This is a genomic window from Corynebacterium sp. MSK039, assembly GCF_030232315.1.
Classification (GTDB): Bacteria; Actinomycetota; Actinomycetes; order Mycobacteriales; family Mycobacteriaceae; genus Corynebacterium.
Genome location: NZ_JASPJL010000003.1, coordinates 56,664 through 170,398, shown reverse-complemented (window position 1 = coordinate 170,398; position 113,735 = coordinate 56,664). Strand labels below are relative to the sequence as shown.

Below are 113,735 nucleotides of genomic sequence, written 5' to 3'. Positions count from 1 at the left end.
CGGGGTTTAGAGGGTGGCGCGCGCCTTCTTCGCGGCGGCGACCAGCACCTCGAGGCTGGCGGTGGTCTCCTCCCAGCCACGGGTCTTCAGGCCACAGTCCGGGTTGACCCACAGCAGCTCTGGGGCGACGTTTGCCAGCGCATCGGCCAGCAGCTGGTCGACCTCTTCCTGCTTCGGGACACGCGGGGAGTGGATGTCCCACACGCCCGGGCCGACACCCAGGTCATAGCCCGCCTCGTGCAGGGCGGCGAGCACCTGCATGCCGTTGCGGGCAGCCTCGATGGAGGTGACATCCGCGTCGAGGTCGCCGACCGTGCCGATGAGCTCGTTGAACTCGGAGTAGCACATGTGGGTGTGGATCTGAGTCTTCGGAGCCACACCGGAGGTGGCCAGGCGGAAGGAGCCCACGGCCCACTTCAGGTACGCCGGCTGCTCAGCCTCGCGCAGCGGCAGCAGCTCGCGGATGGCCGGCTCGTCGACCTGAACAACCTTCGCACCAGCGGAGACGAGGTCGTCGATCTCGTCGCGCAGTGCCAGGGCGACCTGGTCGGCGGTCTCGCCCAGCGGCTGGTCGTCGCGGACGAAGGACCACGCGAGCATCGTCACCGGACCGGTGAGCATGCCCTTGACCGGCTTGTCGGTGAGCTTCTGGGCCTCCTCGAACCAGGAGACGGTCATCGGCTCCGGACGACGGACGTCGCCGAACAGGATTGGCGGACGGACGCAGCGGGAACCGTAGGACTGCACCCACGCGTGCTCGGTGGAGTGGTAGCCCTCCAGCTGCTCGGAGAAGTACTGCACCATGTCGTTGCGCTCCGGCTCACCGTGGACGAGGACGTCCAGGTCCAGCTTCTCCTGGCGCTCGATGACGTCCGCGATCTCGTCGCGCATCGCCTGGGTGTACTGCTCCTCGGTGATCTCACCCTTGCGCAGCTTCGCGCGTGCCTGGCGGATCTGGGTGGTCTGCGGGAAGGAACCGATCGTGGTGGTCGGCAGCGGCGGGAGGTTCAGCTCCTCCTGCTGGGCCTTGCGGCGCTCCTCGATGTCACCGCGGTGGCGGTCTTCCTCGGTGATCTTGGCGGTGCGCTCGCGGACCTCGTCGTTGTGGGTCAGCTTGGAGGTCGCGCGGGACTGCACGGCCTCGCGGGCCTCGGCCAGCGCCTTCTCGTCGGCCTCGGTGCCCTCGCCGCGCAGGACGCGGGACAGCAGGGCGACCTCGCGGATCTTCTCCTCGCCGAATGCCAGCCAGCTGCGCAGCTCGTCGCCCAAGGTGGTCTCGCGGGCCAGGGTGTACGGCACGTGCAGCAGGGACGCGGAGGTGGAGACGGCGACCGGGCCACGTTCGGCCAGCGCCTTCAGGGTCTCCAGGGCCGCGTCCAGGTCGGTGCGCCAGATGTTGCGGCCGTCGACCACACCGGCGACCAGCAGCTCCTCGCCGGTCCAGCTCGGCAGCTCCTTGCCGCCAGCGACGAGGTCGGCGCCGAAGGCGTCGATGCCCAGGCCGCTGAGGGTCTTGATGGCCTGGTCGGCGTCGCCGTAGTACGTCTGGACCAGCAGCTTCAGGCCAGCGTCGTGGGCGACCTGGGTGAGCTTCTTGTAGCCAGCCTTGACGCGGGACAGGGTGGCCGGGTCGACGTCGGTGACCAGGGACGGCTCGTCGAGCTGCAGCCAGGTGACGCCGCGGTTGGCGATACGCGGCAGCAGGCGGCCGTAGGTCTCGAAGAGGGACTCCAGGTGCTCCAGCGGGTTGGAGCCGTCGGTGGAGCGGGCCAGTGCCAGGTAGGTGAACGGGCCGACGAGGACCGGACGGACCTTGTCGCCGTGACGGTTAACCTGGTCGCGGATGTCGTCGAGCCAGGCGCCGTCCTCGAGGCGGAACTCCTGGTCAGCAGACAGCTCCGGGACGATGTAGTGGTAGTTGGTGTCGAACCACTTGGTCATCGCGGAGGCCGGCAGCTCGGCAGTGCCGCGGGCGGCGGCGAAGAGGCGGTCGATGAACTGCGGCAGGCCGTCGTTCTCGTGGTCGCTGATCTCGGCAACGCGCTCCGGCAGTGCGCCGAGGATCGCGGAGGTGTCGAGGATGGCGTCGTAGTAGGAGCGACCCTGGAAGGGGGCGGAGTCGAGGCCCTCGTTGACCAGGCCGTCGGTGTAGTCGTTGACCAGGCGGGTGGCGGTGCCGGCGAGGTCGCGGCCGGTGGCGGAGTCGCGCCAGTATGCCTCGAGTGCCTTCTTGAGCTCGCGATCAGGTCCGATGCGTGGGACCCCGGCGGTGGTTGCGTGGAAAGTCATGTTTTCCTTCTTCGTGGTTGGTGTTTGTGACTCACACAGCGGTCGTGCCCAACCCGAAGGCGCAAGAAAGCATGAAACCCCGGGCGATATTCCCTAGCGGCTGCGGCAGTGGTGGCACACAGAGTGGTGGCTAGGCGGATATCTCAGGCAAAACCAACGGTTCCTACCGACCGTGTCCGGGGCTCCAGGGGTCGGCAGGTGCTCGCGGCGAACCGTTGTGCGTTGAGTGATATAAAACACTAGACAGCTTGGTCTGTCAACTGGTGTGTAAGAAACAGTGGCCGACCAGTCAGGTTGAACGCGGCATTCACCCCGCCTGGCCGCCCGGGGAGCACGCGTGATCATTTGACGAAACTTGAGTCCATCGACAACGATGTTGGACAACTTTCTACATTTCCCGCGCCGAGGTGACATAGGCTTTTCGGGGATCACTTCAACCCTGTTTGGAATAGCTATGTCACGCATGCAAAAAAGCCTCCTCGGCCTTGCGGTTCTCATCATCGCCGCGACGTGGTTGACCCTCGTCATCTCCCAGCCCACGGACTCGAATTGGGAGTCTCTGGCTGACTCCCGCAGCTCCACGATCGCGCTCGTGGGATTCCTCGTTCCGGCGATCCTCGCCCTGATCGCGGTCGTGCCGCAGCTGCCGGTGCGTACCCTCTCGCTGATCCCGGTCGCCCTGGCGCTGAACATCATCACCGGCCAGGTCATCGGAACCATGGGCCTGCCGCTGCCGCTGTACCTGGACTCCATCGGTACCGTCCTGGTCGGCGCGCTCGCCGGCCCCTGGGCGGGGCTGGTCACAGGCGTGCTGAGCTCCCTGGTGTGGGGCACCTTCAACCCGACCGTCGTGCCCTTCGCAGCGGCCTATGCCTTCGTCGGCGTGGCCTCCGGTCTGCTGCGCAAGCTCTTCGTCGGCTCGTGGTGGCGCGTGGGCGGGGCGGGCCTCGCCGTCGGCTTCATCACGGCACTGCTCTCCGCGCCGGTGGCCTCCTTCATCTTCGGCGGCACCGCGGGCACCGGAACGGGCCTGCTGGTCACGGCTTATCGTGGCCTCGGTTTCGACCAGCTGACTGCCGTGTTCCTGCAGTCCTGGACTTCCGATCCGATCGATAAGCTCATCGTCTTCACCATCGTGTGGCTGGTGCTGCGCTGGCTGCCGAAGCGCACCCGTGTGACCTTCAGCCCCGAGAGCAAGTGAGAAAACTTCATCCCTATACGCCGCTCACCGCCGCCATCTGCGCGGTAGTGGTGGTGCTGCTGGCCCACAAGCTGGTTGTCTCGCTCACCGCGCTGGGGATTGCCGCCTTGCTCGCGGCGTTCTTTCGGCCCGCCCGTGGCCCGCTGTTCGCGGCGGTGCTGCTCGCGATCCCGACCACCGTGGGCCTGTTTTTGATGCACGCCCCGTTTGGTCAGTACCCGGTCTTTGGTCCGCTGACCTCCGACGGCATGCAGCTTGCGGGCTTGCTCTCCCTGCGCCTCTTTGGTGCCGCGGCGATTGGCCTGACCCTCGGGTCCTTCGTGGACGGGGATCGGTTGATGCGGGCGATGCAGGAGCAGTTCCCCGCGAAGATCGTCTACGTCGTGGGCTCCACCATCCGGCTGTACCCGATGGCCCGTGCCCGGGTGGAGACCCTGAATCAGATGTTTACCGTCCGCGGGGTCAACACCGCCGGGGTGCGTGGGAAGCTGAATTTCGTGATGCCCCTAATCGTGGGGCTGGTGGACGACGCCGCGCAGCGCGCCCGGCCCCTGCAGCGCACCGGGATCGGGGAACCCGGCCCGCGCACGGTGCTCAACCCCGTGGCTAACCCGGCCGGGCAGCGCGCGCTGCGCTGGGTGTTGATCGCCGCCACCTGCGCGGCCATCGTGTGGATTGGAGTGAGCTAGCGCCATGCCAGTGACCCGTTTTATTTTCGGCGATGGGCTATCAGATCACGCCTGGGAGACCGCGGAGGCCACCGGGGCCGCGTGGGTGGGTAACAACGCTTCCGCCCACATCTCGTTGCTGCGCGCCACGGTGGCCGAGGAGTTGGCCTTCGGCATGGAGCAGCAGGGCGTGACGCGGGAGCAGATGCGCCCCCGCGTGGATCAGGCCCTGCAGACCTGGGGCCTGCAGCACGTCGCGGCGCAGGATCCGATGCGGCTGTCCACCGGGCAGACCCGCCGCATGGCGATTGCCCAGGCGCTGCTGACCCGCCCCGGCGCCCTGGTTCTCGATTGCCCGTTGGACGGGCTGGATACGGCCGCGGTCAACCAGCTCGCCGAGGTGCTGGACGCCTACTCCGGCGAGGTCACCGTCTACGATCGTCGCCCGTCCGCGGTGTCGGAGGCTGCCGCCCAGCAGTTCCAGCTCTCCGACGGCGAGCTGCGTCAGCGGTCGATTCCGGAGTTCGACCTGCCGGTTTTTCCTCCCCGTACCCGCTCCGACGAGGCCAGTGCTCACGCCAGCGTCGACGACGCCGCCGCGCAGCGGGCCGCGCTCTCCGCTCGGGATGTCCGGGTCCGTGGTCTGGGGCCGTTTATGGTCGACGCCCCGGCTGGCCAGGTCACCCACATCGCCGGGCCCAATGGCTGCGGCAAGACCTCTTTGATGCTGGCGGCACTCGGCCTGGTGGACTACGAGGGCACCATCACGGCCGGTCGCTGCGGCTGGGCGCCCACGGCGCTGGACCAGTCCTTCCTTCACCGCCGGGTGATTGATGAGGTCGCTGGCGACCGGAAGGCGCTGGAAATCTTCGGCCTGGAGAAGTGGGCCGAGGAACACCCCCTGGACGTTCCCACCTCCGATCGCCGGCTGGTGCTCGTGGCTGCGACGATGGCTGGCCAGCCGGACGTCCTGCTGCTCGACGAGCCGACGGTGGGCCTGGATGTGGACGGCCACCGCAAGCTGCTGGAGGGCATCGACGCCTTCGTACGCCAGGATCGGAAGCCCGCGGTGCTGTGGACCTGCCACGACCAACGGGTGGCGGACGCGGTGAGCGACCGCTCGATCGTCATCGCGCAGGATTAAAACACCCAGGCCATGGCCCGGGGAGGGGTCGCGCTAGTTGATGACCTCGACGGCGTCCTCGTTGACCTGGACGTCGCGGGCCAGGGCCATCGGGTCGCGGGAGGGCCCCTCCACCACATCACCGGTGGCGGTGTCGAAGACCGAGCCGTGCTTCGGACAGATCGCGACGGTCATACCCTCCTGCTCGGCGATCTCGTCGATGCGGCCGCGGGCGTGCGGGCACTCGGTGGAGTAGGCCATGAACTTATCCTTCTCCGGCTGCGCGATGATCCAGTTATCGATGATCTTCGCCCCACCGACCGGAATGTCGGTTTTCGCGGCCTTCGCTACGGTCTCCTCACCAGCGCAGGCGGCCAGCAGCGCGCCCGCGGCCGTGGCTGCCGTGGCCAGAGCCGCACCGCGCAGCAGGCTGCGGCGGGAGCAGGAGAACTGGCCGGCTCCGGTGGCCGAATCAGAAGTGGGCTGGGGGTTCGAAAACTGCGAGCTCATGGCTCCATTATGGGCGCCTCAGAACGGCAAAGCCACTAGCGCGGGATGCCCGTGTCTGCGGTTGGGGCTGCGCGCTCTGAAGCCCCGGGATCGCTGCCCGGGTGCCTGATGATCTCGAAAGCGGATTAGACGCGCCCGCATTGCCAGCTAGAATTGCGCTTCATGTACACCCCACAAGCGATCGGCACCCCCAACAGTGACTGCGCGACAGTCGTCATGATCCTGGGGGCCGGTGAGCTCGGCCGTGAGTTGACCATTGCCCTCCAGAGGTTCGGCGTGGAGGTGCACGCCGTGGACCGCTACCAGGGCGCGCCCGCACACAACGTGGCCAATCACGCGCACGTGTTGGACCTCATGGACGGCGAGGCACTGCGCGAACTCATCACTGAGGTCCGCCCGCACATCGTGGTCCCGGAAATCGAGGCGCTGGCGGTGGACGTCCTCGCCGAACTGGAAGCCGAGGGGACCGTCACCGTCGCCCCGACGGCGCGGGCAGCGCAGCTGACGATGGACCGCGAGAAGATCCGCACGATGGTCAGCGAGGAGCTCGGCATCCCCACGGGCGTGCACCGCTTCGCCGCCACCCCGGAGGAGCTGCACGCCGCGGCCGAGGAGATCGGCTTTCCGTGCGTGGTCAAGCCGGTCGTGTCCTCCGCGGGGCGCGGGCAGAGCTACGTGGCTAGCGCCGACGAGCTTGACGCCGCCTGGGACTTCGCGCTCTCCGATGTGCGCGTGAACTGCGAGAAGGTCATCGTCGAGCAGTTCGTCCCCTTCGACTACGAGATCACCCTGCTCACGGTGCGCAGCATCGACCCGGTCAGCGGCCAGCCCGCCACCTGGTTCTGCGAGCCCATCGGCCACCGCCAGGACCTCGGCAAGTATGTGGAGTCCTGGCAGCCCGCGACGATGGGGGACTCCGCGCTGGATAATGCCCGCTCGGTGGCGGCACGCGTGACCAACGCCCTGGGCGGCCGGGGAGTGTTCGGTGTGGAGCTGTTCATCAAGGGCGATGATGTGTACTTCTCTGAGGTCTCCCCGCGGCCGCACGACACGGGCATGGTGACCATTGGCACGCAGCGCTGCAGCGAGTTCGAGCTGCACGCCCGCGCGGTGCTGGGCCTGCCGATCGATACGACTCTGATCTCCCCGGGAGCATCCGCCGTGATCCTCGGTGAGGATCTGCCGGAAGGTGCTGCGGTGGAGTATCACGGCCTGGCCGAGGCGCTCGCCGTCCCGGAGACGAAGGTCCGCCTCTTCGGGAAGCCGGCCAGCTACAACCGACGCCGCATGGGTGTAGCCGTCTCCACCGCGGAGACGATCGAGGACGCCCGCGACCGAGCCGCCGACGCCGCCGGGGCCATCAAGATCCAAGCAGCGGAGGTCACGCACGAGACGCCCGCGGCTCCTGAGGACGCCGACAACTCGACTGAGGACGATGCCGACCTGCCGACGGGCGAGCAGCCCGCCGTGGACTAGCCTGCCGCCGTTGCTACTACTCCCGGCGGTTTAGGGGGTACTTGCTGGTGGGGCTACACTTTGGGGCATGGCTGTTAGCGCGACCGACCTCAAAGAATCCCGCATCCTGCTGTACTACTGGTTCACGCCCATCGCGGACCCCACGGCGATCATGCTGTGGCAGAAGCAGCTCTGTGAAAACCTCGGCCTGACCGGGCGAATCCTCATCTCCGAGCACGGCATCAACGGCACCGTGGGCGGCTCCCTGCACGCCTGCAAGCAGTACGCGCGCCGAACCCGCGAATACCCTGGCTTCAAGGGCATGGAGTTCAAGTGGTCCCAGGGCGGGGCGGAGGACTTCCCGCGCCTGTCCGTCAAGGTGCGCGACGAGATCGTCGCCTTCGGTGCGCCGGGCGAGCTGAAGGTGGACGAGAACGGCGTCATCGGGGGAGGAACCCACCTGAAGCCGGAAGAGGTCAACAAGCTGGTCGAGGAGCGCGGCGACGACGTCGTCTTCTTCGACGGACGCAACGCGATGGAGGCCGAAATCGGCCGGTTCAAGAACGCCGTCGTCCCTGACGTGGAGACCACCCACGACTTCATCAAGGAACTGGAGAGTGGCAAGTACGACTGGATGAAGGACAAGCCGGTCGTCAGCTACTGCACCGGCGGTATCCGGTGCGAGGTGCTCAGCGCGCTGATGAAGAACCGTGGCTTCGAGGAGGTCTACCAGATCGACGGCGGCATTGTCCGCTACGGCGAGAAGTATGGCGATAAGGGTCTATGGGAGGGCTCGCTGTACGTCTTCGACAAGCGCATGCACATGGAGTTCTCCGAGGATGCGAAGCAGCTCGGCTTCTGCAAGAACTGCGGGGCGGCGACGAATACCTTCCACAACTGCGAGAACTCCGAGTGCCGCGAACAGATCCTGCTGTGCGAGGACTGCGCGGCCGACCCGGCGGTGACCTGCGGGGAGTGCTAGCCTCCGGCTAGTCGAGCTCGAGCTGCATCTCCACGTGGTCGATGCCCTCGACGTCGAAGGGCTCGCCCACGGTGGCGAAACCGTAGCCCTCGTAGAAGGGCACGGAGTGGCTCTGTGCCTCGATCTTTACGATCGACTTCTGGGTCGTGGGGTCCAGGGCGGCGGCGCGCTCGCGGACGACCTCCAGGGAGCGCGCGACAAGGTTGTGCGCGATCCCGTAGCCGCGCAGGTCCGGGTGGACGCAGAGGCGGCCGATGTGCTGCTCCTCCGGCGGTCCGAAGACTCGCACGGTGCCCACGAGCCGCATGGGGGAGCCGGGGTCGGCGGTGCCCCACGGGTAGTCCGGGCCGCTGCCGGGGTGGACGTAGGCCAGCAGGTGGTGGGTCTCCGGCAGGGCGTCCTGGTCGTCGATCTCCGGGAATGCGGCGCGCTGTTCATTAACGAAGACGTCCACCCGCAGCTTGTAGAGGGCGTGGACCTGGTACGCAGGCATGGACAGCAGGGTTCGCCCGGTGATGTAGACCTTTGGGCCTTCTTCTACGGCGTCGTTTTCCAGAGTCATGAATCGCATGTTACCTAAGCCACAAGAGCTCTGAAGGGGAAAGGAAACCCCCGCGCAAAACGGGGGTAGAGCTGTGCCTTTGCAGTAGGAATGTTAGTTTTTGCTAACTACTGGGCCTGGGCTCTCCCCGTGTGCGTGGGGGTGCGGTCGGCGCGGTCTTTGCTGCCGCTCCGACCAGGGGAGTGCTTACTCCCCGCTGTACTTGGAGTGGTGGTGCATCTCGTCCCACTCGCGAACCTTCTTGCGCTCGCGGCCCTCGGCCTCGCCGAGTTCGCGCTCGTGCTTGTCCAGGGCGTACCAGCCCTCCCAGTCGGTCCAGGAGATGTTCTTGGAGCGCAGCAGCTCCTCAACGCTCTCCAGTTCCGGCTTGGCCGGCTGGAAGCCGATGCCCTTTGCGACGTCGGTCAAGAGGTTATCGACGGCCTCGTTGGCGTCGCCCTTGGTGTTACCGATCAGGCCGACGGGGCCGCGGCGGATCCAGCCGGTGGCGTACACGCCCGGCAGGGTCTCACGCTTCTCGGCCTCTGGGTCAGCGCTGCCCGGCACACCCGCGATGCCGTCCGCGGTGGGGCCTTCGGCGAGGACGCGACCGCCGACGTTCGGCAGGACGTTCTCGTCGGCGTCCCACGGCAGGTCGGCCTGCTGGTCGGACTTGTAGCCGACGGTGCGGTAGACCGCGCCGACTGGCCATTCGCGGGTCTCGCCGGTGGTGGAGACGGAGCCGTCGCCGTTGAGCTTCGTGCGCTCGGTGACCAGGGCGGTGACGTTGCCCTGCTCGTCGGTCTTGATCTCCTTCGGGGATTCGAAGAAGTGGATGTAGACGCGGTGCGGCTCCTCGCCCGGGTCGGCGATGGCGTACTGCTCCAGCAGGGAGCAGACCATGTCGGTGATCTTGGAGCCGCGGCGAGCCTCCTCGGAGGCAGCGTCGTACTGGATGTCCTCCGGGTCGACGATGACCTGGATGGTATCGGAGTAGCTGAGCTCCTTGAGTTCCAGCGGGGTGAACTTCGCCTGGGCGGGGCCGCGGCGGCCGAAGAGGTGGACCTCCTTGGCCTTGTTCTTCTTCAGGGATTCGTAGACGTTGTCCGGGATTTCGGTGGTGAGCAGTTCGTCGCCGGTCTTCGCGATGACGCGCGCGACGTCGAGGCCGACGTTGCCCACGCCGATGACGGCGACGGACTCGGCGTCCAGATTCCAGTCCTCGGAGAACTTCGGGTTGGCGTCGTAGAAGCCGACGAACTCCGCGCCGCCGTGGGAGGCCTCCGCTCCCGGCAGGTTGAGGTCGCGGTCCTTGGTCGCGCCGGTGGCGTAGATGACGGAGTCGTAGTGCTGCTTGAGCTCCTCGAGGGTGACATCCTCGCCGATGTTGACGTTGCCGAACAGGCGGATCTGCGGCTGGTCGAGGACGCGGTGGAGGGAGCGGATAATGCCCTTGATGCGGGGGTGGTCGGGTGCGACGCCGTAGCGGATGAGCCCGAAGGGGGCTGGCATGCGCTCGAAGATGTCCACGCTCACGCCGTCGAAGGTGGTGTCGCCGTTGCCCTCCGGGATGGTGGCCTTGGCGAGGGCGTTGGATGCGTAAATGCCGGCTGGGCCGGATCCGATAACCGCGATACGGAGCGGACGAGTGGTCTTTGCTGCGTCTGACACTTTTATTCAGGGTCCAATCGTTGGTTCTAAGTGCATATTCTTCACCCACCAAGCTAATCCCACCGTGAAGGGATTGCGAGATTCTGGGGGGTGGATCACAACAGAGTGTAGACAGAATGGTCTAGTTTGCGCAATCGGCTTTGCTGAAATCGCTTGCAACTTCCCCTCGGGCCGGTTTAGTGTGTCCAGTTATAGACCGCACGGTCTGTCTAGTGTAGGTTGATCTGCAGCCCGCGCTGCGAATCTAGACAAGACCGCCACAACGCACGATCAACTGGAGAAATTCACCATGACTGCAACTACCGCCACCCGACCGAGGCCGAAGCGTAAGCCCCGGCCGCAAGGCCAGTGGCTCGTCGACGGCACTACTCCGCTCAACGACGACGAGAAGATTAAGCAGGAAGACGCCGGCCTCGGCGTCATCGACCGCATTCGCGAGACCTACGCGAAGCAGGGTTTCGACTCCATCCCGAAGGAGGACCTCGCGCCCCGCTTCAAGTGGGTTGGCCTTTATACCCAGCGCCGCCCGGGACTCGACGGCGTGGCCACCTCCACGCTCAGCACCGAAGAGCTGCAGGATAATTACTTCATGATGCGCATCCGCCTCGACGGCGGACTGGTCAGCAGCGAGCAGTTGCGCGTCATCGGCGAGATTTCTAGCGACTACGCCCGCGATACCGCGGACTTCACCGACCGCCAGAACGTCCAGCTGCACTGGATCCGCATCGAGGACGTCCCGGCCATCTGGGACAAGCTCGAGGGCGTCGGGCTGGACACCAACTTCGGTTGCGGCGACGTCCCCCGCGTCATCCTGGGCTCCCCAGTCGCCGGTATCGCCGCCGACGAGATTATTGACGCCACCCCGGCCATTCACACCATCAAGGAAGAGCTACTGACCAGCGGCGAGTTCGACAACCTGCCACGCAAGTTCAAGTCTGCGATCAGCGGCAACTCCCGCCAGGACGTCACCCACGAGATCCAGGATCTGGCGTTTATCGGTTCGAATCACCCGGAGCATGGCCCTGGCTTCGACGTCTGGGTAGGCGGCGGGCTGTCCACCAACCCGATGCTTTCCCAGCGGCTCGGTGCCTGGGTACCCCTGGATGAGGTCCCGGAGGTGTGGGCCGGCGTGGTCCGCATCTTCCGTGATTACGGCTACCGCAAGGTCCGTAACCGCGCGCGTCTGAAATTCCTTGTCGCCGATTGGGGCATTGAGAAGTTCCGCACGGTGCTGGAGGAGGACTACCTCGGCCGTAAGCTCGTCGACGGCCCGGACCCGGGTGAGTACCCCGGTTACCGCGACCACGTCGGCATCCACCAGCAGCGGGACGGCAAGGTCTACCTGGGGGTCAAGCCCACGGTGGGGCACACCGACGGCACCCAGCTGCAGCGCCTCGCGGAGCTCGCCGAGTCCTATGGCTCCACGCGGCTGCGCACGACCCCCGATAAGGAGCTGCTCTTCCTGGACCTGACCCCGGAGAATGCGGACAAGCTTGCTGCCGAGCTGGAGAAGGAGGGGCTGTCCGCAAAGCCTTCGGCCTTCCGCCGCGACATCATCAGCTGTACCGGCCTGGAGTTCTGCAAGCTCGCGCACGTCGTGACGAAGCAGCGCGCCATCCAGCTGGTCGACGAGCTGGAGGAGCGGGTCGGTGACCTCGACGTCCCGCTGAAGATCTCCCTCAACGGCTGTCCGAACTCCTGCGCCCGTTCCCAGGTCGCGGACATCGGTCTATCCGGCAAGGTGCTGACCGACGAGGACGGCAACCGCGTCGAGGGATTCCAGGTGCACCTGGGCGGCAAGGTCGGCCTCGAGCCGGGCTTCGGCCGCAAGCTGCGCGGCAACAACGTGTTCTCCGAGGACGTCGGCGACTACGTGGTCCGCGTCGTGGAGAACTTCAAGGAGCAGCGCGAGGCTGGCGAGGAGTTCAGCTCCTGGGTCGCCCGCGCTGAGGAGGAGGCCCTGCGATGAGTGTTCCCGATACTGATTCCCTGCCACCGGTGAACCAGGCGATCGGTGGGAAGTCCGGGCACAGCAATGGTCGGCGTGCGACCGTGAACTTCTGCCCCTACTGCATGGGGGAGAACCTGTTTCCGACCACGGAAACGGATAATTCCTGGCAATGCCGCGAGTGCCGTCGCGAGTTTTCGGTGAAATTCCACGGCCTGCTGGCCTAAACCAAAGCGCTGGTTACACGGTGAATCCCTGGCCTGCGGTACTTATACCGCGGGCCGGGATTCTTGGCACCTGGTACGCCGAGCACGCCCACGAGCACCTCTACCGGGTGTCTGACCAGTCGAGCGCCGGTCTTTCGCCAGCGATGTAATGGCTGAGTAATAACTCCATAGCGCGGTGGCCGCGGGTTCTCCCCGCGGCCACTTGCTTTATATGGGTGGGCTAACCCTAGAGCAGCTCCTCGCCCCGGGCGATGTAGCTAGCCATCTCTTCCTCTGGAACCATTGCCCCGCCCGTGATCCATGCCAGATGAGTACCCGGCCGGCCGATGGCGCCGGGGCCGAAGAAGCTGGTCGCGGAGCTCGGCTCGCACTGCACATCCTCGGAGCGGTCGAAGAGTGCCATGCCGCGGAACATGTTCTCGTCGCTGACGGTGTAGTAGCCGTCGATGAGGTACTGCATCCGCTCGCCGACGAAGCCGGAGGGCCGCCCCACGGCAAGCCCATCGGCGGCGGTGATGTTGTCGATGCCGAAGTCCTGCACTGCCAGCTGGTCGTGGGCGCCGGTGTGCACCCCGATGAACATGGCGGGGGAGTGGGTGGGCTCGGCGAAGTAGCAGCGGGCGGCGTCGCCGAAGATGGCCTTGATGCCGAAAGCGACACCACCCGGGCCACCGCCGACCCCGCAGGGCAGGTAGACGTGGAGTGGTTCCTCCTCGGTGATACGGACGTCCATAGCCTGCAGCTGGCCGGCCAGTCGCGCCCCGGCGACCGCGTAACCGAGGAAGAGGGAGACGGAGTTCTCGTCGTCCACGAAGTAGACGCGGTCGTAGTCCTCGGCGGCCTTGCGACCAGCGGCGACGGCGACGGAGTAGTCCTGCTCGTACTCCACGACCTCCACGCCGTGGGAGCGCAGCAGGTCCTTCTTCCACTGCCGGGCATCCGCGCTCATGTGGACCGCGGCTTGGAAGCCCAGCTTGGCGCTCATGATGCCGATGGACAGCCCCAGGTTGCCGGTGGACCCCACGGCCACGCGGTGCTGGCCGAAGAGCTCGCGGGCCTCGGCGGAGTCGAGGAGCCGGTAGTCGCTGTCCGGGGTGATCAGGCCGTGCTCCAGGGCGAGGGCCTCAGCGTGCTGGAGGACCTCGTAGATCCCGCCGCGGGCCTTGATCGAACCGGAGATCGGCAGGTGGGAGTCGAGCTTCGCCCACAGCTGCCCCTCGATTCGCTGCCCGGTGAGGTCCTCGATCGCTTCCTTCATCGCGGGCACGTGGCGCAGCGGGGATTCGATGACGCCAGCACTTGGCGCGGTCTCCGGGAAGACCTGCTGCAGGTAGGGGGCGAAGCGCTTTAGTCGGTCCGCGGCGTCCTGGATCTGGTCAGGGCCGATTCCGACGTGCGCCAGGCCCTCTTCGGCGCGGGGCAGGTCGGGCTTCAGCCATAGGGTCTCCTCGAGCGCGACGAGGCGCTCAAGGAGGGGGTAGTCGGTGATCCACTCTTGCGGGGTTCGGGTTGCCATGGCGCCCAGCTTAGTGAGCTTGCCGGGCGTTCTCTGCCTAATGTCGCTGCCTAGCTGAGCCCGTACTCCCGCGCGGTCTGCTGCGCCTCGGCGACAATCCACTCCACCATCTGCTGGGTGGGGGCGCCTCCGGAGGCGCGGTTGCTGGGATTCTGCATGACGCGGCGCACCACGCCTTCGCAGATGATCGCAACTTTCCATAGCCCCAGGACGTGCCAAAAAGCCAATGCCTTTCTGTCCGGTCCCGTGGCGTCTAGATAGCGCTCGGCTAGTTCTTCACCCTTCGGGAATCCGTCGAGGAGGGGTGCTTCAAATCCAGGGAGGACCAGTCCGTCCTTGACCGGCCAATAAGCAAGCATGGTTCCCACGTCAGCGAGGGGGTCTCCCAGCGTGGTGAGCTCCCAGTCGATGACCGCGTTGATGGTGCCGTCGTCTGGGTTGGCTATGACGTTGCCGACGTGTAGGTCGCCGTGCACCAGCACCGTTTCCTTTTGTTCCGGGGTGTGTTCCTCCAGGAGAGCCGTGAGTTTATCGAGCGCAGGCAATTCCCGCGTCTTGGTCTTATCCCATTGCCCGGACCAGCGCTTGAGCTGTCGTGGGGCGTAGGGGTCGTGGGATGCCAGCGTGTCCAGTCCGGTGGATGCGAGGTTGACGCCGTGGATGTGGATCATCGCGTCCAGCATGTTGGTGGCGATTTTGTGCCGTATGTCCAGCCCCAAAGGGGAAGCGGCTTCTGCAGAGCTAATGGTCACTCCGTCGACCATGCTCATCGCCACGACGGGGGCATCGGAGACAGATTGACCATGGTCGGCGAGCTCGTCGGTGCTGCCGTAGATCACCGGGACGGGCACCTCGGTGTCGTGAAGGGCCGCCATGATCTTTCCTTCGCGCACGACGTTGTGGGCGCTGGCGGCAAGTTTTCCCAGTGGCGGGCGGCGGACGATGCAGCGCGCGCCAGTGGTGTCTTCGACGAGGAACGTGAGGTTGGACTGCCCGTTTCCAACGCGGTTGAGCGCGAGATCACCGTTCAATGGGGTGATGCGGGTGAGCCACGTCTTCAGCTCTTCCATATTGAACGGTACGGCCGGGTTCTTCGTGGCTGAATTGTGGCTGCCGGTTGTTGGGTCGTTCACCGTGGCTCCTTCGATAGGTCTGTGCTGTGCCGGGGTTCTACTTGTATTTGCGCAGTTCTTGTCGGGCGATGGTCATGCGATGGACCTCATCCGGGCCATCGGCCAGCCGGAGTGATCGCAGGCCAGCCCACATGTGAGCCAGCGGGGTATCGGAGGTCACTCCCTCGCCACCGAATACTTGGATGGCTTCGTCCACGATGCGGAGCGCGACCTGTGGGGCAGCAACCTTGATGGCAGCAATTTCCTGGCGAGCAGCCTTATTGCCGACCGTGTCCATCATCCAGGCGGCCTTCAAAGTCAATAGCCGGGCCTGCTCGATGTCGATGCGGGCGTTGGCGATGCGTTCTTGGATCGTGTCGCGCTCGGCCAGCGCTTTGCCGAAGGTGCTTCGTGACAAGGCTCGTTCGCACATCAGCTCGAGTGCGCGTTCTGCCATGCCGATGGCACGCATGCAGTGGTGAATCCGACCTGGTCCCAAGCGGTCCTGGGAGATCCGAAAACCCGCTCCCTCCTCCAGGAGGATGTCGTGGTCGGGGACGAATACGTCCTTAAATTCCAGTTCGGCGTGGCCTTCGCGGTCGTGGAAGCCGAAGACGGGAAGGTCGCGAAGGATTCGGACGCCGGGGGCGTCGGCGGGGACAACCAGCATGGACTGCTGGCGGTGGGGCTCAGCCTCTGGGCTGGTCTTGCCCATGACGATGAGCACCTTGAGATTGGGCCGCATGCCGTTCGAGCTAAACCACTTCCGCCCGTTAAGTACATACCCATCGAGGGGCTTATTCGAGCCTTCCGCTGTGTAACCGGTAACCCGTTCCATGCGCATGGACACATTGGTGGCATCTGAGGAGGCGACTCCAGGTTCGGTCATGGCGAATGCGGAGCGGATTTTACCGTCGAGCAGCGGATTCAGGTACTCCCTGCGGTGAGCATCAGTTCCATAAAGCTCGAGAACCTCCATGTTCCCCGTATCCGGGGCGTTGCAATTGCAGGCTTCGGGGGCGAGTTCGGGGGAGCGACCCATGATTTCTGCCAATGGGGCGTAGTCGACGTTGCTCAAACCCGGGCCCGTGCCGGGGTGGGGGTGGAAGAGGTTCCATAGGCCCTGCTTCTTGGCTTCGGCTTTGAGGTCTTCAAGGATCGCTGGGTGGTGGTGCGGATCGCCGGACTCGGTCATCTGCTGGTGATAGATCGGCTCGGCCGGGTAAACGTGTTCATCCATGAAGCGAAGGAGCTTTTCCTGATACTCCTTCGAGCGCGCGCTGGGTGCGAAGTCCATATCTTTCCTCGTTCTGGGCTGTTTGGGGTGCTGTTGCTTGGGTGGGTGATCGGACTTAGGGCTGGACGAGCATGCCGCCATCGACAACGAGGTTTTCACCAATGAGCCAGGTCGTTGCGGGTGCTGCGAGGAAGGCGATAGCAGCGGCGATGTCTTCGGGCTCGCCAATCCGCTGCGCGGGGGTGATAGCCGCGACGGCGTCTTCGTGTTCCTTCCACAGCGCTTCGGAGAGCTTGGTGCGCACCACGCCTGGGGCGATCGAGTTGACGTGGATGGTGGGGGCGAGCTCGTTGGCCATCTGGCGGGTCATGTGCAGCAGCGCAGCTTTGGTCCCGTTGTAGACGCCGAGCTTTGCTTCCTCGGTGAGAGCGCCGATGGAGGAGAGGTTGACGACCGCGCCCTTGCGGTCGGTTCCCATGCCTGCGTCCTTCGCGGCGGCGGTCCAGATGACGGGGCCGATGACGTTGACTTCGTAGGTCTTCGCCATGGCTTCGGGGCTCTGCTTGTGGATTGGTCCGTAGGCGGGGTTGGTTCCGGCGTTGTTGATCAGGACGTCAATGCTGCCGAATTCTTGAACCGTGGCCTCGCAGGTCCTTCGGGCTGCATCGGGGTCTGCGACGTGAGCAGCGATTCCGATGACGCGACCGGCGTTGGGGCTCAGCTCGGCAGCTTCGGCCTGAATGGCTGCAGCAGCGGGTTCGACGGTTTCTTGTTTGCGGCCGGTGATCGTTACGTTCGCGCCACTGGCAGCCAATAGTCGAGCCGTGGCGTATCCGATGCCACGGGTGCCACCGGTCACGATCGCGTTGTGACCGGAGTAGTCGTAGGTGATCGGCTTGTTTGCTGGGGTGTGGTGAGACATGAGGACCTACCTGCCACTGTGTGTTGTTTCGGTGAACAACGTTGATCCTAATGTGAGTTGAATCACGATTCAATCGTTTCGGGGATTTCAGTCCTGGCTACCTTTTCGGGGGAGTTGGAGGCGACCTGCGATGGTTGGGGCCTGGCCCTTTTTTGGTGACCTAGAGGCCTAGTGTGCGAAACCAGATGTCGTTGACGGTGCTGACGATGCGCTCAATAGTGCGCGCTTTATGTTCCTCGGCCGTGGCGGCACCGTCTGCCTCGCCGGCATCGGGGATCATGTTTTCAACGAACACTGAGTAGCACAGTCGCGAGACCATGATGGACAAGCTGAGGGCGAGCATTTCGGCGTCCCGGTCGCTGGCGAGAGTGCCATCGTCCTGCAATGACTTGATGAGCCGTTGGTTCCGGGAGGTGAATCCCCGCGCCCGCGACGTGCGCAGTTTGTGCATTTCGGGATGGGTTTGCGAAACCTGCTCCATCAGCGCGAGTTCCGGGGCATTGTCGGCGTAGCTTTCGACATAGGCGCGATTGGCGGCGCTGATGAGTTCGCGGGGGTCATCGCTGGCTATTCTTCCGCTGGCGCTGCGCATCTCATGTTCAACTTGTTGCAGGACGGCTGTGAAGAGATCTTCGCGGTTCTCGAAGTAGGTATACAGCGTTCCCGCTGCGCATCCGGCCTCTTTAGCAACATCGAGGAGCTTTGTCGCGGTATAACCATCGCGGACAAAAACTTTCCGGGCAGCGGTGAGGATTTCCTCGCGCCGGGCGGCGGCTCTGGGCGATAGCTTCTCAGTTTTCTGGAGTTGCTCCTGGGGTGGATGTGTGGCCATAGACTTGATCCTAAGGCACCTTAGAATGCCCGATATCTCAGAAAGTTGAATTTTCGCATGACAGGAACGATCTACCTGCTCCGGCATGGCCAGGCGGATTCTGCTGCTGCAGGGCGGGGGCAATGGCAGCGGGGAATGGAGGAGCAATACGATCGCCTCACCCGCGTTGGGCATCGGCAAGCGCGGCTCGTGGCTGCGGAGCTGCAGCGAAGGCTCAAAGGGGGTGCAGCTCTTGTATCGGGACCCTTGCGTCGCCAGCGCGACACCTTGGCTCCGCTCGCCGAGTCGCTCGACATTGATCCAGCCGTCATGGAGGGGTGGTGCGAGTTCAACTCCGATTCTGTCGTGATGCCCTATCTTGACGAGCATCCGGAAGAGCGTGACCGCTTGGCGGAGGTTTATCGGCAGGCGGCAGACGGCGGGGATGGGGAGCTGCTCGTCGAGGGGCATCGCCTGCTAGGGGCTGTGTTGGATCGGGCGCTGGATCGTTGGGTGGGGGCTCCGGAGTTTCAAGATTTCCGCAGGGAGGTGCTCGGTGCGTTCGCGGCTGTAGTAGATCTTGCTCAAGGGAGGGATGTGGTCGTGGCGACGAGCGGTGGCCCGATTAGTGTGATTGTGTCTTCGCTCTTTGGTTCCAATTTCCGTCACCTAATTGGGCGTACCTACACCGCGTCTTTGACTGTGCTTAGGGTTCTCCCAGAGAGGTCGGGAGCTAATGCTGATGGGTGGGTTGGAGGTGCTCGCCAGCTGGAGGTGGCGCCGTTCGATGGAGCGGGCCGAGGCGTGGATGGGCTTACTCCGGTGCGTCTCGTGAGCTACAACGAGCACTCGCACCTTTTCGACGGAGCGGAGCGCTTGCTTCACTTGCGATAGTCCGGACGGGGTCGCTGATGGGGCGACCGGCGATGGGTAGCCGCCCGCGTGGTTGTTTTTCGAGAAAAACATTTGCCAGGGAAAGGGCTTCTGCTAACCTCGCGCTTGTGACCTGAATCACGTTTCAGATTTCCACTATGGGTCACGCTCCGCGGTTCGTTGATACGCCGAAAGGATTACCGCTATGCCCATCCCAAGCCCTTATCCAGACGTCACAATCCCACAGATTCCTCTTTATGACGCCATCTTCGGCGACCTGTCGGGCGGGCTGGCAAACAAAACTGCGCTCATCGACGGTTTGACCGGCGATGAGATGACATTTCAAGAATTGAAGGCGAGTTACGAGCGCATGGCAGGCGCTCTCGCCGCTCGCGGGGTCGGGAAGGGGGACGTGGTTGCGCTGCACTGCCCCAACCATGCCGCGTTTGTCATCTCCTACTTCGGCATTCTTCGATCCGGGGCCACGGTGACGACGCTAGGCTCCTTGGCGACTGCTGAGGATGCTGAAAAGCAGTTGCGGGCGGCGGATGCAAAGATGCTGCTCACCACAGATCTGCTGGGCACCGCAGGCATGGAAGCTGCGCAGGCGAAGGGGATTCCGGCTGAAGGGGTTATTAACCTCACCGATGCCGAGGCTGGGCTCAAGGCGCTTCTCGCTGAAAATCACACTGCGCCTGAGGTTGAAATCAACGCGGACGAGGATATTGCTGTGTTGCCGTTTTCTTCGGGAACCACAGGGATTCCGAAGGGTGTGAAGCTGAGTCACCAGAACCTGGTCGCCAATCTCTTCCAGGTGTCCCCGTCCATGCAGCACAATGGCATGAAAACCGGCTCGGTGGTCTGCGGCGTCCTTCCCTTCTTCCACATTTACGGTATGAACTGCCTGCTTGGGGCGGCTCTGTTTCAGGGCTGCACAATGGTCACGCTGCCGAAGTTCGAGTTGGAATCCTTCTTGTCAGCACACGAGCGATTCAACATTGACTGCACCTTCATCGCGCCGCCGATCGCTGTTCTACTCGCGAAGCACCCGGCGGTGGAATCCTATGACCTGAGCTCTCTGCGCGCTATCCAGTCCGGAGCTGCACCCCTCGACCGGGAGCTTGCCATCGCGGTGCAGCAGCGGCTCAGCGTGGATATCTACCAGGGCTTTGGGATGACTGAAACCTCCCCGGTTACCCATAACTCTTTGGTTAACGTGACGCCTCTAGAGTCCGTTGGCGCTCCGTTGCCAAATACCGAGATCAAGATCGTTGATATCTCCAAGGATGATCTGCCGGAGATTCCCGCGCCCACACAGTCGGGCGAACGATCGGCGGTTGGTGAAATGTGGGTCCGCGGTCCGCAGGTGATGAAGGGCTATCTCAACAACGAGGAGGCCACGGCCCGGACTCTGCTGCCGGATGGTTGGTTGCGCACCGGCGACATGGTCGCCGTGGATTCGGAAGGTAATTGCTACGTCGTTGATCGCGCGAAGGAATTGATCAAATACAAGGGCTACCAGGTGCCTCCGGCAGAGCTGGAGGCGCTGCTCCTGACCCGGGATGACATTTCTGACGCCGCGGTGGTCGGCTACGTGCGCGAGGGGGATGGCGAAGAGATTCCTCGAGCTTTTGTTGTCCCGCAGCAGAATTCCGCTGGCGTTCCGGCAGAGATTGACCCGGAGGAGCTGAAGGCGTGGGTTGCGGAGCGGGTGGCGCCGTATAAGAAGGTTCGCATCGTGGAGTTTGTGGACGCTGTTCCAAAATCTGCCACCGGAAAGATCCTGCGCAAGGACCTGAAAAACCGTCCGCTCGACGCGCAGTTGGTGTAAGCGCCGCAGTAGACAGTGGCATTCGCTTTTGCTGGCTCCAGCTCTAGCACTTGTGCCTCGTGAGTCCCCGGTCCCCTGGCAGGGGACTCTTCTGTCGTTGATCGCTTTGGGGGTGGGCGCGTCAGCGATGCTTCAGGGCTGTTAGCGCTGCGTCGTACCTCCCGCGACCCTCTCTGCCAGTCGCGCGATCGCCGCGTTGACCTCCTTCGGTGCCTCCAGCGGGAGCATGTGGCCCGCGTTGGCGACCTCGATCAGCTCCGCGCCCGGCCACACATCGATGATCTTTTTGGCCTGTTCGCGCGAGGTGACGTCGTCGTTATCTCCGACGAGAACGACCCCGGGCAAACCGGAAAGATACGGGACGGCGTCGTACTCATCGTGCCCGCGCAGGTCGTCGAGGAAACCCAGGTACGTGTCCAACGGCGTTTCGTTGATCATGTAGGCGTGCAGATCAATGATCCGGCGGTTCGTGGGGCGGGAGAACACCGCGATCGCAAGGGCAGGGGCGATCAGTCCCGCGATCTTGTCGCGCACCCGGCGCACCCGCTTTGGCGAGGCCTTCAGCAGCCCGGCCAGCGAGCCGACGATGCGCAGATTCAGCAGCTCCGGCACGCCGTTCGCGGCGAAGCGGTCGATGGACGTGGATACCAGCACGAGCCCCGCGATGCGCTGCCGCACGTCCTCCGGGGCATGTCGCAGCGCGGCGAACGCAATCTGCCCGCCGAGGGAGTGGCCGACGAGGATCAGCTTTCCGGCCGGCGCACGCTCGGCGAGAACGGCCAGGACGTCTTCCGCAGCCGTTTCCGTCGAACACAACGAGGGTGGCACCGCACCAGTCTTGCCGTGACCGCGCAGGTCGAGGGTGAGGAGACGCACGCCCGGCAGCTTCTTACGCAGTCCGCGGAACTGGCGGTACCAGGAGTCCGCGCCGAGGGTGAAGCCGTGGATGAACACGATCGTCAGCGGTTCCGCGTTGCCCGTCTCTGCAGTCGAGCCGTGGCCGGGGCCGACCTCGTACCAGTGCAAGGGGATGTCCGTGCCGTGGTCGGCGACGGTGAGGACGCCGGTGGCATCGAGGTCACGGATCCCCGGCCTGACCTGCCGCGGTGTGCTGGACTTCGGGAAGAGGCGGGCTTTCTTCTCCTCGACCCGGGAGCGGACCTCCGTGGCTAGGCTGCTCACGGAGTTGCGCGCGATGCGGGCGAGGTTTTTGGCGTGCTTCATGGGCCTTTGAACCTTATGGTGAGCGGATTGACCGCTTCAAGAATAGCGTGTGAGATTTCTCTGCTTTTCAGCAAGCGCGATGAGCGAGCTTGCCGATAGTGGCGCGAAGAGACAGTTGTTAAGACCAAGAACCCCTCGGGTCTTGCTGGTAAATGCGTCGCACTTTACTTCCTCGGAGAAACCAGCCGGGTATGTTTTCGTCGATTGCGGCGAGCACGGTGATCATGTCGTTCAAGCGTCGATTGACCCGGACATCCAAAAGGTTTTCGTGATGTGCCACACGGTTCCTGAGATCAGTGACCCGTCGGTAGTTATCCCCTAAGCTGATGCCATCCTGGGGAATGGAATGTCCGTCTTGTTGAGGAGCAAGTCTTAAACGCGGAAATGCGACTGTGTGCGCGTTGGACCATAGCGATGCAGCCGCTTCCTGTTTCTTTGGGCTCATCTGATGACGGGGGAATGCTCCGAGCAAGGCAGCCCAGTTTCCCAGTGTCAATTGGGCGACGACATCGTCGTGAATGGGTTTCGCGTTCTTCCGTGGATGCCGAGGAGGCCGGTTTCGAGCCGCCTTAGCGGTATTTTTTCGGGCATCAGCGAGCTGACGAGAAATCAGGACATGGATCTCGTTTGCAGGTAAGTCGCGGGAGGTCCAGGAGCTGGTTCCGAAGCGTTGTAAGCACCAGGCTCGGAGGGCCCTATCAAGAGCATTGCGGGTGATCACTTCGAATAGCCCGATTTGAGCATGCAGAGCGCCCGACAAGCGATTATTCCACCGGTACAGCTCTTCAGCGCGGGCTATGTTTCCGCTGGCAGCGTGAGCGAAAGGAGCCAGGCGTTTTTCAGATAGCAGCAGCTGGAGAGCCTCTTGACTGGTCATGGGGACAGTGTATTCTCATTTATGAGCGTAGGACTTGCTCCTCGCAAATACCCCGCAGCGCCTGCTGATTTTTCAGCAGGCGCTGTTGTCATCTGCAGAACCCATCACCTTTCGTTAGAGGTGTGAGCGGCCAGCGTGCGGGCCAGGTTCTCGGCTGCGGTTTCGAGGTTTCCGGCTGTGCCAGCGATGGCCGTGTGGAGCGGCTCCGGGCGCTGGCCGATGGTGAAGACCGCGGTGATCCCGGCGTCGTAGAGCGGCTGCATGCCGCTCGCTGCGCCGCTGTCTTCCTTCGTCACGCCGACGGATCCTGCCAGCACGAATACTGGGGTTGTTCCCGCCCGCCGGGCGATGCCCACCGGCACCTTGCCGGAGAGTGACTGGTCATCGATCTGACCTTCCGCGGTGATGATGGCATCCACCCCCACGGCGAAGGAATCGAAGCCCACGGCCTCCAAGAGCGCGTCGATGCCGGGGCGGATCTCCGCTCCCAGGGTGGCCACGAGCCCGCCGGCGAACCCACCGGCAGCACCCGCGCCGGGCATATCCGCGATCGATGTCCCGCAGCTCCGGGCGAGAATCTCCGTCAGGTGCTCCGCGCCGCTTTCCAATCGGGCCACGCACTCGGCGTCCGCACCCTTCTGCGGAGCGAAAATTGCCGCGCAGCCGCGGGCGCCGAGGACCGGGTTATCGATATCGGCGAGGACCGTGATCGAGGTCGCGGTGATGGCCTCTGGAATCCCGGAAAGGTCGAGGGAATCGACGTCGGCCAGCGTCGCCCCGGTCGGGAGGAACTCCTCGCCGGACGTGTCGCGGAACACGGCGCCGAGCGCGGCGACCGCCCCGCAGCCGAGGTCGTTGGTGGCCGATCCGCCCGCCCCGATGAGGATCCGCGTCGCGCCGTTGTCCACCGCGTCGCGGATCAGCTCGCCGACGCCGTAGGTGGTCGAGTTTTCGACGTCGCGGTTCTCGCCCATCAGCGGCAGTCCCGCGGCGGCTGCCATCTCGATGACGGCGGTGCGCTCGTCCAGCAGGGCGTAGGTCGCCGCCACCGGTGCGGCGGTGGGGCCGTGGGGGCCGGAGACCTCGCAGCTCACGCGGCGCGGGAAGTCGCTGGTCGTGGCGCTTTCCTCGGCGGAACCGGTCTCGCCCTGGTGGGCTGCGAGCATGGCCTCGACGGTGCCTTCCCCTCCGTCTGCCATGGGGACGGTGACGATCAGGGCGTCGGGAATCGCCCGCAGCAGCCCGCGGGTGATGGCAGCGGAGGCCTCGCCCGCGCTGAGCGCTCCCTTGAAGGAGTCCGGCATGACGGCAAACTTCATGGCTTCGAGTGTAAATCCTTCGCTGGACACGGGATGGAAAGCACGAAGCCGAAGCCCCGCAGGGCCTCGGCTTAGGCAAGCTTTCGTGTTGCTAGACGATGAGCAGGCTCAGCACCCACACGAAGAGCATCGCGGTGACGCCCATGAGGCCAGTCACCACGGTCTGCGAGCGGTAGGCCTGCTGTGGGGTCATCTTGGAGAAGTTCGTGACGACCCAGAAGTGCGAGTCATTCGCGTGGGAGACGGTCAGGGAGCCGGCGGAGATCGCCATGACAGCGAGGCCGACCTGCAGCGGGGTCTCCAGGCCAAGGACGGGCAGTAGTGGGGCGACGATGCCAGAGGTCGTGACCATGGCGACGGTGGCGGAACCCTGTGCCGTCTTGAAGAGTGCGGCGACGAGGAATGGGAAGAACAGGCCGAGGCCGGCCAGCTCGGTCGCGTTGTTGGAGATGAAGTCGACGACGTCCGTCTCTGCGATGACCTTGCCCAGCACGCCACCGGCTGCGGTGATGAAGATGATCGGGCCGACGATGCGCAGGCCCTCCTCGGTGAACTGGTGGAAACGATCCATCATGTGGGTCTCGGCCAGCAGGACCACGGCCAGCAGGAAGCCGATCGCGAGGGCCAGCATTGGGTTGCCCAGGAAGACGATGAGGCGTCCGAGCCCCTCGGTCCACTTGAACATGTTTGCGATCGAGCCACCGGCCATGAGGATGATCGGGGCGATGATCGGGAGCACCGAGGTCAGGGTGCTCGGCAGTCGGGTGTAGGAGTTACGCAGCTCCTCGTAGGCGGCTTCGACGTCCTGATCTGGGATGACCTCAGACTCCGGCGTGGTGATCTTCTTGCCGATGTACACGGAGAAGAAGTAGGAGACGATCAGCACCGGGATGGATACGAGCATGCCCAGGCCGATGACGAGCAGGAGGTTATCCTCCAGTCCCAGGTTGGAGGCCGAGGCGATGGGGCCTGGGGTTGGCGGGATGAAGACGTGGGAGGTGAACAGGCCCGCCGAAAGGGCGATTGCCATCGCTACAGGGGAGGCGCCGGTGCGCTGCGCGAGGGCTCGGCGCACCGGGTTGAGGATGACGAACCCGGAGTCGGAGAACACCGGGATACACACGATCCAGCCCATCAGCTGGATGGCCAGCACGGGGTGCTTCTTGCCGATGAGGCGCACGAGTGCGTCGGCGAGCTGGAAGGCGGCGCCGGTTTTCTCCAGGACGTAACCGATCAGCGTGCCGAAGATGATGACGAGGCCGAAGGACTTGAAGGTGCTGGAGAAACCTTCGCCGATGAGGCTGGTGATGCCCGTGGTGATGACTTCACCATCGGCGTCCTTTGCGTCGAGCAGTGGCACGCCTCCGATGAGTCCGAAAACGAGGGAGACGAACAGCAGCGACAGGAACGGGTGGATGCGCAGCTTGGAAATCATGAGGATGAGCGTCACGATCGCGAGGACGAAGACGCCCATCAAAGGCAATCCGGTCATGTGATTTCTTCGGTGGTGAGGGGGGTATTTGTGAGGTTGATGCTATCGGACGGGGGATTACTTCGTTATTGGGGCTATATTTTCGTCGTTTAGGGCTGGGAAGTAGACCAGGCGGTCTAGGTAAAAGTGCAGGTGGTCGCTCTTTTCTCGGGCGGGCTTTTGCGCTTCTATTGCATGTGTCACAATTCCCGCCTAGTATGTGCCCTAATCCTAGACCGAGCGGTCTGTCTGGCTTTCTACTCCTCCGAGGGGAAGCCGGGCTCACCACACGGCAGAACAAACGACGACAAACACGACGACAAGAACGCAACGAGGAGCCGCAGTGCCGGAGCGCAATTCCCAGGCAGGCATCACTCAACAGCCTCAGCCCCTGTTGAGCCTCAACACCCACAACGACAACTGGCGTGACCCCGAGGTCAGCCCCGCCCAGCCAGATGGGCAGCCTGCCCAGACCACAACCACCCCGATCCCCGACGACCGTCGCAGCTACCACGAAGAGCTGGTCGCCACCTGGAAGGACAAGCTGGAAAACGCCAGCGCCGCAGAGATACTCTCCTGGGCAGCCGAGCAGCTGGACGGGCCCGTGGCCATCACCCTCAGCATGCAGGACACGATCCTCGCCGAGCTGGCCCAGCGGGCATTTGATGGCCAGCAGGCCGATGCCGAGCTCGTCTTCCTCGACACCGGGTACCACTTCCCGGAAACCCTCGACACCGCCGCCGCCGTCGAGGAGCGTTACAACCTTCCGCTGCGCCGCATCACCCCGACCCTGAGCCGCGCGGAGCAGGACGACGTGTACGGGCCGAACCTGTACCAGCGCAACCCCACGGCTTGTTGCCGAATGCGCAAGGTCGAGCCCCTCGCGAGGATGCTCGACCCCTTCGAGGCCTGGGTCTCCGGCGTCCGCCGCGTCGACTCCCCGCTGCGTGCGAACACCCCCGTCATCGAGGTGGACCGCACCGGTCGGCTGAAGCTCAACCCGATCGCGGCATGGACCGACGACGACGTCCAGCGCTTCATCGAAGACAACGACCTCATCATCAACCCACTGACTAAGCAGGGCTACCCGTCCATCGGCTGCGCCACCTGCACCCTGCCCGTCGCCGAGGGGGAGGACCCCCGCTCCGGGCGCTGGGCAGGAACCAACAAAACAGAATGCGGACTACACGTATGAGCACCACGACTATCAACGCAGAACAGACCAACGCACAACCGACCAACGCACCACAGAACACCGAGCTCTCCAGCCCGCACCTCGCGGAGCTGGAGGCCGAATCTCTCCACATCCTCCGGGAGGTCGCCGGCCAGTTCGACCGACCGGCACTGCTTTTCTCCGGAGGCAAGGACTCCGTCGTCGTCCTGGAGCTAGCCAAGCGGGCCTTCCACCCCGCGCCAGTGCCTTTCGAGCTGCTGCACGTGGACACCGGCCACAACTTCCCGGAGGTCCTCGAATTCCGCGACCGCATCGCCGCCGATCCGCGCATCAACCTGCACGTCGCGCACGTCCAGGACTGGATCGATAGCGGCGCGCTGCAGGAGCGCCCGGACGGTTCCCGCAACCCGCTGCAGACCGTCCCGCTCGTCGAGACCATCCAGCAGCGCGGTTACGACGCCGTCCTCGGCGGCGCTCGCCGTGACGAGGAGAAGGCGCGCGCTAAGGAGCGCGTGTTCTCCATCCGCGATGGCTTCGGTGGCTGGAACCCCCGCCGTCAGCGCCCCGAGCTGTGGGGCCTGTACAACGGCAAGCTGCAGGCCGGCGAGAACATGCGCGTCTTCCCGATCTCCAACTGGACCGAGGCCGACGTGTGGCACTACATCCGCGACCGCAAGCTCGAGCTGCCGCCGATCTACTACTCCCACCAGCGGGAGGTCTTCAACCGTGGCGGCATGTGGCTCTCCGCCGGCGAGTGGGGTGGCCCCCGCGAGGGCGAGGAGACGGTCACCAAGACGGTCCGCTACCGCACCGTGGGCGACATGTCCTGCACCGGCGCGGTGCTTTCCGACGCCACCACCCCGCAAGAGGTGATCGAGGAAATCCTCACCTCCACCACCACCGAGCGCGGCGCCACCCGCGCCGACGACAAGCTCTCTGAATCCGCCATGGAAGACCGCAAGAAGGAAGGCTACTTCTGATGACCGCCCCGACCACCCTCACCGATTCCACCACGACCACCGGGGCCGACCAGGCGAGCGCAACCACGGCGACGTCCTACGAGGAGGCCCCGACCCTGCGCCTGTGCACCGCCGGTTCCGTCGACGACGGCAAGTCCACCTTCGTGGGCCGCCTGCTGCACGACACCAAGTCCATCCTGGCCGACCAGCTGGAGTCTGTGGAGCGCGTCTCCGCCGCCCGCGGCCTGCAGAATCCAGACCTTTCGCTGCTGGTCGACGGCCTGCGCGCCGAGCGCGAGCAGGGCATCACCATCGACGTGGCCTACCGCTACTTCGCCTCCGACCGCCGCAGCTTCATCCTCGCGGACACCCCGGGCCACGTTCAGTACACCCGCAACACCGTCACCGGCATGTCCACCTCCGACCTGGTGGTCATCCTCGTCGACGTCCGTAACGGCGTGATCGAGCAGACCCGCCGCCACCTCACCGTCGCCGCCCTGCTGGACATCCCGCAGGTCGTCGTCGCCGTGAACAAGATCGACGCGGTGGACTACTCCCAGGAGGCCTTCGAGACCGCCGCGGGGCAGGTGCGCGAGCTCGTCGACGAGCTGCGCGGCGCCTTCGGCGAGGAGAAGCTGCCGGTCGTGGACATCGTCCCGATCAGCGCGCTGGTGGGCGACAATGTCGTCTCCAAGTCCGAGAACACCCCGTGGTACGAGGGCGAATCCGTGCTGACCATTCTTGAGGACGCCCGCCCCGCCGCCGCGGCCACCGAGGAGTTCCGCTTCCCGGTGCAGTTCGTCATCCGCGACCACGCCACCGACTACCGGGGCTACGCCGGCCGCATCACCTCCGGCGAGGTCGCGGTCGGGGACACCGTGCACGCTGGTTTCCGCAGCTCCCGCGTTGCTGGCATCGACACCCCGGACGGCCCGCAGCAGCGCGCCACCGCCGGGCAGTCCGTCACCCTCCGCCTGGAGGATGAGCTGGACATTTCCCGCGGCTCCATCCTTTCCGACGAGACCCTGCCCGAGCCGGTCACCCAGTTCTCCGCCCTGGCCTTCCACCTGGCGGATGCGCCGGTGCGGGTCGGTTCCAACCTGCTGCTGCGCTACGGCCCGGCAGAGGTCCGCGCCCGCGTGCTGGGCATCGACGAGCAGCTGAGCATCGCCGATGGCGCGGCTGCGGAGGCGGGGGAGGCCGGGGAGCCGGCCACCGCCCTGGAGCAGAATGACGTCGCCCGCATCCGCGTGGCCGTGGCCGACCCACTGTCGGTGGAGGCCTACGTCCGGGGCGGGCAGACGGGCTCCTTCCTGCTGATCAACCCGTCGACCGGGGACACATTGACCGCGGGTTTGGTGAGCAGCTGATGTGTGCCGAGTCTTTCGCCCAGCCTGAGCCGGTGATCGTGCTGGCTCACGGCTCGCGACGCCGCGGTGCCGAGGATGTCGTGCACGCGATTGCCCGCGAGGTTGGCGCGCGTGCTGCTTTCCTGGACTTCTCCGAGTTCACCTTGGACGCCGTGGTCGGCGAGCTGCGAGCCGCTGGTCACCGTCGGGCTGTTGTCATGCCCTTGCTGTTCACCAGCGCCTTCCACCTGCGCAAGGACGTCCCCGCGGCCATTGCGGAGGCGGAGCGGAACCACGGGGTGACCCTGCGCGCCACCGAACCGATTGGTTTGGGCGCTGATGTGGCTGAGCTCCTCGTGGCTCAGTGGCGAAAGGCTCACGGCCACCGCGAGGAGGCCGATGCAGTGGGAGACGCGGTGGTCTACGCCGTCGGGTCCTCCGTGCCGGGCGCCAACGAGGCGGTCGAGGATTTGGCCACCGAGGTAGGCCACTTGCTGGGTATTCCCGCCCGGGCGATCTTCGCCACCGGCGGGGGAATTAGCGTGGCCCAGCACCGCGAGGAGCTGGACCAGCGCGCTGGGGCGCAGGCCGCACCCACCGCGGTACTGCCACTGTTCTTCGCCCCGGGCCTGCTGCTGGATAAGGCAGTCGATGTGCCGGGCGCGATCGCTGCGGGCCCACTCGGCACCGCGATCGCCCCGCTGGTGACCGCGCGAGTCGCCGCCCTGACCGGCGGGGCGCCCGCTGGTGCCGCGGCGAGCCACTGGACTGCAGAGAGGGTGCCGGCATGAGGAAAATCCTGCTTTTCGCCATCGCTGGTCTGGCTGCACAGCTCGTGGACGGCGCCCTGGGCATGGCCTTCGGCGTCACTGCCACGACGGTGCTGCTGATCACCGGGATCGGCCCCGCCGCGGCCAGCGCCGCCGTGCACATCGCCGAGGTGGGCACGACCGCCGCCTCTGGCACGGCCCACTGGAAGCTTGGCAACGTTCACTGGCCCACCGTTTTGTCCCTCGGCGTGCCGGGCGCGATCGGCGCCTTCCTAGGGGCGACGGTGCTCTCCAAGATCTCCACTGCGGCTGCTGAGCCGGTGGTGACGAGCTTCCTGCTCCTGCTCGGACTGTGGCTGCTCTTCCGCTCGATCTTCCTCTCCAGCGCCAAGCAGGCGTCGAAGACTAAGGAAGAAAAGCAGCGGGACACCGCGCGCCGGGCACCTCGCACCCGCATCGGCCTGGGTGTTCTGGGGATCACCAGTGGATTCCTGGACGCCAGCGGTGGCGGCGGATGGGGGCCCATGACCACCTCCACGCTGCTGACGGTTGCTAAGACTCAGCCGCGGAAGGTGATCGGTACGGTCAGCGCCTCGGAATTCCTGGTTTCTGTTGCGGCATCCGCGGGCTTCATCTTCGGGCTGGGCCCGCAGTTCCTGTCCCTGTGGCAGCCGGTGGCCGGATTGCTGGTCGGCGGTGTGATTGCCGCACCGATCGCGGCCTGGGCCGTGAGCCGCATCAACCCCACCGTGCTCGGTGGCCTGGTGGGTCTCCTGCTTGTTCTGCTGAACTCCTCGCGCCTGGTGACCGGGGGAACGGTGAGCCTGCGCGCGGTGGAGATCGGTCTGGCCATCCTCGCCGTCATCGTGCTCTGGGGCCTGTGGCGAGGCAGGGCGGGGTCCCGCGCCGAGTCGGAACCTGCTAAGTCTGAACGTGCGGAGTCCGAACGTGCCGAGTCTGAATCTGCAGAGCCGGAGTCCCGCGAGGTAGCGCCCGCTACCGGCTACGGGGCTGGGCAGGAGTCTGTTGTGGCTGAACGTGAGGCTGTGAGCGTTCGCGCCGGGAGGAATAGATAGGGGTAGGAAAGGGGTGTAGTAGGTCACAATACGAACGTGCGTTGTGACGCGCGTTACGTTATGGTTTCACCTAGAAAGTGAAGCCGATCACAGTAATAGTGGCGGGCTGCGAGCCCACCACTGACATAAGAGAACTGTGGTCGGCTAACCGCTACGAAGCCCTGGAGGATGAACTAGGTGACCGTCCAAGCAGTCGTAAGCCCCCTGGCTAGCGCAGCAGCGCAGCGCCCCAAGATCATCGAGGCGGCTAACGCCGGTGGCGGCAACAGCGCCGACCTTTTTGAGCGCATCCGCCCGTCCCACCCGGACTTCCCCCAGGCCCTGGAATTCGGCAGCACCACCAGCGCCGACGTCCTGGTTGGCACGGGGTCCGTCTCCTTCGACGCCCGCCTTGCCGGCGCGCTGGGCGCCTCCCACATCCTCGTCGCGGGTTCCGACGCCGACCGCATCTCCGTGCAGCAGTCCCTCGGCCAGCTGGTCCGCATCGGCCGCGTCCCGGCGGGCATCGCCATGCTGGAGGGTCCGGCCAGCACCTCCTCCGCGCTGGAGTGCGAGGGCGAGGCCATCAGCTACGTCGAGCTGGGCAGCGTCCACAAGTCCGAGACCCGCGAGCCGATCGTCGGCCCGGAGCTCTTCGAGCGCAACCTCATCATCCAGGCCCGTGAGAAGAACGCACACATCGTCCTGCCGGAGGGCGACGACGACCGCATCCTGCAGGCAGCCCACCAGCTGCTGGAGCAGAACGTCTGCCGCCTGACCATCCTGGGCGACCCGAGCGCGATCGCGCACCGTGCCCGCGAGCTGCAGCTGGACCTCTCGGGCGCGACGCTGACGGACCCGAATAGCGGTACCCAGCTCGAGGAATTCGCCCAGGACTTCGCGGAGCTGCGCAAGGCCAAGGGTGTGACCCTCGACGAGGCGCGGGAGACCATGAAGGATATCTCCTACTACGCCACGATGATGGTTCACAAGGGCCTGGCCGACGGGCTGGTCTCCGGCGCGGCGCACACCACCGCGCACACCATCCGCCCGAGCTTCCAGATCATCAAGACCGCCCCGGGTGCGTCCGTTGTCAGCTCCATCTTCCTCATGGTCATGGACGGCTACCTGTGGGCCTTCGGCGACTGCGCGGTTAACCCGAACCCGACCTCCGAGCAGCTCGCCGAGATCGCCGCGGTGTCCGCGAAGACGGCCGCCCAGTTCGGCATCGACCCGAAGGTCGCGATGCTGTCCTACTCCACCGGAACCTCCGGTGCGGGCGAGGACGTCGAGGCCGTCGCCGCCGCCGTCGAGAAGGCGAAGGCAGACAACCCGGACCTGCAGCTGGACGGACCACTGCAGTTCGACGCGGCTGCCGTCGCCTCTGTCGGTAAGAAGAAGATGCCGGAATCGGACGTGGCGGGCAAGGCCAACGTCTTCATCTTCCCCGACCTGAACAGCGGAAACATCACCTACAAGGCGGTGCAGCGCACGGCGAACGCGTTGGCGGTCGGCCCGATTCTGCAGGGCCTGAACAAGCCAGTCAACGACCTGTCCCGTGGCGCGACCGTCCCGGACATCGTCAACACCGTGGCGATCACCGCGATCCAGGCCGGCTAAGCACTCGACTATAAAACCACCACTCACCCCTCACCACTGCCCCGAAAGGACAATCACCATGGCACCCTCCGAGCACGATCCAGCAGCAGGCGAGATCGAATTCGTCCTGGTTCTGAACTCCGGTTCCTCCTCCATCAAGTTCCAGGTCTTGGACCCGAGCGCAGATGCGCACGAAGAGCCGTTCATCACCGGTATCGTCGAGAAGATCGGTGAGCCGAAGGGGCACATCAAGATCGCCACGGCCACCACGAAGATGGAGGACTCCCGCCCGATCCTGTCCCACTCGGTGGGCCTGGAGCGTGCATTCGGCATGATGTCCCTGCTGGGCTGCGGCCCGCAGGACCTGAACCTCATCGCGGTGGGTCACCGTGTCGTGCACGGTGGTGCCACCTTCTCCGAGCCCGTGCTGATCGACGACCAGGTGGTCTCCGAGATCGAGAAGCTCGTCCCGCTCGCACCGCTGCACAACCCGGCCCACCTCGACGGCATTAAGAACGCCCGCGCACTGCTGGGCCACGTGCCGCACGTCGCGGTCTTCGATACCGCGTTCTTCTCCACCCTGCCGGAGTGTGCTTCCCACTACGGCCTCAACAAGCAGGTCGCAGACGAGTACAACATCCGCCGCTACGGCTTCCACGGCACCAGCCACGAGTTCGTCTCCCGCGCGATCCCGAAGATCATGGGCCGCGAGCCGGAGAAGGTCAACCAGATCACCCTGCACCTCGGCAATGGTGCTTCTGCGGCGGCCATCCGCGGCGGCAAGGCGATCGATACCTCGATGGGTCTGACGCCGCTGGCTGGCCTGGTCATGGGTACCCGTACCGGTGACATCGACCCGAGTGTGATCTTCCACCTCGCCCGTTCTGGCGGCATGAAGGTCGACGAGATCGACAACCTGTTCAACCGGAACTCCGGTCTGAAGGGCATCGCGGGGGTCAATGACTTCCGCGAGATCAAGGATCTGATGGATCAGGGCGATCACGACGCCCGCCTGGCCTACGAGGTCTACATCCACCAGCTGCGTCGCTTCATCGGCTCTTACATGCTGATCCTGGGCCACACGGATGCGATCACCTTCACCGCTGGTGTCGGCGAGAACGCTGCGTTCGTGCGTAAGGATGCGATGGCCGATCTGGAGGGCTTTGGCATCAAGATCGACGAGGACCGCAACCTCAACAAGGAGGGTGTGGAGGGTCCGCGTGTGATCTCCACGGATGACTCGACGATCAAGGTCTTCGTGGTCCCGACGAACGAGGAGCTGGCTATCGCGCGGTACGCGATGGAGCTGGCCGAGCAGTAGGCCTCGCCGAGCAGTGAGGGGGTAGCTGGTGGCTTGCGGGCCACCAGCTTTTCCTTTGTTTTGCAGAGTTGGATGTCGCTTTTTGGGTGTTTTGCGACCTTTAACTCTGCAAAACGGGGGAGAGGACGGCGCGCGGGAGCAGAAACGGGGAGAGGGCGCGCGCGGAGGGCTAGCTATCGAGGCCGACCCAGGTGGTGGCCCCGCTGCGCAGCTTTTGCTCCTTCCAGATCGGCACCCGCGCCTTAACCTGGTCGGCCAGCTCCGCGGTGGCGGCGAAGGCCGGGCCTCGGTGCGCGGCGGCGACGATCACGAGGAACGCCAGGTCACCGATCTCCAGCGGTCCGGTGCGGTGAGCCACCCAGGCGCGGACGTCGGGGTGGGTGGCCACGACCTCTTCCACCACTTCCCGCAGCACGTGCGCCGCGCTGGGGTGGCAGCTATAGGTCAGGGTGTCGACGAGCTCGCCACCATCGTGGTCGCGCACCACACCCTCGAAGGTGCTGACTGCGCCCATCGCTGGGGTGGCGGTGACGTCCTTCGCCGAGCTGAGCAGCGATTCCAGCGGCTCCTCGGTGATCCGAGTGTGGACGACGACGCCCGTCTGTTCCGCGACGTGCGGCGGATCGGGGACGGCTGGTCCGTGGCAGCAGCCGCTCCCGTGCAGCGTGTGGTTCTGCTCGGCAGCGCTTGACTCAGGAACGTGCGTGGGTGCAGGTGGTGAAGCTTCTGCCATCGGGGCTTGTGCAGCCTTGGCCTCGTGGTCGCCGCCACCCGCGAGCTGGTCCAGCAGGTGCTCGAGCACGCCATCCAGGACTTCCAGGCCATCGCGGACCCCGCCGCGGGACCCGGGCAGCGTCATGACGAAAGCACGCTCGGTGTTACCACGCTCTGCACCATGACACCGATCTGCGCCCTGACCCTGCCCGTCGGCACCACGCTCAGCCGCACCAACCTGCGCAGCGGAACCCGCGCTCTGTGCCGCGCTCCCTTCGCCACGGGCGGGGCTGTCGACGACCCCGGCGACGCAGCGCGAGAGCACCGCAGTGGGCACCTTGGCAGCACCCACGCGGAAGAACTCAGCGGCGATGCCCGGCAGCGGGCGGGTGAGGAAGCGTTCCACCGCATCCACGGTGACGTCGCTAGGGGAGACCCCGGTGCCACCGGAGGTGAGCACCACGTCGGGCAGCGCGTCGAGCTCGGGGATCGCGGCTCCGCCACCAGTAGTACCAGCGCTGCCGGATCCGGTGAAGAGCTGCTCCATGACCGCGGGGACGTCCGCGTCCGCGACGATCAACGCATCCGGGGTCTCGATTCCGCGCTCCCGCAGCCACTCCACGGCCAGCACGCCGGAGCGGTCCTCGTACTCGCCCGCGGCCGCCCGCGTGGAGGCGACGACCACCAAACCCGTGCGCCCCGCATTCCTCGCCCGGAGGTCCTGGGCTGCCGAGCCTCGCGCGGCTGCCGACTGCGTCGTCTCCGCGCTAGTCATCGACGCTCCAATCCCCGGACTTGCCGCCCGCCTTCGCCAGCACTCGCAGGCCCGTGATCTCGGCGTGCTTATCCACGGCCTTGATCATGTCGTACACCGTCAGAGCCGCGCTGCTCACGGCGGTGAGAGCCTCCATCTCGACACCGGTGACACCGCGGGTCTTCACTGTCGCGATGATCCGCACCGCAGGTGCAGGCTCGGTGACCTTCTCGAAGTCGATGGTGATCTTGCCCAGCGGCAGCGGGTGGCACAGCGGAATGATCTCCGGGGTCTTTTTCGCGCCCATGATCCCGGCGACGCGCGCCACCGGCAGTGCATCCCCCTTCGGCAGGCCGGCCTGGTCGCCGTCCCCATCCTGGAAGATCATGGCGAGGACGTCCTCCCGGGTTCGCAGGAAGCCCTCCGCCGTCGCGGTGCGGGTGGTCTCGGACTTGCCGGTGACGTCCACCATGTGGGCGGAGCCATCACCGCGCACATGCGTCAGCTGCGGCTGCGGGTCGGACATATTCTCCACGCTCCTTGGGGCCAAGAACTAGCTTTCGCTACACAGCTTAACTTTCGGGGCAGACACGCCTTAGCCACGGCGGCCCCGCTGCACCAGGCGCAGCCCAGCGATACCGCCTACGACCAGGACGTATACCGCCAGCAACACCAGGCAGGCTCCCAGCGCACGATCCATATCGTTGGAGCTCAACCCCAGCTCGATGAGCAGCGGCAGGGTGCGGGTTCGGCCCGCAACGTTGCCGGCGAAGGTCAACGTCGCTCCGTACTCACCCAGCGAGCGGGCGAAGGCCAGGACCAAACCCACCGCGATCCCCGGCCACGCGATCGGCAGAATGACCAAGCGTAACGTCTCGGACCTGCTCGCCCCGTCGACGGCGGCGGCGTCCTGAACGGAATCCGGAACCGAATGCAGCGCCGTCACCGCGGTCGCGACGACGAAGGGCAGGGCGACGAAAACCTGCACCACGACGACCCCCAACGTCGTGTAGGCGACCGACCATTCCGCGCGCTCCAGCAGGGGTCCAAGCAGGCCAGGGCGTCCCCAGAAAAACACCAACGCCAGGCCGCTGACCACGGGGGAGAGCACCAGTGGGGCGTAGACCACGAGCTGGATGAGCTGCGATAACCCCGGGCGGCGGTGCTGGAGGCGGGCGAGCCACAGCGCCAGGGGGACGCCGAAGACCCCGGAGAGCGCGGTGGCGACCGCGGCGGTGGATAGCGAGAGCCCCAGGGAGGTCAGCACCTCCGGGGCGGTGACGAGTTGCAGCGCCTTAGTCCACGGGATATTCAGCAGCAGCCCCAGCATCGGGCCCGCGATGAGCGCGAAGCCTGGGATAGCGAGCGCGAGCGTCCAGAGAGGGAAGGCGCGTGCGCTCACTTTTCGATCTCTCCCATTTCGATCTCCTCAGGGCCGAAGCCGTGCTCGGCGAGGATACGCTGGGCGGTCGGGGTGGCGAGCCAGCGGACGAACTCGGCGGCGGGCGTGGTGGTGGCACGGTTATCGGCCCCTGCATCCGTGCTGGCAGCGGGGTACTTATTCGGCGCGACGTGTGCGATCGGCAGGGTGGTGATCTTGGTGCCTTGGCGCTGGATGGCGGCAGCGTCGGAGGCGTAGATGAAGCCCGCGTCCACCTGGCCGGTGGCGACCTTGGTCGCGACGTCCGAGACGTTGGCCTCCTCGGAGGGGTTCTGCAGCTTAATCGGGCGGCCGGCCTTCTCGAGCGCCTCGTGGGCGAGCGTGCCGCACGGGACCTCCGGGGCGCAGATGGCGACGCGCGCGCCCTTGCTCAGGTGCTCCAGAGATGTGATTGGAGTTGTGGGGTTTTCTGCGACGGCCAGGACCAGCTGGTTGGTGGCGACGATGAGCGGCTCCCCGCGGTCGGTGACGTTGCTGAACTCCGGCAGCTGGAGGGCCTTGTCCATGTTCTTCTCGTCGGCGGAAATGAACGCATCGGCCGGGGAGCCCTGCTCGATCTGGCGGACGAGGGCGGAGGAGCCAGCGAAGTTCCATTCAATCTGCTGGCCGTCGTGTTCGGCGGCGTAGAGCTCCAGCAGGTCATCGCCGGCAACGCTGAGGGAGGCGGCGGCGAAGACGCGCAGGGGCGCGCTGCTTGCGTCTTCCGACGAGCAGGCAGCAAGAGCGAGCATCCCCGCGAGTGCAGCGGCGAGCGCGGCCACGAAGCGCGACGTGCGGCGCGTGGTGCGACGCGGCGCGCGACGGGTGGCACCGCGTGCGAGGCCGCGACCGGTGGCGCGGCGTGCCGAGCGGATCATCATGGGTCTGATCCTAGGCGAGCGCCTCGGTGGGAGCGCGCTAAGCGCATCAGAACCACGTGCGCGGGCGGATCATATTCGCCATATCCACCAGCCGGAAGCGGTGCAGATCGAATTGCGCCTGTCGCGCCAGCATCCGCAGCCCCTGCTCCAGTCCCCGCCGCAGCCCACGCTCCGTGAAGGGCACGTCGAAGAGCGGGCTTTCGCTGCTCACGTCGTTGCCCTTCTTCTTGTTCAGATAAATCCAGTTCAGCCCAGCCAGCATCACCGCCAGACGCACCTGCTGCATCCGGGGCTCGTTCGTCGGCATGATCTCCAACCGTCGCGCGGCACGCCGGATCCGGGACTCCGAGAGCCTACTCCGGTCGCTGATCAGCATGAGAATGCTGGTCAGCCGCGCCAGCCGGTGGTGCCGCGAAGCCACCGGCACCCGGTCCAGCACGCCCACCGCGGCATCCACCAGGCCTTCCGCGACGAGCTGCCGCGCAAGACCAAAGGCAGAGGACACGGTCGTGGGGTTCGTCGCCCAGACCAGCCCGTACAACCGCATCGTCTGCATCCGCAGTGTGGCGGGTTCCTGCGACAAGTGCCGCGCCGGCGGCACCTTCACATCCTCGGTGACCGGCGTGCGGTAGGCGTAGGACAGCATCGCGCCGAGCTGGGCGGTCTCGTCGTCCAGCAGCTTGGTGGTGTTGACCCCCTGCTGCTGCATGAGCAGCTCGTTCGTCGCCGCGAGCGCCAGCTTCGGCGCCGGCTCGCCGGGCAGCAGATGCAACACCTCGTTGAAGTGGTACTGCGCGGTGACGAAATCACTGCGCAGAAGTGCTGCGACACCGGAGAGCCACCGGAAGCGCCAGTCGCCGCCCAGCCAATCCTGCACCTCGTCGAGCTTGTCCTGCGCCTCCTGGGCCTGCCCCATGTCCAGCCGCGCCCGCACCATCGTCAGCGGGATCTCCACGGAGCTGGACATCTGTGGTTGCTTGGCCGCGGACTCCAGCGTGTCCAGCACTTCCCCGGGCTCCGTGTACCGCGCGGCCGAGAGCAGCGACGCGCCGGGGTCGGCTGGGTCGGTCAACGGCAGCGGGAGTGCCGCGATGACCTCCGAGGCAGCGATCTGCACGGACCGCGGGATGCCGTCGATGAGCTGGTCGGTGCGGAAGAGCATGTGCTTCGTGCCATAGGTGGATCGCTGCGCGGTGAAGCGCGTGTCCAGGTGCGCGTGCTGCACCCGGTCTCGGATCGCCAGCACCTCGCGCAGCACGCCGACCATCTGGTTTGCGAGCGTGACCGCGGAGCTGAAGCGCTTATTCGGATCCGGGTCGGTGGCCCGCAGGATCAGCCGATAGAGGGACATGTACCGCTGGAACAGCGGTTCCTCCTCCGGCGTGGGCAGCTCGGCGTCGTAGGCGCCGTCGGTGATGGGCAGGTTCACGACAAGCGATGCCAGTGTCCGCCCCACGGTGTAAATATCGCTGGCCACGGTCGGCCCGGTGCTGGCGATCTCGGGGGCCTGGAAGCCTTTGGTGCCGAAGATGTGCCCGTACGCCCCGATGCCGCTGACCGCGCCGAGGTCGATGAGCTTGACCTGGTCTTCGGTGATGATGATGTTGTCGGGCTTGAGGTCGTTGTAGACCACCCCGCGGGAGTGCAGGTAGTCCAGGGCGGGCAGGACCTCCAGCATGTAGCCGATGGCGATGTCCACCGGCAGCGTGTTGTTGGGGGACTCGCGGCGCCGTTCGCGCAGGGAGGGCCCGCCCACGAACTCCATGACGATGAATCCGCCGGGGGAGCGGGGGTCGTCAATGAAGTTGAAAATCTTCACGATGCCGGGGTGGGTGATGTCCGCGAGGAAGGCGCGTTCGGAGTCGGCGACGGCCCGTTCGTGCTCGTTCTCGGTCGCCATCAGGCCTTTGAGGACGACGTAGCGGTTCGCGACGTTGTGGTCGGTCGCGATGTAGATCCATCCCAGGCCGCCGTGGGCGATGGGGCCCAGGATTTCGTATTGTCCTGCGACGAGGTCCCCGGCCTTCAAGGTGGGCGGGTCGATGCCCTTCGCGATCGCGTCGCTGGGGTCAATGATCGCTTCTTCGGGGACGGTGGGCGTGATGAAAGGCAGGTGGACCATGCCGTCGGCGACGTTCTTGCCCTCGCGCGCCGCGCCACGCAGTTCGCGGAAGGTGGAGAGCGCCTCCCGGCGGGAGCGCTCCCCGGAGTCGACTTTGACGGGGTCGGTGGTCGCCCCGCTGGTGCTGCCGCCGACCTCGGTGGCGGAGGTGGGGACGTCAGTCTGGCTGCTCCCTTGGGCGGTGCTGCCGGGTTCGATGAGGTCGGAGAGGTCGCCGAGGTCCGCGAGGTCGAATTCTTCTTCGTCATCGTCGTCGGCGAAGGGGTCGAAGACGACGGCCTCGGTGCCGTTCTCGCCGTCGTCCTCGTCCTGCTTCCCGGCGCCGGGTTCGGTCGCCGGGCCCGTGGTCGCGTCCGGTTCGGGGTGCTCCGCGGTGCCACCGGTGACGACGTCTGGCCCGGTCGCTGCGTCCGGTTCGGTGCGGTTCACTGCCTCAGTTGGTGGTCCAGCATCCGGTTCTGGGGTGCGGCCCTGCTCCTGGATGTTCTGCTCCGCTGCGTCCTTTTCGCTCATCTTCTACTCGCCTCCCTTCTCTTCCTCGATGCCCGGAATCTGCTCCCTGTTGTATTCCTCGCGTTCCTTCTTCAACGCAGCGGATTCCTCTGGCGTGCGGTAGCGGGCGGGCAGCTCTCGCGCGGGCCCCAGGTACTGCTCGAGCCAGTGCTTATACATCCGGTTCAGCTCCCCGGTGTCCCGCAGCCGCTCGAGCGTGCGGTTGACTTGCCGGGTGAGCCCCTCGCTCTGCCAGCTCACGTGCTCGTCGTCCTCGTCGAGGGACTCCGCGCCGGGCCCCACGACCTTGCCGGGTGGTGCCATGGCCACGCCGTAGTAGCCTTCGCCCAGGGATGCTCCGATGAGATGGGTGTCCGGGTCCTGGGCGGCGAGCCCGGAGAGGATCGCGTCGTCGGAGTAGATGGCGTCCACCTGCCCCTGCTGCATGGCCATGAGGCAGTCGGTCCACGTGCGGGTCTGCAGGATGCGCTTGGGGTGGAGGTGGTGGGCCACCATGCCGGGCGGGAAGTCCTGGGAGGCGCAGACGGTCTTGTTTTTGAGGTCGGCGACAGATTCGATGCCGGAGCCCTTCTGCGTTAGTAGGCGCTCCTCGATGTGGAGGTAGGGGATGGAGAACTCCAGCGCCTTCTGGCGTTCCCGCGTGGTGGTCATGGTGCGCAGCACGAGGTCCACGTCGCCGGTGCGGAGGGCGTCCTCGCGGTGGCGGGATTCCACGTAGCGGAATTCCACCTTGTCGGGGTCGCCGAAGATATCGCGGGCGATCTCGCGGGCGAGATCGACCTCGAAGCCGATCAGGTCGGAGCTCTCCGGGTCCCGGTATCCCAGCCGGTAGAGGGACTGCGCCACGCCCACGATGAGGCGGCCGCGCTTGGAGATATTCGGCACGTTCTCCTTCACACTGGCTGCGGTGGGGGCCAGGGAGCCGAGGGGTTCCGCGTATTCGGTGTGGACGGGCTCGAGGTCTGCGGTGTCGTAGATGCGCGCCTGCGCGGGCAGGTCGGCGTCGGGCTCGCGGGCCACGATCGGCCAGGACGGGCTGGTCGGAGTGGTGGCACAGCCGGTGAGCAGGGTCGTGGTGCCGAGGAGTGCGGCGGTGCTCCGGCGCAGGCGGGAGCGGCCTGCGCGGGTGCCACGGCGGTTGGCGTTGATCATCACAGGTACTCCCTCACCCGCGGCCTGGTGCCCACCAGCGTGGTGATCGCGGCGACGGCGGTCATGATGGCGACGATCGTCGCGGTCCGCTGTGCGGCCGACTGCCCTGCGGTGAGCACGTCGCGCAGCTGCTCGCGGGACTCGCTGATCAGCTCCTGCAGCTCCTCGTCGAAGAGCGTGTAGCTGGTGCGTAGGTCGAGTTGGACGTCCTTGGGGGAGCGGTTGGAGTTCGCGACGACGGCCTGCTGGTCGTCGTCGGATGGGGAGCCCAGGGCGGCGGCGGAGGCGGCCTTGAAGTTGCCGTGCTGCAGTTCGTAGACCATGACGGCGTGGGCGGCGTCCCATTTCTGGAGGTGCTCGAGGGCCAGGACGATGCGGTGTGGGGAGACTACGGAGTCGCGGATGGACTCGAGCTCGTTGTCGATCCGGGCGATGGTCCTGGAGAATTCCTCCTGGTTGTCGTCGCCGTAGCTGCGCTGCACCAGGCCCAGCGCTTCGCCGGTGCGGGCCTGCTGGGCGGCGATGCGCTGCTGGGTGAGTGTTTCGAGCGGGCCCATGGAGGACTGGATCCAGTTGGTTCCGGCCTTCCAGGTCCAGCCCGCGCTGATGGACGCCACGAGCAGGGCGATGACCATGAGCATCGTGGCGATCAGGTAGCCGATGTTGAATACGCGGTTGGTGTTGGCCGAGAGCCACAGCTGCGCGATGATCAGCAGCACGACCGCGGCGATGAGCCCGGAGAGCGGGAACCACATCGGCGAGATCACGTGGCGTTGCTGCTCGCTGACCTGCTTGGAGGTGATGGTGTAGAGCTCTTCGGCGGCGGGCAGCATCGTCTGTTGCATCAGGTGGGAGGCCTGCGTCAGGTAGGACGCTCCGACCGGGTTGCGGAAGCGGTCATTCGCGCTCGCTTCGGAGACGAGCTCGACATAGCGGGGCAGGTTCGTCTGCAGCTGGAGGACGAGCTCCATCTCGCGGGAACCGACATCGTCGATGCCGGCGGAGGCCTTGATGATCTCCTGGCTGGCGTTGGCAATGTGCCGCTCGTAGCTCTGCGACTGGGTGGAACTCTGCTCCTTGGTCTCGAGGAACTCCGTGGTGGCGGCGGAGTCCGCGACGGAGAGGGAGTTGAAAAGCTCCTGGGCCGCGTTGGACAGCGGTTCGGTGCGGCTGACCAGGGTGTTGAGGTCGTCCTGCCGCCAGGTGGAGCTCAGCGCCATCGCGCCACCGGCGGCGAGGATCGCGGCGACGAGCAGGAAGGAGATGATCGTCAGGATCCCGGGCGTGGTGGAGATGAAGTTGAGGAAGCGCTTGGGCAGCGCCATGGCTGGGGCAATGAGGCCGCGGACCGTGCGACCGCCGGTGGGCGAGTCGTCACGATCCATCCACCGATCGGCATCGGCATAGAGCGGCGCAGACATGGCCTGATTATAGCGCAGGGCACATTTCACTTTTGCCACTCCCGTCACAAACGGTGCGTGGGGTTCTGTGGGCAAGTGAAGCCGCACTGTGCGGGGATTGTGCAGGGGGGGATAGCGGGGGATTCAGGGGTATGCAGCGGAAAGGCAAGGGTACTGGTCTGTTGGAATGTCTGCTTTCTATGGCAAACTGGTGCGCATGATCAAAGTGAACTCGCTGTCCAAGGCATACGGTGGCACCACCGTTGTCGACAACTTGGATTTTGAGGTCAAACCCGGGATCGTCACCGGGTTCCTCGGTCCCAACGGCGCCGGAAAGTCCACGACGATGCGAATGATCGTCGGGCTGGACACGCCGACCAGCGGGTCCGCCCTGATCGACGGTAAGCGTTACGCGGACTTCGACCGCCCCTTGACCAAGGTCGGCACCCTCTTGGACGCGAAGTGGGTTCACCCCAACCGCTCCGCCGTCAACCACTTGCGCTGGATCGCCGCGGCGAATGGTTTTTCCCGCAAGCGGGTGGACGAGGTGCTGGACATCGTTGGCCTGTCCAACGTCGCCGGCCGCAAGGCAGGCAAGTTCTCCCTCGGTATGGGGCAGCGCCTGGGGCTCGCCGCAGCACTCCTGGGTGACCCGGAGGTCCTGATCCTGGACGAGCCGGTCAACGGCCTCGACCCGGAGGGCATTCGTTGGGTGCGTGACTTCGTCCGCCAGCTCGCTCGCGAGGGACGCACGGTGCTGATCAGTTCCCACCTGCTCTCCGAGATGGCGCAGACCGCCGACCACCTGGTCGTGATCGGTAAGGGCAAGCTGGTAGCGGATCAGTCCGTCCACGACTTCATCAAGAGCTCCTCCCAGACCACCACGATCGTGCGTTCCGAGCACCTGGCCGAGATGGAAAACGCGCTGCGTGAGGAGGCCGTGAACTTCGAGAAGAGTAAGGACGCCGAGGGGCGCGACATTCTCGTCGTCCCGGATCACGACACCGACTGGGTGGGCGGCCTGGCCTACACCTACGGGCTGCGCCTGAACGAGCTGAGCCAGAAGTCCGCCTCCCTGGAGGAGGCTTTCATGCAGCAGACCGGGCATTCCGTCGAGTACCAGGCCAAGGCCGGGCTGGGCGCCCCGGGGATTCCGGCCACCCCATCCACCGCCGAGCTGGGTGTTCCGGTCGACGGTGCAGACAACCGCATCGAGAAGGGGGAGTAAAGAACCCATGAACCTGATTAAGTCTGAATGGCTCAAGCTCTCCACGACCAAGGCGGTGTGGTGGACCTCCGGGCTGATCCTCTTCTTTTCTATTGCCTTCGCTGCGCTGAACGGTGTCGGCGCAGGCCTGATCTACCAAACGGCGACCGAGGGCGATGGCCCGGCTGATGTCGCCGGGGTCGTCGACGCGAAGAACGCCCTGGACGCAACGGGTGCGCTGGGCGGCATGCTCGTCTTCGGCATGATGATCATCATCATCCAGGCTGTGCTCAACGTGACCAACGAGTACGCCAATGGCACCGCGAAAAACACGCTGCTCGCCACGCCGAAGCGCCTCCCGGTGCCTTTTGCGAAGGTCCTGGTCTATGGCGTGCTCGCCATGGTGTTGACCTTCGTCAGTGCGGTGCTGTCCGTGTGGACCAGCAAGTTCGCCGCCTCCCGCATCATCACCGATAACGACACGATCCTGGAGTCCGCCGGCTTCGGGGCAGACGACCTGTGGACCGCGATCGGTCGCCTGGTGCTGTACGCACTGCTCTCCGTCGTGATTTCCACGGGCGTGGGCTACCTGCTCCGCTCGACGGCGGCCAGCATCGCGGCCCTGCTGCTGTGGAAGCTTGTTGTCGAAGGTGCCGTCGTGCCACTGGTCCCGAAGATTCGCGACTGGCTGCCGCCGTACATGCCCTTCAACAACATCGACATGGCGACGATGATGATGGACACCCCGGACGCCCCGTGGGGCCAGGTCGGGTCCATCCTCTACTTCGCGGCCTTCTGTGTGATCTTCTTCATCGCCGGCCTGGTCGCCCTGAAAAAGCGCGACGCTTAAAGTCCCCGCTAGTTCTTGGTACGCCCAGCGCCGCGGTGCCCGTGAGCACCGCGGCGCTGGGTTGGAGTAAAAAATAAAAAATGGATTCGAAGAAGCAGCAGCTCGGTGTGCTGACGTTGGCGGGCTTCGCGCTGCTCTCCGCGGGCGGGCCGCTGGGGACGGACATGTACCTGCCCGCCCTACCGCTGATCGGTCGGGACCTGGGGGCGAGCCCCGCCGTGGTGCAGCTCTCCATTACCGCCTACATGGTGGGCATGGCTCTGGGGCAGCTGCTGATTGGGCCACTCTCGGACGGCCGGGGCCGCCGTGGCCTGTTGTGCTTCGGGATGGTGCTGGGGCTGATTGCCTCCGTCGTGTGCGCGACCGCCCCCACGGCGGCGGTGTTGATTGCCGCTCGCTTTTTCCAAGGCGTTGCCGGCGGCACGGGCGTGGTGCTTACTCGCGCGATGATCGCCGATAAGCTGCGCGGCTCGGCCGCCGCCCAGGCGCTGTCGGTGATGATGCTCATCATCGGCGTGGCCCCGATCCTTGCTCCGCTGCTGGGCGGGGTCATCAACGAGGCCGCGGGCTGGCGGGCGATCTTCTTCACCCTGGCGCTGATCGCCCTGGCCCAGATCCTCGTGGCCTGGCGCCAGCCGGAAACGCTGCCGGTGGAGCGGCGCCATGGTGGTGGGCCGGTGCGGATGTACCGGAACATGCTGGGGCTATTCCGCCGCCCGGCGTTCGTGGGCTATGCGATGGCTTTCGCGTTTGGCTTCGGCACGATGTTCGCCTTCATCTCCGGTTCCTCCTACGTCTACCAGGAGGTCTTCGGGCTGAGCTCGGTGGGCTTCTCCGCGATGTTCGCACTCAATGCGGTCGCGTTGCTGAGCGCGAACTCTTTGAATATCCGTCTGGTGGGGCGCGTCGGGGCGCGGCGCCTGCAGCGCGTGGCGGTGTGCTTGATCGCCGTCGGGGCGGTGGCGGTGCTGCTGTGCGCCCTCGTCCTTCCCAGGGACGTCGACGCCGCGATGTACGCCCTGGCGGCTGCGGTTTTCGTCGCCACCTTCGGGGTGGGGCTGAACATGTCTAACTCCACCGCGCTGGCCCAGGGCTTGGCGGCGGATCGCGCGGGCGCTGGCTCGGCAGTCCTGGGCGCGGGGCAGTTCGTGGTGGCCGGGGTGATGAGCCCGCTGGTGGGCCTGGGCTCCGACCGGATGCTGGCCCTGGGGCTGTGCATGGTGGCCTCGGTGGCGGTGGCCATCGCGGGCACGCTACTGGCCGCGAAGTTCGCCCCGAACGCGGAGTAGCGGCACAGCTTTAGCGTCGCGGCCGTCATTGCTCGCCGGTTGCCACTCCTGTAGCCCCGAGTTGCCCGCCGGCTGCCCCTGGGAGTGGCCCCTCCCGTAGCCCCCGGGGCGGTGCGGCTAGATCACGCGTTCGCGCTGGAGGTTATCGATGATCGCCTCCGCGGCATCCGAGAGCCCACGCAGGGCGGGCACACCGTCGCGCAGCTTGCGGACATCGGAGCGCTCCATCCGGGAGGTGGCCTGGGCGATGAACATCGCCCACTCGTCGGTGATGGTGTTCATGATGTCCACCCCCTTGTCGGTGAGGTAGAGGTCCTGGGCACGGCGGTCGTAGTCATTGGCCTGCCGGTCCACGAGGCCGTCGTTAATGAGGCGGCGGACGGTGGCGGAGACGTTCGAGGCGCGGAGGAAGCGCAGCCGGGCGATCTCGGAGACACCGCAACCCGGGTGCTGGGAGATGAACTGCAGCACCTCGATCTCGGACTGGGAGATCTTCATGTCCGCGCTGGGGCGACTCATCAGGCGGCGCGTGGCGGAGAGGAAGTCGAAGACACTGGACGCGATTTCGGCGACGTCGACGTCCGGGAGGACTTCCTTCGCCTTGTGCCCGCTGACGTTGGGCTTGGGGCGCTGGGGGGAGGTCGCTGTGCTGCTCATTACTGTTCCTCGCTCTTTGTCCTTGGATAGCTACATGCGTCAGGGGCAATTCGGTGGGCCGAAACTTTTCTTTATGTAGCTAGCCAGTGTAGGCGCGGGTGAGGCTTCTCCGTGGCATTTTGCGGGAGAAAAGTAATTGCCCTGGGCTGGGCTACTGCAGCGCGCTGGTCAGGCGGAAGACATTATCGAGGTACTGCTTGTACCACGGGCGGTTCTTCCACTCCTGCGGGTCGAGGCGGAGGGAGGCTTCGCGGTAGGCGTCGATGATCTCCTGGAGGCTGTCCATGACCGCGCCCTCGAAGGTCATGAGGGTGATCTCGTAGTTCAGCCCGAAGGAGCGCATGTCCATGTTGGAGCTGCCCATGACGGCCACCTCGCCGTCGGCGATGGCGCACTTGGTGTGCAGCACGGCGGGAGCGGGGTACTGGTAGATCTCCACGCCGGATTCCATGAGTTCCTCGTAGTAGGAGGCCTGCGCGTGCCCGACCATCATCTGGTCGGATTCCTCGGAGACATACAGCGATACCTTCACCCCGCGGTAGGCCGCGGTGGTGACGGCCTCAAGGAGGGACTCGTCGGGGATGAAGTAGGGGCTGACGATCTGCAGGCTTTCCTTGGCGTGGTGCGCCATGGAGACGAACAGTCGCAGGTTCGGCTCGGTGGTGAAGCCAGGCCCGGAGGGGACGAGCTGCATGAGCTCGGCGCCGGTGTCCTTCTTGGCGGTGGCGAGCTGCTCCGCGTGGACGGAGGGGTCGATGAGGTCCAGCGTTTCCCCGGATTCGGAATACCAATCCACGGCGAACACGGAGTTGATGATCGACACGATCGGCCCGGTGAACTCGCCCATGATGTCCACCCACTGCCGGCCCAGCTTGAGGTTGCCGGAGTTGAGGTAGCTGGCGTCGATCATGTTCTGGGAGCCCATGAAGGCGCGCTCCCCGTCGATGATGACGAGCTTGCGGTGATTGCGCAGGTCGGGCCGGCGGAACTTCCAGCGCCAGGGCTTCAGCGGCAGCATGGCGTACCACTCGATGCCCAGCCGGTCGAGCTTGCGGCCAAGCAGGTGGGATTCTGGGTACTTCATGGAGCCCACGTGGTCGTACATGAGGCGCACTTCCACGCCCCGGTCGGCGGCCCGGGCCAGTGCCTGGAAGAAGGGGTCGGTGGTTTCGTCCCAGGCCATGATGTAGATCTCGACGTTGACGTAGTGCTGGGCCTCGTCAATGGCGTTAGCGATCTCGCGGATGGATTCCGCGTAGTCGGAGTACAGCTTCCGCAGGGTTCCGCCCACCGCGGGCATCGCGGTGAGTTCGCGGTTGAGCTGCACCATGGAGAGCTGCTCTTCGGTGACGTCCAGGCCTTCGGGGACGTCCGGCTCTCCACTGGACATGTCGCGGATCAGCGCGTTGGCCTGCACCTGGATCTTGTGGCGGCGCCGGTTGACCACCGGCGAGCCGATCATGAAGAACAGCAGGATGCCGATGAAGGGGATGAGGAAGATCGCCAGCAGCCATGCCATGGCCGAGGAGGGGCGGCGCTTCTGCGGCACCCACCCCAGGGCCACGAACTTCAGGACGTAGTCCAGCCCGACGATGAGGAAGTGGTACCACTCCAGTTGGTCCACTACTCCCACCGCCATGTCGACGGGCTCTAGCCACCACATCTGCTTGTTCCTCTTGGCTGTTTAGACGCTGTAGTCGATGATGACGGGGGCGTGGTCGGAGGCTCCCTTGCCCTTGCGCTCGTCTCGGTCCACGCGCCCGGCCTCGGGCTTGAGCCCGCGGGCGTACTGCAGGTCGATGCGGATGCCCTCGTTCTTCTGGAAGCGCATGGCCTGGTAGTCCCAGTAGGTGTACTGGTCGGCGATGAGCTCCGTGGCCTGGGTCAGGCCGGCGTCCTCCAGCGCGGTGAGCCGCTTGCGCTCATTCGGGGTGACGTGGGTTTTGCCCTCGAACCAGCTGCGGTCCCACACGTCTTCGTCGCGGGGCGCGATGTTGAAGTCGCCGGTCAGCACCAACTTCTCCTCGGTGCTGTCCTCCCCGGTGGTTTTCGTGTGAGCTGCCAACGCGTCCAGCCAGGCCAGCTTGTAGCTGTAGTGCGGGTCGCGGATTTCCCGGCCGTTGGGCACGTACAGGCTCCACACCCGAACGCCGTTGCAGACCGCACCGATGGCGCGGGCTTCCTGCTCTTGCGGCGCGTTGAGGTCTTTATCGAAACCGGGCTGGCCGAAGTCGGTCTGCACATCCTCCAGGCCCACCCGGGAGAGGATGGCGACCCCGTTGAAGGAGTGCAGGCCGTGGTGGGCTTGCTCGTAGCCGGTGTCGCTGAAGTCCGGGAACTGCTTATCCGTGCACTTGGTTTCCTGCAGGCACAGCACGTCCACGTCGGAGCGTTCCAGGAAGGCTCGGACCCGGTCTTCGCGGGTGCGGACGGAGTTGATGTTCCACGTGGCGATACGCATAGATGATAGCCTACTGAAGCCTGCGGACACGCCCTGCACGGCGGGGCAGTCTGTTCGCTCTGCGGCGGCTGCCCGCCCAGCGCGCCCGGTTTTAGTCCAGCTGCAGGCTGCGGTGCCGGTGGTGCTCGGAGAAACCCAGCTCGTGGTACAGCCCCCGGCCCGCGGTATTGGTCTCGATGACCTCCAGGTAGGCCTCTGCGGCGCCGTGCCCCGCGCCCCAGTGCAGCAGCACTCGCCCCAGGTAGGTGGCCAGGCCGTGGCGTCGGAACTCTGGCAGGACTTCCACCGCGGAGTAGCCCAGGAAGGAGCGCCCGGCCTCGGTGGTGGTGATCGTCGCGCGGGTGATCGCGGCCAGGGTCCCACCGATGCGGACCTGCGCGAAGCCCAGTGTCCCGTCGATGCGCGTGCGCAGCAGCTCCAGGGCATGTTCGGGCAGCGGTTGGCCGCGGAAGTGATAGCGGGAGAGCCACTCCTCGGTGGGCTGGTCCAGCACCTCGATCTCCAGGGTCTGGCCCGCGAAGTTGGGGTGCACCAGACCCGCGTCACCGCTGAGCGCCGGAGCCTCATCGAGATCTTCCAACTCCCGGGTCATCACGAGGATCTCCGGCCCGCGCGTGCCCTCCAGGTTCTCCGCGGTCCGCCCGATCCGGTCCGGCACCATGAGCGCGGCGGGCAGCTCGTGCTGGGCATAGAAAGCCTTGATCCCCTCCACCGGCACCGGCTGCAGTGCGGCATTGGGTCCCAGCGGCACGGCGGTGTTGGAGCGCTCGGTGATCCCGTCCCCCGCGCGGCACAGCCAGCCCTCCACCCAGGCGTTCTCGATGCCGGGGAAGGCCTGCGCGATGGCCTCCTCGACCGCGCGGATGTCGCTGTTGCGCACCGGCTTGGTGCTCAAGGTTTTCAGGACGACGACGCTGCCCGCCGCGATCTCCACCGGTTCCTGTGCTGTTGCGTTGGGCTCCCGCTTCCTCGGCGCGGGGCGCACGACCAGCGGATCCACACTGAGCAGCGTGCCGATCACGTCGCTGACCTCCGGCCGACCGGACTCCGCGAGCCGGCCAGTAACCCGGCGCACCACGACCCTCACCCCCGGGCGCACGGAGACGGGATCAGTCCGGCGGGAGAGCGGGAAGCCCAGGCCGGGGACGCGGCGGGCACCGGCGGCCGCGGCGACGAGATCGGTATCCACCTCATGCGGCGCGGTGGCCTTGCCTGCTGTAGTACCCGTCCCTGGTTGCTGTGCGGAGTGATCCTTCATAGGGCGGCTAGCTAATCCTGCGTTTCGGCCGAACCGACGTCGTCGTGCCCGAAGGGATCCTTATCGACCCCCGGCAGCCAGGTCCGGTTGCCCTCGACGTTCCAACCCTCGGCCTTGAAGGTCTTCTTCGCGGCGCGCTTGTTCCGGCCGATGAGGGTGTCGGTGTAGAGGAAGCCATCCAGGTGGCCGACCTCGTGCTGCAGGCAGCGGGCGAAGAAGCCGTAGCCCTCGACGGACACCGGCTCACCGTTCTCGTCGATGCCGGTCACGCGCGCCCAGTCGGCCCGCCCGGTGGGGAAGGAGTAGCCGGGGACGGAGAGGCAGCCCTCCTCGTCCTCGTACTCATCGGGCATGGTTTCCGGGATCTCGCTGGTTTCCAGCACCGGGTTGATGACGGTGCCGCGGCGCATCGGGCCACCCTGGGCGGCGATTTCTTCCTCGGTGCGCTGCTCGCCGTTTGGCCCGTCGATGTCCGGGCAGTGGTAGACGAAGAGCCGCTTAGCGACCCCCACCTGGTTGCCTGCCAGGCCAACGCCGTGGGCGCGGTCCATGGTTTCGTGCATGTCCGCGATGAACTTCTTGAATTCCTCGGTGGGCACACCGTTGGCGTCGAGATCTGGTTCCCCAACCTTGTTGGTGGGGTTGTGCAGGACGGGATCGCCAGCGATGACGATGGGCAGAACAGTCATGGCGACCATTTTAGGGTGCGTGGCGTTGAAGGACCGAAGTGCACTAGCTTTATGGGCATGCCAGCTTCCGTGAACCCCGAAAACTCTGCTCTGAGTGAGCGGGAGCGCGCCATGCTGGAGTTCGAGCGGCAGTGGTGGCGGCACCCGGGGGCGAAGGGGGAGGCGATCCAGGATCGCTTCGGGGTGAAGCCGGTGCGCTATTTCCAGCAGTTGAATCGGCTGATCGAGAAGCCGGAGGCCCTGGACTTCGATCCGGTGCTGGTGCGCACCCTGCTGCGCCGCCGGGAGGAGTGAGCGCTGGGGTGGTGCGGCCCGTGGCTGCGGGACTGACGTACCGGCTCGGTGAAGCGGGGGAGTGAGTGCCCCGGAATAGCGTGGGATTCTCGGCGCGCCGCTGCCGTGGCGGGTGTGACTGTAGTTAAGATTTGTGTCGTGACTGATTCGAATCGACCACGCCATTCCCTCGACGACAACTTCGACGACGACCGCCCCCTCAACCTGGAGCCACAGCACGGCGCCCATGAGGACCCGGTCGACGCCGAGTTCGAGGACGCGGAATACTCCGACTACGACGCCGACGGCTACGACGACGGCTACGACGGTAGCTATGACGATGGCTACGACGATGGCTACGGCGAGCATGAGGACTATGCCGCTGGCTACGCGGGCTACCACGACGGTGACTACGGCGAGCATGGCGACTACGCCGAGTACGACGACGAGTACGCAGAGTACGAGGATGAGTACGGCGACGGCGAGTACGAGGACTACGACGACGAGTCCGCCGCCGCGGCCCAGCGCCACCACGAGGCGGGCCGCCGCCGCATCGGCGGGGCCGCGGTCGCTGGCGCAGCTGGTGCCGGGGCAGCCGGTGCTGCTGGCGCTGGCTCTGCTGGCGCAACGGCCGTTGGCGCTGGCACCGGTGAGGCCGGTGCCGCCGCCGGCGAGCCCGGCGGCCAGGTTGGTGCGGAAGCCCGCTCCGGCCAGGGTCTGCCGCTGCGCGGCCTGGCCATGGTTCTCATCGCCGTCGCCATCGCCCTGATCGCCTGGGGCGCGGTCAGCTTCGTCAACGGCGGTGACTCCGAGGACGGCAACGTCCAGGCCGGCCAGGAGGGCGAGGACACCAGCAACCTGAGCCCTGCCGAGCGGGCGCGCCTGGCCAAGGAGAAGGAAAACGCCGAGCGTCAGGCTGCCCGCGACAAGGCTGCCGACGACGCAAAGGCTGAAGCCGAAAAGAAGGCGGAGGCCGAGAAGAAGGATAACGAGAACGCCCAGAACCAGGGGGCGCTGAGCGACAAGGACCGCGAGGCCACCCACGTCACCGTCCTGAATAACTCCCCGATCGAAGGCCTGGCCGGGCGCACCGCCGACGGCCTGCGCGGCGAGAAGTGGGATGCGAAGTCGATCGGTAACCTGCCGGATTCCGCGTACGTCTTCCGCGAGTCCGTCGTGCTGTACCCGGCCGGCGACGCGAAGGCGAAGGCCGCCGCTGAGCAGATCGCCAAGGAGCACGGCCTCGAGACCCGCGAGCGCAACCGTGAGATCGACGATTCTCTCCGCGACGTCCAGCTGCTGGACGGCCCGGCACCGGGCGCGGTGATTGTTGTCACGGTGAATGACATGCCTCGCTAGGCGATCTGCAAGGATAGGGGGATAGAACGCGCCGGGGTTCCGCGCCCCGGCGTCAAGTGATAGCCGCGCCAAGCAGCACTGCCGAATATGGCCGCCGTGCTGTGTCGAGCGAAGGGATGATTGGGCCGATGGACTTTCCCGGATCTGAACCCACCGTTGGACTCGAGTGGGAGGTCGCCCTCATCGACCCGGAGACCCTGGACCTGGTGCCCCGGGCTGGTGAGCTGCTCGCCGTCATGGACGAGGTCTACCCGGGCCACCGCGTGACCCGCGAGTTCATGGCCAACACCGTGGAGATGGTCACCACCGTTCACGAGGATATCCCCGCCGCTGTGGAGGACCTGCGCGAGCAGCTGCTGCAGCTACTGGACTGCGCCGATCGCATCGGCGTGCTGTTGTTCTCCGCGGGCACGCACCCGTTCACCAACTGGGGTGACCAGGAGATGAGCGACAAGGAAAGCTATCGGGAGATCATCGAGCGCACCCAGTACTGGGGCCGGCAGATGATCATCTGGGGCATCCACGTGCACGTGGGCGTGGGATCGAAGGAGAAGGTCTGGCCGATTATCAACGCGGTGATGACTCACTACCCGCACGTGCTGGCGATGTCGGCTTCCTCCCCGGCATGGGAGGGGCTGGACACCGGCTATGCCTCGAACCGCACCTTGCTCTATCAGCAGCTGCCGACGGCGGGTATTCCTTATCAATTCGCCTCCTGGGATGAGTGGGAGGAGTTCAACCGCGATCAGGATCGTTCCGGCGTGATTAACCACACCGGTTCTATGCATTTCGACGTCCGCCCGTCCAAGTACGGCACCATCGAGGTTCGCTTTGCGGATTCCACGATGGCGATCTGGGAGGTCGCGGCTATCAGCGCGTACCTGCACTGCCTGGTCGTGTACTTCGAGCGGATGTACGACGCGGGCGAGGCGCTGCCGAGCCTGCAGCAGTGGCACGTGGCGGAGAATAAGTGGCGCGCCGCGCGCTATGGGCTGGATGCGTTGATCATCACTGACCGGGAGACCACTGAGCGGATGGTCACCGACGAGCTGCGCCGGTGGGTCGCGGAACTCTCCCCGCTGGCTGAGGAGCTGGGCTGCAAGGCTGAGCTGCTGGACGTGCTGCGCCTGATCGAGACGGGTGGGGATTATGCCCGCCAGCGCGCGGCGGCCCGCGCCGCCGGTGCTGCATTGGAGCCGGGGGTGCGTACCCGGGGGGATGCGGGTGCCGAGGAGGGCTTCACCCAGCCACGAGCGTGGCGCGCGGCGGTGGAGCTGACGGCCCGCACGCTGCGGGAGACCGCCCGCGACTAGTTCGCAGCTGCCATGAGCTGCCGCCGGGGCGCCGGGGGCTTGCTCCGCCCTGGATGCTCGCTCATGCCATGCACCCGGCTCCGCGCCCCGGACACGGCTCCGCGCCCGGCATCGCACAACCCCGCTCCCCGGACGCTCCCTCTGCCCCACGTGCCCATTCTCCACGCGCCTACACACCCACGCGCGCCCATTCGTCACACGCCCTCACGCGCACATGCCCACGCTGCGCATCCGGCACGCGCAGCACAGCGCCCGTGGCTGCCATCGAAAGTGGCAACCGCGGGCGCTTTAAGCACTGGTGAGGCGCTGGGTTTTTTGGAGTTGTGAGGCCGTCGCGTGGCCTTATTGTTTTCGCCGCTTCCTAGCGGCGGTGCAGCAGCGCTGCGGCGGAGCACAGCGCGTTAGCGATCGAGGTATCGCGATCCGCGCCGAAGCCCACAGCCCAGGTCCGCTTCCCGTTGTGGGTGGCGAAGATGAAGGTGGCGGTGGCCTCGAAGATCTCGTACTGGTGGAACTTCAGGATCTCCACGGCCAGGTCGTGATCAGCCAGGATCTCGGACATCGCGGAGGACGCGCCCATCGCGGTGATGGACACCCGGGTGCCCTGCTGATCGGCGCGCAGGCCGCGGATGCTGATCTCGTACTGGCGCTTGCCCGCGGACTTCCGCTGGGAGCGCAGCTGCTCCACCTGGATGTCGTTGGGGGAGTAGGAGCTCCGGAAGGTCTTCCAGTCCATACCGCGGGCCTCGCCACGCATCGCCTTGGGCAGTCGCTGCCCGAAGCGGGAGCGGAATGGGTCCTCGGCGAAGGTGCGGGTGCGCTGGCGGCGCTTCTGGATGCGCGTCTGGGTTTGCGCGTTGAAGGTGATGGAGTTGGAGCGCAGCGCCGGGGTGGTGGTGTAGCTCTTGTGCTCTCGGCGGCTGGTCTCCGGCTTCGCGAAGCGAATCAGTGTGGTGCTCATGGTCACTCTTCCTCGTTGTGGTCGGTCCTGGTGGCGCTTGGCGGTTGTGCTTGTGCGCCGGTTGTTCGGTTCATGGACCGACTCTTAAGCGTGTGCGCTTGTTACCCCGGTGATGGAGGGGTCAGTCCGCGCCTCCACCCGGGTTGGGTACTCGCTTAAGAAGAATTGTGATCATGGGCATGAATATATCCCTTTCTTTTCACCCCCGCGAGTTGTTCAACAGCTTTTAGGCCCAAATGGGGGTGCATCAGGTGGGATAGGCCATCCCATAACGTGAGACGCGGCCCGGGGTGCGTTTCCACGGACCGCGTTTGCTGTTCCCCGTCCTTCCTTTAATTTAGGACGTCACCAGCATCACGCCTGACGCTCAGCCCTGCGGGATATGCAGCTTCTCCCAGGCCTTCCATCGTGGGGAGGGCTCCAGGAGCTCATTTTCCTCGCCACTTTCGAAGCGCTTGCCGTCGAAGACCTGGATGTGGCGGGCTGGGTCGGCCTCTTCCGCAGCACCCGGCGCAGTTGTGCTCGGTGCGGTGGCCCCCGCGGCGCCCGCATCACCCCGGTAGCGCTCGAAGCCCGGGTCGAGGTCGTGGAGGAACTTCCGCCAGCGGCCCAGCATGGCCTCGCTGGTGCGGTTCATCTGCTTCGCCCCGCCGAGCGCGAGGGCGAGCTTGCCGCGGCTGGTGTCCACCCGGCGGAACAGTAGCGGCAGGTCGAGGGCGTGGGTGGCCCCCATCCCGCTGAGCTCCAGGGAGGGGGTGGTCATGTCCAGCCGGTAGAACCACACCTTGCCGGTGGGGTGCTGCTCGGCCAGTAGGTAGGCCGGGGCCACGAAGATCGCGTGCCCGGTGAACTCGCCCACTGCGGAGCGACGCTGGAAGCCCTTGTAGTGCTGGAGCAGTTCCTCCACATCCGTGCTGACGTGCTCGGCGAGCGCGACGGTGCGTGACCACTGGTGCTTGGTGCGCAGCGGCTCCCAGCGCATGAGCCGGTACTCGTCGCGGTTATAGCCCACGAGCAGGGGCAGGTCGCGCTGCGCGTCCTTGGCCAGCGGGTGCTTGGGCAGCAGGTCGCCGTCCACGATGGGCGCGAAGGGCCCGGATACCCCTGGTGCGTAGCGGAGGTTGTGGGCAACGAGGGCCTCGGTGATCTCGCCCAGTTCGGTGGCGGTGGCATCGAAGAGGTCATCGATGCTGAGCCCGCCGGTTGCTGGGGAGGGTTCGGCGCTAGCAACCGTGGACGTGGCCTTTGCCTTGTCCGCGCCCTTGCCCTTGTGTTTGGTCTTAGCCTCGTCCTTTTCGACGAGCCCGCGGATCCGGGCGAGCTCCGCCACGGCCTGCTCGCGCCAGTACTTCGCATTCTCCGGCGTGTGCACCATCGCTCCCGCGGGGGACTGGGCGATCGCGCCGGCGATCACGCCCTCCAGGGCAGGGCTGGTCATCAGCGCGGTGACCATCGCCCCGCCCGAGGACTCGCCGAAGATCGTGATGCGCTCCGGGTCGCCACCGAAGGCGCGCGCGTTGGCCTGGATCCACTTCAGGGCCTCGATGATGTCGGAGAGCCCGGCGTTGGTGTCGATGCGCTCGTCGTCGAAGCCCTCTCCGAAGAAGAGCTGGCCGAACATGCCGAGCCGGTAGTTCACGCCCACGTAGATGGAGTCCGTGGCCTGGGCGAAGTGCTCGCCGGAGCGCTGCGGATCGGCCGCGGAGCCGTGGACGTTGCTGCCGCCGTGGAGGTGGACCGCGATGGGTCGGCGCGCAGTGGCGTCGATCGCGTGCTCCTTATTAATAGGGGCTGTTGCGTTGCCCGCGCCCGTGGCAGCTTCCGCGCCCGTAGCGATGTTTACATCCGTGGCGCTGTCCGCATTCGTCGTGTTGTTGCCCCGCACCGTGCCGCGCGGCACGACGACGCTCAGCCACAGGCAGTCCTCGGAGCCGATCCAGCCGGTGGCCTTGTTGCGGAATTGGTAGCAGTACTCGCCGTCCGCCCGGGCTTCGAAGGTTCCCTCCCAGGGGTCGATGGGCTCGGCGCGGCGGAAGCGGCGGGGCCCAATGGGCGGCTGGGCATAGGGGATGCCACGGAATGCGGCAGTACCGGTTTCCGCGTGCCCCTTGACCCGGCCGGTGGTGGTCTGGACGGTCCAGAAGTCACCGGGCGCGGGGCGCTGGCTCACGCCCGCCTGTCCGGTACTTTCCTTCTTTTCAGGGCCACCCATCTTTCCTGCACCGACCGTGTTCGCGGGTTCCCTCTTCGCCCCGCCTGCTACCGATTCCGCCATCGCGCTAGTTCACCTCAGCGGCTGTGCGTGCCAGGAAGAGCAGCTGCGCGGCACCGACGGAGTGGATCTCGGTCGGGTCCACGGACTCGTCGGCGGAGTGGATGCGGGCCTGCGGCTCGGCCAGGCCGTAGAGCGCCAGCTCCGCGCCCGGGTGGGCGGAGAGCAGCTTATTGGTCAGCGGGATGGAGCCGCCGGAAGCGACCTCCGCGATGTCCATGTGCTCCTTGCCGGCAGCCGCAGCGTAGGAATCGCCCAGCGCGCCAGCCAGGCGCTGCAGGGCCGGGCCGGTCAGGTCCGCGCTGAAGGGCTCGGCCAGGGACTCGCGCTCGATGCTCATCTTCGCGTTCGGGGCGTGCTTCTCCAGGTGGGCGACCAGCAGATCCTGGCACTCCTTCGGCTCCATTCCCGGCGGCACGCGCAGGCTCACCACGGCCGCGGACTCGGCCGGTACGGCGTTGACCGCGTCCTTGACTGGCAGCGCGTCGATTGCGGTGACGGTGATCGCCGGGCGGGCGACGGTCAGGTCATTGGGCTTCAGGCCCTGGTCTGCGCCGTAGACGTCCACGCCATCCAGCACGCCGGCGTCGCGGCGGAAGGTGGCCTCGTCCGGGCCAACGCCCTCCCAGGTGGTGCTCGGCGCCAGGCCCTCGACGGCGACCAGGCCCTTCTCGTCGTGCAGGGTGCTGAGCAGCTTGATTAGCTCCACGGTCGCATCCGGGGCGGCACCACCGAACTGGCCGGAGTGTAGCGGCTGCTCGAGGGTCTGCAGGCGGACGGTGACCGCCGCGGAGCCGCGCAGGGCGGTGCACAGGCTCGGCACGCCCACGGAATCATTGCCGGAATCCGCGATGAGGAAGACGTCCGCGGCGAAGAGCTCTGGGCGCTCGGCCAGCAGGTTCTCCAGGCCATAACCGCCGCGCTCCTCGGAGCCCTCCACGACGACCCGGATTCCGACCTTCTTCAGAACCGGGTACTGCTCAGCGAGCTCGTTGAGGGCGCGCAGGGTGCCCAGGTGCATGCTCACGGAGCCCTTGCAGTCCGCGGTGCCGCGGCCGTACCAGCGGCCGTCGCGCTCGGTCAGCGTCCACGGGTCGGAGGTCCAGGCATCGGCGTTGCCGGCGGGCTGGACGTCGAAGTGGCTGTACAGCAGGACGGTGGGGTAGCCGTCCTCCGGCTCCCGAAGGCCGATGACGGACTTTGATCCGTCGGAGGTGGGGTAGGCCTCGACGGGAACCCCGACCTCCCGGAACTGGCGCACGACCCAGTCGGCGGCGCCGTCGTTGTGCTCGTCGAGCTCAGGCACGGAGTGGATGGACTGGAAAGCGATGAGTTCGGTCAGCGCGTCCTTGATAAAGGGCAGTTGTGCCTCGAGGGCCGCGCGGGCCTCGTTCGGGGTAGGAATTGCGTTATTTGTCATGGGATCCAGGGTAACGCTTTTCCCAAAGTTGCGAACCTTGCACTCAAGGGGTGTGAGTGCTAAAAACGGTGTTAGCACTTGCACTGGTTGAGTGCCAGATAAAAGAACGATCGAGTTCAGTGAGGACGGGTGGAGCGGCACTTACCCGTCCGTGCCGTCGCGGGCGCTGGATTCGACCCGCATGTGTCGCACCAACTCTAACGGAGGATCTGAAGCCTAATGGCGAAGATGATTGCATTCGACGAAGAGGCCCGCCGCGGTCTTGAGACCGGCCTGAACACCCTGGCTGACGCCGTCAAGGTCACCCTGGGTCCGAAGGGCCGCAACGTTGTCCTCGAGCGCAAGTGGGGCGCACCGACGATTACCAACGACGGTGTGACCATCGCTCGCGAGATCGAGCTGGAGGATCCGTACGAGAAGATCGGTGCCGAGCTGGTCAAGGAGGTCGCGAAGAAGACCGACGACGTCGCCGGTGACGGCACGACCACCGCTACCGTTCTGGCTCAGTCCCTGGTCCGTGAGGGCCTGCGCAACGTGGCTGCCGGCTCCAACCCGATGGGCATCAAGCGCGGCATCCAGGCTGGTGTCGCGAAGGTGACCGAGCACCTGCTGGCCAACGCCAAGGAGATCGAGACCCAGGAGCAGATCGCCTCCACCGCTGGCATCTCCGCTGCGGACGAGGAGATCGGCAAGCTGATCGCCGAGGCTATGTACAAGGTCGGCGATGGTGAGCTGAACAAGGACGGCGTGATCACCGTCGAGGAGTCCAACGCTTTCGGCGTGAACCTCTCCGTCACCGAGGGCATGCGCTTCGATAAGGGCTACATCTCCGGCTACTTCGCCACCGACATCGAGCGTGGCGAGGCTGTCCTGGAGGATCCGTACATCCTGCTGGTGAGCTCCAAGATCTCCAACGTCAAGGATCTGCTGCCGCTGCTGGAGAAGGTCATGCAGTCCGGCAAGCCGCTGCTGATCGTGGCTGAGGACATCGAGGGCGAGGCGCTGTCCACCCTCGTTGTGAATAAGATCCGCGGCACCTTCAAGTCTGTTGCTGTTAAGGCTCCGGGCTTCGGCGACCGCCGCAAGGCTCAGCTGCAGGACATCGCGATCCTGACTGGCGGCCAGGTTATTGCCGAGGAGGTCGGCCTGAACCTGGAGACCGCCGACCTGCCGCTGCTGGGTACCGCCCGCAAGGTCGTTGTCACCAAGGACGACACCACCATCGTCGATGGCGCTGGTTCCAAGGAGCAGCTGGAGGGTCGCATCAAGCAGATCCGCCAGGAGATCGAGAACGCCGACTCCGACTACGACCGCGAGAAGCTGCAGGAGCGCCTGGCGAAGCTTTCCGGCGGCGTGGCCGTCCTGCAGGTCGGTGCCGCCACCGAGGTGGAGCTGAAGGAGCGCAAGCACCGCATCGAGGATGCCGTGCGTAACGCGAAGGCGGCTGCCGAGGAGGGCATTGTCCCGGGCGGTGGCGCTGCACTGGTGCAGGCTGCTCACGTCCTGGAGGACAGCCTGGGCCTGGAGGGCGACGAGGCAACCGGCGTGCAGATCGTGCGCGCGGCCCTGGCTGGTCCGCTGAAGCAGATCGCCCGCAACGCTGGCCTCGAGCCGGGCGTTGTGGAGGACAAGGTCAACAACCTGCCTGCCGGCGAGGGTCTGAACGCCGCCACCGGCGAGTACGTGGACCTGCTGGCCGCTGGCATCTCCGACCCGGTGAAGGTGACCCGCTCTGCGCTGCAGAACGCTGCCTCCATCGCTGGTCTGTTCCTGACCACCGAGGCTGTGGTTGCGGATAAGCCGGAGCCGGACGCTCCAGCGATGCCGGACGCAGACGCCATGGGTGGCATGGGCGGCTTCTAAGCCCCGTCACTGAGCCCCGCTGCCTAAGCCCTAGGGCTCGCGTTCTGGGTTCCTCGCACCCCGCTGGGGTGTGGGGGGTATCGAAGGCTCCCGCTGGAAATCATCAGGATTCCCAGCGGGAGTTTTTTGCGCTTTTCAGACGGAGGATAGGGGAGGGGTGGGGAGGGATATCCCCTTGCGGGTTTTAGTCGCTCTATGCGGTGTTCCGGGGCGTGTTGTTGTGGCCGGTGGGCGCGCTGTGCTCGTGTGTATGCCTGAGCAGGCGCTGCCGCTTAGGAGATTCTCAGGAAGGCTGAAAAGCCGCCCTAGGTTCTAGTTGGAAATGTTTTTCAACTGCCTTGTCTGGGCACTTCCTGAGAGGGTGCCCTTAGGTTAATTGCAGGTTAACCAGCGGAGATGTTCGATCGGGGCGGGTGGTGAAAGGTTATAAATGTGATCCTTCTCACATGTTGGCAGGAAAACGTTATCCTCTCTTGACATAAGTGTTTCCTGTGCCATAATCGGTAGCCGTAACGCGCTCAGCGTTGATCCACTGTAGGTCCCGTGAAAGTGGCGGGGCTGTCATATTTTTCGAGGAGTTCTTATGAACGTCGACATGATCACCACCTTCCTGAACGACTTCTCCACCTTCTGGAAGAACATCTGGGAGTTCCTGAAGCCGATCTTCAACATCGTCCAGGGCAAGGACAACTTCGGCCCGGTCGGCAAGGAGAACGACCTGAAGAACCTGAACGAGCTGGCTAAGGCTTTCGGTAAGAACCCAACGGTCGGCGAGGGCTACACCCCGGCTGACAAGCCAGCAGGTTCCTCCGAGAACAAGTAGTCTCCCCGGAAACCGCGCTGGTTTCCGCTTGCCGCTAGGGCACTAGTGGCGTACCCCGCCCCGCCCGGCGGGGCCCTCTAAAAACAGTTTCCCCACTCGCCTGCGGGCGAGCGGACCTACACTCTAGGAGTTTCCATAATGGGTAACGCAACCTTCTTCTTCGAGACCATGTCCAACGTCGCTGACTGGATCGGCGCACTGTCCAAGCTGATCGGCCTGCTGCCGAACTTCCTCCAGGCACTGGGCTTCTAATTTAAGCCTCGCCTAGAGCGACCGAACCCCGCCACCATCACGGTGGCGGGGTTTTGCTTTGCCAAAATGCGCCCGCGCACTCCGCCGCGCACTGAATGGCTTCCGCCAAGCGGTGCGGGCCACGGTTCCTCATGCACTTTAAGGGGAGGTGTAGTCCACCCCCGGGGTCGTTAAGCAGTAGAATGGAAGGCGTAGAAGTCTCACTCACTAGGCCGAAAAACAGGTGCACAGCATGAGCAATACCAACGAAGAAGACATGCACTTCGTCGACCTCGCGTCCACCGAGGGGTACATGGTGGATGACTCCGATGAAGACGACCCGGTACTGATCACCCCAGACGGCGAGCGCGTCGACACCTGGCGCGAGGACTACCCCTACGAAGAGCGCATGAGCCGCGATGAGTACGAGCACATCAAGCGCGCTCTCCAGATCGAGCTGCTGAAGTGGCAGAACTGGACCAAGGACACCGGCCAGAAGCACATCATCCTCTTCGAAGGCCGCGACGCCGCCGGTAAGGGTGGCTCCATCAAGCGCTTCAACGAGCACCTCAACCCGCGCGGCGCCCGCACCGTCGCCCTGGAGAAGCCGACCGAGCGCGAATCCACCAGCTGGTACTTCCAGCGCTACATCCAGCACTTCCCGGCCGGGGGCGAGATCGTGTTCTTCGACCGCTCCTGGTACAACCGCTCGGGCGTCGAGCGCGTCATGGGATTCTGCACCCACGCGCAGCACGCCGAGTTCATGCGCGAAGTCCCGATGCTCGAGAACATGATCATGGGCTCCGGTATCTCCCTGACCAAGCTGTGGTTCTCCGTGACCCAGAAGGAGCAGCGCACCCGCTTCGCGATCCGCCAGGTGGACCCGGTCCGCCAGTGGAAGCTCTCCCCAATGGACCTGGCCTCCCTGGATCGCTGGGATGATTACACCCGCGCGAAGGAGGAGACCTTCCGCTACACGGATACGAATGAGTCCCCGTGGATCACCATTAAGTCGAACGACAAGAAGCGTGCTCGCATCAACGCGATGCGCTACGTGCTCAGCAAGTTCGAGTACACCGGTAAGGACCACGAGGTCGTGGGTCAGCCGGACCCGCTGCTGGTCAAGCGCGGCCGCGACCAGATCGGCGACTAAAACCCTCTAGCTGCCCGCGGAGCCCGCGGGGCAGCGGGGATTCTGCGGCGCGTTCGTCACGCGCTCACGGCGAAGGGAGGGCTACCCGACCAGGGTACCCCTCCCTTCTCGTTTCCTACGGCGCCAACTCCGCGACGATCGCCGCAGCTGGCCCCGGCCGCGTGAGTTCATATTTCTCCCCGGCCCACAGGTTCAGATACTCGCGATTGCCGGTCTTATCCGCCGCGCTGCGCAGGCCGGAGGTCAGGTAGTGCAGCTCTGGGTACACTTTCCACTATAGTGGAGTTACATTCTCGACCTCCTGCCAACAGCGATGGCGGGAAGATTGGCGGTACTAAATTGCGCACTTCCATTCTCTCCACTGTGGTGGCAACTCTCCTGACTGTTTGTGCTTCCCCAGCTGCGTTTGCAGCTGAAGATAGTCCTAAAGCGGAGGAAAATCCTTACTCTATTTTAGAGCTATCCCAAGGAGAATCTGTTTCAGTTCCTCATGGATATGACATCGGTTTTGTAGAAGAAAAGCCATCTTTAGCTCAGATGGCTCGTTCTGCCAATACCGCTCCATCCTGCGTCCAGGCGAGGGTGGAAAAACTTGCTGTCCAGGTTTATAACAACTGCGAGTCCGATATGAGAGTCAAAGTTATTATGACCGCCAACACGTCTCCTATTTTGGGGGCTAAAGACAGCGCCTGCAATACGATTGCTCCAGGTACCAGGTCAAATGTTAGATGGATCATCCGCGGAAACGAGAAGGTAGATAGGGTAGAACTTTGCTAAGAAATATTTCTAAAACCTCCAAGTGGATTATTTCCATTCCGGTTGCTTTTTCACTACTGTTCGTTAGCCCAGCTCCAGCTTTTTCGGCTGTGAAAAAAAATGAACTGGGCATGTATACAGTGAAGTGTCAAGTTGTAAAGAATGAACCGGGAAACCCAATAGTAGGGTTGGTTTACGGCAATCATCCGAAAGATCCTACAAAGGCGGAGAAAGATGCGGATTTGTACACGAACAAATTCGGAAAAAATGTGCATAAAAGGCACTGCTACCCTCAGCCTAGATATACAAATTCTGGAGCTTTCACTGTAGACGGTGATCCGATTTAATATGTCTGGCGAAACGCTGCTTTTTACAACTTACTTCCTCGCTCGAGAGTCTGACCTTGAACAATTCCATAAACAGTATTTAAAAAGAGTGGATAAGGCGCGAGCGATCACACAGATACTCTATGTAACTGACGAAATTACACATGGGGGAGACGAAGTAATTCGCGAAGTCATGATGCAAGATTTCCGTAGGGATATGCGAGACTTTGGCACTTACCCATTTGATGAATCTGAATGGGGTTTGTATAGCCTTTCATGTGTGGCTAAAGACGTTGACGAACCCGCCATGGAAGGGGCTGGTGTCTCTCGACTATGGCGTGATTTGGCATTAGGTGAAGAGACAGTGCCTAGGGAATTTACCAGTCATGTAAAAGCCGTTAATGTGTCGAGCGATGGCAGAAGGTTCCCTCTGGGATCTATTTGTGCTTGATTGTGATCCAGAAATTCAACGGAATATCCATATGATAAATGCCGTCACCTCTTGATTAAGGTGTCAGCGTGTAGTCTGGACGATTAGGCTAATCACTGGTGCACATATCCGGTGGCTCCATCAAGCGCTTCAACGAGCACCTCAACCCCCGTGGTGCGCGCACCGTCGCCCTGGAGAAGCCGACCGAGCGCGAGTCCACCAGCTGGTACTTCCAGCGCTATATCCAGCACTTCCCAGCCGGCGGCGAGATCGTGTTCTTCGACCGCTCCTGGTACAACCGTTCCGGCGTCGAGCGCGTCATGGGATTCTGTACCCACGCGCAGCACGCCGAGTTCATGCGCGAAGTCCCGATGCTCGAGAACATGATCATGGGCTCCGGCATCTCCCTGACCAAGTTGTGGTTCTCCGTGACTCAGAAGGAGCAGCGCACCCGCTTCGCGATCCGCCAGGTCGACCCGGTCCGCCAGTGGAAGCTTTCCCCAATGGACCTGGCATCTCTGGACCGTTGGGATGACTACACCCGGGCGAAGGAGGAAACCTTCCGCTACACGGACACCAACGAGTCCCCGTGGATCACCATTAAGTCCAACGATAAGAAGCGCGCCCGCATCAATGCGATGCGTTACGTGCTCAGCAAGTTCGAGTACACCGGAAAGGACCACGAGGTCGTGGGCCAGCCGGATCCGCTGCTGGTCAAGCGTGGCCGCGACCAGATCGGCGACTAAAATCCTCTAGCTGCCCGCGGAGCCCGCGGGGCAGCAGTGATACTGCAGCGCGTTCGTCACGCGCTCATAGCGAAGGGAGGGCTACCCAACCAGGGTGGCCCTCCCTTTTTCGTTTCCTACGGAGCCAGCTCCGCGACGATCGCCGCAGCTGGCCCCGGCCGCGTGAGTTCATATTTCTCCCCGGCCCACAGGTTCAGATACTCGCGATCGCCGGTCTTATCCGCCGCGCTGCGCAGGCCGGAGGTCAGGTAGTGCAGCTCCGGGTACAGGCTCGGGGCCAGCGGCTGGAAGCGGTCGGTGAAGGCATTGCGGATCGCACGCGCCGGCTTGCCCGTGAACGTCGTGGTGATCACGGTTGGCCGCCCCTTGAGCGTCTGCAGCGCCTGCTTGTGCGTCGTCTTCGTTCCCGCCTCCGTCGCCAGGAGGAAGCGGGTGCCCACCTGGGCGGCAACCGCGCCGTGCTCCAGGGCCTCCGCCACGTCCTGCTTGGTGGCGATGCCGCCAGCGGCGATCACCGGCTTATCGGTGGCTTTCTTTGCATGGGCCAGCAGCGCGGCGAGCGAGTACGCGCAGCCCTCCTCCGGGGTGGAAAGCACCGTGCCCCGGTGACCACCGGCCTCCTTGCCCTGCAGCACGATGGCGTCGCAGTCCGTGCCCGCGAGATGCTCGATCTCCTCCGGGGTCGTGGCGTTGAGCACCACCAGCTTCTGCTTGGCGTGCAGGGCGTCCACGACCTCCTGGGCCGGGTAGCCAAAAGTAAAGGACACGACCTTGGCGGTGGAGGAAAGCGCGATCTGCACCTTCTCCTCATAGTGATCATCGGTGTTGCGAGGGGCGTCCGGAAAAGAAGCCCGCACAGCCGAGTAAGTACCCAACTGTTCGCGATAACGCTGCCACTTACGCAGCTCCGGGGCGGAGAGAACCGAGTGGGAAGGTGGGGAGAAGATATTCACCCCGAAGGGTTGGATGGTGAGATTTTCTATTACTGCAAGGCGTTCGCGGAACGCATCGGGGGAGAGGTAACCCGCGGCCATCATGCCGAGCCCACCGGCGTTGGACACGGCGGCGACGAGCTCCGGGGTGGACGGGCCTCCGGCCATCGGCGCCAGGACGATGGGGCGTTCCAGGGACAGAAACTCACTCATGGGGGCTCTTTCCTAAGGGTTGATGGGTGGTGCGTGTGTGCGGGCTATCGTTCGGGGTGATTGCGCTTGCGTTTGGCCTCCTTGTAGGAGGCGAAGCCCATCGCCGTGGTGGAGCCGACCGCGAACAGCAAGATCAACGCCATGAGTACATTGGCCTGTAGCTGCGGCATGTCGTTGAGGGCCGGTGGTGGCCAGAAGAGCATCACCAGCAGGACCAGGATTGACGCAACGGATAGGAGCCTCAGCGCCAGCAGCTTCTTCATGGGGGCCTCTCGTTTGGTCGGTGGTTCATGGCCGGGTGGGGCCTTTAGCTTTCCACGCTATCGCGGATCGGGCACGTGAAAAACCCCGTCACGGGTTCTTTCCGTGACGGGGCATGCGGTTGCCCGGAGTGTAGTGAAGGCCGGTCCTCATTGCGCCTTTTGCAGAGTTTGTGGTCGGTTTTCAGGTGTTTTGCGACCTTAAACTCTGCAAAACCGTGTGGGGCCCGGGCGTGCCACCCGTGCGGGGCGGAGCGCGCGAGGAGAGTGAGAGGCGCACGGATGCGCGGCTTGCTCCCGGGCGTGCTGCCCGCGCGAAGGCTGGGCCTTAGAGCGTCGGGCGGGGGAGGTGATCCGAGCTCGGGGTGTGCTGCTGCTTCGCGGCGTCCTCGCGGTTGCCCCGCACGAACTTTTCGATCAGCAGGATGGTGATCGGGAACTCCGCGACCATGAACAGGGCGATCAGGATGATGAGCTGGGTACTGCCCTCCAGTGCTGAGAACTCAGCTGGTGGTGCGACGAGGAGGTAGATGAAGGCGACGACGGCCACTACCGCAAGGACAATGATGAATGCATGTTTCTTCATGGGAATGCAACCTTTAGCTCTGTCGATCAGGGCCTTGTTCTTTCGACGTTAGCGGGGCAGCCGGCTCGGGTAAATGCTTTTGGGGGAAAATCTAAAGTGAATTTTTGATAAAGAAACTCCCGCCACCGGTGGCTGAAAACCACCCGCAGCGGGAGTAGAGGGTGGTGCGCACCCAGCGCCAGCGCTTAGGCCGGGTTCGTGGTCTCCTCGCCGTTGACGATGATCGTGCGGCCCGCATCGCGCCAGCCGATGGAGCCATTGGACACGTTGATCGCGTCAATGCCGTTGAGCTCCAGCCACTGGCAGGCCTTCGCCGACCGGCCGCCGGACAGGCAAATGATGTACAGGTCCTGGTCCAGGTCCAGCTCGCCGTAGCGCAGCTGCAGCTCGGACAGCGGGAGGTTCTCGGCGCCCTTGGCGTGCCACTCCGCGAACTCATTGGCCTCGCGGACGTCCACCAACTGGACGCCCTCTGGGACGTCTTCTGCTCTCATGGATTCAAAGTCACTCATGCCCGCCATGCTACTAGCTGCAACTTGTCGTGCTACGTCAAGAGTTATCAAGCCCCAAAAGGCAAATAAGCTCTGGCCCTCAGTTCGAAACTGGGGGCTATCTTTCTACCTGGGCAAGGGGTTCGTTGGGCCCCTGTTCAATTCCACCCTGCGCATACAAAAAGCGCCCGCCCCACAGCGGGGGACCGGGCGCTGAGAGCCTAAGAAGCCTTACGGCTGAAGCCTAAAATCCTAAGCCGTTACTTCTTGGCGCGCTCGATGGCGTCGGTCAGGATCTTCTCCGCGTCAGCAGCGGTGCCCCAGCCCTCGCCGCGGGCCTCCTTGCCCGGCTCGAGGTCCTTGTAGTGCACGAAGAAGTGCTCGATCTCGTCCTTCGTGAACTGGGAGATGTCGTCCACGTCCTGGTACTGGTCGAAGCGCGGGTCGTCGAGCACGCAGAGCAGCTTGTCGTCGCCACCGGCCTCGTCGGTCATCTTGAACACACCAACCGGGCGGGCCTTGACAACCACGCCTGGGAACAGTGGCTCCGGCAGGATGACCAGCGCGTCCAGCGGGTCGCCGTCCTCGCCGAGGGTGTTGTCGATGAAACCGTAGTCAGCCGGGTACGCCATCGGGGTGAAGAGGTAGCGGTCCAGGTGAACCTTGCCGGTCTCCTCGTCGATCTCGTACTTGTTGCGGGAACCCTTCGGGATCTCGATGGTGACTTCGATGCTCTGAGCCATAACTCGCGCCATCCTTAAAATCGGTGTCTGCTTGAAGCGCCTCGTGGCGCCTGACGTACATGCAGGCCCCATTCTAGTCGCAGGATAAGGTGGAACCTACTAACTCGCCCGCCCCTGCCGCCCACACATTGTCAGGATTGAGATTTTGGAAGCTGAGAAGAAGTCCTCTTTCCGCCGCTGGCTCCTCGCGGTGGTGGCGTTCCTCGTGGTCGCCGCCGCCATCATCGCTGGCGCGGTGGTTCTTTCTCAGCGCCCCCATTACGACGTCGCCCCCGCAGCGCTTCCCCGTCCTGACGAACCAGTGATGGTTGAGGCCAGCCCGCCTGCCACCCCGGTGGACTTGACCGAGGTGAAGAAGGCAGCGAAGGACCGGCAGCTGGGGCGCCTGTCCGCGGAGATCACCGACCTGGAAACCGGTGAGGTGATATACGCCAACAATGAGGGCAAGCACCTGGTGCCGGCCTCCTCGACGAAGGTGTACACCACCGCCGCGGCCCTGCTGGCGAAGGGGCCGCAGGACCGGCTGGCGACCTCAGTGGTCAAGGGTGAGCCGGGCGAGCTGATCCTCGTCGGGGAGGGGGATATCACCCTGTCCCGTAAGCCGGGCTCCGGCTTCTTCACGGACGCCCCGGCCATCAGTGAGCTGGCGGATCAGGTCCGCCGCGCCCTGCCGCCCGAGGAGCTGAAGAAGATCACCAAGATCACGGTGGATAACTCCATGCGGGAGAAGTCCACCTTCCACAAGAGCTGGGACCTGGTGGAGATCGGGATGGGCAACGTGACCTTCCTGGATTCCGTGATGATCGACGCCGGTCGCATCATCCCCACGGAGAACTACTCCGCCCGCAGCAACACCCCAGCCCGGGACGTGGCCCAGGCACTCGCCGAGGACATGGGGCTGGGGGAGAAGCTCAAGACCAAGAAGCTGAAGCTCGAGGTCTCCGATGAGCCCGTGGACCCGGCCCACCCGACCGCCGAGGAGCCGCTGGGTCAGGTGCTCTCCGCGCCACTGAGCACCCGCCTGCGGGACATGATGCTGCACTCGGACAATATGCTCGCCGAGGCCATCGGCCGTGAGGTGGCGATCAGCCAGGACCTGCCGGGCACTTTCAAGGGCGCGACCGAAGGCGTGCTCAAGGTGCTGAAGGACAACGGCGTGGATACGGAAGGCGCGGTGCTGCACGACACCTCCGGCATGAGTGAAGACAACCGCCTGAGCGCGCATAACCTGAACTCCGCGCTGGGCAGCAAGAAGCTGCACGCCCTGCAGCAGGACCTGCCGGTCGCCGGTGCGGAGGGCACGCTGCGCAACCGTTACCTCGCGGGCAGCGGGGCTGAGGACGCCGCCGGGTGGGTGCGCGCGAAAACCGGCACGCTCGACGGGGTCAACGCCCTGGCCGGCACGGTGGTCACCAAGTCCGGCCGCCCGTTGAGTTTCGCTTTCCTGTCCAACACTCCCGGCGACGTCGGCGGCGGGCGCGAAGCTCTCGACCGGCTTGCCGCCGCCGTGTACCGGCTTTAGTTCTATCGGCAGTAGCCGCGCCGGGTGACCGGGGTCAAGCACTGGGGAGGAGGAATACCGTGAGCACCGCAGCGGATTTCCGCGCCTGGCTCGCTGGGCTGCGCGCCACGCACCCGGAGCACGCCGCGCAGTTGGCCGAGGGGCTGGTCTACCTGGGGGTCTCCGGGGGTGCGGACTCTCTTGCGCTGGCCTATACCGCCGCCGGGATCGCCAAGAAAGACCTGCCGGGGGCGAGCTTCCGCGCCCTGGTGGTGGATCACCAGCTGCAGGAAGGCTCCGCCGAGGTCGCCGCCACCGCGGCCCGGATCTGTGAGGAGATGGGCATCCCGGCCCAGGTGCTCACCATCGACGTACCCGGCGGCCCGGGCGCGGACGAAGCCGCCGCTCGCGAGGCCCGCTACCGCGCGCTCGGGGCCGCGGCGGCGGGGCGGCCACTGCTGGTGGCGCACACCGCCTCCGATGATGCGGAAGGGCTGCTGCTGGGCCTCGCCCGCGGTTCCGGGGCGGGTGCGCTGGCCGGGCTGCGACCCATCACTACACCGGCTGGGTACCTCACCGTCGCGAATGACCCGTACCCGCCAGCGAATCCTGCGCAAGGCAACGAGGAAGCCGCCAGCGCTTCCCATGCTGCGGCCACCCACCAACGCCCGGATAGCCAGCAGTCAGCGGGTGACCAGCACCTGGCGAGTAACGAGCACCCGGCCATTGCTGTGGGCGCCGCCTGGCTCGGCCGCCCCCTGCTGGCCAGTACTCGCGAAGACACCGAGGCCACCTGCCGCCGCGCCGGGCTGAGCTTCTGGTCCGATCCGCACAACTCCAGCCCCCGTTTCCGCCGCTCCCGGGTCCGCCAGGAGCTGCTGCCCCTGTTGGAGGACATCCTTGGCCCCGGTGTGGCCGACTCCCTGAGCCGCACCGCCCGCCTGCTGCGCGAGGATGCCGACTACCTGGACGCCGCCGCCCACGCCGAATACGCCAGCCTCACCGCACAGGCAACCGAGCTCGAGCATGCTGGGGGCCACGCGCACGCTGACAATTGCGAGCGCGCCCAGGGCCGCACGCAAACCGAGGAACACGAGCAAGCTAAGGGGCACGCGCACGCCGAAGACCACGTGCCCGCAGCTGAGCTGCCCTGCGCCCCGCTCGCCGAACTGCCCACCGCCCTCCGGCGCCGCGTGATCCGCCACTGGCTTGCCGGAAAAACCGGACCGTTGACCTACTCCCACTTGAGCCGCATCGACGCCCTCGTCACGGATTGGGCCGGGCAAGGCGGCGTGTCCGTCCCGTGGCATACAATGAACGGTTATGAGGCTTTAGGCAGAGGCCACGCCCACCCGCCGAGCCCGCCACCAGCAGGGGCACCGCCCACCGGGCAACGCCGCACCCGGCTGGTGGTGGCGCGGCGCGGCGGCGTCCTGCGCCTCGTGGCGGAAGAATCACACAAGCACCCAAAGGATCGACGAGCACATGACTGATCAGAACTCGACCTGGACCAAGAAGAGCACCGACATCCCGGCCCACCCCTACGGTGACGACCTGGAAGCAGTCCTGATCGACCAGGACACCCTCCACTCCCGCATCCGCGAGCTCGCCGCCGCGATCGACGAGCGCTATCGCGACGCCCCGGAGGACCTCATCCTCGTCTGCGTGCTCAAGGGTGCCGTCTTCTTCATCACCGACTTCGCCCGCGAGCTGGAGATCCCGAACCAGCTGGAGTTCATGGCCGTCAGCTCCTACGGCAACTCCACCAGCTCCTCCGGCGTCGTCCGCATCCTGAAGGACCTGGACCGCGACATCGAGGGCCGCGACGTCCTGATCGTGGAGGACATCATCGACTCGGGCCTGACCCTGTCCTGGCTGATGAAGAACCTCACCAACCGCAAGCCACGCTCCCTGTCCGTCGTGACCCTCTTCCGCAAGCCGGAGGCCGTCAAGGTTGAGATCGAGGACCTCATCGAGGTCGGATTCGACATCCCGAACGAGTTCGTGGTGGGCTATGGCCTGGACTTCGCGGAACGCTACCGCGACCTGCCATTCGTCGGCACCCTGAAGCCGGAAGTTTACGAATAAAGCGGTCACGCACTTTTGAGCCAGCGCCCGTTCGTCCGCGAGTGGTGCTGGCCACACCATAGCGCTGGGAAAACACTGCGCGGGCACAACTAACTGATGGGAACTATGGACAAGAACAAGGTCCTGAGGATCGCGGGGATCGTCGCCGCCGCCCTCATCGCTATTTACGTTTTTGGCGTGCTCACGGACAGCGACCGTGGTTTCGACAAGGTCGACACCTCCATCGCGATCAAGGAGCTGGACGCCAAGAACGTCAAGGAAGCCGAGATCAAGGACCGCGAACAGACGGTCCAGCTGAAGCTGAAGAAGCCAATTGAGGTTGAGGGCAAGGATGGGATCGAGCAGATCACCACCCAGTACCCGGCCCGGGCCAGCCAGCAGATCTTCGACGCGGTGAAGGGCTCCGAGGCCGAGAAGTTCGACACCCACGTCTCGCAGGACTCCTTCATCGGCGGGCTGTTGATGATGCTCCTGCCGATGCTGCTGATCTTCGGCCTGCTGTTCTTCATGCTCACCCGCATGCAGGGCGGCGGGGGTATGGGCCCGTTCGGTTTCGGCAAGTCCCGCGCCAAGGACCTGCAGAGGGACAACCCGGATACCCGCTTCGACGACGTCGCCGGTGCGGACGAGGCCGTCGAGGAGCTCGACGAGATCCGGGACTTCCTCTCCGACCCAGGTAAGTACGAGAAGCTCGGCGCGAAGATCCCGCGCGGCGTGCTGCTCTACGGCCCTCCCGGCACCGGTAAGACGCTGCTGGCCCGCGCCGTGGCTGGTGAGTCCGGGGTGCCGTTCTACAGCATCTCCGGCTCCGACTTCGTGGAAATGTTCGTCGGTGTCGGTGCCTCCCGCGTGCGCGACCTGTTCAAGCAGGCGAAGGAGAACGCGCCCTGCATCATCTTCGTCGACGAGATCGACGCCGTCGGCCGCCAGCGAGGCGCCGGCATGGGCGGCGGCCACGATGAGCGCGAGCAGACCTTGAACCAGCTGCTCGTGGAGATGGATGGCTTCAACGGCCGCGAGGGCGTGATCCTCATGGCCGCGACGAACCGCCCGGACGTGCTCGACCCAGCACTCCTGCGCCCGGGCCGCTTCGACCGCCAGATCCCGGTCACCAACCCGGACCTGGTCGGCCGCGAACAGATCCTGCGCGTCCACGCGGAGGGTAAGCCGCTGGCACCGGACGTCGACCTGGCCTCCCTGGCCAAGCGCACCGCCGGCATGTCCGGCGCGGACCTGGAAAACGTCCTCAACGAGGCCGCGCTGCTGACCGCGCGCGTGGACGGCAACGTCATCACCGGCGACGCCCTGGAGGAAGCCACCGACCGCGTAGTGGGTGGCCCGCGCCGTACCTCGAAGATCATCTCCGAGCACGAGAAGAAGGTCACCGCCTACCACGAGGGTGGCCACACCCTGGCGGCCTGGGCGATGAAGGATATCGAGCGGGTTTATAAGGTCACCATCCTGGCCCGCGGCCGCACCGGCGGGCACGCGATGACCGCCGCGGAAGACGACAAGGGCATGTACAACCGCTCCGAGCTCTTCGCCCGCCTCGTCTTCGCGATGGGCGGCCGTGCCGCCGAGGAGCTGGTCTTCGGTAACCCGACCACCGGCGCGAGCGCGGACATCGAGATGGCCACGAAGATCGCCAAGGCCATGGTCGTCGAGTACGGCATGAGCCCGCGTGTGGGTGCGGTGAAGTTCGGCGAGGAGCAGGGCGACCCGTTCGTCGGTCGCGGCGGTGGTGGCCAGTTCCACCCCTCCGAGAAGGTCGCCGCCCTGGTGGACGAGGACGTCCGCATGCTCATGGACAAGGCCCAGAACATCGCCTACGAGGTCCTGCGCGAGCACCGGGACTACCTGGACACCCTGGCGGAGAAGCTGCTCGAGAAGGAGACGCTGCGCCGCCCGGACCTGGAGGCAATCTTCGAGGGCATCACCCCGCGCGAGGTTGCGGAAATCTTCCCGGGCCAGGACCTGGACCGCCCGAAGGACTACCGCGAGCCGGTGAAGACCCCGGTCGAGCTGGCCAAGGAGCGCGGCGAGGAGCCGCCGAAGCGCAAGGATTACTTCTCCGCTGCCCGCCGCGCGCGCATCGAAAAGCGCAAGCAGCAGCAGGAGGAACAGGTCAAGCAGCTGGAGCGAGAGCAGGAAGCACGCCAGGAACCGCAGCGCGGTTTCGAGCTGCCGGAGCACGAGCGCCCGGATAACCCGTGGACTTCAGACGACGCCCCGACCACCCAGATCCGCCCGGTCACCGAGGCTGGGGAGCAGGGGGCCACAGAGTCCCCGGCCGCCGGCGAGCCCGCACCGCATGTGCCTGGCCCGGACGCGGAAGAGCCTGAAAGCTCGGATCCGCAGAGCCCAGCGCCAGGGCCATACACCGGCGGGCGCCACGCCCGCCGCGACCCCGCACAGCACCCAGGGACCAGCGCCTACGGCGACGGAACCGACCAGGGTGAGCCGGGTGGACGTCATCACTCCGGCCCGGAGGGGAACAACCCCACCGACGAAGAGAAGAACTAAGGAAGGCGGCGAACACCGACATGGCTGATTCGACCACGTCTGAGTCGACGAGGCACTTCGACCGCGAGCGCGCCGAAGCCGCCGTTCGCGAGCTACTCATCGCCGTGGGGGAGGACCCCGACCGCGAAGGGCTGGCCGATACCCCGGCCCGTGTGGCGCGCGCCTACGAGGAGGTCTTCTCCGGCCTCGGCACCGACCCCACCGAGGTGCTCAACACCACCTTCAACGAGGACCACCGGGAGCTCGTGCTGGTCAAGGACATCCCGTTCTACTCCACCTGCGAGCACCACCTCGTGCCCTTCTTCGGCCACGCCCACATCGGCTACATCCCGGGGCGTTCCGGGAAGGTCACCGGGCTGTCCAAGCTGGCCCGCCTGGTGGAGGGCTTCGCCCGCCGCCCACAGGTCCAGGAGCGCCTGACGACCTCCATCGCCGACGCGCTGATGGAACGGCTGGACGCCTCCGCGGTGATCGTCGTTATCGAGGCCGAGCACCTGTGCATGGCGATGCGCGGGGTGCGCAAGCCGGGCGCGAACACCGTGACCTCCGCCGTGCGCGGCGGCTTCCAGAACAACGCCGCCACCCGCGCCGAGGCCATGGCGCTGATCCGCGGGAACTAGAACCCCAGCACTAGCGCCCGGGCCAAGCGCACCAACAGCGAACCCTGCGGGAACCAACCCTAGAAAGACTTGATGATGCAGCCTGCACAGTCTGCTCAGCCTGACCAGCCCACCACGCCGGAGAAGAGCACCCAGCAGAACCAGTCGGCCACCCCGCCGCGCACCAAGGTGATGGGGAGCCTCAACGTCACGGAAGACTCCTTCTCCGACGGGGGCTCCAACCCGGACACCGCCACCGCCGTGCGCCATGCCCAGCAGATGGTTGACGCGGGCGCGGACATTATCGACGTCGGCGGCGAATCCACCCGACCCGGCGCCCAGCGCGTTGACCCGGAAGTCGAACGTGGGCGCGTGACCCCCGTGATCGCGGAGCTCTCCGCGCTGGGTATCACCACGAGCGTGGACACCATGCGCGCCGCCACCGCACTCGCCGCTGCGGAGGCCGGGGTGGACATCCTCAACGACGTCTCCGGTGGCCTCGCGGACAAGGACATGCTCCCCGTCGCCGCCGAGACCGGCCTGCCGATCTGCCTCATGCACTGGCTGACCGACCGCTTCGAAGGCGCGGAAGGCTACGCGGATCAGAGCGCGGGCACCGGCGTGGATGTGGTCACCGCCGTCCGCGAATGGCTGTTGCGCCGGGTGGACGCCGCCCTGGCCGCGGGGGTGAAAGAGGAGAACATCATCCTGGATCCCGGCATCGGGTTTGCGAAGTCCCCGGCGGATAACTGGCAGCTCCTGGGGGCGATGGGACAGCTCAACGAGCTGGGTTTCCCCGTGCTGATCGGCGCCAGCCGCAAGCGTTTCCTCACCGCCCTGCGCCCTGCCAGCGACGGCCTCCCGGGCTCCCCGGAGACGGCGGACGACGCCACCGCGGCGGTCTCCGCGCTGGCGGCCCAGGCGGGCTCCTGGGCGGTGCGGGTGCACAACGTGGCCCCTTCCCGGGCAGCGGTGGACGTGGCTTATTACTCCCGCTTGGGCGACGGCCCGGCGGTGGCAGAAGGGTGGCGAGCGCGCCGTGGCTGATCGCATCGAACTTATGGGCCTGAAGGCCTTTGGCTACCACGGGGTCCACGACTTCGAGAAGGACGAGGGCCAGAACTTCGAGGTGGACATCGTCGTCTGGACGGACTTCGCCACCTCCGCGGCCTCGGACGACCTCTCCGACACGATCTCCTACGTGGACCTGGCGGACATCGCCGTCGCCGTGGTGGAGCAGGAGCGCTTCGACCTGATCGAAACGCTCGCCGCCACCATCGCCGACCGGATCATCGCCCTCGGCGGGGCACACGCCGCGGAGGTCACCGTGCACAAACCACAGGCCCCGATCCCGCACCACTTCAGCGACGTGCGGGTCGTCGCCCGCCGCAACCTCAAGCAGCAACGAGGCAGGTAACACCGTGGCGAGCAACAGCGCCGGCTGGCGGGTGGCCATTGGGCTGGGCAGTAATATGCCCGGCGACCAGGGCAGCCCGGAAGCCATGATCCGCGCGGCCGCCAGCGCCGTGCTCGATCTGCCCGGCACCCAGCTGCTGGCAGCCTCCCAGGTCTACGCCACCCCGCCGTGGGGCGTGGTCACCCAGGACGAATTCCGCAACGCGGTGATCCTCGTGGCCACCGAACTAGAGCCCCTTGACCTGCTCCACGCCTGCCAGAACATCGAGAACGAGGGCGGCCGGGTGCGCCTCCAGCACTGGGGGCCGCGCACCGTGGACCTCGACCTGCTGGCCGCCTACGACGCCGCCACCGGCGAGCCGGTGATCTCCGCCGGGCGCTGGGGCGAGGAACTCATCCTGCCGCACCCGTACACCACCGCCCGGGGCTTCGTGCTCGTGCCCTGGGCAGAGATCGCCCCGGAGGACCCGCTGCCGCGCGTGCCCGGCTCCCCGGCAGGCCCGGCCGCAACCGCCACGGTCGGTGAGTGGCTGGCCCAGCTACCCGAAGAAGAGACCGCGGGCATCACCCAGCTCGGGGCACTGCTGACCGGTCCGGCCACGCCCGGGGAGGCTGGGGTTGACGTCCTAAAAAGCGAAAACAACGAGCCCAGGAACCGCGACGAGCCCTGGGTAGACTGAAAAACATGAAGAAGATGAAGCAGGTCGCGCCCATGGCGCTGGTGGCTGCAGCAGTGATCGCCGCCGCCTTCGCCTGGGTGACCGCGCTCGGCTTCTATGCCCACTTCCCGCGGATCGAGCTGGCGACCAGCAGCGTGCTGTGGATCGCCGCGATCATCTGCGGGGTGCAGGGCTTCATCATGCGCAAGAAGCTGCAGGATAACGCCATCGGCCTGGACCGCAGCCAGGTCAACCCCATGACGGTCGCGTTCAGTGGCGTGCTCGGCCAGGCCGTCGCGTGGATCGGCGCGATCTTTGCCGGAGCCTACGGCGGGATGGTCCTCTTCCTGGTCTTCAACGCCGGACACCTCGTCGTCGCGCAGGAGGACACCCCGGGCGCGATTGTCGGGATGCTCGGCGGGGCGCTGGCCGCGGTGGCGGGCAAATGGCTGGAACAGAACTGCCTCACACCACCGGAAGATGGCGGGGTGCCCGGTGAATAACAGCGTCAACAGGTAAGGTGACCAGCATGAGCAATCGGGAGAACTGGAGCCAGAACGCCGCTGCGGGCGGCGCCGAGCAGACGGACGGGCAGAACAGCGGGCCGCGCGTACTGATGGTGCTGCTCGTGGTGCTGGCGCTGATCGCCAGCATCCTGATGCTGTTCCTGGATTCCGACCTGTGGCTGAAGATCGCGGTCATCGCCGCGCTGTGGGCCGCGTTCCTGGGCATCGTGCTGGTCTCCAAGTACTCCAGCGCGCTGCGCGCCGAGCAGAAGCGCGTGAACACCCTGGAGCGTGCTCACCGTGCGGAGATGGAGCGCGAGGTCGCGGGCCACCAGCAGCGCGAGGCGGCGCTGAAGGAGAACTACACCCGCCAGCTGCGCAACCAGCGCGATGAGCACCTGGAGCAGCTGCGCCACGAGCTGATCTCCCTGCGGGCGCAGCTCGCGGAGATGTCCGGCGAGGAGCTGGATGACGAGCAGACCGCCGTGCGCGCCCGCGCCGAGCGCATCATCGAGCTGGACCGGGGTGGGTCGCAGCCGGCCGACCGCCGCTACCAGACCGGTACGTCCGGGCAGGCTGAGTGGAAGCAGCCGCAGGCTGGGCAGGCCAAGAAGAGCGCGGCGCGCAGCAGCCAGCCGGGTGCGTCCGCCCGCGCCGCCTCCTCCGCAGGTTCCCCGACGCTCGGACACAACAGCGAGCCGAGCTCCGACCGCCGCGCCTCGGCATTCTCCACCGGCAGCTTCGCCGCCGTGAAGTGGACCGGGGACAACACCGAGGAGACCACGCAGATCCCGATCGTCGTGGACTCCAGCTCCTCCAGCAGCGCGCAGACCAGCGCGCAGTCGGGTGCCTCCGGCGCGCAGGCTGCAGCCAACCGCGGATCCGAGGCCGCCGAGCCGAAGGCCGCGGGCCGTGGCCAGCACGAGCAGCGCGAGGCCGCGCAGGCTCCCCAGCAGGAGCGCGCAGCCCAGCCCGCCCCACGCACCGAGCCGGCGTTCCGCGCCTACGAGCCGAGCCAGGCCGCTGCCGAGCAGGCTACGACCGAGCAGGCCAGCGAATCGGCACAGAAGCAGGCCGCGCCGCAGGCTGAGCAGCAGCGCGAGCAGGCCGCCAAGCCAGCTGCCGATGAGAAGCGTGGCGCCCACGAATACCGCGCCGGCCGTCGCCGCGCGGACGAGAACTCCGAGGGCCTGACGGTCGCAGAGCTCATGAAGCGCTTCCAGCAGAACGACAAGAAGTAGCTCGAACCGCGACCTAAAGATCTCGCACCGCGACCCAAAGACTCAGCATGATTGATCGCCAACCCCCACGCCTGAGCGTGGGGATTATTTCTGCCGGCGCCGTCGGGCTCGCCCTCGCCGAGGCCTTCACCCGGGCCGGGCACCACGTCCACGGCATCCACGCCCACTCCGAGCGCTCCCGGGCACGGGCAGCCCAGCGCGTCCCGGGCACCCCCATCGTTTCGGTGGCCGAGGCCGCGATGGCCCAGCTGGTGGTGCTCGCCGTGCCGGACCCGGTGTTGCCGGAGGTGGCCGCCGAGGTGGCCCACACCGTCCGCGACGGCCAGATGGTCATGCACACCTCCGGGCGTAACGGCTGCCAGGTGCTCCAGCCCATCACCGACGAGGGCGCACTCCCGCTGGCCCTGCACCCGGCGATGGGCTTCGTCGGCACCCCGCAGGACACCGACAACCTGCTGGGCTGCGGCTGGGGTGTCACCACCGACTCCGAGGTCGGCCAGGCAGTCGGCGAACTGCTCGTCCAGTCCCTCGGCGGTGTGGCCGTCCACATCGCGGAGGACCGCCGCCCGGCCTATCACGCGGCCATGGCCCACGCCGCGAACCATCTGGTCACCCTCATCTCGGACGCCCACTCCATGCTCAACGCGGTGCTCGATAAGCCGAACGACCCGGCCGCCATCGAGGGGGAGGGGGAGTCGAGCGAAGCCCGGCTGCTGCTCAACTCCATCGTCCGAGCCGGAGCGGATGCCACCCTGCGCGAGCACCTGGGCGCCCTGACCGGCCCTGCCTCCCGCGACGACGCCCCCGCCGTCCTCGCGCACCTCGAGGCACTGCGCCAGCTCTCCGAAAACTCCGCCGACCCTCACTCCCATGACCTGCACCTGCGTTATCTGCCGATGGCCGAGCGCACCGCCCAGGCAGCCGGCTCCCCGGAGGTCGAGCGGGCGCTCATGGCCTACCGCAGCGAACACGGTCTGCCGGGTGGACTAACCTAAGGCGCATGACCAAGAATCAGCCCAGCCCCCAGGCCGACCCGCAGGCAAACCCCCAGCCCTTCCGCCGCGGCGAAGCCACCCTGATGACCACCATCGACGAGTTCAGCCAGGTCACCCGCGCCATGCGCAAGGCCGGCAAACCGGTCTGCCTCGTGCCCACGATGGGCGCGCTCCACGAAGGCCACCTTTCCCTGGTCAAGGCAGCAAAGGCAATGCCGGGCGCCTTCGTCGCGGTCAGCATCTTCGTCAACCCGCTGCAGTTTGCGGAGGGCGAGGACCTGGACGCCTACCCCCGCACCCTCGACGCCGACGTCGAAAAGCTCAAGGCCGCAGGCGTGGACGCCGTCTTCGCACCCTCTGCCCGGGAGATGTACCCCAACGGCCCCCGCACCACGATCCACCCCGGCCCCGCCGGCGCGATCCTGGAGGGTGAGCACCGCCCGACCCACTTCGCGGGCATGCTCACGGTCGTCAACAAGCTCTTCCAGATCTCCCACTGCGACCACGCCTTCTTCGGTGAGAAGGACTACCAGCAGCTCGTCCTGGTCCAGCAGATGGTCAACGACCTCAATATGGAGCTGCGCGTCCACGGCGTCCCGATCGTCCGCGAGGGCGGGGGACTGGCGCTGTCCAGCCGCAACGTCTACCTCTCCGACGAGGAGCGCGAGCTCGCCCTCACCCTCTCCGCGGCACTGACGGCCGGTTCCTTCGTCGCCGAGGACGGCGCGGATGCGGTGCTGTCCACCGCCCGTGCCATTCTCGACGACGCCGAGGGGGTTGAGGTGGACTATCTTGCTCTCCGTGGCACCGATCTCGGCGAGGCCCCGGAAACCGGGGACGCCCGGCTGCTGGTCGCCGCTCGCGTGGGCAGCACCCGGCTGATCGATAATGTTGGCGTGCCGATTGGTGTAGGGTTCAAGAACTTGGACCCCGAGCAGGGCGTAGCAAGCCCCGACGCTGCCGCTCCTGCCACGCCCGACACCGCAACCGAGAGCTAGGAAAGTTAGGTTCATCCCTTGTTCCGCACCATGCTGAAGTCAAAGATCCACCGTGCGACGGTTACCCAGGCCGACCTGCACTACGTGGGTTCCTGCACTATCGACGCAGACCTGATGGACGCCGCCGATATTCTCGAGGGCGAGCAGATCGACATCGTCGATATCGATAACGGCAACCGGCTGACCACCTACGCCATCACCGGCGAGCGGGGCAGCGGGGTCATCGGTATCAACGGTGCGGCCGCCCGCCTGATCAGCCCCGGCGACCTGGTGATCATCATCGGCTACGGCATCTTCGACAATGCCGAGCTGGGGGATTACCACCCGAGGGTGATCTTCGTCGACGAGAACAATAAGCAGATTGAGCTGGGGGAGGACCCGGCCCACGCCCCGGCTGGCAGCGGCCTGAAGGACCCGCGCCACCCGGAGGCTTAAGAACCCCGGACGCGCTCTCGGTGGCGTCCGGGCGATGCAGTAGTCTGGTGGGGTGACTACAAAGAATCCATCCACCAGCAATGATGAAATTCCCGAGCAGATGCGCGTGCGCCGCGAGAAGCGCGAGCGCATCCTTGACGAAGGCCGTCAGGCTTATCCAGTAGAAGTTCCCAGGACTCACACGCTGGCGGAGGTTCGTCAGCAGTGGGCGGTCAAGCCCAAGGAGGATGACCCGGAGGCAGCGGAAAAGCTCGCCGCCCTTCCGGAGGGGGCGACCCTCCTCGACGTCGGTGAGGAAACGGACAGCGTCGTCGGCGTGGCCGGCCGCGTGATGTTCGTCCGCAACACCGGCAAGCTGGCCTTCGCCACCCTGCAGGACGGCGACGGCACCCAGCTGCAGGTCATGCTCTCCCAGGCAGAGATCGGCGCGGAAGCGCTGGACCGCTGGAAGGCGGAGGTCGACCTGGGCGACATCGTCTTCGCCAAGGGACGCGTGATCTCCTCCCGCCGCGGCGAGCTCTCCGTCATGGCCCAGCAGTGGACCATGGCCGCCAAGGCGCTGCGCCCGCTGCCGGTCGCGCACAAGGAGATGAGCGAGGACGCCCGCGTGCGTCACCGCTACACCGACCTGATCATGCGTGAGGAAGCCCGCAAGAACGCCATGACCCGCATCAAGGTGATGCGCGCCCTGCGCCACGCCCTGGAGCGTCGCGGCTTCAACGAGCTCGAGACCCCAATGCTGCAGACCCTGCACGGTGGTGCCGCGGCTCGTCCGTTCGTGACCCACTCCAATGCGCTGGATATCGACCTCTACCTGCGCATCGCGCCGGAGCTGTACCTCAAGCGCGCCGTCGTCGGCGGCCTGGACCGCGTCTTCGAAATCAACCGTAACTTCCGTAATGAGGGCATCGACCGCTCCCACAGCCCTGAGTTCGCGATGCTGGAGACCTACCAGGCGTACGGGGACTACAACACCGCTGCGACGATGACCCGCGAGGTCATCCAGGAGGTCGCCGAGGAAGTCTTCGGCACCACCAAGCTGACCATGCACGACGGCACCGAGTACGACCTCGGCGGCGAGTGGCCGGTCATCGAGGTCTACCCCTCCCTGAATAAGGCGCTGGCCGAGAAGTTCCCGGATCAGCCGGAGGTCACCGTCGATTCCACCGTCGAGGAGCTCAAGGCACTCGCGAAGGTCATCGGCCTGGAGGTTCCGAAGGACGGCGGCTGGGGCCACGGCAAGCTCGTCGAGGAGATCTGGGAGTTCCTGTGCGAGGACCAGCTGTGGGGCCCGGTCTTCGTCTACAACTACCCGGTCGAGACCTCCCCACTGGTGCGCCAGCACCGCACCGAGCGCGGCGTGACCGAGAAGTGGGACCTCTACCTGCGCGGCTTCGAACTGGCGACCGGCTACTCCGAGCTGGTTGACCCGGTCATCCAGCGCGAGCGCTTCGAGGACCAGGCACGCCTGGCTGCGGGCGGCGACGATGAGGCCATGGTTCTCGACGAGGACTTCCTGCAGGCGATGGAGCAGGGCATGCCGCCGACCGCCGGCACCGGCATGGGTCTGGACCGTCTGCTGATGGCCTTCACAGGCCTGGGCATCCGCGAGACCGTGCTCTTCCCGTTGGTGAAGCCAGAGAAGTAATCTTCCTCTCGGCTGCATAAAGCCACACACCGCCCATGGTGTGTGGCTTTCTTTATGGGAATCCGCGGAAATTGTGATCTGCGCCATGTTGCCAAGTTATGATTAATAAGATCATTATCCGCACATGGTGATGCTCGGCGGATCGCAACGAGCGATGCGTAGGGCACCTCTACTGAAAGGTGGCTACCAGACAATGAGCGACTCCAAGAAGCTCAACGACTCCACCCCGGGGCTGAACAACGTCAAGCGTGACGCCATTGGTGTCGTTATGCGGGCGCTGTCTCGTTTCACTGGTTCCGACTTCGCAGAAAAGTACAACCTCAACAAGGCTGTCGACCGCGCGGCCTACGAGACCGCCAAGGGCGGCATCCGTACCGCCGGCGCGATGAACCGCCAGTTCAAGCGCATCAAGGGCTCCGGCGACCCGGTCCGTCTCCCGAAGCAGAACGAGGGCGACGTCCAGCAGTTCGAGCCGGGCAAGGCTCCATTCGACCTGAACCCGACCGAGGACCAGCAGATGATCCTCGACGCGGTACGCGAGTTCGCCATCGAGCGCCTGCGTCCGGCCGCCGCGGAGGCCAACGACGAGTCCAAGCCGACCGAGGGTCTGCTCGACACCGCTGCTGAGCTCGGCATCGCTCTCGTGAACCTCCCGGAGGAGTTCGAGGGCATCGCCAGCGCATCCGGCGCCAGCACCAACGCCCTCATCGCCGAGGCTCTCGGCTTCGGCGACATGGGCCTGGCCGTCTCCATCCTCGCCCCGGCAGGCGTGGCCAACACCATCACCAACTACGGCGACGACTCCCAGCAGAAGACCTACCTGCCGTCCTTCTCCGGCGAGTCCGTCCCACCGGCAGCCGTCGTGGTCTCCGAGGCCCGTCCGATGTTCGACGCCTTCGAGCTGCAGACCACCGCGAAGCTGGAGGGCGACGAGGTCGTCCTCAACGGTGTGAAGACCATGGTCCCGAACGCCGCAGAGTGCGAGCTCTTCGTCATCGCTGTCGAGCTGGACGGTGTGAACACCTTCGTCATCGTCGAGTCCGGCACCGAGGGCCTCGAGGTCGAGTCCGACCCGTCCATGGGCCTGCGCGCCGCAGCCCTGGGCCGCGTGATCCTCAAGGACGTCCGCGTCCCGGCCGCCAACCTCCTGGGTGGCGCGAACCTCTCCGACACCGACCGCACCGAGCAGTACGCGGAGATCATCCGCCGCTCCCGCCTGGGCTGGGCCGCACTGGCCTCCGGCACCGGCGAGGCCATCCTCGAGTACACCAAGAAGTACGTCAACGAGCGTGAGGCCTTCGGCGAGCCGATCTCCCACCGCCAGGCAGTGGCCTTCATGGTCGCCAACCTCCGCATCGAGCTCGACGGCCTGCGCCTGATCATGCTGCGCGGCGCATCCCGCCTCGACCAGGGCCTGTCCTACCACCGCGAAGCCGGCCTTGCCCGCCGCTACGCCTCCGACAAGGGCATGGTCATGGGCCTGGACGGCGTCCAGCTGCTGGGTGGCCACGGCTACACCAAGGAGCACCCGGTTGAGCGCTGGTACCGCGACATGCGAGCAATCGGCGTTGCCGAGGGTGTCGTCGTCATCTAACCCGCCATAACAAGACTTTTGGCATCTACGCACAACACAGTCCCGAGAGCAGAGGAAAAAGATCATGCTTAATCTGGAACTTCCCAAGCGTCTGAAGGCGGGCGCCAACCAGGCACACCAGGCGGCCGCACAGATTTTCCGCCCCATCTCCCGCAAGTACGACCTCAAGGAGCACGAGCGCCCGGTCGAGCTCGACACCATGGCAGCCCTCGTCGAGGGCGCCGCTGACGGCGGCGTGGCCATGGCCGGCGCCACCAGCAGCCGCGGCGACAAGAAGCAGGACACCGGCGTGAAGAACGGTGGCAACATGGCCGCCGCCCTGAACGTCATGGAGACCTGCTGGGGCGACGTCGGCCTGACCCTGTCCATCCCGTACCAGGGCCTGGGCAACGCAGCCGTCGCCGCCGTCGCTACCGACGAGCAGCTCGAGCGTTTCGGCAAGATCTGGGCCGCCATGGCCATCACCGAGCCGCAGTTCGGCTCCGACTCCGCGGCCGTCGCCGCGACCGCGAAGCTGGACGGCGACGAGTACGTCCTGAACGGCGAGAAGATCTTCGTCACCGCCGGTGAGCGTTGCACCCACGTGGTCGTCTGGGCCTCCGTGGACAAGTCCGCAGGCCGCGCAGCCATCAAGTCCTTCGTCGTTCCGCGCGACACCCCGGGCTTCGAGCTGGTCCGCCTCGAGCACAAGCTGGGCATCCGCTCCTCCGATACCGCGCACTTCATCCTCGACAACGTGCGCATCCCGAAGGACAACCTCCTTGGCTCCCCCGAGGTGGACACCAAGAAGGGCTTCGGCGGTGTGATGGCCACCTTCGACAACACCCGCCCGCTGGTCGCAGCGATGGCCGTCGGTGTTGCACGCGCCTCCCTGGAGCGCCTGCGCGAGGTCCTCACCGACGCTGGCGTGAAGATCGACTACGACGCTCCGGCCTGGAACCAGTCCGCCGCCGCGTCCGAGTACATCCGCCTCGAGTCCGACTGGGAGGCTGCCTACCTGCTGACCATGCGCGCAGCATGGATGGCAGATAACAAGAACCCGAACTCCAAGGAGGCCTCCATCTGTAAGGCGAAGGCCGGCCGCATGGCGACCGACCTGACCCTGCGCGCCGTGGAGCTCGCCGGTGCCTACGGCTACTCCGAGCGCGACCTGCTGGAGAAGTGGTCCCGCGACTCCAAGATCCTCGACATCTTCGAGGGCACCCAGCAGATTCAGCAGCTCATCGTCGCCCGCCGCGAGCTGGGCCTGAGCTCCGCTGAGCTGAAGTAAGCGGAACTTCAGTTTTCCGCGACTCCTGAATAACCCCGTTCCCGGCGAGAATAACCGCTGGTAGCGGGGTTATTTCTGTGCCGGGGCTGGTGCCAACCCCCCGGCGGAAAATATGGGCTTTAGAAAAGTCCCGGAGCAAGGCAAAATGTGTACTGCCTGGGATCTCTCTGACAACGCTGGGAGCCCCCTGATATGTCTCATTCGCAACTGTTTGATTTACGAGTTAGGTCAGCACTGAATGTCTCAACCGGAGACCAAAGCCCCCATTAACGGGAGCGCAGCAGGACAAGAAAACGACTTCTGGTGGCACACCATTTTCGGCGGGTTGCTGCTCCTCGCGGTTCTCGCACTGACCTGGTGGTCCGTGGATCTCATGCCGGAGTCCGCGAACATCGGGATCCTGATCGTCACGATCATCTTCGGCATGTTCATGGCGTTCAACATCGGCGGTAACGACGTCGCGAACTCCTTCGGCACCTCGGTCGGTGCGAAGACACTGACCATCAAGCAGGCGCTGCTCATCGCCGCCATCTTCGAGGTCGGTGGTGCGCTGATCGCCGGCGGTGACGTCACGGATACCGTCCGTTCCGGCATCGTCGACCTGGACGGCGTGAACCTCGACCCGCAGCGCTTCGCTTACATCATGATGGCCGCCCTCCTCGGCGCGGCACTATGGCTGCTGATCGCGACCCGCAAGGGCTGGCCGGTCTCCACCACCCACTCGATCATCGGCGGCATCGTCGGCGCCGCGGTGGCCCAGGGCATTGCCACGGGCACCGGCGGCCTGGAGATGGTCCAGTGGGGCAAGATCGGCGAGATCGCGATGAGCTGGGTGCTTTCCCCAGTGCTGGGTGGCGTGGTCGCCCTTCTCCTGTACTCCTTCATCAAGCGCCACGTGCTGCGCTACAACGATGAGGTCGAGCACAAGATGCGCGAGATGCAGGAGCGCCGCAGTGAGCACAGGAAGCGCCACAAGGACCTCTTCTCCCGCCTCAATGAGGTGCAGCGCGCGGCTTATACCCAGACCATCGCCCGCGACGCCTCCGTCTACATCACCGGGCGCGCCGAGCCGCAGAACCTGGAATCCGACTACTACCGCGAGCTCGTCGTCATCGAGAAGGACGAGCGGGAGATCGAGGCTCACCGCGCCCTGGAGACCTGGGGCCCGTCGCTGGCTGCCCTTGGCGCAATGATTATCACGGGCATGCTCCTGCTGAAGAGCCTGAGCAACATCCTTCCGAACATGACCAACGCCATGGTCTTCGGGATCGTCGCCATCGTGGGTATCGCGGTGTTCCTCACCCTGCGTTCCTTCACCACCGGGCTGCGCCGCTACACCGTGGACCGCGCAACCTTCGTGATGTTCAGCTGGATGCAGGTCTTCACCGCCTCCGCCTTCGCCTTCTCCCATGGTTCCAACGACATCGCGAATGCGGTGGGTCCCTTTGCTGCGATCTTCGACGTGCTGAAGACCGACTCCATCAACGCGACCGCTCCGGTGCCGATGGCGCTGATGCTTGCCGCCGGTGTGGCTCTGATCTCCGGTCTGTGGTTCATTGGCCGCAAGGTGATCGAGACGGTTGGCACGGGGCTGACCCACATTCACCCGGCCTCCGGTTTTGCTGCTGAGCTCGCCGCTGCGGGTGTGGTGATGGCGGCGTCCATCTCCGGCCTGCCGGTGTCCTCCACGCACATCCTGATCGGTGCGGTGCTGGGCGTGGGCATCGTCAACCGTGCCGCGAACTGGCGCCTGATGAAGCCGATCGCCCTGGCGTGGGTCATCACGATTCCGGCTGCCGCGCTGATCGGTGCGGTGGGCGTCCTGCTGATCGACTGGATCTTCTAAGAGCCGAGAAGTCTAAGCACACAACAGCGCCCCGGGTGGAGAAACACCCGGGGCGCTGTGCTGTGCTGGTGGCCGAGGTGCGGCTGGGGCGCGCCTGAGAGGCCCTCAGCCCGCCGGCTTAAGCAGCGGCTGCGGACTTTGGCCGTGGCAGCTCGCGGCGCACGACCTTGCCCACCGCGTTGCGGGGCAGGGAGTCCACGTACACGAAGTGGCGCGGCACGGAGAAGCGGGCCAGCTGCTTGGAGACTGTCGCTTTGATCTCCTCCTGCAGCTTCGGCTTATCGGCCGCGCTCAGCTCCTCCTTCGTGACGATCCACGCGCACAGCGCCTGGCCGAACTCGTCATCCGGAACGCCCTGGACGCAGACCTCGAGGATCTCCGGCAGGGTGCCGATGATGTGCTCGGTATCGGTGGGGTAGACGTTCTCACCACCGGAGACGACCATGTCATCCGAGCGGCCGGAGACGAACAGCAAGCCGTCCTCCCAGTACCCCAGGTCGCCGGTGGCGATCATCCCCTCGTGGGTCTCCTTGTCCTTACCCGGGCGGGTGTAGCCCTCGAACATCATGTTGTTGGCGACGAAGATGCGGCCAACCTCGCCGTCCGGGCACTCGCGGAAGTCCTCGTCCAGGATCTTGACCACCGTGGCCATCGGCGGCTTGCCCGCGGTGTTCGGGTGGCGCTGCAGGTCGTCTGGGTTGGCGATCGTGGCCCAGCTGACCTCGGTGGAGCCGTAGAGGTTGTAGAGCGCGGGCCCGAACTTCTCGAAGGTCTTCTCCACGATCTGTGGCGGGATCGGCTCGCCGGAGGCGGCGATGACCTTGGTGCCCGGGTCCATGCCCTCTGGCACGGCCTCCAGCAGGCGACGCAGCATCGTCGGCACGATGGCGATCGCATAGGGGCGGTTGGCCTCGATGAGCTGCACCGCATCCTCCGGGCGGAACTTGCGCTGCATCACCATCGTCGAGCGCAGCGCGAGCGCCAGCTGGATATTCGCAAAACCCCAGGTGTGGAACATCGGGGCTGCCAGGTAGAACGGGCGGCGTGCCTTCAGCGGGATCCGACTCATGATCGAGGACGCCGGCAGGTAGCTTGGCGGCTCTGGGCGGCGGGTGCCGCGCGGGGTGCCGGTGGTTCCGGAGGTCAGGATGATGGTGCGGCCGCGGCGGGGTCGGGACGGGATGGTCTGCTCGGCCGGGGTGGTGCGCAGCACCAGGCTCAGCGACGGCCAGTCCTCGCTGCGGGTCGCGTGGTCCTCCATCTCCAGGGCGTCGCGGATATTCGAGTCCGCGGGCAGTGCCTCCTCAGCCTCGCGGGTGAGCCCGATGGTGTCGCCAAACTCGTGGGCGACGATGACGGGGCAGTCGTCGAAACCCTTCGGCAGCAGCGGGATGAACTCCTCGTCGATGAACAGGACGTCCAGCTTGTTCTCGCGAGCGACCGCGCGGGTCTGTTCGGCCGATGCCCCGGTGTTGAACAGGACCAGGTCGGTGCCCAGGCGTCCGTGGGCGCACAGCGCCATGATGAAGCCGCGGTGGTTGCGGGTCAGCACGCCGATGCGGTCGCGCTCCCGGATGCCGATGCGGAACAGTGCCTTCGCGAGCTGGTTCACCTGGTTGTGCAGCTCCTGGTAGGTCATGGAGCCGCGGTCGTCGATGATCGCGGTGTGGAACGGGTCGCGGGCGGCGCCAATGGCCAGCAGGGAGGCGGGCTGGAACTCCCACTGGTACATGGAACCCAGAGCCTTCGCGGCGGCGACGGGCGTCATCGAGCCCAGCACGCCGGAACGCATCAGGGGGAGAGTGCCGAGCGCGAGCGTGCCCGCCGAACCGAGTGTGTGGCTGAGCTTTTCCTTGATGCCTGCCGGGCCTGCGGGTGAGAACGTGTCGGTCATTGCGATTACCCCTGTCGAATCGGATGTGTCTGCACGGGCGTTCCCCCGCGCCTGGTTCTGCAGCGATAGGTGGGTAGCTTTGCCAACCTAATAGCTATGTTGGTCACCCTATCTAAGTGATGTGGATCACGTTTGGTTTTGGCGATATCGGCTCGGGAGGGGCGTGCCGGAGGGTGAAAACAGCGCGTTTCGCCGGGTGTTCGCTAGGGGCGTACAGGCTGAACTGTCCGGGTTATTGCTGGTAAAAAGGTGCCGTGAACTGGGCTTTTATAGCGGATCGGGTGGGTATGGGTGCAGGAATAGTCCGCGGGGCTCCCGGCGTTGCACGGAATGCGATTTAAGGAAGGCGCTTGCCCAGTTATGGTGGGGCATCAAAGCGCACGAGCGAAAAGGGAGATAAATGTTCGAAAGGTTTACCGACCGGGCACGACGCGTTGTCGTCTTGGCACAAGAGGAAGCGCGAGCGCTGAATCACAATTACATCGGTACCGAGCACATCCTCCTGGGGTTGATCCAAGAGGGTGAGGGAGTGGCCGCCAAGGCGCTCGAATCCATGGGGATTTCCCTCGACGCGGTGCGTACCGAGGTCAAGGAGATTATTGGCTCCGGTGGCAACCCGCCGAGCGGTTACATTCCGTTTACCCCGCGCGCCAAGAAGGTGCTGGAGCTGGCCCTGCGCGAGGCGTTGCAGCTCGGCCACAAGTACATCGGCACCGAGCACATCCTGCTCGGCCTCATCCGCGAGGGCGAGGGCGTTGCAGCCCAGGTGCTGGTGAAGCTGGGCGCCGACCTGTCCCGCGTTCGCCAGCAGGTTATCCAGCTGCTCTCCGGCTACGAGGGCGGCGGCGAGCACGAGGAGGCCCCGGACCAGCCGGCTGTCGCCGGTGTCGCCCCGTCCGGCCAGGGCGGAGCCAAGGCGGGCCAGAAGTCCAATTCCCTGGTCCTGGACCAGTTCGGCCGCAACCTCACCCAGGCTGCCAAGGACGGCAAGCTGGACCCCGTCGTCGGTCGCGCGAGCGAGATCGAGCGCATCATGCAGGTGCTCTCCCGCCGCACCAAGAACAACCCGGTGCTCATCGGCGAGCCGGGCGTGGGTAAGACCGCCGTCGTCGAGGGCCTGGCCCTGGATATCGTCAACGGCAAGGTCCCGGAGACCCTGCGCGATAAGCAGGTCTACTCCCTGGACCTGGGCTCCCTGGTCGCGGGCTCCCGCTACCGCGGTGACTTCGAGGAGCGCCTGAAGAAGGTACTCAAGGAGATCAACCAGCGCGGCGACATCATCCTGTTCATCGACGAGATCCACACCCTCGTCGGTGCCGGTGCCGCGGAGGGCGCAATCGACGCCGCCTCCATCCTGAAGCCGAAGCTGGCCCGCGGCGAGCTGCAGACCATCGGTGCCACCACGCTGGAGGAGTACCGCAAGCACATCGAGAAGGACGCCGCCCTGGAGCGCCGTTTCCAGCCGGTTCAGGTGCCGGAGCCGTCCGTCGCGGACACCATCGAGATCCTGAAGGGTCTGCGCGACCGCTACGAGGCTCACCACCGTGTGTCCATCACCGACGGTGCCCTGCGTTCCGCCGCCACCCTGGCCGACCGCTACATCAACGACCGCTTCCTGCCGGATAAGGCCGTCGACCTGCTCGACGAGGCAGGCGCGCGCATGCGCATCAAGCGCCTCACAGCACCGAAGTCCGTCCAGGAAGTCGACGACAAGATCGCTGAGGTCCGCCGCAAGAAGGAGGCCGCGATCGATGAGCAGGACTTCGAGAAGGCAGCGGCACTGCGCGACGACGAGCGCACCCTGACCGAGGAGCGCGCCGAGAAGGAAAAGGCCTGGCGCGCCGGCGAGCTCGATGAAGTCGCCGAGGTCGACGAGGAGCAGATCGCAGAGGTGCTGGCCAACTGGACCGGCATCCCGGTGTTCAAGCTCACGGAGGAGGAGTCCTCCCGACTGCTGGACATGGAAGGCGAGCTGCACAAGCGCATCATCGGCCAGGACGACGCCGTCAAGGCCGTCTCCCGCGCGATCCGCCGCACCCGTGCCGGCCTGAAGGACCCGAACCGCCCGTCCGGCTCCTTCATCTTCGCCGGTCCGTCCGGTGTGGGTAAGACGGAGCTGTCCAAGGCACTCGCCGAGTTCCTCTTCGGCGACGACGACGCCCTGATCCAGGTGGACATGGGTGAGTTCCACGACAAGTTCACCGCCTCCCGCCTCTTCGGTGCCCCTCCGGGATACGTCGGCTACGACGAGGGCGGCCAGCTGACCGAGAAGGTCCGCCGCAAGCCGTTCTCCGTCGTCCTCTTCGACGAGATCGAGAAGGCCGATAAGGACATCTACAACACCCTGCTGCAGGTGCTGGAGGAAGGTCGCCTGACCGATGGCCAGGGCCGCATCGTGGACTTCAAGAACACGGTGCTGATCTTCACCTCGAACCTGGGTACCAGGGATATCTCCAAGGCCGTGGGCATGGGCTTCTCCAACGCCGGCGAGCAGGACGAGGCCGCGCAGTACGAGCGGATGAAGTCCAAGGTGGATGACGAGCTGAAGAAGCACTTCCGCCCGGAGTTCCTGAACCGTATCGACGACATCGTGGTCTTCCACCAGCTCACCCGCGCGCAGATCGTCCAGATGGTGGACCTGCTCATGGGCCGTGTTCGCCGCGCCCTGGAGGACAAGGACATGGGCATCGAGGTCAGCGAGAAGGCCAAGAACCTGCTCGCCAAGCGCGGCTTCGACCCGGTCCTGGGTGCCCGCCCGCTGCGTCGCACGATCCAGCGCGAGATCGAGGACGAGCTCTCCGAGAAGATCCTCTTCGGCGAGTTCGGTGCAGGCGAGATCGTCACCGTGGACGTGGAGAACTGGGACGGCGAGTCCGCCGGCAAGGACGCGAAGTTCGTCTTCGGTTCCAAGCCGAAGCCGCTGCCGGAGTTCGACGCCGCTGACTTCGAGGTCGAGGACGGCGAGGCGCACCGCAGCCCGTCCGAGGAGGCCAAGGTCTCCGTCGCCTCCGCGGCAGCCGGCGACGTGCCCGAGGAGGGCGCTACCGGCGAGGACGCTGGCGAAAGCACCGGCTCCGAGGGGCAGTCCGAGGACTAAGCCCTCCGCGGGCCGGCACAGCCGGGAAACCGGTGAAAGCTAAAGAGCCGCGGCACACCCAGTACGGGTGGCCGCGGCTCTTGCTATGCGTGGGGCGCTATACGTCGCGCTATACCTCGCTGCAGCGCCGACGCGGTGCCGGGGAGGGGGCAGTGCGCCGGTGCAGCGCGGGTGCAGCGCCGGGTCGGGCAGCGCGGGGCCGAGGTTAGCGACCCCGCGAGCTCGGCCTAGCGCGGGATCTGATCTGCGGTGGACAGCTCATAGGGCTGGTCATTGATGACCTTCTCCAGCCACAGCACCGCGGGGGAGAGGTTCGCCATCATCGGGATCACGTGATCCACCAGCGGGGCCACGCTCGGCACGTCCTGCTCCCGGTAGTACACCTTCGCTCCCTTGCCCAGCCAGCTGCGGGCCAGGTCGCGGGCCTGGGAGGCCGGGATCGTGTCGTCGTTCTTGCCCTGCCCGATGTACACCGGGACGGACGGGGAGAGCGTGCCGATCAGCTGCTTCTGCACCGCGCTGGCGATCGGCTCCTCCTGCATCAGCTCCGTCAGGGAGGAGCCATCCTTGGTGAGAGTGCGGGTGTCCTTGTAGGCGTGGCGGAGCAGGGACTCCGGCACGCACTCGTCCTTCGTCTGCTCCAGCAGCTTCCGGCCCTTGTCGTTGAGCTTCGAGTAGATCGGCTCACGCAGCTCCGGATCGGAGTACAGCAGGCCGTTGATGGCGTAGCCGAGGGCAGCGGCGAGCGCGCCGTTATCGATGGCACCAGCCACCACCCCCAGGTTCGCCGGGATGCCACCCGCGTAGCCTGCGACGAGGTTCAGCTCCGGAGCGTAGGAATCAGCCAGCTCCAGGGCAGAAGCGCTCGCCCCACCGCCCTGGGAGTAGCCCCAGGTCGCCACCGGGGTCTTGTCGCTGACCCCACGGATACCCATGTTCTTCGCGGCGCGTCCGATATCCAGCGTCGCGTTCCCCTGGGCCACGCGGTTCATGTAGGTGTGCTGCGCGCGGGTCCCCAGGCCCGGCAGGTCGGTTAGCGCGACATCCCAGCCGCGCATCAGTGCCTGCAGGGCGGGCAGCGCCTCGTACTCCAGCCCCCACGGCGCGAGCTTGCCCGGCGCACACGCATTGGAGGAGCCCTGGGTGCCGGGGGCGATCAGCATCAGCGGGCGCGGCCCCTTGCCCCGCCACGGCTTCGATGACTCGTAGATGGTGCCGGTGACCGGGATGGTCTTGCCATTCGAGTCGGTGGACACGTAGGCCACGCGGGTGGCCTTGCTGTTCGTCAGGTCCACGAACGGCAGCCCCAGTGCGAGCTTGCTTGGGCCGGTCTTCAGCACCTGGCCGGGCTTGCCCTCCACGTACTCCGGCAGGGAGCTGTAGAAGTTATCCGGATCGTAGTTCGGCATGGAGCTGCCGAGCGCGGCCCCGGAACCCATCTCCGACGAGCCCCGCCACGCGCCCTCGACGGAGCCATAAAGCGGGGACGCCGCCGCGCCGGCCACAGAAAGTGGCAGCGCGACGGCGGTGATGGCAGCGGCGGCGGTGAGGCTCGCCGCGCGGCTGGTGCGTCGGGAGTTGTCCGAGCGAAGGCTGAACATGCGTGCTCCTTGGAAGGATCGTGGCTGGCAGTTAACAGCTAGATCCTATCGGCAGGAACACTATTGCGTCGGGAAAATTACTATTCCGCTTCGGCAACAGCCAGCGCGTCAGCCTCGTGGCCCGAGTCCTTCCGGCTCAGGTCCACCACCAGCGCAATAGCGCCAACGACGATCGTGGGCAGCACCCAGCCCAGGCCCTCCGGGTACAGCGGAATCACACTCAGGGCACCGGTGATGCCGTCCATCGCCTCGCCCAGCAGGTCGCTCAGCAGGTCGATGATGGAGAACACCAGGGCGACTGCCACGGCAGCGCGGTAGGTCAGCGGAATCGGGCGGCCACGCACCGCCAGCTGCGTGAAGGTCACCGCGATCAGCGCGATTGCCGGCGGGTAGATCAGGCCGATGATCGGGCCGGAGAAGCTGAGGATTTTCTCCAGGCCGAGGTTGGCCACCGTGAAGCCAATCAGGGTGAAGACCACGGACCACCAGCGGTAGCTGATCGCGGGAACCAGCTCGTGGAAGAAGGACGCCGACGCCGCGATCAGGCCAACCGCCGTCGTCAAGCAGGCGAGCAGAACCACGCCGGAGAAGACCATGTCACCGGCCGTTCCCAGGGAGAGCTTCGACGCCTGCGACAGCACCGCTGCACCGTCCGAATACTGCCCCTTATCCGGCATCTTCGTGCCCATCACGCCCAGGGCGAGGTACACGATCAGCAGGAAGAAACCAGCCAGCACCGCGGAGATGGAGGAGCACTTGACGACCGTCTTGCGCTCCGTGACGCCGTGGGCGTTGAAGGAGCTCACCACGATGATTGCGAAGGCCATCGCGGCGATGGAATCCATCGTGAAGTAGCCCTCCAGGATGCCCGCGGTCAGCGGGCTGCTGGCATATTCGCCGGACGCAGCGGCCGGCTCGCCGTTGAGCTTCATGAAACCCAGCACCGCGAGGATGGCGATGAGTATCAGCAGCAGCGGCGTCAGGTAGTTACCCAGGGTGTCGGCGACCTTGCCGGGGAACAGCACGATCGCGAAAGCCACCGCGAAGAAGACCGCGGTGGTCACCAGGCGCCACAGCTGGCCGGAGAGGCCGAAGGTGGACTCGATCCCCAGCTCGTAGCCGATCGCTGCGGCGCGCGGCATGGCGTAGAAGGAGCCGATGGACAGGTAGGCGGCGATGGAAAACACCAGCCCGAACACCGCGCCCGCGCGCGACGCCAGCTGACGCACCCCGGCACCAGAGATAGCCACCGCGATGATCGTGATGGTCGGCAGCAGCACGCCGGTGAGGATGAAGCCGATGATGGCGGGGGTGAAGTTCTCGCCGGACTCGATCCCCAGCATGGGCGGGAAGATCAGGTTGCCGGCGCCGAAGAACATCGAAAACAGCATCAGCCCGACGGCGAAAATCGAGCCGGCGGGTTTCGCCGTGCCACGGCCAGCCGCGGACTGAGTGGAGGTTCCGGAACTCATGAAATGAGGGCCTTTCTACAACGACGATCCGCGCGGTGGCGGCCTAGGACCAGGTTCAACCACACCCCCGGGTGGGGTGGCGTGAGCAAGCGCGGCCGGTTGTGGCGGTGGTGCCGCTCGAGGCTGAACCAGTGGCGGATCAGAATAAACGTATTTAAGTAGAGGTTAGGGTGCCCCAGTAAGAATCAACTAGTCGGGAAGGGTAATCCCGGCGTGGGTGCGCTCGATCAGCCGGTCAGCCACGAGGGAATCCACCGCTCGCGAAAGCTGAACCCGATCGGGCCACAGTTGATCGATCTCATCGACTGCGACGTGGGTGGTCGCAGATTCTCTCAGGGTTTTGAGGACGAGGCCCCGAACCTGACGGTCCGTGCCTTCGAACTTCTGGACGCGCCGGGCGGCGGCGGATTTTTCCTCTTCCGTCGGCTCGGGTTTGCCTGCCGCCACCCATGCGCAGCGCGCGGCGATGGGGCAGAGCTCGCACTGCGGGGTGCGGGCCTGGCAGATCAGACTGCCGAGCTCCATCAGGGAGGCGGTCATGAGTAGTGCTGCGTCCCGGTGGCGCCGGTCGTGCCCCGCGTTGCGGTAGCCGCGCCGGTCCAGGGTGGGGTCGTGGTCCACCCAGGGCATCATGTCGGCGACGTCCGAGAGGTCGCGGCTGCGTGCCGGTCCCTGGAGGAAGTTGCCGTGGGCTGCCCGGTGGCACACGCGGCGGACGTTGGTGTCCACCACAGGAACGGCCTGCTCGAAGGCGTAGGCGGCCACTGCCCGCGCGGTGTAGCTGCCCACGCCGGGCAGGCTTTCCAGTTCGGCGACGCTGCGGGGCAGTTCCCCGCCGAAGCGATCCACGCAGGCCTGGGCACACTCCTGCAGCCGCAGGGCGCGGCGCGGATAGCCCAGGTTTCCCCATTCGCGAATGACGTCCGCGGTGGCGGCTGCTGCGAGCGCGGCCGGGGTGGGCCAGCGCTGGAGCCAGGAGCGCCACCGCGGGGCGACGCGGGCGACGGGGGTCTGCTGCGACATCACTTCGCTCACCAGGATTGCCCACGGGCTGGTGCCGATGTGGCGCCAGGGCAGGTCGCGCGCGTTGCGTGCGAACCAATGGTTCAGTGCGCTGATGAGGGCAAGGTCGAAGGTGGTTTCCTGCTGACTCTCTGCGGTTGGGAGTGTCATGCGGCCACCTCCCCGGGGTGTCGGGGTGAACCTTGCCCTGCGATGTGTCCCGCGCAGTGTGGGCGGGGTGCCTGGTAAAAGCGCATCGGAGAGTGGATTACAGCGGTTGTTCGAAGGCGGTGGGGGTTCCCACCTGCCGGATTGTCCTACAAAATTGTCCTGGGAAAGCTTTAAGAGCAAGATTGAAGCCATGACTGACTCCCACAGCCCTGAAAGCCCTTCGAATACTGTACCTGGCCAGCAGGCCAACACAGAGTCGCCGGAGGCTACCGCCCAGCAGCAGACCATGACCCCGGAACAGGCCTGGGTCGCGATGCGAGATGGCAACCGCCGTTTCATGAGCGAGGATGTTGCCCACCCGAATCAGGATGTCAACCGCCGCCATGTTCTCACCGCCGGGCAGCGTCCGCATGCTGTGGTCCTGGCGTGCTCTGATTCCCGCGTGCCGGTGGAGATCGTCTTCGACCAGGGCCTGGGGGATGTCTTCGTGATCCGCACCGCCGGGGAGATCACGGACCTATCCGTGCTGGCTTCTCTGGAGTTCGCCGTGGATGGGCTGGGCGTGCCGCTGGTGCTGGTTCTGGGCCACGAGGCCTGCGGTGCGGTGGCCGCGGCGCAGACCGCGCTGAATACCGGCCAGCTTCCGAACGGCTTCCAGCGCGTGCTGGTGGAGAAGGTCACCCCGTCACTGCTGGCCGCCCGCCGCGAGGGCCGGGAGGGCTCCCAGGACTTCGAGAAGCAGCACGTCGTGGAGATCACCCGCCACATCATGGACCGCTCCCCGGAGATCCAGCAGCAGGTGGAGCAGGGGCGCTGCGCGGTCGTGGGCCTGCGCTACCGCCTGGAGGATGGCCTGGCCGAGCCGCTGATCTCCTTCGGCCTGGACGAGGAACAGCTCTAAGGGGCACGTGGGAGTGCGCCGACCGCCGCTGGTGGGGTGTGTCTAAGCCCCATCAGGCGAGGTAAGCCGACTAAAATCTGAGGCTGTGAACGCAGGATCAGGGAACTCAGGAGACAGCTTCCGGCGCCGCGACCCCGAACGGGGCCAGCGCCCACCCCGTGATGCCCAGCCACCGCTGCCGCCCGAGGTTTACCGTCGCCGACGCATCGCCGCCATCGCCGGTGTCGTCGTGCTGATTCTCCTGCTCTGGTGGCTGCTCAGTTCCATCGGCGGATCCAAGGAGGACGCCAGCACGCCTGCGGCGGATACCACGCAGAGCAGCAGTGCCACGCCGACGTCAGGAAAAGAAAAGAAGCCGGACGCGAAGGATAAGAAGACCGAGGCCGAGAAAAAGGCCGCGGAGAAGCGCGAGGAAGAAAAGAAGGGCGCAGAGCCGAAGGACCCGGCCGCGGAGAAGACCAGCTGTGAGCTCGGTGACCTGCGCGTGACTGCGGTGCCGGGGAAGTCCACCTTTGACCCGGAGGAGCAGCCGACCTTCTACGCGAAGATCGCGAATCCCACGAAGGCGGATTGCGTGATCGACGTGGACGAGGCGAAGCTGCTTTTCGAGGTCTTCGCGATGGATGACTACCACCGCGTGTGGGGTGACCTGGATTGCAACGAGCCTTCCATCACCGGGGAGGTGACCATCGAGGCAGGCAAGAGCCAGAACTACAAGATGGGCTCCTGGTCCCGGACCACTTCCGCCCCGGAGCAGTGCGATTCCCGTCAGCCGGTCGGCCCGGGCAGTTACCTGCTCTACGCGCATTTGGGGGATAACGTTTCCCAGCCTGCGACGTTCAACATGAGCTAGCGGCTAGCTCTCGCGCAGCCGCCGCACCACTCCCAGCGCCTGGCCGATGTTCTTGACCTGGTGCACCTCCAAACCCTTCGGCACGCTCGGGCTGGTGCCTGCCGGGATGATCGCGTGCTTCATCCCTAGCCGCGCGGCCTCGGAGAGCCGCTGGTTGATCTCCGGGATGCGCCGCACCTCGCCGCCCAGGCCTACTTCGCCCATCGCACACAGGCCGAGGGGGAGTGGCTCGTCCTGGGCAGTGGAGGCGAGCGCCAGACCCAACGCGAGATCCGCGGCCGGTTCGCTGATCCGCATCCCGCCCACAGTCGCGGCGTAGACCTCCCGGCGCCCCAGCTGCATCCCGCAGCGCTGGGCGAGCACCGCGAGCATCATGGACACCCGGCCCGATTCGATGCCGGTGACGAATCGCTTCGGATTACCCTGCTCGGTCTCCACCGCGAGCGTTTGGATCTCCCCGACGAGCGCCCGGCGGCCATCCATCTTCACGGTGACAGCGGTGCCGGTCACGGACTCGGTGCGGTGGTTCAAGAACAGCCCCGAAGGGTCCGTCACCTCCTTGATCCCCTCTGCGGTCTGCTCGAAGCAGCCGACCTCCTCGGTGGGGCCGAAACGGTTCTTAATGCCGCGGAGGAAACGCAGGGAGGAGTGCTGATCGCCCTCGAAGTGCAGGACGACGTCCACGAGGTGCTCGATGGTGCGCGGCCCTGCGACGTTGCCGTCCTTCGTCACGTGCCCCACCGCCAGCACCGGGGTGCCGGACTGCTTCGCCAGGGTGGTCAGGGTGGACGTCACGGCCCGGGTTTGGGTCACCCCGCCCGGCACGCCCTCCACGCCGCTGGCGTTCATGGTTTGCAGGGAGTCCACAATGATCAGCTCGGGCTTGACCGTATCCACGTGGTGCAGCGCCTGCTCCAGGTCGTGCTCGGCGGCGATGTAGAGCTTTTCGGAGAGCGCGTTGGTGCGCTCCGCGCGGTGGCGTACCTGGCCGACGGATTCCTCGGCGGTGATGATCAGCACCGAGCGGTTGGCCTTAGCCCAGTTGGCGGACACCTCCAGCAGCAGCGTGGACTTGCCCACGCCCGGCTCGCCCGCGAGCAGCACCGCAGAGCCAGGGACGATGCCACCGCCCAACACCCGATCCAGCTCCGCCGAGCCGGAGGGGATGTGGTTGGCGATCTGCGGGTCGATCTCCGTGACAGGCAGGGCATCGCTGGTGGCCCCGGCGAGGTGCCGGGCACCGGAACGGGACCCGGCCGCGCTCGCGGCGGCGGGGCGGCGTTCCTCGAGCGTGCCCCATTCACCGCAGCTGGGGCAGCGCCCCATCCACTTGGACAGGACGTAGCCGCACTCGGTGCATTCGTAGCTGGTTTTCGAGCTCCGCTTTGTTGCCATGCCGGTCATTCTAGGCAGCGGTGCAGACACCCCCTCCGCCGAGCGCGCCGATAATCGAACATCCCAGGTCAGTGCCCGCAGAAAAGCAAAAACCGCCGCCCCAACAACGGGAGCGGCGGCAGACCTAAAACCGAGTAGCGACTACTTGTCGGTCGGCTGGCCATCCTTGTCGCGGTCGAAGGCGCCAGCCTCCGGGGTGTAAGCGACGACCGGTGCGTTCAGGGAGAACTCGGCATCGTCGAACTTGATCTCCACCGGCTTCTGGCCACCGACGTAGAGGTCCTTCACACCGGAGACGTCACCAGCGGCGTAGCTGAGGCACTTCTGATCCTTAGCGCCCTTCTCCAGGTCCTTCAGGGCATCCTCGCGGTCCACGACGAGGTTGCAGCCCGGCTTGATGGTCTCGTTCAGGCTCACAGCCTGGCCGTCCACGGAAGCGGAGACCAGCTTGACGTCCTTGCCGTCGTTCTCCGCATTGGAAGCGGTGAACTTCAGGGACGGCTTGCCGTCGGCGCCCAGAACCACGGAGACGTCCGAAACGTCCACGTTGCCTTCCTTGGCGTGCAGGCCGTTCACGGCCGGGGCCTGCTCTGCGGTCTGGGTGATCTGACCAGCGGAGCAAGCGGTCATGCCCAGGGCGGCACCTGCAGCAACGATGGCGAGGGCACCGCGGACAACGGTCGACTTCTGAGACTTCACGTTCTGATCCTCCATTGTGAGGCTAGGCCTAGGCCGGTTAAGGCCTTTCAACAGTTGTGGTCATCGTACCCGGCGCAAATTGGCCGGAAACTAATAGCTGCTTCACAGAATAGCCCCTTGGGTGGGCAGATTCCTAGTTCAGGCCACTGTTTTCCCCTAATCCCACCCCGTTGTTACCCCTATTATTTGGGGACGTCGCCCGCCAGCGTCGGCGCGCGCTGGCCGAAGTATTGCGGCTTTTCGTCGGGACCGGGCCTTTCTGCAGGCAGCGGGCCGATCGGGTATGCTCGAACACGGTTTTTAAAGCGCAACGAGGGCGTAAATAGGAAGGTCACGGATGGATTTCAAGGTCGGCGACACGGTCGTATACCCACACCACGGCGCAGCTCAGATCGAGGGGATCGAGCAGCGCGAATTCAAGGGTGAGACGGTGGACTACCTGGTGCTGCGCCTCTACCAGGGCGATCTTTCCGTCCGCGTCCCGGCCGCGAACGCCGAGAAGGTGGGCGTGCGCGACGTCGTCGGCGAGGAGGGCCTGCGCAAGGTCTTCTCCGTGCTGCGCGAGACGGACGTCGAGGAGGCAGGCAACTGGTCCCGCCGCTACAAGGCCAACCAGGAGCGCCTGACCTCCGGTGACCAGAACAAGGTCGCCGAGGTGGTTCGTGATCTGTGGCGCCGTGACCAGGATCGTGGCCTCTCGGCAGGCGAGAAGCGCATGCTGGCCAAGGCCCGCCAGATCCTGGTGGGCGAGCTCGCGCTGGCCGATGGCGTCGACGATAAGAAGGCCGACGCGATGCTGGCCGAGATGCACGAGACCATCGAGCGCCACCGTGAGCAGGCGGCTGCCGCCCGTGCGGCGGATACCGAGGGGGACGCCGCCATCGACCTCGACGACGAGCTCAACAAATAACAGCCACGGTTACCACCCGCCCCCGCGCGGGGCGGTCTGCCGAGTAGAGAGCGCCGGGTGAGACGTGTTTTCCAAGACTGATACTGCAGCGCTGCCCGTGGTGGTCGTCATCGCCGCGGCGGGCAGCGGCACCCGGCTGGGAGCCGATCAGCCCAAGGCCTTCGTGGAGCTGGCGGGGCGCACCCTCGTGGAGCGAGCCCTGGACGGGCTGGCCAGCTCCGGGGTGGTGGGTCGAACCTTCGTGATGATCAGCCCGGATATGCAGGGGCGCATGGCGGAGATCCTCGACGACCCCGCGAACCAGGCCGCGTGGGCGGGGATGCGCGTGAGCGCCGGCACCGGGGGCTCCGAGCGCTCCGATAGTGTTTTTGCCGGTCTGCAGCTCGTGGAGGGCGAGCTCGGCTCGCCCGTGGACTGCGTTGAGTGCGCGCAGGTGGATGAGGCGATCGTGCTGGTTCACGATGCCGCCCGCTGCCTCACCCCGCCCGCGATGATCGCCCAGGTTGTCGAGCAGGTCCGCGCCCACGGGGAGGCGGGCACCGCGGCAGGCGTGGTTCCCACCCTGCCGGTGACGGACACGATCAAGACCGTCGAGGGCGGGATGGTCACCGGTACCCCGGCCCGCGATGGCCTGGTGGCGGTGCAGACCCCGCAGGGCTTCCTTTTCTCCGCGTTGATGGATGCCAACCGGAAGTACCAGGCGGGCCTGGAGCTCGGTCGGGGGCACGCCCGCCTGGCCACCGACGATGCTTCCATCATGGAGCTCGCCGACTACCCGGTAGCCATCACCACCGGCGACGACCGCGCGATGAAGATCACCACCCCGCGGGACTTCGCCATCGCTGAAATGATGGTCGACCAAGGAAGGAACGAGCACCCATGACCCAGCCAATTATCCCCCGCGTCGGCATCGCCTCCGACGCCCACCAGGTCGAGCCCGGCAAGCCCTGCTGGATGGCCGGGCTGTTCTTCGATGGCGCCGATGGCTGCGAGGGACATTCCGACGGCGACGTGGTCAGCCACGTCATCGTCGACGCACTGCTCAGCGCCTCCGGGCTGGGGGACCTGGGCAGCTTCGTCGGCGTGGGACGCAAGGAATACGACGGGGTCTCGGGGGAGCGCCTGATCACGGAGTGCCGCCAGCTGCTGGCTGAGAACGGCTTCACGATCGGCAACGTTGCCGCCCAGATGATCGGCAATAGGCCGAAGATGGGGTCGCGCCGGGAGGAGGCCGAGCGCCGTCTCACCGAGCTCGTCGGGGCGCCGGTGTCCGTTTCCGCGACGACCACCGACAAGATGGGCTTCACCGGTCGCGGGGAGGGTGTGGCCGCTCTCGCTACCGCGGTTGTGTGGAAGGCCGAGGCCTAAGTACTAGCGCACGTCGATGGTGCTGGAGATCCGGCCCAGGCCCTCGATCTCAACTTCGACGGTGTCCCCGTGCCCCAGGTAGCGAGGCGGTGTCATCCCGTGGCCAACGCCCGCCGGCGTGCCGAGAGCGATGACGTCCCCGGCCTCCAGCGTGGCGAAGTTCTCCACGTACTCGACCAGCTTCTGCGGCTTGAACACCAGGTCGGCGAGGCTGTGCTCCTGGCGCAGCTCCCCGTTCACCCAGGTCCGCAGCATCGCGCCTTCCGCCACCGGGTCGAAGGGCTGACCCTTCTCATCCGTGGCCATCGTCAGCCACGGGCCAAGCGCGCTGGACTCGTCCAGATTCTTACCCTGCAGCCACTGCTGAGTGCGGTACTGCCAATCCCGCTGGGAGAAGTCATTCATCACCGCATACCCCGCGATCTGGCCACCGTGCCCCATCACGATCGCTAGCTCGCCCTCATAATCCAGCTTCTGCGCCATTGCACGCGGCACCCGCACATTCCCATAAGGCGTGGTCAGCGCCGTGGCGAACTTCGCGAACAGCGTGGGGTGATCCGGCACCGGATGCCCCATCTCCACGATGTGCTCCCGGAAATTCAACCCGGTGCACAGCACCTTCCGCGGGTTCGGAATCACCGGAGCCAACTGACGGGCCGAGAACTCAATGCTCTCCCCGGCGCTCGCGGAGGCCGAGAGGGTGACGTCCTGAAGAAAACCCCCGAGATCCCCGTCGGCCAGGACGGTACCGGTGCCGTGCGTGCCGTCGAAGCTCTCCACACGGATGGTGCGCAGGCGGCCGGCGGTTTCGATGGTTGCTAGGCGGTGGGCCATGATCCTCCTCGGGCAGGTCTTTTGGTGACTGCCTACCGAGGATAGCCTTCCGGTCGGCAGCCACCGGCCACCGAAGTACAATTGCGGTGACGAGGGGCACGGGGCGCATCCGCCCTGGCCCGCCAGAGCAAAAACCTGCAAGACCCACGAAGGCGGCCAACCATGGTTGATTCTTTGCCCACCGACGCGTCGGAGCCGATGCCGCTCCAGCTGCGCATCTACGACACCGCGAGCCGCAAGGTCCGCGAGTTCACCCCGCTGCGCGAAGGCAAGGTTTCCATCTACCTGTGTGGCGCCACCGTGCAGTCCATCCCACACATCGGGCACGTCCGTTCCGGTGTGGCCTTCGACGTCCTGCGCCGCTGGCTGCTCGCCCAGGGATACGACGTCGCGTTCGTCCGCAACGTCACCGACATCGACGACAAGATCCTCACCAAGGCCGCGGAGAACAACCGCCCCTGGTGGGAGTGGGCAGCAACCCACGAGCGCGCTTTTACCTGGGCCTATGACCAGCTGGGCGTGCTGCCGCCGTCCGTTGAGCCGCGGGCGACCGGGCACGTCCCACAGATGATCGAGTACATGCAGCGCATCATCGACAACGGCCACGGCTACGCCGCCGACGGCAACGTGTATGCCCAGCCCGCCTCGATCGAGAACTACGGCTTCCTTTCTGGCCAGAAGCTCGACGAGCTGGACCAGGGCGAGTCCGCGGGCACGGGTAAGAAGGACCCCCGCGACTTCACGATGTGGAAGGCCGCCAAGCCGGGCGAGCCCGCCTGGGATACGCCGTGGGGCCGGGGGCGCCCAGGCTGGCACATCGAGTGCTCCGCGATGGCCACGAACTACCTGGGAGGGGAATTCGACATCCACGCCGGCGGGCTGGACCTGCAGTTCCCGCACCACGAAAACGAGGCCGCCCAGGCCACCGCAGCCGGCGATGGTTTCGCCCAGTACTGGATGCACAACGGCTGGGTGACCATGAGCGGGGAGAAGATGTCCAAGTCGCTCGGCAACGTGCTGAGCGTGCCGAACATCCTGGAGAAGGTCCGCCCGGTGGAGCTGCGCTACTACCTGGGCAGCGGCCACTACCGCTCCATGCTGGAGTACTCCGAGTCCGCACTCGCCGAGGCTGCCGCCGGTTACCGCAGGATTGAGAAGTTCCTGCTGCGCGCGGCATCCTACCTCGCCTCCATTGAGGACGACGCCGCCACCGCCTCGGCCGGTGAGCAGGCTGCCCGCGGTCCGGAGCAGTTGGTGGCTGTGGGGCAGTGGCCGGAGGCCTTCGCCGAGAAGATGAATGACGACCTGGCGGTGCCGCAGGCCCTGGCCGTCATCCACGACGCCGTCCGCGAGGGCAATAAGGCCCTCGAGGTCAAGGACACCGAGACGGTGATGCGGGTCGCCGGCCAGGTTCGTGCGATGATGGGCGTCCTGGGTGTGGATCCATTCGGCGAGCACTGGCTGGAACAGACGATGGCCGGGCAGGGCTCCTCGGCGGCGATGACCGCCCTGGATTCCCTGGTGCAGGACGATCTGCAGCGCCGGGCGGAGGCTCGCGCGGAGAAGAACTGGGCAGTGGCGGACGAGGTCCGCGACCGGCTCACGGCAGCCGGTATCGAGGTCACCGATACCGCCGATGGGGCTCAGTGGAGCCTGAAGGAGTAGCGCCGCTCCGCTGAGGCACGCCCGTGGCGCCGGCCTCTGGCCGGGGTGGGCGGTTTAACGGACGTGCTGCTCAGCTAGGGCCTGGAACACTGCCTGGTTCATGGCGAAGGCCGCGCTGGCGCAGTCAATGATATTTTCTTTGGCCTCGGCGCCGAGGTCGAGCTGGTTGAGCGTGATGCGGTAGCGGTCGCGGTAGGGCTTGATCCGGCCGATGCCGTCGAAATCATAGAAGGACGTGCTGCGCTCATCCAGGCCGTAGTACTTCTCAAACATGCGGGCGATGACCTGACCGCCCGACATATCACCCAGGTAGCGGACGTAGTGGTGGGCCAGCGCTGCCGCGCCGTCCTGTTCCGTGCCGATCTCGCGCAGGGCCTCGACGTAGTTCTGGGTCGCCGGCAGCGGTGCAATGTGCTCGCGCCACTGTCCGCCGTAGAGCTGCTCCAGGTCGGACTCCAGCGCAGAAAGCCGCTCCAGGCGCGGATCGTAGATCGGGGCCAGTTCCGCTGTGTCCTGGTTCGCCCGTACCGCGGATTCGAGGGCGTCGTAGATGAAGTAGAGCTGGCCAGTCAGAGCAGCCACCGCGTTGATATCCAGCTTCCCGTCGAGCAGCTGGGTCATGAACACTGAGTTTTCAGCGTCGTGGTGCGCCTGGGCGGTCTCGCTCTTGAGCAGGGCGGAGAGCTGACCCTCGGCGTAGAAGGTGTTCTGGGTGGCGGTGGTCATGGGTTTTCCTTCCGTAAGGGTTAAAGATTCTTGAGTGAACTGGGGTTTGTTCTGCGCCGGGGGAGCGCGACCGGGTTGCCCGCCGAGTCCTGGAGTATTTCCACATCGGCGTCGTAGATGGCGCTGATGAGCCCGGAGCTGAGGACCTCGGTGGGGGCGCCTTGGGCGAACACACAGCCACTGCTGAGGACCACGATGTGGTCGGCGTAGGCTGCCGCGGCGGCGAGGTCATGGAGAACCACCACTACTGTCTTTCCCTGGTCGGCGAGGCTGCGCATCGCTTTGAGGACGTCCTCGGCGTGCGCCAGGTCCAAAGCTGCGGTGGGTTCATCCAGCAGGACCACGGGGGTGTCCTGGTAGAACACCCGGGCGCAGTGCACGCGGGCGCGCTCGCCGCCGGAGAGAGTGGGGAGAACCCGGGGGAGGAGGTGCTCGATCTCGCAGGTGGCGATCACCTCCTGGCGAAGCTGTGGGTCCGGCGTGGACCACGGGTGTCGGCCGAAGTCGAGAACCTCCTCCGCCGTGAAGGGCACACCGATCGGGTGGTGCTGGGTGAGTACCGCCCGCCGTCGCGCGAGCTGCTTGCTGTTCAGCTGGCTGACGTCCTCGCCCGCGAGGAGGATCTGCCCGGAGTCGATGTCGAGGTCGCCAGCGATCGCGGCGAGCAAGGTCGACTTTCCGGCACCGTTCGGCCCCACCAGCGCGGTGACCTGGCCTGCGGCAGCGGTGAAGCTGACGTCGTCCAGTAATTCGTGATCGTCCACACTGAAATGCAGGTTTTCTACTGTGATGCTCATTAGTGCTTCACCGACCTATCGGAACGAATCAGCAGCCAGAAGAAGATCGGGCCGCCCACGATGGAAGTCAGCATTCCCAGCGGCAGATCGGTGCCGGTGATCAGCGCCCGGGCGGCGAGGTCTGCCAATGTGGCGGCGAGCGCACCACCGAGGAAACACGCGGGAACGAGTGCGCGGTGGCCGGGGCCGATGAGCAGCCGCAGGGCATGCGGAACCACGAGCCCGATGAACACGATGATCCCGGAGAACGCCACACCTGCAGCCACGACAAGCGCTGCGATAGCGATGACCACGCGGCGGAGCGCGGCTACGTTGATTCCGAGGTGTCCGGCCTGGGATTCCCCTAAGCTCAGGATGTCCAGCTTGGGTGCTAGCACCCAGAGCAGGGCGGCGGCTGGGGTGGTGAGCGCCAGGATGATCCCCACCTGGGACCAGTCGGCGCTCGCGAAGCTGCCCATCTGCCAGAAGACGATGCGATCCCGCGCCGTGGTGCTGGCGATGTAGGTCAGGAAAGAGACGATCCCACCACACACGGCGTTGACGGCCACGCCGACGAGGATGATGCGCGCAATATCGCGGCTTCCGCGTGCGCTTGCTGCGACGACGGCGGTCGCTGCGATTCCGCCGGCGAAGGCCGCGATGGCGATGGTCCAGTTCGAGGTCAGGATCGCTGCCAGCCCCGCGCTGCTCAACCCAAGGGCTCCGGCAGCGCTCGCTGTGCTGAGCACGGTGGCCAGCGACGCCCCGACTGCGGCACCAGAGGAGACACCGATCAATCCGGGTTCGGCCAGCGGGTTGGCGAACACCGCTTGCAGCGCCAAGCCGGAGACCGCCAGCCCCGCGCCGACGATGGCGGCTAGGGATACCCGGGGTAGGCGGACCTCCCACAGCACCACATCAAGGGATGTTGATTGCCCAAGGCCGGTGACGATGTGCGCCAGGGAGCGGAGGGACTGCCCAGCGCTGGCCCCGAATTGTCCGACCACGACGGACCACAGGATGGCCGCGACCAGACCAACCGCGAGAGTGGTAATCACCGCTGGGGTTTTGGCGGCACGCAGGCGGTTCCACCGCCTCCGGATGGCCCGCCGCGGGTCGCGTTGGAAGACGAGCCCGGTGGCTTGGCCGCCTTTGGCTGCAGTCGAACGAGGCGCCTTGGATTGCTTTTTGAGCAGGCTAGTCGCCATAGAGCGCCTCCGCCATCGCATCGATGACACCTGGGGTATTTGGCCCGAAGGAGAGCAGTTCGGAATCCGGAACGTCGAGCACGGAGCGGTTCTTTCCCGCTGGGGTCTGTGATACGCCCGGAACCTCCAGCAGGCCATTGACCCCGCCGACGGATTCCAGGCCACTGCTCATGACGATGAGCGTGTCTGGGGCAGCCTCGATGAGTGCTTCGGGGGTCAGTGGGGTGAAGCTGCCATTGATGCCCAGCTTCTCGCCGGCGTCAGTACCGCCGAGCCTTTCGATGAGGCTTCGGCCACCGGATTCCGGCCCGGCGATCATCGCCACACCGGTTCCTCGCACGTAGAGGATCATCATTTTGCGGCCATCTGCGCGGGACTGCGCGGATGCGGTGGCCCGGTTGAGCTTTTCGTTGATCTGGTCTGTGACCTGGTCCGCGGCTTGCTCGAGGCCGATCCCGACGGCGACCTCCTCGACGAGGATGCCGATGGTCTCCGGGGTGCGTTCTGCCGTGATATCGATGACCTTCACCCCAGTTGCCCGCAGCTTCTTCATGACCCGGCTCGGACCGATCGAACCATCGGTGAGGACGATATCGGGGCGCAGGCCCAGCACCGTTTCGGCGTTGATCGAGTGGCCGCCGGGGGTGACCAGGGGGAGGTCTTTGACTCCCGGGAAATCGGAAGCGGTGTCTCGCCCGATGAGGTTTTTCCCCATGCCCAGCGCCCATACCGCACGGGATAGCGCACCTGCGCGATCTAGCGTGAGGATGCGGGCGTCCCGCGCCGGGGACTGCTCCACCGTCTCCCGGTCGACGAGGACGTCGGGGTCGCGGCTGGGGAGGTGTGCAGAGACGTGGCCCGTGGGGGTAGGGGTGTGTGAACTCTCGCCGTCGCGAGTAGGTGCTGTCTTTTCTGCCGAGGTTGCCTGCGACTGCTCGGCCTCGGGGGTGGGCCCCGAACTTGGTGCCCCGCAGCTGCTCAGGGCAAGCACCGCCACGAGGGAAAGCGGCAGAAGTGCGCGCTGTGGGGGTGTCCGCATGGTGGGCGTCCTTAGGAATTCTTGACTGCAACAACATAGGCTAGGTTAACCTCGGTGAGGCTAGCATAACCTAGCTTTATCTTAGGAAGGGGTTCCAGAATGAAGACAATCCGCACCGCACGCCCACGCGCAGTGACCGCTATCGCCGCACTCATGGCATTGAGCCTGCCCCTGCTGGCAGCATGCTCAGACGATGGATCGGAAGAGCAGGCGTCGGCCACCGCCACCACCGAAGCGCCAGCCAGCGAGGCATCGAGCGAGGCTCCGAGCACGTCCGCTGCCGCCGCGTCCAGCGAAAGCGCCGAGGCTGCAGAAGGCGGCGAGGTGAAGATCACCGCAGACCCAGCTGAAAACCTCGCAGATGGGCAGAAGATCTCCGTCAAGGTCACCGGCCTGGACCCGGAGGCGGGCTACTACGGCGCCATCTGTGCTGCGGAAGGCGTCCCGGGTAAGCCGATGCCAGACTGCACCGGCGAGCGGGGGCAGGCGGGAACCCAGCAGTGGATCACGCAGAAGGACGGCGGCACCGCCAGCCTCTCCCCGGCAGGCGAGACCGAGTTCGAGCTGACCGCAAAGCAGAAGGGCCAGGCCGTCGACTGCGCCACGCAGGAATGCGTTCTGAAGATTTTCGGTGACCACACCGAGGGCTTCGAGGACGTCGCAGACATCCCGGTTACCTTCGCCAGCTAGCCACAGCAGCAAAGCAGTGGCCGGGCAATAGTGTGAATGGGCGCTGGGGCGATAGACTTGGTGCTCGATAATTCACGCACAACTAGGGAGCACGATGGCTGGCAACTCGCGACGGCACGGCGGCGTACGCAAGAACAAGAAGGGCCCGTCGAAGGGCTCGGCCGGGGAGAAGCGCCGCGGCCTCCGTGGTAAGGGGCCGACCCCGAAGGCGGAGGACCGCGTCTACCACCAGGCCCACAAGCGCAAGAAGGCCGCGCAGCGCCGGGCCTCCGGGGCACACGACCGCCGCGATGCCTTCGGTGGCAACGAGCTGGTCGTCGGCCGCAACCCCGTGGTGGAGTGCCTGCACGCTAACGTCCCTGCCTCCGCGCTCTACGTCGCGGAGGGCACCGGCAACGACGACCGCCTCTCCGAGGCCGTCCACATCTGCTCCAGCCGCGGTATCTCGGTCCTGGAGGTCAGCCGCCAGGAGCTGGACCGCATGACCGGCAACGGGCTGCACCAGGGCATTGGCCTGCAGATCCCGCCGTATAAGTACGCGGATGTCCACGACCTCATCGAGCGCGCCGCGGATTCCGCCACGCCCGGCCTGGTCGTGGCGCTGGATAACATCACCGACCCGCGCAACCTGGGTGCCGTGATCCGCTCCGTGGCGGCCTTCGGTGGTCACGGCGTGGTGATCCCGGAGCGTCGCAGCGCGTCCGTCACCGCCGTGACCTGGCGGACCTCCGCGGGGACGGCGGCACGCCTGCCGGTCGCGAAGGCGACGAACATGGTGCGCGCGCTGAAGCAGTTCCAGCAGAACGGCTACCAGGTCGTCGGTCTGGACGCTGGTGGGGACCACACGCTGGATACCTACGACGGCACGACGCCGACGGTGGTCGTCGTTGGCAGCGAGGGCAAGGGGCTATCCCGCCTCGTCGGGGAGACCGCGGATACGATCCTCTCGATCCCGATGGCCGATAAGGTTGAATCCCTCAACGCCTCCGTGGCTGCGGGCGTGGTGCTGAGCGAGTTCGCCCGCCAGCGCCGCGTGGCGAAGAAGTAGGGCCAGGCAATTAAGGCGAAAGGCCGCGCTAGCGAGTGCTAGCGCGGTCTTTTCTATGAGGTGAACGGGGGATGAGCCCGTTTCCGAGGCTCTCAGCGCTGGTGGTTCTCCGGGTTGGCGCAGGAGTCCGCCTCGCACAGCGGCACGGAACTATCCATACCCGGCTGAGAGCTCAGGCCCGCCGCGCCCGACTGGCCGGCCCGGCCAGCGACTCCGCTTAAGCCCTGGCCCGCGGCATAGGAGGCGGCGCGCACCTCGTCGGCGTCCATCCGGCGGCCCCGCAGCCACTCGATGAACCAGCAGACCAGGTAGATCAGGAAGCTCAGCGTCGTCACGAAGACGGAGACCGGCAGACCGGGCGCCAGCGAGAGCACTAGGCCACCCACCGCAGCCGTCACCGAGAACACCGCGGAAAGAACCACGGCGACCAAGGGGTTGGCGGTGACCTTCACCGCCGCCGCCCCCGGGGTGATCAGCAGGGCGATCAGCAGCAGGGCTCCCACGATCTGCACGCCCTGGCTGGCCACCGCGCCCAGCAGGGCGGCGAAGAGGACGGAAAGCAACCGCACCTTCACCCCGCTGGCAGCGGCCATTGTCGGATCGACGGTGGCGAAAAGCAGCGGCCGCCACAGCAGCGCGATGACCGCGACCACGATCACCGTCATCACCGCCAGCATCTTCATATTCGACGAGCTCACGCCCACGATCTGGCCGGTGAGCAGGCTAAAGGCGGTGGAGGAGCGCCCCGGGTAGAGGTAGATAAACAGCACGGAAAGACCCATGCCGAAGCTCAACACCACGGCGACGATGGAGTCCTGCTCCCGGGCGCCCACCACCCCGAGGATCACCGCCGCGCAGACCGCTCCGAGGAGCGCGCCCCAGGAGACGCTGAAACTAAAGAGCAGGGCGGCCGCCGCGCCCATCAGCGCGAGCTCGCCGGTGCTGTGTGCCGCGAAACTCATATTGCGCATCACGATGATCGGAGCGATCGCCCCGGAGAGTACTCCCAGCAACAGCGCTGCGAGGATGGACTGCTGCACGAAATCCACGTTCAGCAGGGCGAGGGTGTCTGCCCACCACTGGCTGGTGTGAAACGCGCTCATAGGACGATCACCTTCCCATCGACCTCGATGACCTTCACCTCGGTCTGGTACAGCTCCGAGAGGGTTTCGGTGTTCATGACTTCCTTGACCGTGCCCTGCCGGTGCCCGTGCGGGGTGATGTAGAGAACCCGGTCGGTGACCTCGAGGATCGGGTTGATGTTGTGCGTGATGAACAGCACCGCGGCGTTGCGTTCCCGCCGCTGGCGCTCCAGCAGCTCAACGATGGCGCGCTGGGCGCGCAGGTCCATGGAGAGCAGCGGCTCGTCGCACAGCAGGATATCCGGGTCGCCTGCGAGCGCCTGGGCCTGGCGGATCAGCTGCTGCTGGCCACCGGACATCTCCCCGACGCGGCGGTTCGCGAGCCCGGCGGCGCCCACCTCGGCGAGCGCGGCGTCGACCTGCTTCCGGCGGGGGCGGCGGTTGCGGAACACGCCGTGGGCGGTGGAAAGGCCCACGAGGTCGCGTGCGCGAATCGGCAGGTTCGCGGGGAACATCCGCTGCTGCGGGATGTAGCCGATTTTTCCTTCCACCTCGACGGTGCCGCGGGTCAGCGCGCGCTGCCCCAGCACCGTCTGGAAGAGGGTGGACTTGCCCACGCCGTTTGAGCCCAAAATAGCGAGAAATTCCCCCGGGGCGACCTCGAGATTGAGGTCGCGCCACAGGGGCTCAATCGCGGCGTTGTGAAACGCTAATCTCATGCGTCCTCTAGCTGCTTGAGGATGTCATCCACGTAGTCGAAGTACGTGGTGCCCCGGTCCGGGGTTTCGTTCACGTTTACAGTAGCAACGTCCTTATCCTTCGCGGCCTTCGTCAGCTCCTCGGCGGCCGGGGTCTGGGCCTGCTCGTTGGTGATCAGGACGTCCAGCTTGCCGTCCGTGATCAGCTTCTTCGCGGCGGCGAGGTCTGCTGCAGAAGGCTCGGCCTCACGGGCCACGGCCTTGGCGAAGGACTCTGGGGTGATGTCCTCGAGGCTGGAGTCCTCGACGATGGCCTCGGCGACGGACTCGGTCAGCATGACCTTCTTGCCCGGCAGCTTCTTCATGCGCTCGGTGTAGGACGCGGTCTTCTCCTTGATCTCGGCGTCCTCGTCCAGCTCGGCAGGGAAGTCCTCGTCGAGCTCGTGGAGCTGGGCTGCGAGGTTATCGGCGAAGGCGTTGACGATATCCATGTCCAGCCAGGCGTGCGGGTTCTGGCCGCTGCCGTGGTCGTGGCCGTGATCATGGCCCTCGTGATCATGCCCATGGTCGTGGTCGTGGCCCTCATGGTCATGTGCGTGCTCGTGGTCGTGACCCTCGTGATCGCCGTGATCATGCTCGTGGTCGTGGCCCTCATGGTCATGGCCCTCGTGATCGTGACCCTCGTGGCCGTGGTCGTGGCCCTCATGCCCGTGGTCGTGATCGCCGTGGTCGTG

Annotated in this window: 101 protein-coding genes and 1 pseudogene (1 of these 102 only partly in view); 54 read left to right on the top strand and 48 right to left on the bottom strand. The window is 65.7% G+C overall.

The features are described from left to right. Window positions 1–6: 6 nt before the first annotated feature. Window positions 7–2,289 (bottom strand): 5-methyltetrahydropteroyltriglutamate--homocysteine S-methyltransferase, encoded by a 2,283-nt coding sequence (gene metE, locus QP997_RS04100; RefSeq protein WP_284846299.1) that lies wholly within the window; start codon window positions 2,287–2,289, stop codon window positions 7–9. 454 nt (window positions 2,290–2,743) lie between these two features. On the opposite strand from metE, the gene QP997_RS04095 reads away from it, so the two are divergent. From QP997_RS04095 to QP997_RS04085, 3 genes are read left to right on the top strand one after another with little or no spacing between them, the layout of a single operon-like run. After that, on the top strand, window positions 2,744–3,490 hold the full coding sequence (locus QP997_RS04095; protein WP_187441002.1) for an ECF transporter S component: 747 nt from the start codon (window positions 2,744–2,746) through the stop codon (window positions 3,488–3,490). Beyond that, complete coding sequence (locus QP997_RS04090; RefSeq protein ID WP_502870428.1) at window positions 3,427–4,179, top strand: energy-coupling factor transporter transmembrane component T family protein; 753 nt, start codon at window positions 3,427–3,429, stop codon at window positions 4,177–4,179. The genes QP997_RS04095 and QP997_RS04090 overlap by 64 nt, the downstream gene beginning before the upstream one ends. Window positions 4,180–4,183: 4 nt before the next feature. Then, a complete protein-coding gene (locus QP997_RS04085; protein ID WP_284846297.1) occupies window positions 4,184–5,302 on the top strand; it encodes an ATP-binding cassette domain-containing protein in 1,119 nt (372 codons plus the stop codon). Window positions 5,303–5,335: 33 nt separating this feature from the next. On the opposite strand, the gene QP997_RS04080 is transcribed toward QP997_RS04085, so the two are convergent. Further along, window positions 5,336–5,791 (bottom strand): Rieske (2Fe-2S) protein, encoded by a 456-nt coding sequence (locus QP997_RS04080; protein WP_070760313.1) that lies wholly within the window; start codon window positions 5,789–5,791, stop codon window positions 5,336–5,338. A gap of 162 nt (window positions 5,792–5,953) precedes the next feature. Here QP997_RS04080 and purT point away from each other — a divergent pair, with 162 nt between their 5' ends. Together purT and trhO are read left to right on the top strand one after the other, a co-directional pair. Further along, window positions 5,954–7,267: a formate-dependent phosphoribosylglycinamide formyltransferase gene (gene purT, locus QP997_RS04075; RefSeq protein WP_284846296.1), complete on the top strand. Its 1,314-nt coding sequence runs from the start codon at window positions 5,954–5,956 to the stop codon at window positions 7,265–7,267. Window positions 7,268–7,334: 67 nt separating this feature from the next. Continuing rightward, window positions 7,335–8,228, top strand: a complete 894-nt coding sequence (gene trhO, locus QP997_RS04070; RefSeq protein WP_070760309.1) for an oxygen-dependent tRNA uridine(34) hydroxylase TrhO — start codon at window positions 7,335–7,337, stop codon at window positions 8,226–8,228. Between the two features lie 7 nt (window positions 8,229–8,235). On the opposite strand, the gene QP997_RS04065 is transcribed toward trhO, so the two are convergent. Continuing rightward, a complete protein-coding gene (locus QP997_RS04065; RefSeq protein ID WP_070759470.1) occupies window positions 8,236–8,799 on the bottom strand; it encodes a GNAT family N-acetyltransferase in 564 nt (187 codons plus the stop codon). A gap of 177 nt (window positions 8,800–8,976) precedes the next feature. After that, entirely contained in the window at window positions 8,977–10,440 is a 1,464-nt protein-coding gene (locus tag QP997_RS04060) for an FAD-dependent oxidoreductase (RefSeq protein ID WP_284758250.1), read from the bottom strand. 289 nt (window positions 10,441–10,729) lie between these two features. Between QP997_RS04060 and QP997_RS04055 the strand changes: the two genes are divergently transcribed. Both QP997_RS04055 and QP997_RS04050 read left to right on the top strand, forming a co-directional pair. Further along, window positions 10,730–12,409, top strand: coding sequence for a nitrite/sulfite reductase (locus QP997_RS04055; protein WP_284846295.1), 1,680 nt, complete (start codon window positions 10,730–10,732; stop codon window positions 12,407–12,409). Further along, window positions 12,406–12,615 (top strand): hypothetical protein, encoded by a 210-nt coding sequence (locus tag QP997_RS04050; RefSeq protein ID WP_015381947.1) that lies wholly within the window; start codon window positions 12,406–12,408, stop codon window positions 12,613–12,615. The genes QP997_RS04055 and QP997_RS04050 overlap by 4 nt, the downstream gene beginning before the upstream one ends. Before the next feature lie 226 nt (window positions 12,616–12,841). Here QP997_RS04050 and dsdA read toward each other — a convergent pair whose 3' ends face one another. From dsdA to QP997_RS04025, 5 genes are all read right to left on the bottom strand, one after another. Next, window positions 12,842–14,131 (bottom strand): D-serine ammonia-lyase, encoded by a 1,290-nt coding sequence (dsdA, locus tag QP997_RS04045; protein ID WP_284846294.1) that lies wholly within the window; start codon window positions 14,129–14,131, stop codon window positions 12,842–12,844. 50 nt (window positions 14,132–14,181) lie between these two features. Beyond that, a complete protein-coding gene (locus tag QP997_RS04040; RefSeq protein ID WP_284846293.1) occupies window positions 14,182–15,264 on the bottom strand; it encodes a phosphotransferase family protein in 1,083 nt (360 codons plus the stop codon). A gap of 37 nt (window positions 15,265–15,301) precedes the next feature. After that, window positions 15,302–16,540, bottom strand: coding sequence for an acyl-CoA dehydrogenase family protein (locus QP997_RS04035; RefSeq protein WP_284846292.1), 1,239 nt, complete (start codon window positions 16,538–16,540; stop codon window positions 15,302–15,304). 55 nt (window positions 16,541–16,595) lie between these two features. Continuing rightward, window positions 16,596–17,402 carry an SDR family oxidoreductase gene (locus tag QP997_RS04030; RefSeq protein ID WP_284846291.1) on the bottom strand — a complete coding sequence of 269 codons (807 nt, stop codon included), beginning with the start codon at window positions 17,400–17,402 and terminating at the stop codon, window positions 16,596–16,598. A 160-nt stretch (window positions 17,403–17,562) separates the two neighbouring features. Next, window positions 17,563–18,234 carry a TetR/AcrR family transcriptional regulator gene (locus QP997_RS04025; RefSeq protein WP_070760291.1) on the bottom strand — a complete coding sequence of 224 codons (672 nt, stop codon included), beginning with the start codon at window positions 18,232–18,234 and terminating at the stop codon, window positions 17,563–17,565. Window positions 18,235–18,291: 57 nt separating this feature from the next. Between QP997_RS04025 and QP997_RS04020 the strand changes: the two genes are divergently transcribed. Together QP997_RS04020 and QP997_RS04015 are read left to right on the top strand one after the other, a co-directional pair. Further along, on the top strand, window positions 18,292–19,107 hold the full coding sequence (locus QP997_RS04020) for a histidine phosphatase family protein (protein ID WP_284846290.1): 816 nt from the start codon (window positions 18,292–18,294) through the stop codon (window positions 19,105–19,107). A gap of 184 nt (window positions 19,108–19,291) precedes the next feature. Continuing rightward, the gene (locus tag QP997_RS04015; protein WP_284846289.1) at window positions 19,292–20,917 is read left to right on the top strand and encodes an AMP-binding protein; all 1,626 of its coding nucleotides are present in this window, start codon (window positions 19,292–19,294) and stop codon (window positions 20,915–20,917) included. A gap of 141 nt (window positions 20,918–21,058) precedes the next feature. On the opposite strand, the gene QP997_RS04010 is transcribed toward QP997_RS04015, so the two are convergent. The 4 genes from QP997_RS04010 to QP997_RS03995 all read right to left on the bottom strand — a co-directional run bounded on the left by QP997_RS04010 (window position 21,059) and on the right by QP997_RS03995 (window position 25,829). Then, window positions 21,059–22,141 (bottom strand): alpha/beta fold hydrolase, encoded by a 1,083-nt coding sequence (locus tag QP997_RS04010; protein WP_284846288.1) that lies wholly within the window; start codon window positions 22,139–22,141, stop codon window positions 21,059–21,061. 118 nt (window positions 22,142–22,259) lie between these two features. Then, the gene (locus tag QP997_RS04005) at window positions 22,260–23,018 is read right to left on the bottom strand and encodes a hypothetical protein (RefSeq protein ID WP_284846287.1); all 759 of its coding nucleotides are present in this window, start codon (window positions 23,016–23,018) and stop codon (window positions 22,260–22,262) included. A gap of 104 nt (window positions 23,019–23,122) precedes the next feature. Further along, window positions 23,123–24,337, bottom strand: a complete 1,215-nt coding sequence (locus QP997_RS04000; protein WP_284846286.1) for a glycerate kinase family protein — start codon at window positions 24,335–24,337, stop codon at window positions 23,123–23,125. 91 nt (window positions 24,338–24,428) lie between these two features. Beyond that, window positions 24,429–25,829, bottom strand: coding sequence for a GntP family permease (locus QP997_RS03995; protein WP_284846285.1), 1,401 nt, complete (start codon window positions 25,827–25,829; stop codon window positions 24,429–24,431). Between the two features lie 322 nt (window positions 25,830–26,151). Between QP997_RS03995 and QP997_RS03990 the strand changes: the two genes are divergently transcribed. From QP997_RS03990 to QP997_RS03960, 7 genes are all read left to right on the top strand, one after another. Next, a complete protein-coding gene (locus tag QP997_RS03990) occupies window positions 26,152–27,003 on the top strand; it encodes a phosphoadenylyl-sulfate reductase (protein ID WP_284846284.1) in 852 nt (283 codons plus the stop codon). Beyond that, window positions 27,000–27,962: a sulfate adenylyltransferase subunit CysD gene (gene cysD, locus QP997_RS03985; protein WP_284846283.1), complete on the top strand. Its 963-nt coding sequence runs from the start codon at window positions 27,000–27,002 to the stop codon at window positions 27,960–27,962. Before QP997_RS03990 ends, cysD begins: the two co-directional genes overlap by 4 nt. Continuing rightward, the gene (locus QP997_RS03980) at window positions 27,962–29,311 is read left to right on the top strand and encodes a sulfate adenylyltransferase subunit 1 (protein ID WP_284846282.1); all 1,350 of its coding nucleotides are present in this window, start codon (window positions 27,962–27,964) and stop codon (window positions 29,309–29,311) included. The genes cysD and QP997_RS03980 overlap by 1 nt, the downstream gene beginning before the upstream one ends. Further along, window positions 29,311–30,081: a sirohydrochlorin chelatase gene (locus tag QP997_RS03975; RefSeq protein WP_284846281.1), complete on the top strand. Its 771-nt coding sequence runs from the start codon at window positions 29,311–29,313 to the stop codon at window positions 30,079–30,081. Before QP997_RS03980 ends, QP997_RS03975 begins: the two co-directional genes overlap by 1 nt. Beyond that, window positions 30,078–31,136, top strand: coding sequence for a sulfite exporter TauE/SafE family protein (locus tag QP997_RS03970; RefSeq protein ID WP_284846280.1), 1,059 nt, complete (start codon window positions 30,078–30,080; stop codon window positions 31,134–31,136). Before QP997_RS03975 ends, QP997_RS03970 begins: the two co-directional genes overlap by 4 nt. Window positions 31,137–31,373: 237 nt before the next feature. Next, on the top strand, window positions 31,374–32,735 hold the full coding sequence (pta, locus tag QP997_RS03965; RefSeq protein ID WP_502870430.1) for a phosphate acetyltransferase: 1,362 nt from the start codon (window positions 31,374–31,376) through the stop codon (window positions 32,733–32,735). 58 nt (window positions 32,736–32,793) lie between these two features. Next, a complete protein-coding gene (locus QP997_RS03960; RefSeq protein WP_284758276.1) occupies window positions 32,794–34,035 on the top strand; it encodes an acetate kinase in 1,242 nt (413 codons plus the stop codon). 169 nt (window positions 34,036–34,204) lie between these two features. Here QP997_RS03960 and QP997_RS09880 read toward each other — a convergent pair whose 3' ends face one another. The 7 genes from QP997_RS09880 to QP997_RS03920 all read right to left on the bottom strand — a co-directional run bounded on the left by QP997_RS09880 (window position 34,205) and on the right by QP997_RS03920 (window position 43,012). Beyond that, window positions 34,205–35,524 carry a molybdenum cofactor biosynthesis protein MoaE gene (locus QP997_RS09880; protein ID WP_350309544.1) on the bottom strand — a complete coding sequence of 440 codons (1,320 nt, stop codon included), beginning with the start codon at window positions 35,522–35,524 and terminating at the stop codon, window positions 34,205–34,207. Beyond that, the gene (moaC, locus tag QP997_RS03945; protein ID WP_284846278.1) at window positions 35,517–36,029 is read right to left on the bottom strand and encodes a cyclic pyranopterin monophosphate synthase MoaC; all 513 of its coding nucleotides are present in this window, start codon (window positions 36,027–36,029) and stop codon (window positions 35,517–35,519) included. The genes QP997_RS09880 and moaC overlap by 8 nt, the downstream gene beginning before the upstream one ends. Window positions 36,030–36,098: 69 nt before the next feature. Beyond that, window positions 36,099–36,905 carry an ABC transporter permease gene (locus tag QP997_RS03940; RefSeq protein WP_284846277.1) on the bottom strand — a complete coding sequence of 269 codons (807 nt, stop codon included), beginning with the start codon at window positions 36,903–36,905 and terminating at the stop codon, window positions 36,099–36,101. Further along, on the bottom strand, window positions 36,902–37,804 hold the full coding sequence (modA, locus tag QP997_RS03935) for a molybdate ABC transporter substrate-binding protein (RefSeq protein WP_284846276.1): 903 nt from the start codon (window positions 37,802–37,804) through the stop codon (window positions 36,902–36,904). Before modA ends, QP997_RS03940 begins: the two co-directional genes overlap by 4 nt. A gap of 46 nt (window positions 37,805–37,850) precedes the next feature. Further along, window positions 37,851–40,439, bottom strand: coding sequence for a serine/threonine protein kinase (locus QP997_RS03930; RefSeq protein ID WP_284846275.1), 2,589 nt, complete (start codon window positions 40,437–40,439; stop codon window positions 37,851–37,853). A gap of 3 nt (window positions 40,440–40,442) precedes the next feature. Beyond that, window positions 40,443–41,591, bottom strand: coding sequence for a transporter substrate-binding domain-containing protein (locus QP997_RS03925; protein ID WP_284846274.1), 1,149 nt, complete (start codon window positions 41,589–41,591; stop codon window positions 40,443–40,445). Continuing rightward, window positions 41,591–43,012 carry a GlnX family signal transduction membrane protein gene (locus QP997_RS03920; RefSeq protein WP_284846273.1) on the bottom strand — a complete coding sequence of 474 codons (1,422 nt, stop codon included), beginning with the start codon at window positions 43,010–43,012 and terminating at the stop codon, window positions 41,591–41,593. Before QP997_RS03920 ends, QP997_RS03925 begins: the two co-directional genes overlap by 1 nt. Window positions 43,013–43,208: 196 nt before the next feature. Between QP997_RS03920 and QP997_RS03915 the strand changes: the two genes are divergently transcribed. The 3 genes from QP997_RS03915 to QP997_RS03905 all read left to right on the top strand — a co-directional run bounded on the left by QP997_RS03915 (window position 43,209) and on the right by QP997_RS03905 (window position 46,337). After that, entirely contained in the window at window positions 43,209–44,219 is a 1,011-nt protein-coding gene (locus QP997_RS03915) for an ABC transporter ATP-binding protein (protein ID WP_070759498.1), read from the top strand. A gap of 7 nt (window positions 44,220–44,226) precedes the next feature. Beyond that, window positions 44,227–45,048 carry a DUF2705 family protein gene (locus QP997_RS03910; RefSeq protein ID WP_284846272.1) on the top strand — a complete coding sequence of 274 codons (822 nt, stop codon included), beginning with the start codon at window positions 44,227–44,229 and terminating at the stop codon, window positions 45,046–45,048. An 80-nt stretch (window positions 45,049–45,128) separates the two neighbouring features. Then, complete coding sequence (locus QP997_RS03905) at window positions 45,129–46,337, top strand: multidrug effflux MFS transporter (RefSeq protein WP_284846271.1); 1,209 nt, start codon at window positions 45,129–45,131, stop codon at window positions 46,335–46,337. Between the two features lie 117 nt (window positions 46,338–46,454). Here QP997_RS03905 and QP997_RS03900 read toward each other — a convergent pair whose 3' ends face one another. The 5 genes from QP997_RS03900 to QP997_RS03880 form a co-directional block, all read right to left on the bottom strand. Continuing rightward, window positions 46,455–46,994 carry a MarR family winged helix-turn-helix transcriptional regulator gene (locus QP997_RS03900; protein ID WP_284846270.1) on the bottom strand — a complete coding sequence of 180 codons (540 nt, stop codon included), beginning with the start codon at window positions 46,992–46,994 and terminating at the stop codon, window positions 46,455–46,457. Between the two features lie 151 nt (window positions 46,995–47,145). Continuing rightward, window positions 47,146–48,657: a cardiolipin synthase gene (cls, locus tag QP997_RS03895; RefSeq protein ID WP_284846269.1), complete on the bottom strand. Its 1,512-nt coding sequence runs from the start codon at window positions 48,655–48,657 to the stop codon at window positions 47,146–47,148. A 21-nt stretch (window positions 48,658–48,678) separates the two neighbouring features. Then, the gene (locus QP997_RS03890; protein ID WP_284846268.1) at window positions 48,679–49,455 is read right to left on the bottom strand and encodes an exodeoxyribonuclease III; all 777 of its coding nucleotides are present in this window, start codon (window positions 49,453–49,455) and stop codon (window positions 48,679–48,681) included. A 91-nt stretch (window positions 49,456–49,546) separates the two neighbouring features. Next, window positions 49,547–50,713, bottom strand: a complete 1,167-nt coding sequence (locus QP997_RS03885) for an N-acetylglutamate synthase, CG3035 family (protein ID WP_284846267.1) — start codon at window positions 50,711–50,713, stop codon at window positions 49,547–49,549. 11 nt (window positions 50,714–50,724) lie between these two features. Next, window positions 50,725–51,402 carry a peptide deformylase gene (locus QP997_RS03880; protein WP_284846266.1) on the bottom strand — a complete coding sequence of 226 codons (678 nt, stop codon included), beginning with the start codon at window positions 51,400–51,402 and terminating at the stop codon, window positions 50,725–50,727. Window positions 51,403–51,459: 57 nt separating this feature from the next. On the opposite strand from QP997_RS03880, the gene QP997_RS03875 reads away from it, so the two are divergent. From QP997_RS03875 to QP997_RS03865, 3 genes are all read left to right on the top strand, one after another. Then, complete coding sequence (locus QP997_RS03875) at window positions 51,460–51,696, top strand: DUF3263 domain-containing protein (protein WP_041628622.1); 237 nt, start codon at window positions 51,460–51,462, stop codon at window positions 51,694–51,696. A 138-nt stretch (window positions 51,697–51,834) separates the two neighbouring features. Then, on the top strand, window positions 51,835–53,034 hold the full coding sequence (locus QP997_RS03870) for a LytR C-terminal domain-containing protein (RefSeq protein ID WP_284846265.1): 1,200 nt from the start codon (window positions 51,835–51,837) through the stop codon (window positions 53,032–53,034). A gap of 128 nt (window positions 53,035–53,162) precedes the next feature. Continuing rightward, the gene (locus QP997_RS03865; protein WP_284846264.1) at window positions 53,163–54,347 is read left to right on the top strand and encodes a glutamate--cysteine ligase; all 1,185 of its coding nucleotides are present in this window, start codon (window positions 53,163–53,165) and stop codon (window positions 54,345–54,347) included. 361 nt (window positions 54,348–54,708) lie between these two features. Here QP997_RS03865 and QP997_RS03860 read toward each other — a convergent pair whose 3' ends face one another. From QP997_RS03860 to QP997_RS03850, 3 genes are all read right to left on the bottom strand, one after another. Beyond that, window positions 54,709–55,308: a 2-isopropylmalate synthase gene (locus QP997_RS03860; RefSeq protein ID WP_284846263.1), complete on the bottom strand. Its 600-nt coding sequence runs from the start codon at window positions 55,306–55,308 to the stop codon at window positions 54,709–54,711. Between the two features lie 367 nt (window positions 55,309–55,675). Then, window positions 55,676–57,583: a carboxylesterase family protein gene (locus QP997_RS03855; RefSeq protein WP_284846262.1), complete on the bottom strand. Its 1,908-nt coding sequence runs from the start codon at window positions 57,581–57,583 to the stop codon at window positions 55,676–55,678. Window positions 57,584–57,587: 4 nt separating this feature from the next. Continuing rightward, window positions 57,588–59,000: a dipeptidase gene (locus tag QP997_RS03850; RefSeq protein ID WP_284846261.1), complete on the bottom strand. Its 1,413-nt coding sequence runs from the start codon at window positions 58,998–59,000 to the stop codon at window positions 57,588–57,590. Between the two features lie 219 nt (window positions 59,001–59,219). Between QP997_RS03850 and groL the strand changes: the two genes are divergently transcribed. The 3 genes from groL to ppk2 all read left to right on the top strand — a co-directional run bounded on the left by groL (window position 59,220) and on the right by ppk2 (window position 63,070). Next, window positions 59,220–60,863 (top strand): chaperonin GroEL, encoded by a 1,644-nt coding sequence (groL, locus tag QP997_RS03845; RefSeq protein ID WP_284846260.1) that lies wholly within the window; start codon window positions 59,220–59,222, stop codon window positions 60,861–60,863. 583 nt (window positions 60,864–61,446) lie between these two features. Beyond that, on the top strand, window positions 61,447–61,686 hold the full coding sequence (locus tag QP997_RS03840; RefSeq protein ID WP_284846259.1) for a hypothetical protein: 240 nt from the start codon (window positions 61,447–61,449) through the stop codon (window positions 61,684–61,686). Window positions 61,687–62,170: 484 nt separating this feature from the next. Then, a complete protein-coding gene (gene ppk2, locus QP997_RS03835) occupies window positions 62,171–63,070 on the top strand; it encodes a polyphosphate kinase 2 (RefSeq protein ID WP_148792652.1) in 900 nt (299 codons plus the stop codon). Between the two features lie 115 nt (window positions 63,071–63,185). On the opposite strand, the gene QP997_RS03830 is transcribed toward ppk2, so the two are convergent. Next, complete coding sequence (locus QP997_RS03830; RefSeq protein ID WP_284846258.1) at window positions 63,186–63,338, bottom strand: hypothetical protein; 153 nt, start codon at window positions 63,336–63,338, stop codon at window positions 63,186–63,188. A gap of 11 nt (window positions 63,339–63,349) precedes the next feature. Between QP997_RS03830 and QP997_RS03825 the strand changes: the two genes are divergently transcribed. The 3 genes and pseudogenes from QP997_RS03825 to QP997_RS03815 form a co-directional block, all read left to right on the top strand. Continuing rightward, window positions 63,350–63,847, top strand: a complete 498-nt coding sequence (locus QP997_RS03825; RefSeq protein WP_284846257.1) for an alpha-amylase inhibitor — start codon at window positions 63,350–63,352, stop codon at window positions 63,845–63,847. Window positions 63,848–64,159: 312 nt separating this feature from the next. Further along, entirely contained in the window at window positions 64,160–64,603 is a 444-nt protein-coding gene (locus QP997_RS03820) for a hypothetical protein (RefSeq protein WP_141759507.1), read from the top strand. Window positions 64,604–64,713: 110 nt separating this feature from the next. Further along, window positions 64,714–65,328, top strand: a pseudogene (locus tag QP997_RS03815) (polyphosphate kinase 2 family protein); the annotation flags it as partial. Between the two features lie 116 nt (window positions 65,329–65,444). Here QP997_RS03815 and QP997_RS03810 read toward each other — a convergent pair. From QP997_RS03810 to QP997_RS03790, 5 genes are all read right to left on the bottom strand, one after another. After that, window positions 65,445–66,473 carry an NAD(P)H-dependent flavin oxidoreductase gene (locus QP997_RS03810; protein WP_284846256.1) on the bottom strand — a complete coding sequence of 343 codons (1,029 nt, stop codon included), beginning with the start codon at window positions 66,471–66,473 and terminating at the stop codon, window positions 65,445–65,447. 44 nt (window positions 66,474–66,517) lie between these two features. Continuing rightward, window positions 66,518–66,736: a hypothetical protein gene (locus QP997_RS03805; RefSeq protein ID WP_284759360.1), complete on the bottom strand. Its 219-nt coding sequence runs from the start codon at window positions 66,734–66,736 to the stop codon at window positions 66,518–66,520. Window positions 66,737–67,061: 325 nt separating this feature from the next. Next, window positions 67,062–67,319: a hypothetical protein gene (locus QP997_RS03800; protein WP_284846255.1), complete on the bottom strand. Its 258-nt coding sequence runs from the start codon at window positions 67,317–67,319 to the stop codon at window positions 67,062–67,064. Window positions 67,320–67,504: 185 nt separating this feature from the next. Continuing rightward, entirely contained in the window at window positions 67,505–67,831 is a 327-nt protein-coding gene (locus QP997_RS03795) for a rhodanese-like domain-containing protein (RefSeq protein WP_070759758.1), read from the bottom strand. Window positions 67,832–68,070: 239 nt separating this feature from the next. After that, window positions 68,071–68,553, bottom strand: a complete 483-nt coding sequence (locus tag QP997_RS03790) for an inorganic diphosphatase (RefSeq protein WP_284758509.1) — start codon at window positions 68,551–68,553, stop codon at window positions 68,071–68,073. 145 nt (window positions 68,554–68,698) lie between these two features. Here QP997_RS03790 and dacB point away from each other — a divergent pair, with 145 nt between their 5' ends. The 17 genes from dacB to QP997_RS03705 all read left to right on the top strand — a co-directional run bounded on the left by dacB (window position 68,699) and on the right by QP997_RS03705 (window position 87,872). Continuing rightward, on the top strand, window positions 68,699–70,075 hold the full coding sequence (gene dacB, locus QP997_RS03785) for a D-alanyl-D-alanine carboxypeptidase/D-alanyl-D-alanine endopeptidase (protein ID WP_284846254.1): 1,377 nt from the start codon (window positions 68,699–68,701) through the stop codon (window positions 70,073–70,075). Between the two features lie 59 nt (window positions 70,076–70,134). After that, window positions 70,135–71,547, top strand: a complete 1,413-nt coding sequence (locus QP997_RS03780) for a tRNA lysidine(34) synthetase TilS (protein WP_284846253.1) — start codon at window positions 70,135–70,137, stop codon at window positions 71,545–71,547. After that, entirely contained in the window at window positions 71,540–72,142 is a 603-nt protein-coding gene (hpt, locus tag QP997_RS03775) for a hypoxanthine phosphoribosyltransferase (RefSeq protein WP_148812934.1), read from the top strand. Before QP997_RS03780 ends, hpt begins: the two co-directional genes overlap by 8 nt. A gap of 105 nt (window positions 72,143–72,247) precedes the next feature. Next, on the top strand, window positions 72,248–74,665 hold the full coding sequence (ftsH, locus tag QP997_RS03770) for an ATP-dependent zinc metalloprotease FtsH (RefSeq protein WP_284846252.1): 2,418 nt from the start codon (window positions 72,248–72,250) through the stop codon (window positions 74,663–74,665). A 20-nt stretch (window positions 74,666–74,685) separates the two neighbouring features. After that, entirely contained in the window at window positions 74,686–75,285 is a 600-nt protein-coding gene (folE, locus tag QP997_RS03765; protein WP_070760019.1) for a GTP cyclohydrolase I FolE, read from the top strand. A gap of 171 nt (window positions 75,286–75,456) precedes the next feature. After that, the gene (gene folP, locus QP997_RS03760; protein WP_210398496.1) at window positions 75,457–76,311 is read left to right on the top strand and encodes a dihydropteroate synthase; all 855 of its coding nucleotides are present in this window, start codon (window positions 75,457–75,459) and stop codon (window positions 76,309–76,311) included. Further along, window positions 76,304–76,681, top strand: coding sequence for a dihydroneopterin aldolase (folB, locus tag QP997_RS03755; RefSeq protein ID WP_070760023.1), 378 nt, complete (start codon window positions 76,304–76,306; stop codon window positions 76,679–76,681). The genes folP and folB overlap by 8 nt, the downstream gene beginning before the upstream one ends. A gap of 4 nt (window positions 76,682–76,685) precedes the next feature. Next, a complete protein-coding gene (gene folK, locus QP997_RS03750; RefSeq protein ID WP_246821135.1) occupies window positions 76,686–77,360 on the top strand; it encodes a 2-amino-4-hydroxy-6-hydroxymethyldihydropteridine diphosphokinase in 675 nt (224 codons plus the stop codon). 5 nt (window positions 77,361–77,365) lie between these two features. After that, window positions 77,366–77,842, top strand: coding sequence for a DUF3180 domain-containing protein (locus QP997_RS03745; RefSeq protein ID WP_284846251.1), 477 nt, complete (start codon window positions 77,366–77,368; stop codon window positions 77,840–77,842). A 26-nt stretch (window positions 77,843–77,868) separates the two neighbouring features. Then, window positions 77,869–79,086 (top strand): DUF6779 domain-containing protein, encoded by a 1,218-nt coding sequence (locus tag QP997_RS03740; protein WP_284846250.1) that lies wholly within the window; start codon window positions 77,869–77,871, stop codon window positions 79,084–79,086. A 47-nt stretch (window positions 79,087–79,133) separates the two neighbouring features. After that, on the top strand, window positions 79,134–80,081 hold the full coding sequence (locus QP997_RS03735) for a DUF2520 domain-containing protein (RefSeq protein WP_012360930.1): 948 nt from the start codon (window positions 79,134–79,136) through the stop codon (window positions 80,079–80,081). A gap of 5 nt (window positions 80,082–80,086) precedes the next feature. Next, a complete protein-coding gene (gene panC, locus QP997_RS03730) occupies window positions 80,087–81,079 on the top strand; it encodes a pantoate--beta-alanine ligase (RefSeq protein WP_502870427.1) in 993 nt (330 codons plus the stop codon). An 18-nt stretch (window positions 81,080–81,097) separates the two neighbouring features. Continuing rightward, window positions 81,098–81,514: an aspartate 1-decarboxylase gene (gene panD / locus QP997_RS03725; RefSeq protein WP_284846249.1), complete on the top strand. Its 417-nt coding sequence runs from the start codon at window positions 81,098–81,100 to the stop codon at window positions 81,512–81,514. Window positions 81,515–81,566: 52 nt separating this feature from the next. Beyond that, window positions 81,567–83,162 carry a lysine--tRNA ligase gene (gene lysS / locus QP997_RS03720; protein WP_284846248.1) on the top strand — a complete coding sequence of 532 codons (1,596 nt, stop codon included), beginning with the start codon at window positions 81,567–81,569 and terminating at the stop codon, window positions 83,160–83,162. A 193-nt stretch (window positions 83,163–83,355) separates the two neighbouring features. Beyond that, complete coding sequence (locus tag QP997_RS03715; RefSeq protein WP_284758521.1) at window positions 83,356–84,756, top strand: acyl-CoA dehydrogenase family protein; 1,401 nt, start codon at window positions 83,356–83,358, stop codon at window positions 84,754–84,756. Between the two features lie 64 nt (window positions 84,757–84,820). Further along, window positions 84,821–86,026: an acyl-CoA dehydrogenase family protein gene (locus tag QP997_RS03710; RefSeq protein WP_012360923.1), complete on the top strand. Its 1,206-nt coding sequence runs from the start codon at window positions 84,821–84,823 to the stop codon at window positions 86,024–86,026. A gap of 238 nt (window positions 86,027–86,264) precedes the next feature. Beyond that, window positions 86,265–87,872, top strand: coding sequence for an inorganic phosphate transporter (locus QP997_RS03705; protein WP_284758522.1), 1,608 nt, complete (start codon window positions 86,265–86,267; stop codon window positions 87,870–87,872). A 118-nt stretch (window positions 87,873–87,990) separates the two neighbouring features. On the opposite strand, the gene QP997_RS03700 is transcribed toward QP997_RS03705, so the two are convergent. Beyond that, window positions 87,991–89,766 (bottom strand): AMP-binding protein, encoded by a 1,776-nt coding sequence (locus QP997_RS03700; RefSeq protein ID WP_284846247.1) that lies wholly within the window; start codon window positions 89,764–89,766, stop codon window positions 87,991–87,993. Window positions 89,767–90,166: 400 nt separating this feature from the next. On the opposite strand from QP997_RS03700, the gene QP997_RS03695 reads away from it, so the two are divergent. Further along, window positions 90,167–92,863 (top strand): ATP-dependent Clp protease ATP-binding subunit, encoded by a 2,697-nt coding sequence (locus tag QP997_RS03695; protein ID WP_284846246.1) that lies wholly within the window; start codon window positions 90,167–90,169, stop codon window positions 92,861–92,863. 227 nt (window positions 92,864–93,090) lie between these two features. Here the strand turns inward: QP997_RS03695 and QP997_RS03690 are convergent, their stop codons facing one another. From QP997_RS03690 to QP997_RS03680, 3 genes are all read right to left on the bottom strand, one after another. Next, entirely contained in the window at window positions 93,091–94,464 is a 1,374-nt protein-coding gene (locus tag QP997_RS03690) for a lipase family protein (RefSeq protein WP_284846245.1), read from the bottom strand. An 80-nt stretch (window positions 94,465–94,544) separates the two neighbouring features. Beyond that, window positions 94,545–95,936, bottom strand: coding sequence for a branched-chain amino acid transport system II carrier protein (gene brnQ, locus QP997_RS03685; RefSeq protein ID WP_284846244.1), 1,392 nt, complete (start codon window positions 95,934–95,936; stop codon window positions 94,545–94,547). A 189-nt stretch (window positions 95,937–96,125) separates the two neighbouring features. Next, entirely contained in the window at window positions 96,126–97,109 is a 984-nt protein-coding gene (locus QP997_RS03680; RefSeq protein WP_284846243.1) for an HhH-GPD family protein, read from the bottom strand. A 286-nt stretch (window positions 97,110–97,395) separates the two neighbouring features. On the opposite strand from QP997_RS03680, the gene QP997_RS03675 reads away from it, so the two are divergent. Both QP997_RS03675 and QP997_RS03670 read left to right on the top strand, forming a co-directional pair. Next, window positions 97,396–98,010: a carbonic anhydrase gene (locus tag QP997_RS03675; RefSeq protein WP_502870429.1), complete on the top strand. Its 615-nt coding sequence runs from the start codon at window positions 97,396–97,398 to the stop codon at window positions 98,008–98,010. A gap of 85 nt (window positions 98,011–98,095) precedes the next feature. Continuing rightward, the gene (locus QP997_RS03670; RefSeq protein ID WP_284846242.1) at window positions 98,096–98,863 is read left to right on the top strand and encodes a hypothetical protein; all 768 of its coding nucleotides are present in this window, start codon (window positions 98,096–98,098) and stop codon (window positions 98,861–98,863) included. 3 nt (window positions 98,864–98,866) lie between these two features. Here QP997_RS03670 and radA read toward each other — a convergent pair whose 3' ends face one another. Together radA and QP997_RS03660 are read right to left on the bottom strand one after the other, a co-directional pair. Then, a complete protein-coding gene (gene radA, locus QP997_RS03665; RefSeq protein ID WP_284846241.1) occupies window positions 98,867–100,267 on the bottom strand; it encodes a DNA repair protein RadA in 1,401 nt (466 codons plus the stop codon). 132 nt (window positions 100,268–100,399) lie between these two features. Then, a complete protein-coding gene (locus QP997_RS03660; protein WP_070759671.1) occupies window positions 100,400–100,972 on the bottom strand; it encodes a hypothetical protein in 573 nt (190 codons plus the stop codon). 322 nt (window positions 100,973–101,294) lie between these two features. On the opposite strand from QP997_RS03660, the gene QP997_RS03655 reads away from it, so the two are divergent. The 3 genes from QP997_RS03655 to ispF all read left to right on the top strand — a co-directional run bounded on the left by QP997_RS03655 (window position 101,295) and on the right by ispF (window position 103,235). Beyond that, a complete protein-coding gene (locus QP997_RS03655) occupies window positions 101,295–101,867 on the top strand; it encodes a CarD family transcriptional regulator (protein ID WP_070759673.1) in 573 nt (190 codons plus the stop codon). Window positions 101,868–101,931: 64 nt separating this feature from the next. Beyond that, window positions 101,932–102,750, top strand: a complete 819-nt coding sequence (locus QP997_RS03650) for an IspD/TarI family cytidylyltransferase (protein WP_284846240.1) — start codon at window positions 101,932–101,934, stop codon at window positions 102,748–102,750. Then, entirely contained in the window at window positions 102,747–103,235 is a 489-nt protein-coding gene (gene ispF / locus QP997_RS03645) for a 2-C-methyl-D-erythritol 2,4-cyclodiphosphate synthase (protein WP_284846239.1), read from the top strand. The genes QP997_RS03650 and ispF overlap by 4 nt, the downstream gene beginning before the upstream one ends. A 3-nt stretch (window positions 103,236–103,238) precedes the next feature. Here the strand turns inward: ispF and QP997_RS03640 are convergent, their stop codons facing one another. Further along, complete coding sequence (locus QP997_RS03640; protein WP_284846238.1) at window positions 103,239–104,069, bottom strand: fumarylacetoacetate hydrolase family protein; 831 nt, start codon at window positions 104,067–104,069, stop codon at window positions 103,239–103,241. Window positions 104,070–104,231: 162 nt separating this feature from the next. On the opposite strand from QP997_RS03640, the gene cysS reads away from it, so the two are divergent. Then, window positions 104,232–105,734 (top strand): cysteine--tRNA ligase, encoded by a 1,503-nt coding sequence (gene cysS / locus QP997_RS03635; RefSeq protein WP_502870426.1) that lies wholly within the window; start codon window positions 104,232–104,234, stop codon window positions 105,732–105,734. A 54-nt stretch (window positions 105,735–105,788) separates the two neighbouring features. On the opposite strand, the gene QP997_RS03630 is transcribed toward cysS, so the two are convergent. Genes QP997_RS03630 through QP997_RS03615 form a run of 4 tightly spaced genes read right to left on the bottom strand, consistent with a single transcriptional unit; the run spans window position 105,789 to window position 109,483 of the window. After that, complete coding sequence (locus QP997_RS03630; RefSeq protein ID WP_284846237.1) at window positions 105,789–106,460, bottom strand: biliverdin-producing heme oxygenase; 672 nt, start codon at window positions 106,458–106,460, stop codon at window positions 105,789–105,791. Window positions 106,461–106,480: 20 nt separating this feature from the next. Continuing rightward, window positions 106,481–107,257: a heme ABC transporter ATP-binding protein gene (locus tag QP997_RS03625; protein WP_284846236.1), complete on the bottom strand. Its 777-nt coding sequence runs from the start codon at window positions 107,255–107,257 to the stop codon at window positions 106,481–106,483. Further along, a complete protein-coding gene (locus tag QP997_RS03620) occupies window positions 107,257–108,444 on the bottom strand; it encodes a FecCD family ABC transporter permease (RefSeq protein WP_148812893.1) in 1,188 nt (395 codons plus the stop codon). The genes QP997_RS03625 and QP997_RS03620 overlap by 1 nt, the downstream gene beginning before the upstream one ends. Further along, entirely contained in the window at window positions 108,434–109,483 is a 1,050-nt protein-coding gene (locus QP997_RS03615; protein ID WP_284846235.1) for a heme/hemin ABC transporter substrate-binding protein, read from the bottom strand. The genes QP997_RS03620 and QP997_RS03615 overlap by 11 nt, the downstream gene beginning before the upstream one ends. A gap of 99 nt (window positions 109,484–109,582) precedes the next feature. Here QP997_RS03615 and QP997_RS03610 point away from each other — a divergent pair, with 99 nt between their 5' ends. After that, window positions 109,583–110,173, top strand: coding sequence for a neocarzinostatin apoprotein domain-containing protein (locus QP997_RS03610; protein WP_070760069.1), 591 nt, complete (start codon window positions 109,583–109,585; stop codon window positions 110,171–110,173). Window positions 110,174–110,267: 94 nt separating this feature from the next. Then, on the top strand, window positions 110,268–111,221 hold the full coding sequence (rlmB, locus tag QP997_RS03605) for a 23S rRNA (guanosine(2251)-2'-O)-methyltransferase RlmB (protein WP_070759695.1): 954 nt from the start codon (window positions 110,268–110,270) through the stop codon (window positions 111,219–111,221). A 92-nt stretch (window positions 111,222–111,313) separates the two neighbouring features. Here rlmB and QP997_RS03600 read toward each other — a convergent pair whose 3' ends face one another. The 3 genes in view from QP997_RS03600 to QP997_RS03590 are tightly spaced (each overlapping or abutting the next) and all read right to left on the bottom strand, a layout consistent with a single transcriptional unit that may run on beyond the window. Next, window positions 111,314–112,324, bottom strand: a complete 1,011-nt coding sequence (locus QP997_RS03600; protein WP_284846234.1) for a metal ABC transporter permease — start codon at window positions 112,322–112,324, stop codon at window positions 111,314–111,316. Continuing rightward, window positions 112,321–113,022 carry a metal ABC transporter ATP-binding protein gene (locus tag QP997_RS03595; protein ID WP_284846233.1) on the bottom strand — a complete coding sequence of 234 codons (702 nt, stop codon included), beginning with the start codon at window positions 113,020–113,022 and terminating at the stop codon, window positions 112,321–112,323. The genes QP997_RS03600 and QP997_RS03595 overlap by 4 nt, the downstream gene beginning before the upstream one ends. Next, on the bottom strand, window positions 113,019–113,735 hold the 3' portion of the coding sequence (locus QP997_RS03590; RefSeq protein ID WP_284846232.1) for a metal ABC transporter solute-binding protein, Zn/Mn family. 396 nt of this gene lie beyond the right edge of the window; 717 of the gene's 1,113 nt are visible here — the last part of the coding sequence; its start codon lies off the right edge, out of view — the gene reads right to left on this strand; its stop codon occupies window positions 113,019–113,021. Before QP997_RS03590 ends, QP997_RS03595 begins: the two co-directional genes overlap by 4 nt.

Coding starts and splice junctions, on each gene's coding strand:
- hpt (WP_148812934.1), top strand. CDS start 71,540: ATGACTGATCAGAACTCGACCTGGACCAAGAAGAGCACCGACATCCCG.
- trhO (WP_070760309.1), top strand. CDS start 7,335: ATGGCTGTTAGCGCGACCGACCTCAAAGAATCCCGCATCCTGCTGTAC.
- QP997_RS03640 (WP_284846238.1), bottom strand. CDS start 104,069: ATGGCCCACCGCCTAGCAACCATCGAAACCGCCGGCCGCCTGCGCACC.
- QP997_RS09880 (WP_350309544.1), bottom strand. CDS start 35,524: ATGACTAGCGCGGAGACGACGCAGTCGGCAGCCGCGCGAGGCTCGGCA.
- QP997_RS03795 (WP_070759758.1), bottom strand. CDS start 67,831: ATGAGTGACTTTGAATCCATGAGAGCAGAAGACGTCCCAGAGGGCGTC.
- QP997_RS04095 (WP_187441002.1), top strand. CDS start 2,744: ATGTCACGCATGCAAAAAAGCCTCCTCGGCCTTGCGGTTCTCATCATC.
- QP997_RS04080 (WP_070760313.1), bottom strand. CDS start 5,791: ATGAGCTCGCAGTTTTCGAACCCCCAGCCCACTTCTGATTCGGCCACC.
- QP997_RS04000 (WP_284846286.1), bottom strand. CDS start 24,337: ATGAAGTTTGCCGTCATGCCGGACTCCTTCAAGGGAGCGCTCAGCGCG.
- QP997_RS03885 (WP_284846267.1), bottom strand. CDS start 50,713: ATGAAGGATCACTCCGCACAGCAACCAGGGACGGGTACTACAGCAGGC.
- QP997_RS04015 (WP_284846289.1), top strand. CDS start 19,292: ATGCCCATCCCAAGCCCTTATCCAGACGTCACAATCCCACAGATTCCT.
- cysD (WP_284846283.1), top strand. CDS start 27,000: ATGAGCACCACGACTATCAACGCAGAACAGACCAACGCACAACCGACC.
- QP997_RS03865 (WP_284846264.1), top strand. CDS start 53,163: ATGGACTTTCCCGGATCTGAACCCACCGTTGGACTCGAGTGGGAGGTC.
- groL (WP_284846260.1), top strand. CDS start 59,220: ATGGCGAAGATGATTGCATTCGACGAAGAGGCCCGCCGCGGTCTTGAG.
- QP997_RS03905 (WP_284846271.1), top strand. CDS start 45,129: ATGGATTCGAAGAAGCAGCAGCTCGGTGTGCTGACGTTGGCGGGCTTC.
- QP997_RS04065 (WP_070759470.1), bottom strand. CDS start 8,799: ATGCGATTCATGACTCTGGAAAACGACGCCGTAGAAGAAGGCCCAAAG.
- QP997_RS03975 (WP_284846281.1), top strand. CDS start 29,311: ATGTGTGCCGAGTCTTTCGCCCAGCCTGAGCCGGTGATCGTGCTGGCT.
- QP997_RS03790 (WP_284758509.1), bottom strand. CDS start 68,553: ATGGCTCAGAGCATCGAAGTCACCATCGAGATCCCGAAGGGTTCCCGC.
- QP997_RS03735 (WP_012360930.1), top strand. CDS start 79,134: ATGATTGATCGCCAACCCCCACGCCTGAGCGTGGGGATTATTTCTGCC.
- QP997_RS04005 (WP_284846287.1), bottom strand. CDS start 23,018: ATGACCAGTCAAGAGGCTCTCCAGCTGCTGCTATCTGAAAAACGCCTG.
- QP997_RS04025 (WP_070760291.1), bottom strand. CDS start 18,234: ATGGCCACACATCCACCCCAGGAGCAACTCCAGAAAACTGAGAAGCTA.
- QP997_RS04035 (WP_284846292.1), bottom strand. CDS start 16,540: ATGGACTTCGCACCCAGCGCGCGCTCGAAGGAGTATCAGGAAAAGCTC.
- rlmB (WP_070759695.1), top strand. CDS start 110,268: ATGGCTGGCAACTCGCGACGGCACGGCGGCGTACGCAAGAACAAGAAG.
- QP997_RS03850 (WP_284846261.1), bottom strand. CDS start 59,000: ATGACAAATAACGCAATTCCTACCCCGAACGAGGCCCGCGCGGCCCTC.
- QP997_RS03980 (WP_284846282.1), top strand. CDS start 27,962: ATGACCGCCCCGACCACCCTCACCGATTCCACCACGACCACCGGGGCC.
- QP997_RS03890 (WP_284846268.1), bottom strand. CDS start 49,455: ATGCGTATCGCCACGTGGAACATCAACTCCGTCCGCACCCGCGAAGAC.
- QP997_RS03745 (WP_284846251.1), top strand. CDS start 77,366: ATGAAGAAGATGAAGCAGGTCGCGCCCATGGCGCTGGTGGCTGCAGCA.
- QP997_RS03615 (WP_284846235.1), bottom strand. CDS start 109,483: ATGCGGACACCCCCACAGCGCGCACTTCTGCCGCTTTCCCTCGTGGCG.
- QP997_RS03880 (WP_284846266.1), bottom strand. CDS start 51,402: ATGACTGTTCTGCCCATCGTCATCGCTGGCGATCCCGTCCTGCACAAC.
- QP997_RS03995 (WP_284846285.1), bottom strand. CDS start 25,829: ATGACCGGATTGCCTTTGATGGGCGTCTTCGTCCTCGCGATCGTGACG.
- moaC (WP_284846278.1), bottom strand. CDS start 36,029: ATGTCCGACCCGCAGCCGCAGCTGACGCATGTGCGCGGTGATGGCTCC.
- modA (WP_284846276.1), bottom strand. CDS start 37,804: ATGATGATCCGCTCGGCACGCCGCGCCACCGGTCGCGGCCTCGCACGC.
- folP (WP_210398496.1), top strand. CDS start 75,457: ATGGGGAGCCTCAACGTCACGGAAGACTCCTTCTCCGACGGGGGCTCC.
- QP997_RS03930 (WP_284846275.1), bottom strand. CDS start 40,439: ATGAGCGAAAAGGACGCAGCGGAGCAGAACATCCAGGAGCAGGGCCGC.
- QP997_RS04030 (WP_284846291.1), bottom strand. CDS start 17,402: ATGTCTCACCACACCCCAGCAAACAAGCCGATCACCTACGACTACTCC.
- QP997_RS04010 (WP_284846288.1), bottom strand. CDS start 22,141: ATGAAGCACGCCAAAAACCTCGCCCGCATCGCGCGCAACTCCGTGAGC.
- QP997_RS03925 (WP_284846274.1), bottom strand. CDS start 41,591: ATGATCAACGCCAACCGCCGTGGCACCCGCGCAGGCCGCTCCCGCCTG.
- QP997_RS03900 (WP_284846270.1), bottom strand. CDS start 46,994: ATGAGCAGCACAGCGACCTCCCCCCAGCGCCCCAAGCCCAACGTCAGC.
- QP997_RS03715 (WP_284758521.1), top strand. CDS start 83,356: ATGAGCGACTCCAAGAAGCTCAACGACTCCACCCCGGGGCTGAACAAC.
- QP997_RS03860 (WP_284846263.1), bottom strand. CDS start 55,308: ATGAGCACCACACTGATTCGCTTCGCGAAGCCGGAGACCAGCCGCCGA.
- brnQ (WP_284846244.1), bottom strand. CDS start 95,936: ATGAGTTCCGGAACCTCCACTCAGTCCGCGGCTGGCCGTGGCACGGCG.
- QP997_RS04055 (WP_284846295.1), top strand. CDS start 10,730: ATGACTGCAACTACCGCCACCCGACCGAGGCCGAAGCGTAAGCCCCGG.
- ftsH (WP_284846252.1), top strand. CDS start 72,248: ATGGACAAGAACAAGGTCCTGAGGATCGCGGGGATCGTCGCCGCCGCC.
- dsdA (WP_284846294.1), bottom strand. CDS start 14,131: ATGGCAACCCGAACCCCGCAAGAGTGGATCACCGACTACCCCCTCCTT.
- QP997_RS03600 (WP_284846234.1), bottom strand. CDS start 112,324: ATGAGCGCGTTTCACACCAGCCAGTGGTGGGCAGACACCCTCGCCCTG.
- QP997_RS03630 (WP_284846237.1), bottom strand. CDS start 106,460: ATGACCACCGCCACCCAGAACACCTTCTACGCCGAGGGTCAGCTCTCC.
- QP997_RS03840 (WP_284846259.1), top strand. CDS start 61,447: ATGAACGTCGACATGATCACCACCTTCCTGAACGACTTCTCCACCTTC.
- radA (WP_284846241.1), bottom strand. CDS start 100,267: ATGACCGGCATGGCAACAAAGCGGAGCTCGAAAACCAGCTACGAATGC.
- QP997_RS03875 (WP_041628622.1), top strand. CDS start 51,460: ATGCCAGCTTCCGTGAACCCCGAAAACTCTGCTCTGAGTGAGCGGGAG.
- QP997_RS03675 (WP_502870429.1), top strand. CDS start 97,396: ATGACCCCGGAACAGGCCTGGGTCGCGATGCGAGATGGCAACCGCCGT.
- QP997_RS03695 (WP_284846246.1), top strand. CDS start 90,167: ATGTTCGAAAGGTTTACCGACCGGGCACGACGCGTTGTCGTCTTGGCA.
- folE (WP_070760019.1), top strand. CDS start 74,686: ATGGCTGATTCGACCACGTCTGAGTCGACGAGGCACTTCGACCGCGAG.
- QP997_RS03710 (WP_012360923.1), top strand. CDS start 84,821: ATGCTTAATCTGGAACTTCCCAAGCGTCTGAAGGCGGGCGCCAACCAG.
- QP997_RS03660 (WP_070759671.1), bottom strand. CDS start 100,972: ATGGAGGATCAGAACGTGAAGTCTCAGAAGTCGACCGTTGTCCGCGGT.
- QP997_RS03655 (WP_070759673.1), top strand. CDS start 101,295: ATGGATTTCAAGGTCGGCGACACGGTCGTATACCCACACCACGGCGCA.
- QP997_RS03960 (WP_284758276.1), top strand. CDS start 32,794: ATGGCACCCTCCGAGCACGATCCAGCAGCAGGCGAGATCGAATTCGTC.
- QP997_RS03740 (WP_284846250.1), top strand. CDS start 77,869: ATGAGCAATCGGGAGAACTGGAGCCAGAACGCCGCTGCGGGCGGCGCC.
- metE (WP_284846299.1), bottom strand. CDS start 2,289: ATGACTTTCCACGCAACCACCGCCGGGGTCCCACGCATCGGACCTGAT.
- purT (WP_284846296.1), top strand. CDS start 5,954: ATGTACACCCCACAAGCGATCGGCACCCCCAACAGTGACTGCGCGACA.
- QP997_RS03915 (WP_070759498.1), top strand. CDS start 43,209: ATGATCAAAGTGAACTCGCTGTCCAAGGCATACGGTGGCACCACCGTT.
- QP997_RS04050 (WP_015381947.1), top strand. CDS start 12,406: ATGAGTGTTCCCGATACTGATTCCCTGCCACCGGTGAACCAGGCGATC.
- QP997_RS03810 (WP_284846256.1), bottom strand. CDS start 66,473: ATGAGTGAGTTTCTGTCCCTGGAACGCCCCATCGTCCTGGCGCCGATG.
- QP997_RS03705 (WP_284758522.1), top strand. CDS start 86,265: ATGTCTCAACCGGAGACCAAAGCCCCCATTAACGGGAGCGCAGCAGGA.
- cls (WP_284846269.1), bottom strand. CDS start 48,657: ATGTGGTGGCTAGAGCCCGTCGACATGGCGGTGGGAGTAGTGGACCAA.
- QP997_RS03970 (WP_284846280.1), top strand. CDS start 30,078: ATGAGGAAAATCCTGCTTTTCGCCATCGCTGGTCTGGCTGCACAGCTC.
- QP997_RS03920 (WP_284846273.1), bottom strand. CDS start 43,012: ATGTCTGCGCCGCTCTATGCCGATGCCGATCGGTGGATGGATCGTGAC.
- QP997_RS03800 (WP_284846255.1), bottom strand. CDS start 67,319: ATGAAGAAACATGCATTCATCATTGTCCTTGCGGTAGTGGCCGTCGTC.
- QP997_RS03620 (WP_148812893.1), bottom strand. CDS start 108,444: ATGGCGACTAGCCTGCTCAAAAAGCAATCCAAGGCGCCTCGTTCGACT.
- cysS (WP_502870426.1), top strand. CDS start 104,232: ATGGTTGATTCTTTGCCCACCGACGCGTCGGAGCCGATGCCGCTCCAG.
- ppk2 (WP_148792652.1), top strand. CDS start 62,171: ATGAGCAATACCAACGAAGAAGACATGCACTTCGTCGACCTCGCGTCC.
- QP997_RS03855 (WP_284846262.1), bottom strand. CDS start 57,583: ATGGCGGAATCGGTAGCAGGCGGGGCGAAGAGGGAACCCGCGAACACG.
- QP997_RS03700 (WP_284846247.1), bottom strand. CDS start 89,766: ATGACCGACACGTTCTCACCCGCAGGCCCGGCAGGCATCAAGGAAAAG.
- QP997_RS03910 (WP_284846272.1), top strand. CDS start 44,227: ATGAACCTGATTAAGTCTGAATGGCTCAAGCTCTCCACGACCAAGGCG.
- QP997_RS03690 (WP_284846245.1), bottom strand. CDS start 94,464: ATGTTCAGCCTTCGCTCGGACAACTCCCGACGCACCAGCCGCGCGGCG.
- QP997_RS03805 (WP_284759360.1), bottom strand. CDS start 66,736: ATGAAGAAGCTGCTGGCGCTGAGGCTCCTATCCGTTGCGTCAATCCTG.
- QP997_RS03595 (WP_284846233.1), bottom strand. CDS start 113,022: ATGAGATTAGCGTTTCACAACGCCGCGATTGAGCCCCTGTGGCGCGAC.
- QP997_RS04020 (WP_284846290.1), top strand. CDS start 18,292: ATGACAGGAACGATCTACCTGCTCCGGCATGGCCAGGCGGATTCTGCT.
- ispF (WP_284846239.1), top strand. CDS start 102,747: ATGACCCAGCCAATTATCCCCCGCGTCGGCATCGCCTCCGACGCCCAC.
- panC (WP_502870427.1), top strand. CDS start 80,087: ATGACCAAGAATCAGCCCAGCCCCCAGGCCGACCCGCAGGCAAACCCC.
- QP997_RS03610 (WP_070760069.1), top strand. CDS start 109,583: ATGAAGACAATCCGCACCGCACGCCCACGCGCAGTGACCGCTATCGCC.
- QP997_RS03625 (WP_284846236.1), bottom strand. CDS start 107,257: ATGAGCATCACAGTAGAAAACCTGCATTTCAGTGTGGACGATCACGAA.
- QP997_RS04085 (WP_284846297.1), top strand. CDS start 4,184: ATGCCAGTGACCCGTTTTATTTTCGGCGATGGGCTATCAGATCACGCC.
- QP997_RS03680 (WP_284846243.1), bottom strand. CDS start 97,109: ATGACACTCCCAACCGCAGAGAGTCAGCAGGAAACCACCTTCGACCTT.